The organism is Halopenitus salinus, from assembly GCF_042662125.1.
In the GTDB taxonomy this organism is placed as follows: Archaea; Halobacteriota; Halobacteria; order Halobacteriales; family Haloferacaceae; genus Halopenitus; species Halopenitus salinus.
Map to the genome: position 1 here is coordinate 181,783 of NZ_JBHSXL010000009.1, position 109,524 is coordinate 291,306.

At 68.1% G+C, this 109,524-nt stretch carries 115 protein-coding genes, 3 tRNA genes and 1 pseudogene (2 of these 119 cut by a window edge); 77 read left to right on the forward strand and 42 right to left on the reverse strand.

All coding sequences use genetic code 11. The annotated features are described in order from the left end of the window. Positions 1-931 carry the 3' portion of a mechanosensitive ion channel family protein gene (locus ACFQE9_RS10315; protein WP_379744109.1) on the forward strand. The gene continues 191 nt to the left of window position 1, outside the view, so the window shows 931 of its 1,122 coding nt (coding positions 192-1,122); the start codon falls outside the window, past its left edge; it ends in the stop codon at positions 929-931. A 51-nt stretch (positions 932-982) separates the two neighbouring features. On the opposite strand, the gene ACFQE9_RS10320 is transcribed toward ACFQE9_RS10315, so the two are convergent. Both ACFQE9_RS10320 and tbsP read right to left on the reverse strand, forming a co-directional pair. Continuing rightward, positions 983-2,704 carry a YcaO-like family protein gene (locus tag ACFQE9_RS10320; RefSeq protein WP_379744111.1) on the reverse strand — a complete coding sequence of 574 codons (1,722 nt, stop codon included), beginning with the start codon at positions 2,702-2,704 and terminating at the stop codon, positions 983-985. Positions 2,705-2,807: 103 nt separating this feature from the next. Further along, positions 2,808-3,620: a transcriptional regulator TbsP gene (gene tbsP, locus ACFQE9_RS10325; RefSeq protein ID WP_379744113.1), complete on the reverse strand. Its 813-nt coding sequence runs from the start codon at positions 3,618-3,620 to the stop codon at positions 2,808-2,810. A gap of 236 nt (positions 3,621-3,856) precedes the next feature. Between tbsP and glyA the strand changes: the two genes are divergently transcribed. After that, positions 3,857-5,104 carry a serine hydroxymethyltransferase gene (gene glyA, locus ACFQE9_RS10330; RefSeq protein ID WP_379744115.1) on the forward strand — a complete coding sequence of 416 codons (1,248 nt, stop codon included), beginning with the start codon at positions 3,857-3,859 and terminating at the stop codon, positions 5,102-5,104. A 104-nt stretch (positions 5,105-5,208) separates the two neighbouring features. Here the strand turns inward: glyA and ACFQE9_RS10335 are convergent, their stop codons facing one another. Next, positions 5,209-5,700 (reverse strand): CBS domain-containing protein, encoded by a 492-nt coding sequence (locus tag ACFQE9_RS10335; RefSeq protein ID WP_379744117.1) that lies wholly within the window; start codon positions 5,698-5,700, stop codon positions 5,209-5,211. Positions 5,701-5,819: 119 nt separating this feature from the next. On the opposite strand from ACFQE9_RS10335, the gene ACFQE9_RS10340 reads away from it, so the two are divergent. Next, complete coding sequence (locus tag ACFQE9_RS10340; protein ID WP_379744119.1) at positions 5,820-6,365, forward strand: DUF1684 domain-containing protein; 546 nt, start codon at positions 5,820-5,822, stop codon at positions 6,363-6,365. A gap of 15 nt (positions 6,366-6,380) precedes the next feature. On the opposite strand, the gene ACFQE9_RS10345 is transcribed toward ACFQE9_RS10340, so the two are convergent. Together ACFQE9_RS10345 and ACFQE9_RS10350 are read right to left on the reverse strand one after the other, a co-directional pair. After that, positions 6,381-7,805 (reverse strand): ATP-binding protein, encoded by a 1,425-nt coding sequence (locus tag ACFQE9_RS10345; RefSeq protein ID WP_379744121.1) that lies wholly within the window; start codon positions 7,803-7,805, stop codon positions 6,381-6,383. A gap of 109 nt (positions 7,806-7,914) precedes the next feature. Further along, entirely contained in the window at positions 7,915-8,370 is a 456-nt protein-coding gene (locus ACFQE9_RS10350) for a DUF5814 domain-containing protein (RefSeq protein WP_379744123.1), read from the reverse strand. Between the two features lie 123 nt (positions 8,371-8,493). Between ACFQE9_RS10350 and ACFQE9_RS10355 the strand changes: the two genes are divergently transcribed. The 5 genes and pseudogenes from ACFQE9_RS10355 (at position 8,494) to ACFQE9_RS10375 (ending at position 14,670) form a co-directional block, all read left to right on the forward strand. After that, positions 8,494-8,564 (forward strand) — tRNA-His (locus tag ACFQE9_RS10355). Between the two features lie 544 nt (positions 8,565-9,108). Next, the gene (locus ACFQE9_RS10360) at positions 9,109-9,492 is read left to right on the forward strand and encodes an HNH endonuclease (protein WP_379744125.1); all 384 of its coding nucleotides are present in this window, start codon (positions 9,109-9,111) and stop codon (positions 9,490-9,492) included. Between the two features lie 181 nt (positions 9,493-9,673). Continuing rightward, positions 9,674-11,339, forward strand: a pseudogene (locus tag ACFQE9_RS10365) (YegP family protein). Positions 11,340-11,384: 45 nt separating this feature from the next. Further along, the gene (locus tag ACFQE9_RS10370; protein ID WP_379744127.1) at positions 11,385-14,261 is read left to right on the forward strand and encodes a bacterio-opsin activator domain-containing protein; all 2,877 of its coding nucleotides are present in this window, start codon (positions 11,385-11,387) and stop codon (positions 14,259-14,261) included. 214 nt (positions 14,262-14,475) lie between these two features. Beyond that, positions 14,476-14,670, forward strand: coding sequence for a rubrerythrin-like domain-containing protein (locus ACFQE9_RS10375; protein ID WP_379744129.1), 195 nt, complete (start codon positions 14,476-14,478; stop codon positions 14,668-14,670). A gap of 48 nt (positions 14,671-14,718) precedes the next feature. Here ACFQE9_RS10375 and ACFQE9_RS10380 read toward each other — a convergent pair whose 3' ends face one another. Next, complete coding sequence (locus tag ACFQE9_RS10380) at positions 14,719-15,933, reverse strand: CBS domain-containing protein (RefSeq protein ID WP_379744131.1); 1,215 nt, start codon at positions 15,931-15,933, stop codon at positions 14,719-14,721. A gap of 94 nt (positions 15,934-16,027) precedes the next feature. Here ACFQE9_RS10380 and ACFQE9_RS10385 point away from each other — a divergent pair, with 94 nt between their 5' ends. From ACFQE9_RS10385 to ACFQE9_RS10395, 3 genes are all read left to right on the forward strand, one after another. Then, the gene (locus ACFQE9_RS10385; protein WP_379744133.1) at positions 16,028-16,981 is read left to right on the forward strand and encodes an AEC family transporter; all 954 of its coding nucleotides are present in this window, start codon (positions 16,028-16,030) and stop codon (positions 16,979-16,981) included. An 83-nt stretch (positions 16,982-17,064) separates the two neighbouring features. Continuing rightward, complete coding sequence (locus ACFQE9_RS10390) at positions 17,065-17,208, forward strand: hypothetical protein (RefSeq protein WP_379744135.1); 144 nt, start codon at positions 17,065-17,067, stop codon at positions 17,206-17,208. Further along, the gene (locus ACFQE9_RS10395; RefSeq protein ID WP_379744137.1) at positions 17,205-17,573 is read left to right on the forward strand and encodes a cupin domain-containing protein; all 369 of its coding nucleotides are present in this window, start codon (positions 17,205-17,207) and stop codon (positions 17,571-17,573) included. Before ACFQE9_RS10390 ends, ACFQE9_RS10395 begins: the two co-directional genes overlap by 4 nt. Positions 17,574-17,718: 145 nt before the next feature. Here the strand turns inward: ACFQE9_RS10395 and ACFQE9_RS10400 are convergent, their stop codons facing one another. After that, entirely contained in the window at positions 17,719-19,704 is a 1,986-nt protein-coding gene (locus ACFQE9_RS10400; RefSeq protein WP_379744139.1) for an aconitate hydratase, read from the reverse strand. Positions 19,705-19,929: 225 nt separating this feature from the next. Here ACFQE9_RS10400 and ACFQE9_RS10405 point away from each other — a divergent pair, with 225 nt between their 5' ends. Then, the gene (locus ACFQE9_RS10405; protein WP_379744141.1) at positions 19,930-20,400 is read left to right on the forward strand and encodes a deoxyuridine 5'-triphosphate nucleotidohydrolase; all 471 of its coding nucleotides are present in this window, start codon (positions 19,930-19,932) and stop codon (positions 20,398-20,400) included. A 157-nt stretch (positions 20,401-20,557) separates the two neighbouring features. On the opposite strand, the gene ACFQE9_RS10410 is transcribed toward ACFQE9_RS10405, so the two are convergent. Next, positions 20,558-20,631 (reverse strand) — tRNA-Lys (locus ACFQE9_RS10410). A 183-nt stretch (positions 20,632-20,814) separates the two neighbouring features. On the opposite strand from ACFQE9_RS10410, the gene ACFQE9_RS10415 reads away from it, so the two are divergent. From ACFQE9_RS10415 to ACFQE9_RS10430, 4 genes are all read left to right on the forward strand, one after another. Then, entirely contained in the window at positions 20,815-21,777 is a 963-nt protein-coding gene (locus ACFQE9_RS10415) for a Vms1/Ankzf1 family peptidyl-tRNA hydrolase (protein ID WP_379744143.1), read from the forward strand. 3 nt (positions 21,778-21,780) lie between these two features. Further along, positions 21,781-22,437, forward strand: a complete 657-nt coding sequence (locus tag ACFQE9_RS10420) for a GNAT family N-acetyltransferase (RefSeq protein WP_379744145.1) — start codon at positions 21,781-21,783, stop codon at positions 22,435-22,437. Positions 22,438-22,518: 81 nt separating this feature from the next. After that, complete coding sequence (locus ACFQE9_RS10425; RefSeq protein WP_379744147.1) at positions 22,519-23,814, forward strand: glucose-6-phosphate isomerase; 1,296 nt, start codon at positions 22,519-22,521, stop codon at positions 23,812-23,814. Positions 23,815-23,938: 124 nt separating this feature from the next. After that, positions 23,939-24,685: a CPBP family intramembrane glutamic endopeptidase gene (locus ACFQE9_RS10430; RefSeq protein WP_379744149.1), complete on the forward strand. Its 747-nt coding sequence runs from the start codon at positions 23,939-23,941 to the stop codon at positions 24,683-24,685. 75 nt (positions 24,686-24,760) lie between these two features. On the opposite strand, the gene ACFQE9_RS10435 is transcribed toward ACFQE9_RS10430, so the two are convergent. Then, complete coding sequence (locus tag ACFQE9_RS10435) at positions 24,761-26,098, reverse strand: DNA double-strand break repair nuclease NurA (RefSeq protein WP_379744151.1); 1,338 nt, start codon at positions 26,096-26,098, stop codon at positions 24,761-24,763. 198 nt (positions 26,099-26,296) lie between these two features. Between ACFQE9_RS10435 and ACFQE9_RS10440 the strand changes: the two genes are divergently transcribed. After that, positions 26,297-27,325 (forward strand): formyltetrahydrofolate deformylase, encoded by a 1,029-nt coding sequence (locus tag ACFQE9_RS10440; protein ID WP_379744153.1) that lies wholly within the window; start codon positions 26,297-26,299, stop codon positions 27,323-27,325. A 52-nt stretch (positions 27,326-27,377) separates the two neighbouring features. Here ACFQE9_RS10440 and ACFQE9_RS10445 read toward each other — a convergent pair whose 3' ends face one another. Beyond that, positions 27,378-28,439 (reverse strand): phosphoribosylaminoimidazolesuccinocarboxamide synthase, encoded by a 1,062-nt coding sequence (locus tag ACFQE9_RS10445; protein WP_379744155.1) that lies wholly within the window; start codon positions 28,437-28,439, stop codon positions 27,378-27,380. A gap of 151 nt (positions 28,440-28,590) precedes the next feature. On the opposite strand from ACFQE9_RS10445, the gene ACFQE9_RS10450 reads away from it, so the two are divergent. Continuing rightward, entirely contained in the window at positions 28,591-29,838 is a 1,248-nt protein-coding gene (locus ACFQE9_RS10450; RefSeq protein WP_379744157.1) for an ornithine cyclodeaminase, nickel-pincer nucleotide-dependent, read from the forward strand. Between the two features lie 243 nt (positions 29,839-30,081). On the opposite strand, the gene ACFQE9_RS10455 is transcribed toward ACFQE9_RS10450, so the two are convergent. Further along, positions 30,082-31,014, reverse strand: coding sequence for a DUF8155 domain-containing protein (locus tag ACFQE9_RS10455; RefSeq protein WP_379744159.1), 933 nt, complete (start codon positions 31,012-31,014; stop codon positions 30,082-30,084). Positions 31,015-31,104: 90 nt separating this feature from the next. Between ACFQE9_RS10455 and ACFQE9_RS10460 the strand changes: the two genes are divergently transcribed. From ACFQE9_RS10460 to ACFQE9_RS10490, 7 genes are all read left to right on the forward strand, one after another. After that, positions 31,105-31,806 (forward strand): lipoate--protein ligase family protein, encoded by a 702-nt coding sequence (locus ACFQE9_RS10460; protein WP_379744161.1) that lies wholly within the window; start codon positions 31,105-31,107, stop codon positions 31,804-31,806. A gap of 55 nt (positions 31,807-31,861) precedes the next feature. Then, positions 31,862-32,287, forward strand: a complete 426-nt coding sequence (locus ACFQE9_RS10465; RefSeq protein ID WP_379744163.1) for a 30S ribosomal protein S6e — start codon at positions 31,862-31,864, stop codon at positions 32,285-32,287. Between the two features lie 14 nt (positions 32,288-32,301). Continuing rightward, a complete protein-coding gene (locus tag ACFQE9_RS10470; RefSeq protein ID WP_379744165.1) occupies positions 32,302-32,769 on the forward strand; it encodes a DUF7112 family protein in 468 nt (155 codons plus the stop codon). A 74-nt stretch (positions 32,770-32,843) separates the two neighbouring features. Further along, positions 32,844-33,971 (forward strand): siroheme decarboxylase subunit beta, encoded by a 1,128-nt coding sequence (gene ahbB / locus ACFQE9_RS10475; protein ID WP_379744167.1) that lies wholly within the window; start codon positions 32,844-32,846, stop codon positions 33,969-33,971. Then, a complete protein-coding gene (locus tag ACFQE9_RS10480; protein WP_379744169.1) occupies positions 33,968-34,666 on the forward strand; it encodes a precorrin-2 dehydrogenase/sirohydrochlorin ferrochelatase family protein in 699 nt (232 codons plus the stop codon). The genes ahbB (ACFQE9_RS10475) and ACFQE9_RS10480 overlap by 4 nt, the downstream gene beginning before the upstream one ends. A gap of 16 nt (positions 34,667-34,682) precedes the next feature. After that, positions 34,683-36,026: a glutamyl-tRNA reductase gene (gene hemA, locus ACFQE9_RS10485; protein WP_379744171.1), complete on the forward strand. Its 1,344-nt coding sequence runs from the start codon at positions 34,683-34,685 to the stop codon at positions 36,024-36,026. Positions 36,027-36,129: 103 nt separating this feature from the next. Continuing rightward, a complete protein-coding gene (locus ACFQE9_RS10490; RefSeq protein ID WP_379744173.1) occupies positions 36,130-36,894 on the forward strand; it encodes a Nif3-like dinuclear metal center hexameric protein in 765 nt (254 codons plus the stop codon). Positions 36,895-36,962: 68 nt separating this feature from the next. On the opposite strand, the gene ACFQE9_RS10495 is transcribed toward ACFQE9_RS10490, so the two are convergent. The 3 genes from ACFQE9_RS10495 to ACFQE9_RS10505 all read right to left on the reverse strand — a co-directional run bounded on the left by ACFQE9_RS10495 (position 36,963) and on the right by ACFQE9_RS10505 (position 40,230). Further along, the gene (locus ACFQE9_RS10495; protein ID WP_379744175.1) at positions 36,963-38,387 is read right to left on the reverse strand and encodes an NAD(P)/FAD-dependent oxidoreductase; all 1,425 of its coding nucleotides are present in this window, start codon (positions 38,385-38,387) and stop codon (positions 36,963-36,965) included. A 65-nt stretch (positions 38,388-38,452) separates the two neighbouring features. Further along, positions 38,453-39,928, reverse strand: a complete 1,476-nt coding sequence (locus tag ACFQE9_RS10500; protein ID WP_379745579.1) for a sodium:solute symporter family protein — start codon at positions 39,926-39,928, stop codon at positions 38,453-38,455. A 14-nt stretch (positions 39,929-39,942) separates the two neighbouring features. Continuing rightward, positions 39,943-40,230, reverse strand: a complete 288-nt coding sequence (locus tag ACFQE9_RS10505) for a DUF3311 domain-containing protein (protein WP_379744177.1) — start codon at positions 40,228-40,230, stop codon at positions 39,943-39,945. Positions 40,231-40,563: 333 nt separating this feature from the next. Here ACFQE9_RS10505 and dnaG point away from each other — a divergent pair, with 333 nt between their 5' ends. Continuing rightward, a complete protein-coding gene (dnaG, locus tag ACFQE9_RS10510; protein WP_379744179.1) occupies positions 40,564-41,952 on the forward strand; it encodes a DNA primase DnaG in 1,389 nt (462 codons plus the stop codon). A gap of 96 nt (positions 41,953-42,048) precedes the next feature. Here dnaG and ACFQE9_RS10515 read toward each other — a convergent pair whose 3' ends face one another. Then, a complete protein-coding gene (locus ACFQE9_RS10515) occupies positions 42,049-42,522 on the reverse strand; it encodes a GNAT family N-acetyltransferase (protein ID WP_379744181.1) in 474 nt (157 codons plus the stop codon). A 62-nt stretch (positions 42,523-42,584) separates the two neighbouring features. After that, a complete protein-coding gene (locus ACFQE9_RS10520) occupies positions 42,585-43,901 on the reverse strand; it encodes a DUF92 domain-containing protein (protein ID WP_379744183.1) in 1,317 nt (438 codons plus the stop codon). Between the two features lie 155 nt (positions 43,902-44,056). On the opposite strand from ACFQE9_RS10520, the gene ACFQE9_RS10525 reads away from it, so the two are divergent. From ACFQE9_RS10525 to ACFQE9_RS10540, 4 genes are all read left to right on the forward strand, one after another. Further along, a complete protein-coding gene (locus tag ACFQE9_RS10525; protein ID WP_379744185.1) occupies positions 44,057-44,665 on the forward strand; it encodes an undecaprenyl diphosphate synthase family protein in 609 nt (202 codons plus the stop codon). Between the two features lie 125 nt (positions 44,666-44,790). Next, a complete protein-coding gene (gene rimI / locus ACFQE9_RS10530) occupies positions 44,791-45,276 on the forward strand; it encodes a ribosomal protein S18-alanine N-acetyltransferase (RefSeq protein WP_379744187.1) in 486 nt (161 codons plus the stop codon). Between the two features lie 83 nt (positions 45,277-45,359). Further along, positions 45,360-47,156, forward strand: a complete 1,797-nt coding sequence (gene pepF / locus ACFQE9_RS10535; RefSeq protein WP_379744189.1) for an oligoendopeptidase F — start codon at positions 45,360-45,362, stop codon at positions 47,154-47,156. 115 nt (positions 47,157-47,271) lie between these two features. Beyond that, positions 47,272-47,997 (forward strand): nucleoside phosphorylase, encoded by a 726-nt coding sequence (locus ACFQE9_RS10540; RefSeq protein WP_379744191.1) that lies wholly within the window; start codon positions 47,272-47,274, stop codon positions 47,995-47,997. Positions 47,998-48,105: 108 nt separating this feature from the next. Here the strand turns inward: ACFQE9_RS10540 and ACFQE9_RS10545 are convergent, their stop codons facing one another. The 4 genes from ACFQE9_RS10545 to ACFQE9_RS10560 all read right to left on the reverse strand — a co-directional run bounded on the left by ACFQE9_RS10545 (position 48,106) and on the right by ACFQE9_RS10560 (position 52,202). Beyond that, positions 48,106-49,347 (reverse strand): NAD-binding protein, encoded by a 1,242-nt coding sequence (locus ACFQE9_RS10545; RefSeq protein WP_379744193.1) that lies wholly within the window; start codon positions 49,345-49,347, stop codon positions 48,106-48,108. A gap of 143 nt (positions 49,348-49,490) precedes the next feature. Beyond that, the gene (locus ACFQE9_RS10550) at positions 49,491-50,237 is read right to left on the reverse strand and encodes an Sjogren's syndrome/scleroderma autoantigen 1 family protein (RefSeq protein ID WP_379744195.1); all 747 of its coding nucleotides are present in this window, start codon (positions 50,235-50,237) and stop codon (positions 49,491-49,493) included. A 144-nt stretch (positions 50,238-50,381) separates the two neighbouring features. Continuing rightward, on the reverse strand, positions 50,382-50,801 hold the full coding sequence (gene sufU, locus ACFQE9_RS10555) for a Fe-S cluster assembly sulfur transfer protein SufU (RefSeq protein WP_379744197.1): 420 nt from the start codon (positions 50,799-50,801) through the stop codon (positions 50,382-50,384). Positions 50,802-50,924: 123 nt separating this feature from the next. After that, a complete protein-coding gene (locus ACFQE9_RS10560; protein WP_379744199.1) occupies positions 50,925-52,202 on the reverse strand; it encodes an aminotransferase class V-fold PLP-dependent enzyme in 1,278 nt (425 codons plus the stop codon). Between the two features lie 148 nt (positions 52,203-52,350). Here ACFQE9_RS10560 and ACFQE9_RS10565 point away from each other — a divergent pair, with 148 nt between their 5' ends. From ACFQE9_RS10565 to ACFQE9_RS10575, 3 genes are read left to right on the forward strand one after another with little or no spacing between them, the layout of a single operon-like run. Then, positions 52,351-53,274, forward strand: coding sequence for an ABC transporter substrate-binding protein (locus tag ACFQE9_RS10565; protein WP_379744201.1), 924 nt, complete (start codon positions 52,351-52,353; stop codon positions 53,272-53,274). Between the two features lie 8 nt (positions 53,275-53,282). Further along, entirely contained in the window at positions 53,283-54,008 is a 726-nt protein-coding gene (locus ACFQE9_RS10570) for an ABC transporter permease (RefSeq protein ID WP_379745582.1), read from the forward strand. Beyond that, a complete protein-coding gene (locus ACFQE9_RS10575) occupies positions 54,005-54,772 on the forward strand; it encodes an ABC transporter ATP-binding protein (RefSeq protein WP_379744203.1) in 768 nt (255 codons plus the stop codon). Before ACFQE9_RS10570 ends, ACFQE9_RS10575 begins: the two co-directional genes overlap by 4 nt. Before the next feature lie 120 nt (positions 54,773-54,892). On the opposite strand, the gene ACFQE9_RS10580 is transcribed toward ACFQE9_RS10575, so the two are convergent. Together ACFQE9_RS10580 and ACFQE9_RS10585 are read right to left on the reverse strand one after the other, a co-directional pair. Beyond that, complete coding sequence (locus ACFQE9_RS10580) at positions 54,893-55,273, reverse strand: NifU family protein (RefSeq protein ID WP_379744205.1); 381 nt, start codon at positions 55,271-55,273, stop codon at positions 54,893-54,895. Between the two features lie 74 nt (positions 55,274-55,347). Further along, positions 55,348-55,677: a DUF5783 family protein gene (locus ACFQE9_RS10585; RefSeq protein ID WP_379744207.1), complete on the reverse strand. Its 330-nt coding sequence runs from the start codon at positions 55,675-55,677 to the stop codon at positions 55,348-55,350. 121 nt (positions 55,678-55,798) lie between these two features. Here ACFQE9_RS10585 and ACFQE9_RS10590 point away from each other — a divergent pair, with 121 nt between their 5' ends. The 4 genes from ACFQE9_RS10590 (at position 55,799) to ACFQE9_RS10605 (ending at position 59,085) form a co-directional block, all read left to right on the forward strand. Then, the gene (locus ACFQE9_RS10590; protein ID WP_379744209.1) at positions 55,799-56,950 is read left to right on the forward strand and encodes an inorganic phosphate transporter; all 1,152 of its coding nucleotides are present in this window, start codon (positions 55,799-55,801) and stop codon (positions 56,948-56,950) included. A 123-nt stretch (positions 56,951-57,073) separates the two neighbouring features. After that, a complete protein-coding gene (gene fer / locus ACFQE9_RS10595; RefSeq protein ID WP_379744211.1) occupies positions 57,074-57,463 on the forward strand; it encodes a ferredoxin Fer in 390 nt (129 codons plus the stop codon). 127 nt (positions 57,464-57,590) lie between these two features. Then, positions 57,591-58,472, forward strand: coding sequence for a mechanosensitive ion channel family protein (locus ACFQE9_RS10600; RefSeq protein WP_379744213.1), 882 nt, complete (start codon positions 57,591-57,593; stop codon positions 58,470-58,472). Between the two features lie 160 nt (positions 58,473-58,632). Continuing rightward, positions 58,633-59,085 carry an OsmC family protein gene (locus ACFQE9_RS10605; RefSeq protein WP_379744215.1) on the forward strand — a complete coding sequence of 151 codons (453 nt, stop codon included), beginning with the start codon at positions 58,633-58,635 and terminating at the stop codon, positions 59,083-59,085. Between the two features lie 64 nt (positions 59,086-59,149). On the opposite strand, the gene ACFQE9_RS10610 is transcribed toward ACFQE9_RS10605, so the two are convergent. Genes ACFQE9_RS10610 through ACFQE9_RS10620 form a run of 3 tightly spaced genes read right to left on the reverse strand, consistent with a single transcriptional unit; the run spans position 59,150 to position 61,048 of the window. Further along, positions 59,150-59,815 (reverse strand): cytochrome c biogenesis CcdA family protein, encoded by a 666-nt coding sequence (locus tag ACFQE9_RS10610; protein ID WP_379744217.1) that lies wholly within the window; start codon positions 59,813-59,815, stop codon positions 59,150-59,152. Further along, the gene (locus ACFQE9_RS10615; protein WP_379744219.1) at positions 59,812-60,354 is read right to left on the reverse strand and encodes a TlpA family protein disulfide reductase; all 543 of its coding nucleotides are present in this window, start codon (positions 60,352-60,354) and stop codon (positions 59,812-59,814) included. Before ACFQE9_RS10615 ends, ACFQE9_RS10610 begins: the two co-directional genes overlap by 4 nt. Position 60,355: 1 nt before the next feature. Continuing rightward, a complete protein-coding gene (locus ACFQE9_RS10620; protein ID WP_379745585.1) occupies positions 60,356-61,048 on the reverse strand; it encodes an SCO family protein in 693 nt (230 codons plus the stop codon). 120 nt (positions 61,049-61,168) lie between these two features. Between ACFQE9_RS10620 and ACFQE9_RS10625 the strand changes: the two genes are divergently transcribed. The 4 genes from ACFQE9_RS10625 (at position 61,169) to serS (ending at position 65,664) form a co-directional block, all read left to right on the forward strand. After that, the gene (locus ACFQE9_RS10625; RefSeq protein WP_379744221.1) at positions 61,169-61,624 is read left to right on the forward strand and encodes a ferritin-like domain-containing protein; all 456 of its coding nucleotides are present in this window, start codon (positions 61,169-61,171) and stop codon (positions 61,622-61,624) included. Between the two features lie 90 nt (positions 61,625-61,714). Beyond that, positions 61,715-62,719, forward strand: coding sequence for a deoxyhypusine synthase (locus ACFQE9_RS10630; protein ID WP_379744223.1), 1,005 nt, complete (start codon positions 61,715-61,717; stop codon positions 62,717-62,719). An 84-nt stretch (positions 62,720-62,803) separates the two neighbouring features. Further along, positions 62,804-64,231, forward strand: coding sequence for an ATP-binding protein (locus ACFQE9_RS10635; RefSeq protein ID WP_379744225.1), 1,428 nt, complete (start codon positions 62,804-62,806; stop codon positions 64,229-64,231). Between the two features lie 59 nt (positions 64,232-64,290). Continuing rightward, positions 64,291-65,664 carry a serine--tRNA ligase gene (gene serS / locus ACFQE9_RS10640; RefSeq protein ID WP_379744227.1) on the forward strand — a complete coding sequence of 458 codons (1,374 nt, stop codon included), beginning with the start codon at positions 64,291-64,293 and terminating at the stop codon, positions 65,662-65,664. A gap of 12 nt (positions 65,665-65,676) precedes the next feature. Here serS and ACFQE9_RS10645 read toward each other — a convergent pair whose 3' ends face one another. Then, positions 65,677-66,024, reverse strand: a complete 348-nt coding sequence (locus tag ACFQE9_RS10645; RefSeq protein ID WP_379744229.1) for a hypothetical protein — start codon at positions 66,022-66,024, stop codon at positions 65,677-65,679. A gap of 126 nt (positions 66,025-66,150) precedes the next feature. On the opposite strand from ACFQE9_RS10645, the gene ACFQE9_RS10650 reads away from it, so the two are divergent. The 3 genes from ACFQE9_RS10650 (at position 66,151) to ACFQE9_RS10660 (ending at position 69,608) form a co-directional block, all read left to right on the forward strand. After that, positions 66,151-67,275 (forward strand): tRNA (guanine(26)-N(2))-dimethyltransferase, encoded by a 1,125-nt coding sequence (locus ACFQE9_RS10650; protein ID WP_379744231.1) that lies wholly within the window; start codon positions 66,151-66,153, stop codon positions 67,273-67,275. A gap of 104 nt (positions 67,276-67,379) precedes the next feature. Next, positions 67,380-68,645, forward strand: coding sequence for a YihY/virulence factor BrkB family protein (locus tag ACFQE9_RS10655; RefSeq protein WP_379744233.1), 1,266 nt, complete (start codon positions 67,380-67,382; stop codon positions 68,643-68,645). Between the two features lie 3 nt (positions 68,646-68,648). Continuing rightward, positions 68,649-69,608: a phosphatase PAP2 family protein gene (locus ACFQE9_RS10660; protein ID WP_379744235.1), complete on the forward strand. Its 960-nt coding sequence runs from the start codon at positions 68,649-68,651 to the stop codon at positions 69,606-69,608. A gap of 52 nt (positions 69,609-69,660) precedes the next feature. On the opposite strand, the gene ACFQE9_RS10665 is transcribed toward ACFQE9_RS10660, so the two are convergent. After that, positions 69,661-70,545: an RNA methyltransferase gene (locus ACFQE9_RS10665; protein ID WP_379744237.1), complete on the reverse strand. Its 885-nt coding sequence runs from the start codon at positions 70,543-70,545 to the stop codon at positions 69,661-69,663. Next, a complete protein-coding gene (locus tag ACFQE9_RS10670) occupies positions 70,542-71,147 on the reverse strand; it encodes a hypothetical protein (protein WP_379744239.1) in 606 nt (201 codons plus the stop codon). Before ACFQE9_RS10670 ends, ACFQE9_RS10665 begins: the two co-directional genes overlap by 4 nt. A gap of 109 nt (positions 71,148-71,256) precedes the next feature. Between ACFQE9_RS10670 and ACFQE9_RS10675 the strand changes: the two genes are divergently transcribed. The 12 genes from ACFQE9_RS10675 to ACFQE9_RS10730 all read left to right on the forward strand — a co-directional run bounded on the left by ACFQE9_RS10675 (position 71,257) and on the right by ACFQE9_RS10730 (position 81,561). Then, a complete protein-coding gene (locus ACFQE9_RS10675) occupies positions 71,257-72,501 on the forward strand; it encodes a dihydropteroate synthase (RefSeq protein ID WP_379744241.1) in 1,245 nt (414 codons plus the stop codon). Beyond that, positions 72,498-73,193 (forward strand): 6-hydroxymethylpterin diphosphokinase MptE-like protein, encoded by a 696-nt coding sequence (locus tag ACFQE9_RS10680; protein WP_379744243.1) that lies wholly within the window; start codon positions 72,498-72,500, stop codon positions 73,191-73,193. Before ACFQE9_RS10675 ends, ACFQE9_RS10680 begins: the two co-directional genes overlap by 4 nt. Before the next feature lie 89 nt (positions 73,194-73,282). Then, positions 73,283-73,573, forward strand: coding sequence for a 50S ribosomal protein L21e (locus ACFQE9_RS10685; protein WP_379744245.1), 291 nt, complete (start codon positions 73,283-73,285; stop codon positions 73,571-73,573). 15 nt (positions 73,574-73,588) lie between these two features. Beyond that, a complete protein-coding gene (locus ACFQE9_RS10690; RefSeq protein ID WP_379744247.1) occupies positions 73,589-73,945 on the forward strand; it encodes an RNA polymerase Rpb4 family protein in 357 nt (118 codons plus the stop codon). Between the two features lie 157 nt (positions 73,946-74,102). Beyond that, complete coding sequence (locus ACFQE9_RS10695) at positions 74,103-74,780, forward strand: DUF655 domain-containing protein (RefSeq protein WP_379744249.1); 678 nt, start codon at positions 74,103-74,105, stop codon at positions 74,778-74,780. 108 nt (positions 74,781-74,888) lie between these two features. After that, positions 74,889-75,785 carry a 16S ribosomal RNA methyltransferase A gene (locus ACFQE9_RS10700; protein ID WP_379744251.1) on the forward strand — a complete coding sequence of 299 codons (897 nt, stop codon included), beginning with the start codon at positions 74,889-74,891 and terminating at the stop codon, positions 75,783-75,785. Between the two features lie 190 nt (positions 75,786-75,975). Further along, positions 75,976-77,151 (forward strand): mechanosensitive ion channel family protein, encoded by a 1,176-nt coding sequence (locus ACFQE9_RS10705; protein WP_379744253.1) that lies wholly within the window; start codon positions 75,976-75,978, stop codon positions 77,149-77,151. After that, positions 77,148-77,750 carry a HemK2/MTQ2 family protein methyltransferase gene (locus ACFQE9_RS10710; protein ID WP_379744255.1) on the forward strand — a complete coding sequence of 201 codons (603 nt, stop codon included), beginning with the start codon at positions 77,148-77,150 and terminating at the stop codon, positions 77,748-77,750. The genes ACFQE9_RS10705 and ACFQE9_RS10710 overlap by 4 nt, the downstream gene beginning before the upstream one ends. A gap of 54 nt (positions 77,751-77,804) precedes the next feature. Next, positions 77,805-78,803, forward strand: coding sequence for a 5-methyltetrahydropteroyltriglutamate--homocysteine methyltransferase (locus ACFQE9_RS10715; protein WP_379744257.1), 999 nt, complete (start codon positions 77,805-77,807; stop codon positions 78,801-78,803). Beyond that, on the forward strand, positions 78,803-79,876 hold the full coding sequence (locus ACFQE9_RS10720; RefSeq protein ID WP_379744259.1) for a methionine synthase: 1,074 nt from the start codon (positions 78,803-78,805) through the stop codon (positions 79,874-79,876). Before ACFQE9_RS10715 ends, ACFQE9_RS10720 begins: the two co-directional genes overlap by 1 nt. Positions 79,877-79,958: 82 nt before the next feature. Beyond that, entirely contained in the window at positions 79,959-81,119 is a 1,161-nt protein-coding gene (locus ACFQE9_RS10725; protein ID WP_379744261.1) for a DUF63 family protein, read from the forward strand. Positions 81,120-81,366: 247 nt separating this feature from the next. Next, positions 81,367-81,561, forward strand: coding sequence for a cold-shock protein (locus tag ACFQE9_RS10730; protein WP_021072750.1), 195 nt, complete (start codon positions 81,367-81,369; stop codon positions 81,559-81,561). Between the two features lie 153 nt (positions 81,562-81,714). On the opposite strand, the gene ACFQE9_RS10735 is transcribed toward ACFQE9_RS10730, so the two are convergent. Continuing rightward, complete coding sequence (locus tag ACFQE9_RS10735; RefSeq protein WP_379744263.1) at positions 81,715-82,518, reverse strand: inositol monophosphatase family protein; 804 nt, start codon at positions 82,516-82,518, stop codon at positions 81,715-81,717. Positions 82,519-82,673: 155 nt separating this feature from the next. On the opposite strand from ACFQE9_RS10735, the gene ACFQE9_RS10740 reads away from it, so the two are divergent. After that, on the forward strand, positions 82,674-82,931 hold the full coding sequence (locus ACFQE9_RS10740) for a hypothetical protein (protein ID WP_379744265.1): 258 nt from the start codon (positions 82,674-82,676) through the stop codon (positions 82,929-82,931). Between the two features lie 409 nt (positions 82,932-83,340). Here the strand turns inward: ACFQE9_RS10740 and ACFQE9_RS10745 are convergent. Next, a tRNA-Leu gene (locus tag ACFQE9_RS10745) sits at positions 83,341-83,424 on the reverse strand. 181 nt (positions 83,425-83,605) lie between these two features. Here ACFQE9_RS10745 and ACFQE9_RS10750 point away from each other — a divergent pair. The 4 genes from ACFQE9_RS10750 to ACFQE9_RS10765 all read left to right on the forward strand — a co-directional run bounded on the left by ACFQE9_RS10750 (position 83,606) and on the right by ACFQE9_RS10765 (position 86,253). After that, positions 83,606-84,097, forward strand: coding sequence for a DUF309 domain-containing protein (locus ACFQE9_RS10750; RefSeq protein WP_379744267.1), 492 nt, complete (start codon positions 83,606-83,608; stop codon positions 84,095-84,097). 70 nt (positions 84,098-84,167) lie between these two features. Further along, the gene (locus ACFQE9_RS10755; protein ID WP_379744269.1) at positions 84,168-84,971 is read left to right on the forward strand and encodes a M14 family metallopeptidase; all 804 of its coding nucleotides are present in this window, start codon (positions 84,168-84,170) and stop codon (positions 84,969-84,971) included. A 150-nt stretch (positions 84,972-85,121) separates the two neighbouring features. Next, complete coding sequence (locus tag ACFQE9_RS10760) at positions 85,122-85,910, forward strand: DUF7117 family protein (protein ID WP_379744271.1); 789 nt, start codon at positions 85,122-85,124, stop codon at positions 85,908-85,910. A gap of 106 nt (positions 85,911-86,016) precedes the next feature. Continuing rightward, positions 86,017-86,253 (forward strand): DUF7385 family protein, encoded by a 237-nt coding sequence (locus ACFQE9_RS10765; RefSeq protein ID WP_379744273.1) that lies wholly within the window; start codon positions 86,017-86,019, stop codon positions 86,251-86,253. Between the two features lie 42 nt (positions 86,254-86,295). Here ACFQE9_RS10765 and ACFQE9_RS10770 read toward each other — a convergent pair whose 3' ends face one another. Beyond that, the gene (locus ACFQE9_RS10770) at positions 86,296-87,189 is read right to left on the reverse strand and encodes a bifunctional methylenetetrahydrofolate dehydrogenase/methenyltetrahydrofolate cyclohydrolase (RefSeq protein ID WP_379744275.1); all 894 of its coding nucleotides are present in this window, start codon (positions 87,187-87,189) and stop codon (positions 86,296-86,298) included. 141 nt (positions 87,190-87,330) lie between these two features. Between ACFQE9_RS10770 and ACFQE9_RS10775 the strand changes: the two genes are divergently transcribed. From ACFQE9_RS10775 to ACFQE9_RS10790, 4 genes are all read left to right on the forward strand, one after another. Next, positions 87,331-88,893, forward strand: a complete 1,563-nt coding sequence (locus tag ACFQE9_RS10775; protein ID WP_379744277.1) for a Na+/H+ antiporter NhaC family protein — start codon at positions 87,331-87,333, stop codon at positions 88,891-88,893. Further along, positions 88,890-89,168, forward strand: coding sequence for a DUF7513 family protein (locus tag ACFQE9_RS10780; protein ID WP_379744279.1), 279 nt, complete (start codon positions 88,890-88,892; stop codon positions 89,166-89,168). The genes ACFQE9_RS10775 and ACFQE9_RS10780 overlap by 4 nt, the downstream gene beginning before the upstream one ends. 124 nt (positions 89,169-89,292) lie before the next feature. Next, positions 89,293-90,006 carry a potassium channel family protein gene (locus ACFQE9_RS10785; RefSeq protein WP_465261096.1) on the forward strand — a complete coding sequence of 238 codons (714 nt, stop codon included), beginning with the start codon at positions 89,293-89,295 and terminating at the stop codon, positions 90,004-90,006. Between the two features lie 118 nt (positions 90,007-90,124). After that, a complete protein-coding gene (locus ACFQE9_RS10790; RefSeq protein ID WP_379745588.1) occupies positions 90,125-90,748 on the forward strand; it encodes a DUF7384 family protein in 624 nt (207 codons plus the stop codon). Positions 90,749-90,965: 217 nt separating this feature from the next. On the opposite strand, the gene ACFQE9_RS10795 is transcribed toward ACFQE9_RS10790, so the two are convergent. Both ACFQE9_RS10795 and ahbB (ACFQE9_RS10800) read right to left on the reverse strand, forming a co-directional pair. Then, a complete protein-coding gene (locus ACFQE9_RS10795; RefSeq protein ID WP_379744283.1) occupies positions 90,966-91,592 on the reverse strand; it encodes a non-canonical purine NTP pyrophosphatase in 627 nt (208 codons plus the stop codon). Positions 91,593-91,742: 150 nt separating this feature from the next. Continuing rightward, complete coding sequence (ahbB, locus tag ACFQE9_RS10800; RefSeq protein WP_379744285.1) at positions 91,743-92,795, reverse strand: siroheme decarboxylase subunit beta; 1,053 nt, start codon at positions 92,793-92,795, stop codon at positions 91,743-91,745. A gap of 120 nt (positions 92,796-92,915) precedes the next feature. On the opposite strand from ahbB (ACFQE9_RS10800), the gene ACFQE9_RS10805 reads away from it, so the two are divergent. The 4 genes from ACFQE9_RS10805 (at position 92,916) to ACFQE9_RS10820 (ending at position 95,952) form a co-directional block, all read left to right on the forward strand. Continuing rightward, positions 92,916-93,995: an anthranilate phosphoribosyltransferase gene (locus ACFQE9_RS10805; RefSeq protein WP_379744287.1), complete on the forward strand. Its 1,080-nt coding sequence runs from the start codon at positions 92,916-92,918 to the stop codon at positions 93,993-93,995. A 104-nt stretch (positions 93,996-94,099) separates the two neighbouring features. Next, positions 94,100-94,603, forward strand: coding sequence for a hypothetical protein (locus ACFQE9_RS10810; RefSeq protein WP_379744289.1), 504 nt, complete (start codon positions 94,100-94,102; stop codon positions 94,601-94,603). Positions 94,604-94,693: 90 nt separating this feature from the next. Next, a complete protein-coding gene (locus ACFQE9_RS10815) occupies positions 94,694-95,227 on the forward strand; it encodes a DUF5812 family protein (RefSeq protein WP_379744291.1) in 534 nt (177 codons plus the stop codon). Between the two features lie 89 nt (positions 95,228-95,316). After that, complete coding sequence (locus ACFQE9_RS10820; RefSeq protein ID WP_379744293.1) at positions 95,317-95,952, forward strand: TIGR00296 family protein; 636 nt, start codon at positions 95,317-95,319, stop codon at positions 95,950-95,952. Between the two features lie 97 nt (positions 95,953-96,049). Here ACFQE9_RS10820 and ACFQE9_RS10825 read toward each other — a convergent pair whose 3' ends face one another. Continuing rightward, positions 96,050-97,216 (reverse strand): nicotinate phosphoribosyltransferase, encoded by a 1,167-nt coding sequence (locus ACFQE9_RS10825; protein ID WP_379744295.1) that lies wholly within the window; start codon positions 97,214-97,216, stop codon positions 96,050-96,052. 70 nt (positions 97,217-97,286) lie between these two features. Then, positions 97,287-99,026 (reverse strand): Hvo_1808 family surface protein, encoded by a 1,740-nt coding sequence (locus tag ACFQE9_RS10830; RefSeq protein WP_379744297.1) that lies wholly within the window; start codon positions 99,024-99,026, stop codon positions 97,287-97,289. A gap of 155 nt (positions 99,027-99,181) precedes the next feature. Between ACFQE9_RS10830 and ACFQE9_RS10835 the strand changes: the two genes are divergently transcribed. Continuing rightward, positions 99,182-99,754, forward strand: a complete 573-nt coding sequence (locus ACFQE9_RS10835; RefSeq protein WP_379744299.1) for a cysteine hydrolase family protein — start codon at positions 99,182-99,184, stop codon at positions 99,752-99,754. A gap of 56 nt (positions 99,755-99,810) precedes the next feature. On the opposite strand, the gene ACFQE9_RS10840 is transcribed toward ACFQE9_RS10835, so the two are convergent. Then, on the reverse strand, positions 99,811-100,212 hold the full coding sequence (locus ACFQE9_RS10840; protein ID WP_379744301.1) for a universal stress protein: 402 nt from the start codon (positions 100,210-100,212) through the stop codon (positions 99,811-99,813). Positions 100,213-100,350: 138 nt separating this feature from the next. Continuing rightward, on the reverse strand, positions 100,351-101,796 hold the full coding sequence (locus tag ACFQE9_RS10845) for a bifunctional metallophosphatase/5'-nucleotidase (protein WP_379744303.1): 1,446 nt from the start codon (positions 101,794-101,796) through the stop codon (positions 100,351-100,353). 272 nt (positions 101,797-102,068) lie between these two features. On the opposite strand from ACFQE9_RS10845, the gene rpl7ae reads away from it, so the two are divergent. From rpl7ae to ACFQE9_RS10875, 6 genes are all read left to right on the forward strand, one after another. Next, on the forward strand, positions 102,069-102,431 hold the full coding sequence (gene rpl7ae / locus ACFQE9_RS10850) for a 50S ribosomal protein L7Ae (RefSeq protein ID WP_379744305.1): 363 nt from the start codon (positions 102,069-102,071) through the stop codon (positions 102,429-102,431). A gap of 6 nt (positions 102,432-102,437) precedes the next feature. Continuing rightward, positions 102,438-102,662, forward strand: coding sequence for a 30S ribosomal protein S28e (locus tag ACFQE9_RS10855; RefSeq protein ID WP_379744307.1), 225 nt, complete (start codon positions 102,438-102,440; stop codon positions 102,660-102,662). A 2-nt stretch (positions 102,663-102,664) separates the two neighbouring features. Next, on the forward strand, positions 102,665-102,859 hold the full coding sequence (locus ACFQE9_RS10860) for a 50S ribosomal protein L24e (protein WP_379744309.1): 195 nt from the start codon (positions 102,665-102,667) through the stop codon (positions 102,857-102,859). Next, the gene (gene ndk / locus ACFQE9_RS10865) at positions 102,856-103,338 is read left to right on the forward strand and encodes a nucleoside-diphosphate kinase (protein ID WP_379744311.1); all 483 of its coding nucleotides are present in this window, start codon (positions 102,856-102,858) and stop codon (positions 103,336-103,338) included. The genes ACFQE9_RS10860 and ndk overlap by 4 nt, the downstream gene beginning before the upstream one ends. 199 nt (positions 103,339-103,537) lie before the next feature. After that, on the forward strand, positions 103,538-105,082 hold the full coding sequence (locus tag ACFQE9_RS10870) for an acyl-CoA carboxylase subunit beta (protein ID WP_379744313.1): 1,545 nt from the start codon (positions 103,538-103,540) through the stop codon (positions 105,080-105,082). Positions 105,083-105,086: 4 nt separating this feature from the next. Continuing rightward, positions 105,087-105,452, forward strand: a complete 366-nt coding sequence (locus ACFQE9_RS10875) for a hypothetical protein (RefSeq protein WP_379744315.1) — start codon at positions 105,087-105,089, stop codon at positions 105,450-105,452. A 33-nt stretch (positions 105,453-105,485) separates the two neighbouring features. Here ACFQE9_RS10875 and ACFQE9_RS10880 read toward each other — a convergent pair whose 3' ends face one another. The 5 genes from ACFQE9_RS10880 to ACFQE9_RS10900 form a co-directional block, all read right to left on the reverse strand. Beyond that, the gene (locus ACFQE9_RS10880; protein ID WP_379744317.1) at positions 105,486-106,127 is read right to left on the reverse strand and encodes an HAD family hydrolase; all 642 of its coding nucleotides are present in this window, start codon (positions 106,125-106,127) and stop codon (positions 105,486-105,488) included. A gap of 86 nt (positions 106,128-106,213) precedes the next feature. Beyond that, entirely contained in the window at positions 106,214-107,368 is a 1,155-nt protein-coding gene (locus ACFQE9_RS10885) for an acyl-CoA dehydrogenase family protein (protein ID WP_379744319.1), read from the reverse strand. 56 nt (positions 107,369-107,424) lie between these two features. Beyond that, the gene (locus ACFQE9_RS10890) at positions 107,425-108,471 is read right to left on the reverse strand and encodes an AIR synthase family protein (protein WP_379744321.1); all 1,047 of its coding nucleotides are present in this window, start codon (positions 108,469-108,471) and stop codon (positions 107,425-107,427) included. 87 nt (positions 108,472-108,558) lie between these two features. Beyond that, positions 108,559-108,759 carry a dodecin gene (locus ACFQE9_RS10895; RefSeq protein WP_379744323.1) on the reverse strand — a complete coding sequence of 67 codons (201 nt, stop codon included), beginning with the start codon at positions 108,757-108,759 and terminating at the stop codon, positions 108,559-108,561. Between the two features lie 177 nt (positions 108,760-108,936). Next, positions 108,937-109,275, reverse strand: a complete 339-nt coding sequence (locus ACFQE9_RS10900) for a DUF7116 family protein (protein ID WP_379744325.1) — start codon at positions 109,273-109,275, stop codon at positions 108,937-108,939. A gap of 214 nt (positions 109,276-109,489) precedes the next feature. Between ACFQE9_RS10900 and ACFQE9_RS10905 the strand changes: the two genes are divergently transcribed. After that, on the forward strand, positions 109,490-109,524 hold the beginning of the coding sequence (locus tag ACFQE9_RS10905; RefSeq protein WP_379744327.1) for a glycosyltransferase. The gene runs 622 nt beyond the window's last position; the window shows 35 of its 657 coding nt (coding positions 1-35); its start codon is at positions 109,490-109,492; the stop codon falls past the right edge of the window.

The following is a 109,524-nucleotide window of genomic DNA, read 5'->3' on the forward strand; positions in this document are numbered from 1 at the left end:
CGTCCTCCGTGGCGTCCGGGTCTCGACGATGGTCACGGCGCTGCTGTTGGCCGGCTGGGTCGCCGGGCTGGGCCTCCCCGATCTGGTCCTCTCCGTCACCGTCTTTTCGGCCGTGGTCGGCGTCGTCCTCGCGCCGCTCATCGGGAGCGTCGTGAACGGCCTGTTCGTGCTCGCCGACCAGCCCTTCGAGATCGGCGACATGGTCGAGCTCGACGACGGCACGAGGGGGTTCGTCGACGACATCACGATCCGATATACGAAGGTGTTCACCGTCGACAACACGTTTCTCGTGATCCCGAACGCGAACATGCGCGATCGCGACGTGATCAACTACTCGGCCGAGGACGAGCGGACCCGGCTCTCGCTCGACCTCCTCGTCACCTACGAGTGCGACGTCGACGCGGCGCGGCGGATCATGGAGCGGGCCGCCCGCGACTGCGAGGGCGTGATCAACGGCGGGCCGGACATTCGAATCGGCGCGGCACGCTACGCGGCGGGACCCGACTGCCGGATCGCGGAGTTCGCCGACGACGGAATCCTGCTTCGGCTGCGCTACTGGGCGAAGAAGCCGTACAAGATCCCGAAGCTCGAATCCCAGGTGAACGTCCGGATCCGCGAGCTGATCGCGGACGCCGACGTGGAGATCGCCTACCCGCACCGCCACCTCGTCTTCGACGAGACGAGCGGCGTCGCCCGCGTCGGCGAGCCGCTCGGACCGAAGGCGAACGCGGAGACGGGGACGTCCGCGGAGCCCGCCCCCGAGGACCCGAACGACTCCCGCGGGAACACAAACGACCCAAGCATGGGCGTGAACGACTCCGGCAAGGACGCGAACGACGAGTCGACGTCGAGCGGCGAGCCGACTCGAGAATCGGCCGAGGGGGCCGAGACGAATCCGACCGATGAACGGTCCTCGGGCACGGAGCGCTGAGGAGGAGACCGATCGAACCGTGGAGAGGCCGGTCGAATCGGAAGAGGCCGGTCAGGGGAACGGGTGGTACTCGCGGTCGAGGTCCGGCTCGAACCCCATCGACTCCGGGACGGAGCGGACGCGATCGCCGAAGAACGGGTCGCCGGTGAAAAGCGGCTGTGCCTCGGGAACGAGCACGCGAGCAGCCTCGAAGCCGAGGTGGGCAACGTCGCGCGTCGTCGTTCGGGAGGCGTAAGCCGTCAACCCGCTCTCGGAGAGCCGATCGAGTACGGCATCGAGTTCGGCGGTGCCTTCGAGATCCGGTTCGCCGAGCCCCTCGGCGTCGACCGCGACGTCGGGAGAGAAGAACTCGCGTGTGACCGCGGGGAAGTCGGCGTGGTGGCCGATCGCGGCGCCCTCCTCCGCGGCCGCCTCCGGGCCCATCGACCGAAGCTCCATCCAGTTTTGCAACGCCTCCCCGACGGCCGAGCGGGCGCCTGCCGCGGGATCGAGGTTCGCCGCGGAGCCGGCCGCGAACCGGGGCCACTCGTCCTCCCGATGGACGGCGGCCGCGACGACCGGGACGTCCACGTCGACGGTGGCGAGAAGCGTCGTGACGGAGAGGTCCTCCGCACGCGCTCGCGATTCGAGATCGGAGAGGGTTCCGTGGTCGCCGGAGGGGCTCCCGTCGTCGAGCGACAGCTCGACCGGCTCGATCGTGGAGTACCACGCGATCATCGTCGCGTCGCGCTCGATCGTCTCGTAGAGCCCGGAGAGCGTGGCCTCGATGCCGGAGTTTCCGAGCCCCAGTCCGGTCGTGATCGACGGACGAAACCGGCTCGAGGGGGGCGGAAAGTGGACGAACTCCGCGGGCAGCGAGACCGGATCGCCCGTGTCGAGGCGCTCGCCGGCCACCCACGGGATGGAGCCCACGTCGTCGGGAGCGACCGGCTCGGGGGTCAAAAATCGATCCGGGGGGATCGGGGACTCGAGGTCGTCCGGGCGAGCGTGCTCGAAGTCCTCGTCGCGGTAGACCCCCGCGGCGTAGCGCTCGAGCCCCTCGCCGAGGGCGCGCATGAACGCGGCGTCCCAGTCGACGTCGACGCCGGCGGCGAACTCGGCGGCGCGGACGTCGCTGAACGGGGTCGTATCCGCGATCCGGGAGATGTAGTAGGGGACCGGGAACGACTCGCGCTCGCCGACCTCCGCGACCGGACCGATCCGGTCGTCGACGGCGCGCTGGGCGCGGTCGAGCGCGTCGTCGAGGGGAACGTCCTCGTGATCGCGGGGGATCGACCGCGTTCGGTCGCCGTCAGTGCACGAACAGCCGGGAACCGGAAGCAGGATCCGCTCGTCGCCGGGAACCTCGACGACGGTGTCCGCGACCGGACGGCCGCCGGAGAGGAGGTCGATCGTCCGCCGGCCGGCCACCGCGCCCGCGTACCGCACGGCGGATCGAACGCCGGTCGGCCGGTCCGCCGGCTCGACGTCTCCAGCCTCGACGCGGGCGTGGAGGCAGTCGTAACACGTCTCATCGAAGACGGTGACGGCCGCATCGAGCGGGTCGATCGGGAAGCCGCCGATTCCGCCGACCTCGATCGCGATCCAGCGGTCGAGCGCGTCGTCGACCGTCCGGAAGGCCGGGTCGCCGGTCGTTCCGGCGACGACCGCCACCGACAACGACTCGAGCACGGCCGGATCCGGATCGACGGGGAAGACGTTGACGCCGACGTCCGAGAGCGCGGCCTCAACCGCCTCTATCGCGGGACCGTCGCCGACGAGACCGATATCCATATCCGTGCCACGGCGGGCGAAGGGAAAGGCGTTCGGAAGGGTCCATGCGCTCGAAAGGGGCCATGCGTTCGGGGAACTCCATGCGTTCGAAACGACGTCGATCTCACCCGAGGACGTCCGACGCCGCGGCGGCGAATCGGTCCGCCGGGAGGTCGGCCAGTCGATCGTCGCCGAGCTTGAGCCGCAGACGCGGACGGCCGACGTCGATGGGGACCTTCTCCGTGTCGATCACGCCGTCGTCCTCGAGGTCGGTCTTCGTCCGCGAGAAGGTGGCCTTGGAGGCGATCCCGACGTCCTCGCCCCACTTCGAGAGGTCATAGAGCAGCACCTCGTTTCGCGCGGCCACGAGCAGCGCGATCGTCACGGCGTCGAGAACGTCCGCGTCCCCGTCGCCGCCGGCGACGGCGTCGAGGATCGCATCGAAGTCGTCTCGAACGTCCTCGCCGAGCGCGTCGGCCATCGTCTCACGGACCTGGCCGATCGCGGGAGTCCGGAGCCGATACGCCGTCGCCTCCTCGAACCGCTTTCGGTAGCTCGAGGCGACCGCGTCGACGAACTCCCCGTCGTCGCTCGAGAGCGCAGCCGTGCGGTCGGCGACATCGACGACGGCGAGTACCCGGTCGTCGGAGACGAAGAGGGCGTTCTCAGCGGGCGACTCGAGCGTTCGCAACGAGAGGGCCTCCCGATCCACGAACTCCGCGATCGTCGAGGCGATCGGGAACGTCGAAAGCGCGTCCTTGAGTGCGTCCTCGTCCGCGAGGAGCAACAGTCGGGGAATCGACTCCCGGTCGGGGTCGACGTCGGCGATCGAAGCGATCGTGTCCACGGAGGGATCGACAACGAGCACCTCCGTCGTCGTGGGAAACGCCGTAGAGAGGATCCCCTCGAGATCCGGTTCGAGTAGGCTCGAGGCCATCGGTGTCGTAGTATGTCCGCCTCGTTGTTACTTAATCTTATGCCCGAGAGACGTATATCATCCGAAGATTCGGTGAAAAAACCGATATCGAGGCCCGAGGACGGCGATGCACACGAGACACCTCCGGAGCCGAGAGAGCGAGGAGCGACGTCGGCGGAGGAGACCGGACACGGAGGCGATTCACGGTCCCGGACCGGACGGACAGGCTTATTGTCGCGTCTCACGCGGAATTCAATATGGAGTACGACCAGGTTAGGGAGGTCGATCCGGCGGTCGCTGACGCGCTCGCGGGCGAACTCGAGAGACAGGAACGAACCCTCGCGATGATCGCGAGCGAGAACCACGCGAGCGAGGCGGTCCTCGAGGCGCAAGGGAGCGTGTTGACGAACAAGTACGCGGAAGGCTATCCGGAATCGCGGTATTACGCCGGCTGTGAGTACGCCGACGACGTCGAGCAGCTCGCCATCGATCGGGCGAAGGAGCTGTGGGGGGCCGACCACGTCAACGTACAGCCGCACTCGGGGACGCAGGCGAACCAGGCCGTCTACTTCGCCATGTTGGATCCCGGCGACCGGATCCTCTCGTTGGATCTCACCCACGGCGGCCACCTCTCACACGGCCACCCCGCGAACTTCGTGGGACAGCTCTACGACGTCGAACAGTACGAGATCGATCCCGAGACGGGGTACATCGACTACGACGCGCTCCGCGATCTGGCGGAGTCGTTCGATCCCGACGTCATCGTCTCGGGGTACTCCGCGTACCCGCGGGAGGTCGAGTGGGAGCGGATCCAGGAGGCGGCCGACGAGGTCGACGCCTACCACCTCGCCGACATCGCCCACATCACGGGACTCGTGGCGGCAGGCGTCCACTCCTCGCCGGTCGGCGTCGCCGACTTCGTCACCGGCTCGACCCACAAGACGATCCGGGCCGGTCGCGGCGGGATCGTCATGTGTGACGAGGAGTACGCCGATGCCATCGACAAGGCGGTCTTCCCGGGCGGTCAAGGCGGCCCGCTCATGCACAACGTCGCCGGCAAGGCGGTCGGCTTCGGGGAGGCCCTCGAGCCGGAGTTCACCGAGTACGCGGAGCAGGTCGTCGAGAACGCGGAGGCGCTCGGCGAGCGACTGGCCGAGCACGGTCTCTCGCTCGTCTCTGACGGAACCGACACCCACCTCGTGCTCGTCGACCTGCGGGAGTCACACCCCGACCTGACCGGCGGCGATGCCGAGGACGCGCTCGCGGCGGCGAACATCGTGCTCAACGCGAACACCGTGCCCGGCGAGACCCGCTCGGCGTTCAACCCCTCCGGGATCCGCGCCGGGACGGCCGCCCTCACGACCCGCGGGTTCGGCACCGAGGAGATGCGCGAGGTCGCAGACCTCATCTACCGCGTCGTCGACGACCACGACTCCGAGGACGTCATCTACGAGGTCGGCGAGCGCGTCGACGAGCTGTGTGGACAGTACCCGCTGTACGAGTGAGCGCACGGCGACGCCGTGCTACTGGCCGCAAACGGCGGTCGTTTTGACCGGCCTCGATCTCGACCGGCCTCGACCGACGGTGAGACGGCCGACTCGGACGGCGATCACGCCAGCCGATCGTCTCTGAACGCGCGGATGACGTCCTGGCGTGCGATGATCCCCACGATCCGGCCCTCCTCGTCGACGACCGGGATCCGGTTGACGTCCGGGTCGCCCGAGAGGTGATCGAGGACGACTTCGACGTCGGTCTCCGGGGTCACCGTGACGACCGCCGTCGTCATCACCTCCGAGACGGGGCGTCCGGACTCCCGGACGAAGTCGATTCCCGTCTCGATCTCGCTCCAGGGAACGTCGATCTGATAGGTCAGCGTGTCCACGAACGGGGGCAGACCGATCGGTATCCAGAGCGTCTCGTCCTCCGGTTCGAACAGGTCGACGAGATCGGACTCGGTGACGATGCCCAGGACGACGTCGTCATCGCCGACGACGGGGAATCCAGAGAACTCGACGCGAGCGAACCGCTTGAGCACGTCTGAGACGTCGTCGTCGGGCGAGACGGTCTGGACGTCCTCGACCATCAGATCGCGGGCCTGCATGCCGGAGGGATCGACCGCGGGGGAGGTAAGTCTTCGGCGATCGGTCTTCGAGCGGGTCGTTCCGATGTTCGACCACGTCGATCCGGCCCCTCAAGCGCTTCGAGACGCTAACGCGATCCATGAGCGACGGTTACACGAGTCGCCTCGAGGAGAGTCGAGCCGAAAAGGACGAGTTCTTCGCCGAACACCCACAGTCGCCGATCCCCCCGGAGGACCGCGAATCGTTCGACGGGCTCCGATACTTCGATCCGGATCCGGACCATCGCGTCGAGGCAACGGTCCGTGTCCACGACGATCCCGAACCGGTGGAAATGGAGACGACCGCCGGACCGAACGTCCGCTATCTCCGCGTCATGAGCTTCGAGTTCGAGCTGGACGGCGAGACGCACACGCTGTCCGCGTACCGTCAAGAGACCGAGGAGGATGCCGTGCTTTTCGTCCCGTTCCGGGACAAGACGACGGGCCAGGAGACCTACCGCCACGGGCGGTACATCGAACTCGAGCCCGAGACGGAGCCGACCGACGGCGACCGGGTCGTCATCGACTTCAATCTCGCGTACAACCCGTTTTGTGCCTACAGCGAGACCTTCTCGTGTCCGCTCGCGCCCGAGGAGAACTGGCTCGAGACGGAGATCCGCGCCGGCGAACGAACCCTCACCGAGTGAGGATCGATCGGCCCTTCAGTGGTCGTGAGCGTGATCGCTGCCGTGATCGTGAGCGTCGTCGTGATCGTGAGCGTCGTCGTGGTCGGGATCGCCGCCGTGGTCGCCTCCCGCCGTCTCTCCACCGTCGCCGGCGACCGCCGCGCCCTTCCCGTCGATCATGTCCATGTTCTTCAGGTTGTCCCGCTCCTCGAAGTCGGCGACGGCCTGCATCACGTCGTCCTGTGTCAGCGTCGTCCGCTCCTCGGTGAGCGCCTGCAGGACCGCCTCACGAAGGACCATCCGGAGGTCGGAGCCGGTGAGTCCCGACGTCCGCTCTGCGACCTCCTCGGGATCGAAGTCGGCGATGTCCATCTCGCGGGTGACGATCCGGAGGATGTCGGCGCGCATCTCCCGGTCGGGCTTCGGGAAGTTGATGATCTCGTCGAACCGCCGCCAGGCGGCGGCGTCGAGCTGATCCGGATGGTTGGTCGCGCCGATGAGGAGCACCTCGTCGCGGATGAGCGAGATGTCGTCGATCGACTTGAGCAGGGTGTTCACCGCCCGCTTTAACGCGGCGTGTTCGTCGGACCGGCGCGTCTTGGCGACCGAGTCGAACTCGTCGATGAAGAGGATACACGGCGAGAGCCGCTTTGCCACCTCGAAGGTCTTCTCGACGTTCTTCGCCGTCTCGCCGAGGTACTGGCTCGTGATCATCGACAGCTTCACCTCGACGAACGGCAGTCCCAGCTCGTGTGCGAGGGCTCGGGAGATGGTCGTCTTGCCTGTCCCCGGCGGACCGACGAACAGGAGCTTGCCGATCTCCCGGAGGCCGATGCTGGCGAGGTACTCGCGGTGTTCGATCGCCTTGACGATCTTCGTGACCTCCCCCTCCTGGTCGGCGGTCAACACGAGGTCCTCGAGGGTCGTCTCGATCTCCTCGGGCGCCCGAACGTTGACGAGATCGAGCATCTCCGCGTCCTCGTCCTCGTCGAAGTACTCCGCCAGCAGCGCGTCGATCCAGACGCGGTCGGCGTGTATCGGTCGCGTGTTCTCGCGTGCCTCCTCGTGGGTCACCGTCGTCTCGAGGTCCTCGCGGTCCTCGATGGCCGCGGCCAGGGTCGGGTTCGTCTCGACCCGATCGGCGTCGGCCCGCTCGTGGACCCACTCGATCGCCATTCCGGGCTGGGTGAGCGAGATCTCCCCGGAGAAGTCCGTTCGCTGGGTGAAGAGCAGATCCGAAACCGCCTCCCAGGGGCGATCGACGCCCGTCGCCGTTCGCACGTTCTCGTCGGTCGCCTTGATCGGGCGATCGACGCCGCCCGGGCCGTCCTCGCCCGGGCGATCGCTCCAGAAGACCTCGCGGAACCGTGGCGGCAGATCGTTCTCCTCGAGGTCCCGGTCTTCCGTGTACAGATGTGTCGTCAGGACGAATTCGACCACGTCGAGGGCCGGGTCACTCATCCCGAACTAGTTGGATCGGCCCGCGTTTAAGCGCATCGAACCACGGCGTCATCGTCGCCCGATACGTGTCCTCGTCCCATACGTGTCGTTGTCCGGGCCGCCTCGGACGCTACCCGGAAAGGTCGCGCTTCGCCTGTCGAGCCCGCTCTGCCGTCCCCGCGTCGCCCTCGACGTCCGCGAGCGTCTCGACCGCCTCCATCGTTCGGATCGAGTCGTCGAGGAACGACCGGACGTCGCCGGTGTAGGCGTAGACCATGTAGTCGTCGGTCATCACGTCGACGATCCGGTCCGGTCCGAGGCCCTCCGCGCGAAGCTCCAGCAGGTACCGCGTGAACTTCCGTTCGGGACAGCCGCAGTAGGGGTTTTGATCGCAGTCGCAATCGAGGAAGTCCTCGGCGAAATCGAGCACTCGATCGCGGGTCGCGGAGTCGAGCTCGGCGATCCCGTCGCCGGTGAAGACGAGATCGAGGGTCGCCCCGGAGAAGGCTCCACGCGGGACGTTCGCCTCCAGCTGGGAGGCGATCTGCCGGTGGTTCTTCAGGTAGATCTTGTCGGTGATGGCCACGCGTGGAGGCGATAGGCGCCGATCGAGTAAAAGCCCGGTGGTGTTCCCCGTGTGCGGGGAAAGCGCATGGGGACGCGGAGTCGTAACGTATATCACCTCCAACCCGATAGATGAGGATGCGTGTCCGGGCTGGGGTAGTGGCATCCTACAGGCTTGTGGTGCCTGTGAGGCGGGTTCAATTCTCGCGCCCGGACCTGTAATTAATCTAATACCATATCGATTCACCCCCGATCGTGTTGTGGTTCTTCCGAAACGGTTCACTTTCACCGTCTGGTCGAGATTAATATCGGATGGGTAGATACCGATCGTATGGCTCACGACTGCCCGACGTGTGATCGATCGTTCGAGAGTACACGCGGCCTCGGCGTTCACCACTCGCATGCACACGATGAACGATTACCGAACCGAACGTGTGGGAACTGCGGGGAACGATTCCACTCTCCTCACGAACGGAAATATTGTTCCGAGGAGTGTTTGCGGGCCGCGAGCCCGTACGCTGGCGAGAAGAACGGAAACTATCGGGGAGCCCGGGATGAGTCGATCTGTGAACTGTGTGAGTCCGCCTTCGAGTATTACCCATCCGAAAAGCCCGGCCGGTTCTGTTCACGCTGCGTCGAGACGCGCCAATGGCGTGACCTTCCGGACGTAGAGGGAGAGCTGAATCCGCGGTGGAAGGGCGGGAAGCGCGAGATCGATTGTCATCATTGCGGGACCGCCATCGAGCGGTACCCTTCGGCGGTGACGGACGGGCGGAACTTCTGTTCGATCGAGTGCCGATCGAACTGGCTCTCCGAGCGGTTCGCGGGGGAGGGACACCCGAACTGGACCGGCGGTTCGGACCACAGCTACGGACCCGGGTGGGCCGCGGTTCGGCGTCGCGCGCTCGAGCGGGACGGACACGCCTGCGTGCTCTGTGGGGCGACCCGGGCGGAGATCGGACGTAACCCCGACGTCCATCACCTGATCCCGGTGCGACTGTTCGCGGGCTCGCCTCGCCACGCGATCGCGGACGCACACCACCTCGGCAACGTTGTCTCGCTCTGTGTCGGCTGCCATCGACGCGCGGAGTACGGTCGCGTTCGCGAGGTCCGCCTCCGTGAGGCCGCCGGGCTGACCGGCTGATCGTCGGCGCGACCTATCGCCTCTCGGATCGACCTATCTACCGTCGGATCGGTCGGGTGGCCGCCGGACTGATCGATCGTCGTATTCGTCGACTGATCGATGGATCGATCATTCACCGTTTGACTCTCGTATCCCTACACCTGCCAGTAGGGTTATCCCGTTTCGAGACAATTAATAGCACATGTCTGACTCGAAACCGTCGGGGACGCTCTCCGAACTCTATCGAACGCGGATCGGAACGCCGCGGACCGACGACGAGGTGCGCGGGTACTGGCTCTTCGCCCTCGGCGTGATCCTCACGCTGTTGGGGGTCGTCGTCTACGCGTACAGCAACGCGGTCGACTCGGCGGCCGTGAACTACACGTACCGCCAGTACGGCGTCGTCCTCAGCGGGATCGGCGCGCCGCTGGTCATGCTCGGCTCGATCGTTCGGTTTCCGCTTCGACGGACCGCGACGACGCTCGCGTCCGTCGGCGTCGCGTTGTGTGTCATCGCGGTGGCGTGGTTCATCGCCGTCTATCCCGGCGGGTGGCAGCCGGGCGTCGGTCGCGTCGACGTGATGGGACTGTACGCGCTCGGCGTCGTGCTCATCGGACTGGCCGGGGCGGTCGTCCCGCTCGTCACCGATCCGGTAGACGTGGCACACGCGGCGCTTCAGGAGTCCGCCGCCGAGACGTCCGCCGAGCTGGACGAGACGGAGACGGAACTCGAGGAGACCCAAACGCGCGTTCGCGAGCTCGAGGAGGAGAACGCTGCGACGACGGCACAGCTGGAAACGCTTCGGACGAGCCGGGCCCGGTTCGAGCTGTACGAGGACGCCGGCGGAAAGCACCGCTGGCGGCTCCGCCACCGGAACGGCAACGTCATCGCCGACTCCGGACAGGGATACGCCTCCCGACAGAAGTCCCAACAGGGCATGCACAGCGTCATGCGGAACGCGCTCGGGGCCGGAGTGTTGCGGATCGATCCGGAGGAGATGGCCGGCGACGAACCGGAGCCGGCCGACGCCGACGAGCCGGAGCTCGCCGTCCCCGACGAGCCGGCCGAGAGTCGGGCGAGCTTCGAGCTCTATGCGGATTCGGCCGACGAGTGGCGCTGGCGGCTTCGCCACGACAACGGCAACGTCATCGCGGACTCGGGCGAGGGGTACGCCTCCCGTTCGAACGCGATGCGATCGATGAACCGGGTTCGCTCGCACGTCGCCGGCGCCGACTACCTGCGTATCGACCCCGCGGCCTTCGAGCTGTATCGTGATTCTTCGGGGAAATACCGCTGGCGACTGCTCCACGAGAACGGGTCCATCCTGGCCGACTCGGGGCAGGGATACGCCTCCCGGGCGAAGGCGCGCCAGGGCGTAGAGAGCGTTCGGTCGAACGTCGCCGACGCGGAAACCGAGGTGATCGAGGAGTGACCCCCCTCGGTCCTCGACCGCCTCGAACGGCGAGAACAGTTATCCCCCTCGACGCCGACTTCCCGGGTGCACCATGAGCGCGACCTTCGAGGTCTACGAGGACGCGGCCGACGAGTGGCGCTGGCGCCTCCGGCACCGGAACGGCAACATCATCGCCGACTCGGGGGAGGGATACGCCTCGCGGTCGGGCGTCGAGGACGCCGTCGAGCGCGCCAAGGAGTACGCCCCCGACGCCGACGTACTCGACGTCGGGGACGCGGCCTTCGAGATCTACGAGGACGCGGCCGACGAGTGGCGCTGGCGCCTCCGGCACCGAAACGGGAACGTTCTCGCCGACTCGGGAGAGGGGTACACCTCGCGGTCGGCCGCGGTCGACGCCGTCGACGGCGTCAAACGGAACGCGCCGGACGCCGACGAGACGGAAACGGACGAGTAGTTCCCGTCCGGAGTCTTGAACCGTCTCGGGGATCGATCCCCGATGATGGATCGCTCATTCGATTCGCCGGACGCCCCGCGGCTCCTCCTCGCCGGAACCGCGGAGTGGCTCGGCCCGTTCGCGGAGGCGGCCGAGGAAGGGATCGGCGCACGGACGCGGATCGCCTCCTCGCTCGCCGAGGCCCGTTCGGCGTCCCGCGCGGGGTCGATCGACTGCGTGCTCGCGGCTGATCGCCTCTCGGATGCGACCGGGATCGAACTCCTCCGGTCGATCCGCGAGGACGACCCCGCCCTTCCCGTCGTCTTCGCCCCCACGGATGGCTCCGAGGCGCTCGCGAGCGAGGCCGTCGAGGCGGGCGTCTCGGAGTACGTTCCGCTCTCGATCCCGAACGAGGACGCGTTCGGCGAGCTGCTCGGCCGGATCGAGGCCGGCCTCGAGTCGGCGCGCCTCGAGCAGGACCGCCGCGAACGGGCCGAGGGGTTCGACGCGATCGTCGAGGACGAACGGACCGCGACGTGGGTTCTCGATCCTGACGGTACGCTCCGTCGTGCGAACCGAACCGCGCGCGAGCTCGCAGCCCCCGACGCGGGAGACGTCTCTCCCGGTCGGTCGTTCCCCTCCCTGCTCCCGTGGTCGCGCGACGGGCAGCTCCAGTCCGACGTCGAACGTGTTCTCGAGCGTGCTCGCGGCGGTGACTTCTCCACGGCAGTCCTCACGGACGTGCCGGGACGCGACGACGGGGACGCTCACGTCATGGAACTCTCCGCGCGCCCGATAGAGACGAGTCGAGGAACGATCGCGTCCGTCCTGGTCGAGGGCGTCGACGTCACCGAGCGCGTCGAGCTCGAACGCGATCTGCGCCGGTCCGAACGGCTCCACCGAGTCACGCTCAACAACATGACCGACACCGTCCTCATCACCGACGAGGACGGCGAGTACACCTACGTCTGCCCGAACGTTCACTTCGTCTTCGGCTACTCGGCCGCGGAGATACGCGAGCTCGGAACGATCGACGAGCTCCTCGGCGAGGACCTCTTCGACCGCGAGGAGCTGGCCGAGCGGGGCGTGTTGAAGAACATCGAGTGTACCGCCACCGACAGGGCCGGACGCGAGCACGTCCTGCTCGTCAACGTCCGGGAGGTGTCGATCCAGGGCGGAACACTCCTGTACAGCTGTCGGGACGTGACCGAACGAAAACGCCGCGAGGAGGCGCTTGCGACCCTCCAGAACACGGCTCGCGAGTTTCTGTATGCGGAGACGCATCCGGAGATCGCGGCCCGCGTCGTCGAGGACGTTCCCGGCTCCCTCGACCTCGACGCCAGCGCCGTCTTCCTGTTCGGCCCCGACGGAAACCGGCTTCGGCCGACCGCGGTCTCCGCGGGCATGGAACGAGCCGTCGGGTCGCTTCCGGAGATCCCGCTTGACGCCGACGGACCGGTCACCCGGAGCTTCCTCGAGGACGAATCCCGGTTTCTCGAGGACGACCGCGACATCGACGTCGGCGGGGATCCGACGACGGAGCTCGCGAGCGCCGGGTACATCCCGCTCGGCGAGCACGGCGTGTTCGTCGTCGGATCGTCGAACGTCGGGGCGTTCGACGAGATCCGCCGCGAGATCGCCGACCTGCTCGCCGCGACCGCGGAGGCTGCCCTCGACCGCGTGAGCCGCGAGCGTCGTCTGCGCGAGCAGGACCGTTCACTCAAGCGTCGAAACGAGGACCTCCGGGCGGTGAACCGGATCAACGAGACGATCCGCGCCATCGATCGGGCGCTCGTCGAGGCGGAAACCCGCGAGGAGATCGACCACGCGGTCTGTGAGCTTCTCACCGCCGAGGACCGGTTCCGGTTCGCCTGGATCGGGGAGATCGATCCGTCCACGGAAACGGTGGTCTCTCGCGCGTGGGCGGGCGAGGAGCGCGGGTACCTCGACGATCAGACGATCGACGTCGGGCTCGAAGGGACCGAACCGGCGGGCCGTACCGCCTCGACGCGGGAGACGACGGCGGTGGCGAACGTCGCCGACCGGCTTCGCGAGGAGCGGTGGCGGACGGACGCGCTCGCGTGTGACTTCCGGTCCGTGGTGAGCGTTCCCCTCGACTACAACGACGTCTCCTACGGCGTGTTGACCGTCTACGCCGACGCCCGCGACGCTTTCGATGAGACCACCCGCGAGGTGCTCGCGGAGCTCGCCGGAACGATCGCCTCGGCGACGAGCGCGATCGAGCGACGAAACGCGCTCGTGACCTCCTCCGCGGTCCGTCTCGAGTTCGAGATCCCGGACGCGACGTTCGTGTGCTCCCGGCTCGCGGAGGCGGCGTCCTGTACGATCGCCTACCGCGGCGGCGTTCGACAGACCGCGGCGGGAAGCGACGTCTTCGTCGAGATCGAGGATGCGCCCGTGGACCGGGTCGAGACCGCCGCGGCGGGCGTCCTCGGCGTGGAATCGGTCGATCGAGTGAGCGAGGACGACGACGGCGGCGTGCTACGGCTTCGACTGTCCGGGTCGTTCCCCGCGCTGGAGCTTGCAGACCACGGTGCCGTGCTTCGTGAGGCCTCAGCCACGCCCGATTCGACCGCGATCGTGGTCGAGATCGCGGAGAACGGGGACCTCAGACACGCCACCGACCTCATCACGGAGCTGTTCGGCGAGGGCGAACTCCGGTCGAAACGGACGATCGACCGGTCGCCGGGCCACCTCCGGTCGCGAGCCTTCGATCGGCTGACGGATCGCCAACTCGAGGTGGTGCGGACGGCCTACTACAGCGGGTTCTTCGAGTCGCCGCGTGAGAACACCGGCGAGGACGTCGCCGAGATGCTCGACATCTCCCCGACCGCCTTCTACCGCCACGTTCGCACGGTCGATCGAACGCTGCTCGGGCTGCTCTTCGACGGGTTCGATCCGGTCTCGACCTCGCAGCCGTGAGGAAATCGTCGGCGCGCCGGGGGCCGGTTATCGACGGAGAGATGTGGTGAGGAGGGTGGGAGAAGAGGGTGGGAGGAGAATGGGAGGAGGGTGGGAGAAGAGGGTGGGAGGAGAATGGGAGGAGGATGAGAGGGGGGAGGGGGTTTAGCATCAAACCCCCTAGTCGATCTGGGGTTGAAATACGAACCAACCCATATTTCCTTATACACCTTGTATGATTCCCCAGATCGTCACCACCACGGCAAGGGGTGGCGGACACCTACCCATGATCGACGTCGAACACCACGACGACCAGGATCGAACCTACGAGTGTTTCGAGTGCGGCGAGGTGATTCCCTCCGAGGAGCAGCCCTCCATCTGTCCGAACTGTGGCGGGTCGCTTCGTAATCGACACGTACCGGTCGAGTGAGCGGCCGACCGCGCGAGCGACCACGCAAGCAGTCGAAGGGGCAGGCGATCACGGGATCGAGTTCGTCGAGGGGCCGCCTCCCAACGATCGTTGGACGATCGCGTCCGGCGGGCCGCTCGACTGGATGACGTTGAACGCCGTCATCAGATCCGTCCGGGAGATGAGTCCGACGAGCTCGCCGGATTCGTCCATCACGGGAAGTCGACCGACGTCGTTTCGCTGCATCGTCTGTATTGCCTCCATCGCGTCCGTCTCCGGCGTCACCGTCACGACGTCGGTTTCCATCACGTCCTCGACGCGATACGCGTCTCGTTCGACCTCCTTGACCTCGCGGGCGTCGGAGAGCGTCACCATGCCCACGAGCGAGTCGCCCCGCATCACGGGATAGCCCGTGTGGCGTTCGCGGAACATCCGGTCCATCAGCTCCGCGACCGTCGTCTCCTCGGCGACGACGTCGAGCTCCGAACGGGGAGTCATCACGTCGGCGACCGTGACGTCCTCGAACGCGGCCGCGAGCGTGGTCTGTTGGGCCTCCCCGGAGGCGGCGATGTAGATGAACAGCGCGAGGAAGATGAGGAACCAGTTCGAGAACAGCCCCACGACCGCGAGCATGAACGCGAACACCTTCCCGATCGAGGCGGCACGCTGGGTGGCGACGGCGTGTGGCATGTTCCGGGCCAGCAGCGCTCGAAGCACCCGTCCGCCGTCCATCGGAAACGCCGGAAGCATGTTGAACACGGCGAGCACGACGTTCAACACGGCGAGGTAACCGACGACGAACCGGACGGCGGAGACGCCGCCGGCGATCCCCAACGCGTCCTGTGGCAGTCCGCTCGTCGCCACGATCGCGACGTAACAGACGACGCCGACGCCAATGGAGACGATCGGGCCCGCGATCGCGATCCAGAACTCGTGTCTCCAGTCGTCCGGGATGTCCGCGAAGTTGGCGAGCCCGCCGAGCAGCCACAGCGTGATCGAGTCGATCTCGTAGCCGTACCGCATCGCGACGATCGAGTGGCCGAGCTCGTGAAGCAGGACGCCGACGAACAGGCCGACGACGGAGGCGAACCCGAGTATCCACGGGAGATAGCCCTCCTCGAGCAGCGCCACGTCGATCTCGGCGGGCAGCGTCCCGCCGATCATCCCGGCGATCACCGACACGTCACGTCCGATCAGGAAGGCGAAAAGCGGGAGAACGAGAAGGAACGTCCAATTGAGTCGGATCGGTATTCCGAACGCGCTCCCGATCTGGATGCCTCGCATGTCCGTTCCTTCGACGCCATCACGTAAAAGCGTGGAGGCACGCAGGGCCCGTTTCCGATCACTTTTTATCCGAACCGGCACACGCCGCGTACGGATGTCGATCGTCTCCGCGTTCACCTCCGCCATTCTCCCCATACTCGCGATCATGGGGCTTGGTTACCTGCTCTCCGAGACGCTCGATATCGCTCTCAAGCCACTCAACGACGTCGCGCTCTACGCCTTCCTGCCGGCGCTCGTCTTCCACAATCTCGCCACGACGTCGCTCGGCGGGGCCGTTCTCCTCAAGGTGGTGATGGGCGTCGTCGCGTTCGTCGCCGCGATGTGGACGGTCGCCGAGGTCGTCGGCCGCACCGCGGAGATCGCAGAGCCGTTTCGAAGCGCCGACGTGCTCGCCGCGATGTTTCCGAACGCGGGGTTTTACGGCGTTCCGCTGGCCGCCTTCGCGTTCGGCGAGGCCGGCCGGACGACGGCCATCCTGTGGATGACGCTCCAGTCGTTTCTGATGTACACGGTCGGCGTCTACGTCGCCTCGCGGGGCGGAGGCGAGACCGGGTGGGGCGCGGTCGGCTCCGTCTTCCGGCTCCCGCTCATATACGCGATCCTCCTCGCCCTGATCGCGAGGGTGGCGGACGTCGTTCCGTCGGAGACGGGCGTGGCGATGCAGACCGTCCAGATGATCGGCGAGGCGTCGATCCCCCTCATGCTCGTCGTCGTCGGCATTCGACTGGCCGAGATGGAACACACGTCCTTTTCCGGCGCCATCTCCCCGTCCGTCCTTCGGCTGTTCGTGGCCCCGGCGGTGGCTCTCGCCGTCGCGCTGGCGTTGGCGTTCGACGATCCCACGATCGCTCGAACGTTCGTCGTCCTGTCGGCGACCCCGGTCGCGGTGGTCCCGCTCGCGCTGGTCATCACCTACAGCGACGACCCCGGCCGTGACGGGCGGGCGGCCTCCGAACACCTCACCACGACCATCTTCGTGACCACGCTGGCCAGCGTTCCGGTGCTCACGGTGCTCATCACCGTGATGCAGTCCGGAGCGATCGTTTGAGCCCGCGACCGCCGCGGCGGGGTCGCCGCGACCGTCGTCGGTCGTGTTATCACCCTTCGACGTGTGGGTACGCGTGTACCCACATGAACAGCAACGCTATCACGGCGTCACCCTCGACGAACGCCACCACGGGGAAGACGATCGCTCCGGACCCGATCGCCGCACAGTACTGCGCCCTCGAGGTCGATCACGAGAAACCGCCGCGGACGGGAGCCCGATCGCGATGAGCGACGGCCCCACGATCAACCGCGACGACGAGATCGACTACGAGGTCGTCGAGGCGGCCGACGGCATGGGTCGCGGCGTGTTGATCGACGAGACGGACGGCGCGCCCAACTTCGCGATGCGTCGGTTCATTCTCGAGCCCGACGCGACGGTGCCGAGACACACGAACGCGGTCGAACACGTCCAGTACGTCCTCGCCGGCGAGTACACGGTCACCCTCGGCGATGAGGACCGGACCCTCTCACACGGCGACTCGCTTTTCATCCCCGCCGGCACGGAACACGCCTACCACAACGACGGACCAGAACGCGCCGCGTTCATCTGTGTCGTCCCCCACGGCGACGACGAGATCGAACTCGTGAAGTGACGCTTCGGCTCCGTCGAAAGCGAAAAGAGAGATATCCGCATCGTTCGGTCGCCTCGACGCTGTGACCGCCGGCGGCCGTTTCTGCTTGGCGGCGGCGGCCTCCGATCAGTCGTTAGGGTCTCCGATCGCTCGCGGCAGTCCCCGATCAGTCGTCGGCGGGGGCCGCGCCGCTGCCGGACTGATGCTGCTTTTTCGTCCACGAGAGCTTGCCGCCGGCCGCGAGGATCTCGAGCTCGCGGTCGGAGGCGTCCAGCTCGGCGGTGAACTCCCAGTCGTCGTTCACGCGGGCGGTGAACGTCTCCTGGCCCTCACGGACCGCCGCGTCGACGTCGTCGAGGATCTCGACGTCGTCGCCCTGGTCGATCTTCTCGTAGGTCTCCGCGTCGATCTCCAGCGGGACGATCCCGAAGTTGAACAGGTTCGCCTTGTGGATGCGCGCGAAGCTCTGTGCGAAGACCGCCTCGATGCCGAGGTACATCGGACACAGCGCGGCGTGTTCGCGCGAGGAGCCCTGTCCGTAGTTCTCGCCGGCCACGAGGACGCCCTCGCCGGCCTCCTTCGCGCGGGTCGCGAACGTGTCGTCGACCCGCGAGAGGGTGAACTCCGAGAGCTTCTCGATGTTCGAGCGGTACTTCAGGATGTCCGCCGTCGCCGGGATGATGTGGTCGGTCGTGATGTTGTCCTCCATCTTGAGCAGCGCCTCGCCGCTGATGTCGGAGTCGATACCCTCCCGGATCGGGACGTCGCCGATGTTCGGGCCCTTGATGAGCTCGTCGTCGATGGCCTCCTCGGGGTTGATGATGTCCGGGTCGTCCCTGCCCATTCCCTCGGAGTAGCTGTCGCCCATCTCGAGGCCGGGTGCCTCCATGTCGCCGAGCTCGTCGGCGAGGTCCCGCGGGTCGACGATCTCGCCGGCGATGGCCGCGGCGGTCGCCACCTCGGGCGAACAGAGGTAGACGGAGTCGTCCTCGATGCCCGAGCGTCCCTCGAAGTTGCGGTTGAACGTACGCAGGCTCACGGAATCGGAGGCGGGCACGTGACCGATGCCGATGCAGGCGCCACAGGTCGACTCGGAGAAGTTGACGCCGGCGGCCATCAGCTCGGCCGTCCAGCCCTCGCGGGCGAGCATCTCGGAGGCCTGCTTCGATCCGGGCGCGACGATCATCTCCGTGTGTTTGGCGACCTCGCGGTCCTCCAGCATCTTCGCGCCGGGCAGGATGTCCTCGTAGGCGCCGTTGGTACACGAGCCGATGATGACCTGCTCGACCTCCGTGCCGGCGACCTCGCGGACGGGCACGACCTTGTCGGGCATCGACGGACACGCGATGAGCGGCTCCAGCTCGTTCAGATCGACGGTGATCTCCTCTGCGTACTCCGCGTCCGCGTCGGGCTGGAGGTCGACGTACTCGTCCTCGCGGCCCTGGCGGGCCAGCCAGTCCTCCGTCTTCTCGTCGGTCGGGAAGATGGAGGAGGTGGCGCCGAGCTCCGTGCCGAGGTTGGTGATCGTCGTCCGCTCGGGGATCGTGAGCGACTCGACGCCCGGACCGGTGTACTCGAAGATCTTGCCGACGCCGCCCTTGACGGTCAGCTCGCCGAGCAGGTGGAGCGCGATGTCCTTCGCCGTCGCCCACTCGGGCAGCTCGCCCTCGAGGTGGACGTTGACGACCTCGGGCATCTCGACGTAGTAGGCGCCGCCGCCCATGGCAACCGCGATGTCGAGCCCGCCGGCGCCGATCGCCAGCTGGCCGAGCCCGCCGGGGGTCGGCGTGTGCGAGTCGGAGCCGAGCAGCGTCTTGCCGGGCGCCGCGAAGTTCTCCTTGTGGACCTGGTGGCAGATGCCGTTTCCGGGTCGCGAGAAGTAGGCGCCGTAGGTCCCCGCCGCCGAGCGGAGGAACCGGTGGTCGTCGGTGTTCTTGAAGTCGAACTGGTAGGTCTGGTGGTCGCAGTACTGGGCGGCGAGTTCGGTCTGGACCTCCTCCATCTCCAGCGCCTCGAACTGGAGCCAGACCATCGTCCCCGTCGTGTCCTGTGTGAGAACCTGGTCGATCTCGATGCCGATCTCCTCGCCGGGGGTCAACTCCCCGTCGACGAGGTGATCATCGAGGATCTTCTCAGCGATGGTTTGTCCCATATCACCGAGAACTCGACTCGCCTCGAATATAAATCCCGCGAGTCACTTTCCACAATATTCGTGTAGGATCGGGCGTCTCGGGCAACGTTCGCGGGAAAACCGGCGTGTTAACTCCCGACACCTCGGGATCGGAGCCGGATCGATCCGTGCGTGGTGGGGACGTATCCTCGCCTCCGGCCCCGTTCCAGTCGATACGGTTTTATCGACCGGATCCGATCGGCCGGTATGTTCGAGTCCGGGAGCTACGTCGCACGCGAACTCGAGTCGGCCGGCGCCGACCTCGACGCCGAGCAGGTACAGCCGAACGGCGTCGATCTGACCGTCGGGGAGGTCCTCGAACAGACCGAACCCGGGACGATCGGACGCGACGGGAAGACGGTGGGCGAGCGGGAGCCGGTCCCCGGGGAGGTCCGATTTCGCCTCCAGCCGGGATACTACGTCGTCGAGTACGGCGAACCGGTCCGTATCCCGGAGGGGCACGTCGGGTTCGTCTACCCGCGCTCCTCGCTGCTCCGGAACTCGTGTATGCTCAACACGGCCGTCTGGGACGCCGGCTACGAGGGCGTCGGCGAGGGCCTCCTCCAGGTCGGACACCCGATCACGATCGAACGCGACGCGCGCATCGCCCAGCTCGTCCTCGCCGAGGCCGGCCACGAAGGGACCTACGACGGCGACTACCAGGGCGAGGGACTGTAGACGGTCGGTTTCGGGGCGTCGATCGCGGCGTTGTCACTGCCCACGATTTCGCAGGAAAGCGGGCCGCGAGGGATTCGAACCGCGAGGACCCGCCGTGCTCGTCCTCTGGGCCGCGAATCCCTGTGGCCGTTTCGTTCTCACTTCGTTCGAACGAAAACGGGCCGGGAGGGATTCGAACCCCCGACCGTCCGGTTAAAAGCCGGACGCTCTCCCTAACTGAGCTACCGGCCCGCGGTGGGTTCTAACGCCAGGGTACGCATAAGCGTTTACAAACCCGCCGTCCCGTTCGCGCCGATCGGGTCGCGTCCGTCGTCCCGCACGCCGAACGACCCGCGTTCGCGACTCCCGCCGTCGAACCCGTTCGAGCGGCCTCGGACGCGACCTTTTAAGTCCAACCACGCCCCCGTCTCGGGCATGCTCGACGAGTTGCTCGGCCGGGCCGAACTGAAGGCGCGGATCGAGGACCTGGAGGAGGAGAACCACCACCTCGAGCGACAACTGGAGGCCGAGCGGGAGCGCCGATCGGACGCGGTCGCCGCCAGACAGGACGCCGAGGAGCGCGTCAACCGCCTCGAGGACCGGATCGTCGAACTCGAGGACCGCGTCGAGCGGGCGACCGACGACGAGCCGGACCGCGACTTCCGTCGCGTGAGCGACGCCCGCGGCGCGCGAACCCGCGACCTCCTCGGCCGGCTGTCGGCGATCGAGACCGGCGACGAGGGCGCGCTCACCGCCGCAGTTCCGGAGGAGGGCGACGTCCCCGACGCCGTGATCGACCACTTCGGCGCGGACGCTCCGCTCGTTCGCCGGGCCGCGCCCGCGATGGTTCTCGCCGACGATTCGGGGGTCGTGAGCGCCGCGTTCCGTCCGCCGATCGAACCGACGGAGTCGTTCGCGCGATGGGACGATGCCTTCGAGCTGCCGCCCGAGCGGTTCCTCCCGACGGGCCGCCTCGGGTTCGCGCTCGTCCGGTCGGACGTCTTCGCGGTCGGCGTGTACGACGCGATGAACGGATCGGATTCGGCTGCCGCCGCCGGGGCGACCGCCGCCGATGAAGTGGGACCTCCCGAACGCGTCTCCTTCGAGGGGTTCGAAAGCGACGTGAAGGGGGCCCACTCGAAGGGCGGGTTCTCGCAGGGACGCTTCGAGCGACGCCGTGACGACCAGATATCGGAACACCTCGAGTCGGCTCGGGCGGTCCTCGCTCCGATCGCGGACGACGTCGACCGCCTCGTGATCGTCGGCGAACGGACCGTCCTCGGCGAGGTTCGCGATCTGGCGGACGTCACGGACGTCTCCGATGCGACCGGCGATCCGGAGGCGGCGCTCTCCGACGCGTTCGAGGACTTCTGGACGACGCGCGTCTACGCGATCTGAGACGTGTCCCGACGACTCCGTCCCGCGGTCACCGCGGACGCCGACGCGATGTGCGACATCTACGCCCCGTTCGTCGAGGAGACGGCGATCTCCTTCGAGACGGAGCCGCCCACGAGCGAGGAGTTCGAGACACGGATCGAGAAGACGACGGAGACGTATCCGTGGCTCGTGGCCGAGCGCGTCGACGGCCAGGAACGGGGGGCCGCCGATCGGGAATTCGACGAATCCGATCCCGGATCGGGAACCGTGATCGGATACGCGTCCGCGGACGCGCTCCGCTCGACGCCGCCGTATCGCTGGACCGCCGAGCTCTCCGTCTACGTGGCGGACGGCCACCGCGGAGCCGGCGTCGGGTCGATGCTCTACGCCGCGCTCTGTCGGATCCTCCGCGAGCAGGGGTTCTACAGCGCCTACGCCGCCACGACGCTGCCGAACCCCGCGAGCGTCGCGCTCCACGAGCGGTTCGACTTCGATCCTGTCGGAACTTTCCCCGCGGTCGGGCACAAACACGGTGAGTGGCACGACGTCCGGTGGTGGCACCGGCAGCTCGACGAGCGCCCCGCCGATCCCGATCCGCCCGTCCCCTTCTCCGAGATCCGAGACGCGCCGGAGCTTCGCGCACTGCTCGAGGAGCGTGTGGACGGTGCGTTCGAGGACTGAAGCGTCGACCTCGCGTGCGAGGACCGGGGCGTCGACGCCGCGGACGGCAACTCCTAAGTCCGGCTCGCTCGGCCTTCCGGTATGGACGTCGACATCGGCAACGCGCTCGGTACCACGCCGGGCGTGACGACGGGGGTCCTCGACCGGCTCGACGATCGGGTCGCGGACGCACACGAGACGATAACCGACGGGATGGCGAACGACGCGTTCGGTTACGCGGCGTTGAACCTGCCCGAGACGGCGGACCCGGACGCGATTCGATCCGCAGTCGATCGATACGACGACCCGGAAGCGGTCCTCACGGTCGGGATCGGCGGCAGCGCGCTCGGGGCCGCGACGCTCGCGAACGCGCTCGACTCGGAGGTCGACGCGTACTTCCTCGACAACGTCGATCCCGACCAGGCGAGGCGGCTCCTGGCCGAGTTGCCCCTCTCGGAGACGGTCGTCAACGTGGTCTCGAACTCCGGGACGACCGCGGAGACGCTCGCGAACTTCCTCGTCGTCCGAGAGGCCATGGACCGGGCCGACGTCGACTGGACGGACCGAACGTTCGTCACGACCGGGGGCGAGGGGAACCTCCGTCGATTGGCCGAGAAACACGACCTGCCCGCGCTGGACGTGCCGGCCGGCGTCCCCGGTCGATTCTCGGTGCTCTCGACCGTCGGGCTGGCGGTCGCCGCCCTGCAGGGACACGACGTCGAGGCGATCCTCCGCGGCGGGGCGGACGGACGCGAAAATCTCTCGGGATCGCTTTACGACTCGCCCGCGTACGCCTACGGCGCGGTCTCGTACGCGCTCGCGCGACGCGGCGCCACGACGAACGCGATGATGCCCTACGCGGAGTCGCTCGAGACCTTCGCGGAGTGGTTCGCCCAGCTGTGGGCCGAGAGCCTCGGCAAGGACGGGGTCGGACAGACGCCCGTCCGCGCGCTCGGCGCGACCGACCAGCACTCCCAGCTTCAGCTCTACCGAGCCGGCCCCCGCGAGAAGCTCGTCACCCTCCTGCGTCCGCGCGAGCGCGCCGACGTTTCGATCCCCGAAACGGACCTCGAGGGGCTCTCGTACCTCGGCGGGTCCTCGCTCGGCGAGCTGCTCGACGCCGAGTTCGAGGCGACGGAGGCGAGCCTCGCGGCGGCGGAGCGCCCGAACGTTCGGATCGAGATCGATCGCGTCGACGAGCGTTCCCTCGGCGAGCTCCTGTACGGCATGGAGGCCGCCTGCGTTCTCTACGGCGAACTCGACGGCGTCGAGACGTTCACCCAGCCCGCCGTGGAGTGGGGCAAGAAGGCCGCCCGCGGGCTGCTCGGCGGCGGCGAGTTCGAGGAGGCCGAGGCCGTCTCCGACAAGCGGGAACTCGTCGTCTCCGGCGGGCGTTGAACGCGCGATCCGGCGATTCGTCTCTCGTCCACTCATTCTCTCTCGTCGGTTCCCTCTTCGAGCGCCCTCGATCCGGTCGCCTCTTCCGGTGCGCCTTTAGGATCCCTGCGCGTACGCCCGCTCGATGGAATCGGGGTCGAACGCCGACGGATACGCGAAGCACGCCGACCGTGCACGTGCGATCGGACAGGGCGCGCTCGTCGTCATCGGCGCGCTCCTCGTGGCGACCGCGATCACGCAGCCGGTCTCGCAACTGCTCGTCGACGCCGGCGTCGTCGCGGCGGGATCGCCGATGGAGACCGTCGCTCAAACCGTCCTCCAGTTCCTCGGGTTCCTGATCGCCGTCGGCGGGTACGTCCTCGTGACCGCCGACCGGTCGCTCATCGAGTTCGACCGGCCCGACCGGCGGGAGGCGATCACGGTCCTCGCCGGGACGGCGGTCCTCCTCGCGTTGCAGTTCTCCGCGCTCTTCGTCTTTGGACTTCTCGGCATCTCGACCGGCGAGAACCAGGCGCTGCTTCCGGGACGGGCCGATCCCACGTACTTCCTGTACATGATCGTCGTCTCCGTCGTCCTCGTCGGGCCGGGCGAGGAACTGCTGTTTCGCGGCACCGTTCAGGGACTCCTCCGTCGCGCCTGGGGCGTCTGGCCGTCGATCCTGATCGCGAGCGTGGTCTTCGGAGTGATACACATCCCGGGAATCGTCGGCGCGCCGGGCGAGGCGCTCATGTACGCGCTCGTCGCCACCGGCCTGGGGTGCGTGCTCGGCTACCTCTACGAGCGGACCGGAAACGTGATCGTGCCGTCCCTGATCCACGGCCTGTACAACGCCACGATCTACGCGCTGCAGTACGCGACCCACGCCGGTTGAGACGACGGGGATCGTACCGCCGGCCTCCGGTTCCCTTTCGTCGCTCCACTCGCCACTTTCGTTCCGGCCGCCCCTTCACCCCTCGACGTCGGGCCACCGGACGTCGTCGTACGACCGGAGTCGGTCGGTGTCGAACTGCTCCTCGAACTTCCGGCGGATGGAGGCCTTCTCGCCGGCGTCGATCCGCGCGAGCTCGTCGGCCTTCGCGACCGCCGTCGGCGGTCCGCGCTCGGCGGCGACCTCGGAGAGGATCTGCGTCGTGAGCGCCCGGCGCGTGTCGGGATCCCGGGTGAACGCGTAGGGCGCCTCGAGCTTGTAGGTCACGTCCGTTCGCGGGTCGTAGATCACGAGGAACGTGGGCTCGTACAGCTCCGGATCGAGGCGTCGCTCGACGCCGAGGGCGTCGCCGTCGGCCGCGAGGTGGCGGTCCGTGCCGCCGCGCGCGTGGAACCAGGTCGTCGCGGTGAGTTCGTCGGTCCGGGGGCCAGATCCGCCGGTTCCGCGTCCGCTTTCGCGTCCGCCTCCACTTCCGCGTCCGCCTCCGGTTCCGCTCTCGATTCCGTCGCCACCGTCGGACCCGTCATCGTCGGCGGGGCGTTCGAGCAGTCGGTTGAACAGCGCGGCGTCGTCCGGCCAGGGGCCCTCGATCCCCTTGCTCGCCAGCGTTCGCGTGATCGCCCGTCCCGAGGGGTTCTTGACGAACCCCGCGAGCGGGACGTCCGCCTCGTAGAGCTTCTCGACCAGTCGGACGTAGTTCTCGATCACGGCGTGGGGTTTCGCCTCGCGGGCGAGATCGCCGAGCTCCGGATCCCGGTCGACCCAGGTGAAAAGCTCCTTCGGGTAGATGGGTCCGTCGAGCACGAGCAGGTCGCCCACCGCGTTCGCGTGATCGAGCGCGTGTTTGCTCTCGGCGAGGTACAACGCGAGAGCGTGGACGACTCCTTCCGCGTACCGGCTCACCCGCGGCGCGTGGAGTACGCGCTGTTGAGTATATCCCTCGTCCCGGCGTCCCCAGTCGGTGTCGTGGTCGACCGTCGTGTCCGCGGTGTGGACCGTGGCGACGATCGTCCGCGAGCGGTGGAGGTCCAGGTCCGTCGGCTCCACGGCCATCGCGGCGTGGGCGACGTCGACGACGAGTCCGTTCTTGAACGTCGTCGGGTTGATCGTCCCCGAATCGAGCCCGTGGCTCGTCTCGAAGGGACGGTCCACGAGCGCGATCTCGTCGATCGCGACCCGCCGTCTCGCGTGTTCGCCCACCGGCTCGAGGATCACTCGCCCCTCCCGGCGCAGTTCGGGGAGCCACTCGGTCCACACGCGTTCTGCGAGGTCCTCGTGGTCGGTCGTCTCCACCGTCCCGGCGATGGTGGAGGCGAGCCGGGCGATGTTGTCCACGTGGATCGGATCGAGCGTCACGACTACCCAGGGAACGCGAACCCCGAAAAATGACCCGGTCGCGGCGGGCGTCCGACGAATCGAACGATCCGTATGAGCCAGAATCCGACGATCCGTGTGAGTCGGACACGGACCGCGTCTCGACCGAAACGTGCTAAACCGTTCGGCACGTTTCGGGGCGTGTATGTATCCGCTCGATCCCCCGGAGGTGATCGCCGCATGACGCGCGAGTTAACCGAGATCACCGTCGTCGGAGGAGACAAGACGGGACTCATCGCGCGGGTCACCACCGTGTTGTTCGAGCGGGGAATCAACATCGAGGACCTCGATCAGGCGGTTCGCGACGGCCTGTTCCGGATGACGATGCGGGTCGACGCGAGCGAGATGGACACCTCGAGCGACGAGCTTCGACGCACCCTCGCCGACCTCGGCCGCGAACTCGGCGTCGACGTCCAGGTGCGGTTCCCGAGCGACCGAACCGCCCGCCGGATCGCCCTCCTCGTCACGAAGGAGACCCACGCCCCCGAGACGCTGCTCGAGGCCGAGGCCAACGGGGAGCTGACCGACGGCGAGAACGAGGAGGCGGAGATCCCCGTCGTCATCGGCAACCGCGGCGACCTCCGCGAGCTGGCCGAACGCTACGGCAAGCCGTTCTACGACGTCGGCGACGGGAGCGGCTCGCCGGACGAGGACCGCCTGCTCGACCTGCTCGCCGAATACGAGGTCGACCTCGTGGCGTTGGCCCGCTACATGCGGATCCTCTCGCCCGAGGTCGTCTTCCGGTACGAGGGCCGGATCATCAACGTCCACCCCTCGCTCCTCCCGGCGTTCCCCGGCGCGCAGGCGTACCGACAGGCCAAGGAGGCCGGCGTCCGGATCGCGGGCGTCACCGCCCACTACGTGACGACCGACCTCGATCAGGGCCCGATCATCGCCCAGCGCGCCTTCGACGTCCCCGACGGCGCGAGCGTCGAGGAGATCCGCCGCCGCGGACAGCCCCTCGAGGCCGACGTCCTGCTCGAGGCCGTCCGGCTCCATCTGGCCGACGAGGTCGCCGTCCACAAGGGGCGCGTCCACCTCCGATCGGACGACGGGACGACGGACGAGACTGGCGGCGAGTCGGCGGTCGAGTCCGGCTCGTCCCCGCTTGACCCGCAACTCGGGCTACCGCCTGAGGCACGCGAGGCCAACCCCGACGCGCCGGTCGACGGCCAGCCGGTCTCGCGTCCGGCTCCCGGTGACGACTGATCCGAACACCGGACGCTTCCGAAAGGTCGGACGATCCGCTCCGTTTCGACCGTTAAAGTTTCCGTACCGCGTCGACCGCGGCCTCGATCGACGGCGCGTCGAACAGGTCCGTCCCCGTGTAGGCGTTCGCGCCCGCGGCGTACATCTCCGAGACGGCTTCGACGATCCCGGGCGGCAGCGACGTCGGCTCGCGTTCACAGATCGTTCGCCAGTCGGCGACGTCGCGGTCCGCGACCTCGGCCTTGGCGGCCGAGACTGCCTCCACCCACTCGGGGTCGTTGCGTTTGTACCACTGTCTTACGACCTCCTTCGAGACCTCCTGGCCGTCGAAGGCGAAGCGGTTCTCGTCGAAGGTGCCGACGACGTCGGCGACGCGCAGCTCCCCGCCGACGTAGAGACACTCGATCTTGCCGTCCTCGTGGGTGAATCCGGCTGACTCGGCCTGTTCCGTCACGATCCGGTTCACCTCGCGAGCGAGCGCCTCGAGGTCGTCGATCCCGGCCGCGCCGGCGATCCGATCGGCCTCCTCGCGGGTCAGGTACCGGTCCTGCTCCTCGTACTTCGTGGAGAACTCCACGATCGGCTCCGGCAGTTCGACTACCTCATCGGGCCACTCCCCGACCGCGAGGCCGACCTCCGACGGATCCCGCCTCCGGCGAAGGCTCGATCCGATGGGGACGGTGTTCCGGAAGACGATCTCCAGCGGGACGAGGTAGTTGTCGCCGGCGTCGGCGTGGTAGACGTCGTAGTCGTAGCCTTCGCCGTCGCCGAGGTACGGGAGATCCGGAACCTGGGTCAACTCGATCGCCATCTCGGTCGGCGGCCCCGCGACGTCCGCGAGACCGACGACGGCCCCCTCGGGCGTCGACGATTCCGACCCATCCTGGGCGGCTGGATCCACCACGCCGCGGTAGTGGGTCGCGACACCCTCGGCCTCGAGACGCTCGAAGTTGAACGCGCCCATCGTACAGAGGCTCGCGCCCTTCTCCGGGATCGGATCGGGCATTTGGCCCCAGTCGAAGACGGAGTAGGCGTCGGTGAAGACGAATCGGCCGCGGCCGAGTTCCGCCGCGGTGGCAGCCTCGAGAACCCGGAACTCCTTGACACTCGTCATACCCGAGAGCGGGGGCCCCCGCCAAAGAATCTTTCAGTTGTGCCCGCTCGCGACGGCTTCGACTCGTCCATCGGATGTCGACCTTCGTCGATCGAATGCCGACCTCCATCGGATCGGGTATCCTGATTACGCTTCGACCTCAACGATGCGTATGAGCGTGGAACGGACCGTCGAGCTCGAGGGGCACATCATCGACTCCGGGCGGATGCAGGCGTGTTTCACGGCCGTGATGGATCTCGGGGGTTCCTTCGAGGTCGAGGCGTTCGACGTCGGCAAACACGAGACGGACGAGTCCTACTGCCGGCTTCGCGTCACCGCGGCGGACGACGTGACGCTTCGGGAGATCCTCCACGAACTCCACCAGAACGGAGCGGTCCTCGAGGACCCGCCGAACGTCACGCTGGAACCCGCTCCCGAGGATCGGGTGGTCCCCTCGGGGTTCTACTCGACGACGAACCACCCGACTGAAGTCCGATACGACGACGCGTGGATCCCGGTCGAGCACATCGAGATGGACTGTGCGATCGTTCTCGAACCCGAGGGGGGACCGGACGGCGATCCGCGCGCGTACACGAAAGTACTCAACGCCATCGAGTCCGGCGATCTGGTCGCCACCGACGAGTCGGGGATCCGCGTCAGGCCGCCGGAACGTCCCCGCGGATCCGACGGCCCGTTCGGGTTCATGCAGGGCGGGATCTCCGCCGAGCGCCCCTCCGAGTCGACGATCCGACAGGTCGCGGACGAGCTGGTCGAAACCGCCGAGAACGGCGGAACCGTCCTCGTCGTCGCCGGTCCGGCGGTCATCCACTCCGGCGCCGGCGAGGCTCTCGCACGGCTCGTTCGCGAGGGGTACGTCGACGCCCTCTCGGCCGGCAACGGCTTCGCGACTCACGACCTCGAGCGGTCGATCTACGGGACCTCACTCGGGATGGACGTCGAAACCCTCGAGCACCCCAGAAAGGGACACAAACACCACATCTGGACGATCTCGGAGGTGATCCGCGAGGGCGGGATCGCGGAGGCGGTCGAGGCCGGCACCGTCACCGAGGGGGTGATGTACGAGTGCGTCGAGAACGACGTCCCCTACGTGCTCGCCGGGTCGATCCGCGACGACGGGCCCCTTCCGGACACCATAACGGACGCGGTCGAGGCACAAAACGCCATCCGCGAGCAGGCTCGCGAGGCCGATCTCGTGTTGATGCTCGCCACGCTCCTCCACTCGGTGGCCGTCGGAAACTGCCTCCCGTCGACGACCCGGACCGTCTGTGTCGACATCAATCCCGCGACGGTTACCCAGCTCCTGGATCGCGGATCCGCCCAGGCGATCGGCATGGTGACCGACATCGGGACCTTCGTGCCGACGCTCGCCGACTTCGTGCTCGAGTCGGACGCCGAGTGACCATCCGGAACGCGAGACAGCCATTCATCGGTCACCCGTCGATCCATCCGGTCCGACGGTTTATCACGGATACCGAACCACCCCGTCGCGTGAGCTGATCCGCGTCCCGCGGCGGTCGAGGCGGGTGTTCGACACGCCGCCGCGGGTACGTTCCACGTGTCGGCTGTTCGCAAGTTCGGAGCTTCGATACGCGTGCGTGTCGTGTTCGGCGTCCTCGCTTTGATCCTCGCTCCTGTGGTCGCCTCACCGACCGACCCCGAGCCGGATCGGGTCTCGGCTCTCCCGGATCGAGACCCGAACCGCCGTGCCGACCTCGAATCGGCTGTCGGGGCAGACGAGCTTGACGCCGAGTGACGGTCCCCGCGCCGCGAAAAGCGACAGGCCGGTGATCCGGTCGCCGTTCGCGAGGACGTCGACGTCTGCCCAGGAGATGGTCCGTCCGGCAGCTATCCCGATCTGCTGGCCGAGCAGCGACAGGTGGCTTTCGCCGCCGTCACGTCCCACAGCTCCTTCACGCCCGTGCCCGGAGAGCGCTCCGCCGCCGGCATAGTGAGCGAGCCCGCCGTCGATCGCCGTCCCCTCATTGCTCGCGATCGCGGTGTATCCATCCACGTCGTCCGCCGGCGGACCGTCCAACAGCGCGTAGCTCGCTCCGGTTTCGACGACCGTACCGTGTCCGTTCCAGGCGACCGGCTCGACGTCGACGCCGACGGCCACGCGTAGCGATCCGCTCGCACGGAACGGGTCGGCGTCCCGGTCGCGGAACTCGAGGTGGACGTGGTCGTCGACCCATCGGCCGAAGAATCCCGACCGGACCGTTTCCCCAAGCGAGTCGCCGACGGACACGCGATCCCCCCCTCGAACGGCGGGGTCGACGTGGAGTATCCGGGCCGAAAGCGATCGCTCGATCCCGGCGGACGCACACCAGTCGTCGTCCACGTCGATCACGATCACGTGGTCCTGCTCGACCGCGTACTCGCGGTTCGGACAGCCGACGGTCCGCACCTCGCGGACGACCCCATCGACGGGAGAGATCCCGACTCCCGTTCCGGGATAGAGATCGATCGCGTGGCCGCGATCGTGGGCCGGATACGGGGAGTTGTACAGCGAGAATCGCGGATACCGATCGACGACTCCGTCGGGGATCGTCACCGTCGTCGCGTCCCGTTCCGTCATCGTCCGTCCGTGATTCTCCGACCGTATAGCGCCACCGGAACGGTCCGTTCCGGCGACTCGCTTATTGGCTTCCGGCTTCGACGCAGGGACATGCGCGTGGTTCGTGGCCGTGGCCCGACCCGACGGACGGATCGCGAAGCCACGGCGGATCTTCTCGATCGGGCTGCGGACGCCGGCGAGCCGGCCGTTCGCGTCTGGACGCCCCACCGACAGGTCGCGTTCGGCCGGCGGGACGTTCGTTTGGACGGGTTCGAGTCGGCATCGCAGATCGCCCGCTCGCACGGGTTTCCGCCCGTGGAACGCCGGGTCGGCGGGCGAGCCGTCGCCTACACCGGTCGAACCGTGGCGTTCGCGGTCGCGATCCCGATCGCGGACATGCGGTCGGGGATGACGCGCCGATACGAGGCGGTCTCGGAGACCATCGTCGACGTGCTGACCTCGATCGGCGCGGCCGTCGAGACGGGGGAACCTGACGGATCCTACTGTCCGGGAAGCCACTCGATCCGTGCCACGGACGGCGGAAAGATCGCCGGGATCGCCCAGCGCGTTCGACGGGGCGCGGCTCTCGTTGCCGGCTGTCTCACCGTCGTCCCGTCGGACGTGGACGAACTCGTCGACGTCCTCACTCCGCTGTATGCCGCACTCGACGTCCCGTTCGAGCCGCACTCGGTGGGATGTGCCGTGGATGCCGGCGGTCCCGACGATCCGACGCGTGTGACGGAGGCGCTCGAGTCCGCGCTGGTCCGTGGCCCCTGGAGCGACGGATCGACGACGATCGAGTCCATTCGATGACCGTCGAGCGGGCGGTTTCGACGTGTTTTTACTCGGCGGGCAAGTGGTTGGCCGTATGGCAGAATTCAAGGTCACCGTCGCCGACCCCGACGCCGGTCGGACCTATCAGCGCGAAGTCGACGGACAGGACGCGAACCGATTCCTCGGACGAAACCTCGGCGAGGAGGTCGACGGCTCTGCGGTCGGCCTCGACGGGTTCACCCTCGAGATCACTGGCGGTTCCGACGAGACCGGCCGGCCGATGCGCGCGGACGTTCCCGGATCGAGCCTAAAGGAGCTCCTCCTCGAGGGCGGGGTCGGCTACAAACCGACCAAGGACGGCGAGCGAAAACGCGTCACCGTTCGCGGCGCGGAGATCGCCGACGACGTCGCACAGATCAACGTCTCCGTCGTCGACGGCGACGGCGACGTCGCCGCGGCCTACGGCGAGGGCGAGGAAGATCAGGACGACGCCGACGACGCCGAGACCGACGAGGAATAGGAATTCACGGGTCGATGGCGCGTTTTACCTCCGAGGACGACGACGTTCCGTCGATCCGCGTTCATCTCGCTCGAAGCGGTGGAACGCGCCGTCCGTGCGTTCGTCTCCCCGACGACTCGGGGATCGATCGACATCTCGAATCGGGTGTCACCGACCGGCTCGGGGTTGAGGCGGGCGACGTCGTTCGTCTCGTCGTCGATCGCGAGACCAGTTACGCCCGGATCGACGCCGATTCCGACGGTAGAGTGATCCGCGGTGCCTTCGAGAACCGGCGTCTCGCCCGCTCGCCGGGGCGAGGTGAGAACCGGCTGGTCGAGTGGCTCCGCGCGAGAGAACGAGAGGAAGGGGATCCGCTGTTGCTCGACGTACTCGTCCCCGGCGAGGCCTACGGTCTCCGACTTCCCGGCGAACGTACGGTCTACGACGTCGATTCGGGGCCGCGTGAGTCGCTCGCGGACATCGCGAGCGACCTCGAGGAGTGAGGCATCTCCCGTAGCGAGCGACCGGGGAGCTTCGCTCCGAACGGCTTAATCCCGACGCGCCCCCACGTCCGGACATGAAACGGGTCGACGCGGAGCTGTCGACGCTCGACCGGGCGATCATCAACGGGTTTCAAGGCGGGTTTCCGGTCGTCTCACGCCCCTTCGATGCGGCGGCCGCCGCGCTCTCGGATCGCGGCGTGGAGGTGACCGGAACGGAACTCCGCGAGCGCGTTCTCGAGCTCGATGAGGAGGGCGTCCTCTCCCGGTTCGGCGCGCTCGTCAACGCCGAGGAGATCGGCGGGGCGGCCTCACTCGTGGCGATGCACGCTCCCGAGGACCGGTACGACGAGATCGCCGACCTCGTCAACGACTTTCCGGAGGTCGCACACAACTACGAGCGCGAGCACCCGCACCTCAACATGTGGTTCGTCGCGAGCGTGGCCGACCATCCGGATCCGGACAAGGACGCCCGCGACCGGATCGCCGAGGTGCTCTCGCGGATCGAGGACGCCACGGGCCAGGAGACCTACGACCTCCCGAAGCGACGCGAGTTCCACGTCGGCGCGAAGTTCCTGCTCGAGGGACCGATCCCCGACGGCGATCTCGACCTGTCGGATCTCGGTCCCGCCGTCGAGCCGAGCGATCGCGACTCGATCACGCCCGCCGAACGCGATCTCGTCGTCGAGATACAGGGCGGACTCCCGATCACCGCGACGCCGTATGCCGACGTCGCCGACGCGATCGACGCCGATCCGGAGTGGGTCGTGGAGACGATCGCGCGGTTCAACGCGGAGGGGAAGGTGCGGCGAGTCGGCGTCATCCCGAACCACTACGCGCTCGGGTACACCGAAAACGGGATGACCGTCTGGGACGTCCCGGAGGACGTCATCGACGAGGTCGGACCGGCGGTCGCGGATCTCGATTTCGTCACCCACTGCTACGAGCGTCCCCGCCACGAGGGGGTCTGGGAGTACAACTTCTTCGCGATGACGCACGGCCGCACCGAGGCGGAAAGCGAGCGTCGCATCCGGGAGGTCAAACGGACGATGGAGGAGTTCTGGGACGTCGAACCCGACGACTGGGACACGCTGTTTTCGACCCGTATCCTGAAAAAGACGGGTATCAGGCTCGACGAACGCGCCGCCGGCAACACGGACGTCGGGATGGATTCCGCCACGGAGTCTGGATCCACCGACGAATGATCCCCCTCGTCCACGACCTCTCCGGCGAAACCGTACTCGTCTTCGGCGGGGGGAACGTCGCAACCAGGAAGGCGAAACGATTCGTGTCCGAGGCCCGGCTGATAGTCGTGAGTCCGACGTTTACCGACGAACTTCGATCGCTTGCGGAGGATCGCTCGCTCGAGCTGGTTCGTGACGCGCCCGATCCGGACGGCGTTCGCGAGTTGGTGGACCGGATTTCTCCCGCCTTGATCGTCGCCGCGACCGACGATCCGGCGGTGAACGCGGCCGCCGAGGCCGAAGCCCACGAGCGCGGCGTGCTCGTCAACCGAACGGACGTCTCGGGTGCGCGGGACTCCGGGAGCGTCGTGGTCCCGGCGACGGTCGAGGACGGACCGGTGACCGTCGCGATCACGACCGGCGCGAACAGCCCGGCGTTGGCCCGCCACCTTCGCGAGCGGATCGAGGCGGAGATCGAGGGGGCCGGCGAACTGGCGCGGATCACGGGCGACCTGCGGGCGGAGCTCGCAGAGCGGGAGGTACCCCCCGAGGGACGTCGGGAAGCGCTCCGTGCCGTGGTCCGGTCGCCGGACGTTTGGAAGGCTTTACAAGTCGGGGGGGCCAATCCCCGTCAAACGGCGAGACGGGTCGCCGAAGGGACGTGTACCGATGACGGGATCGAACGGCGTACCGATGACGGGACGCGGAAATCGTGAGGAACGTAGATAGGCCATGACTGAGACGGGAGTGATCACCGGAGTTAGCGTCGCCCATACGCACGCGAGCATCGACGAGATCGACGCGGCGGGCGAGGAGTCCGAGCGGGGGATCGTCTCCGATCTGCTCGCGCGCACCAACGTCGAGGAGGCGTTCGCCATCCACACGTGCAATCGTGCGGAAGCGTACGTCGTCACGAACCACGCGGCCGACGGGCGCGAGGCGTTGTCGTCGTTCGCGCCAACGGTCAGGGAGGGCGCCGTCAGACATCTCGAACACGAGGCGGCCATCCGCCACCTGATGCGCGTCGCGGCGGGGCTCGAGTCGATCGTGCTCGGCGAGGACCAGATCATCGGACAGGTTCGCGATGCGTTCGAGTCGGCCCGCGCGGCCGGCGGGATCGGCCCGGTGCTCGAGGACGCGGTGACGAAGGCCATTCACGTCGGCGAACGCGCCCGGACCGAGACGGCGATCAACGAGGGCGTCGTCTCGCTCGGCTCTGCTGCGGTCGACCTCGCGTCCGAGGAGGTCGATCTCGAGGGGTCGACCGCGCTCGTGATCGGTGCGGGCGAGATGAGCACGCTCGCGGCACGCGCGCTCGAGGAGACCGGCGTCTCGCGGATCCGCGTTGCGAACCGGACGGTATCACGTGCACGGGAGATCGTCTCCGACCTCGAGGTCGAAGCCGAAGCCCGCCCCATCGACGCCCTGGAGGAGACGCTCGGAACCGCCGATCTGGTCGTCACCGCCACCGGGAGTCCGGATCCGGTCCTCGACTCGGAGATGCTGTCCGGGACGGGCGAACTGGTCTGTGTCGACATCGCGAGACCACGAGACGTCGACCCGAGCGCCGGCGAGTTGGCCGGGGTCGAACTCTACGACATCGACGCGCTCGAGTCAGTCACCGAGCGGACGCGGGAGCGCCGACGGGCCGAGGCGCGCGAGGTCGAGACGATGATCGACGAGGAGTTCGACCGACTGATGGAGTCGTTCAAGCGCAAACGCGCCGACGACGCCATCGCCGCCATGTACGAGTCCGCTGACCGGGTGAAGGCACGCGAGCTCGACCGGGCGGTCTCGAAACTCGAGGCGCAGGGCGGATTGACCGACGAGCAGCGCGAGACGCTCGAGGCGCTCGCCGACTCGCTCGTCGGGCAGTTGCTCGCCGCGCCGACGAAGTCGCTTCGGGAGGCCGCCGGCGAGGACGACTGGACCACGATCCACACCGCCCTCGAACTGTTCGATCCGGAGTTCGACGCGCCGCCCTCGACTCCCGAGGACGCGACGCGCTCGCCTCGCGTCCCGGAGGGCTCGGACTCCAGCTCCGAGGACGCCGTTCCCGAAAAGCCCTCCGAGTAGGAGTCGGTGGCGCTTCGGAGCGGATCCAGGTCACCGCGCTTTTTATCGCCGAGTATCACCCACAGTCGCCGTCTTTACTTCCCCTCGCGTGAAACCGCCGGCCATGCGACTGCCCACGCTCGTCGATCGACTCGATGAGACGCTCTCGACCGCCGGCTACGCCGACGTCGACGCGAGCGCGAACGGCCTGCAGGTCGGCCCGGATTCGGGGACGGTCGACCGGGTCGCCGTCGCGGTCGACGCCGCGGAGGCGACGATCGAGGCGGCCGCGGAGGCGGACGCCGACCTCCTCCTCGTCCACCACGGGATCTCCTGGGGCGGGATCGAACGCGTGACCGGACGCCAGTACGGGCGGATCGCGGCGCTCGTCGAGAACGACGTCGCCCTGTACGTCTCCCACCTCCCGCTCGACGGCCATCCGGAGCTCGGAAACGCTTCGGGCGTCGCCGACGAGCTCGACCTCGACGACCGTGAGCCGTTCGGTTCGCTCGGCCCGGTCCACCTCGGCACGATCGGCACCGCCTCCGAGCCGTTCTCCGCGAGCGACCTGCGGCGACGCCTCGACGCCTTCGAGGGCAGCGAGCGGGACACCAGAGTGCTCGAGTTCGGCCCCGACCGCATCGAGCGCGTCGCGGTGCTCACCGGTTCGGGCGCCGACTGGCTCGACGAGGCGGTGGAGGCGGGGGCGGACGCGCTCGTCACCGGCGAGGGGAAACAGAAGGTCTACCACGAGGCGCGCGAGGCCGGCATCTCGGTGTTCCTCGCCGGCCACTACGCCACGGAGACGTTCGGGGTCCGGTCGCTTGCGGGTCGCCTCGAGGAGTGGGGGATCGAGACGACGTTCGTCGACCATCCGACCGGGCTGTGAGGTCCGACGGGTCGTGAGACTCGACGGGAAGCGAGGCCCGACGACTGTGGGATCTCACTGTCGACTCCTCACTCGCGTCCGTTCCGGATCGCGGATTCGTCGTCGGCCCCCGCCTCGCCGTTTCGCTCCGCGATCCGGTCCGCCACCTCGCGACCGGCCACGACGCCGCCGTTCAGCGAGCGTTCGGGGTACTGCGCGCGGCTCGCCATGCCGGCGTAGTAGACCCCGGATAGCCTCTCGTCCGCCAGATCGTAGGGGATCACGGTCTCGAGGTAGCCGCGCTCGTAGACGGGCGCCGCACGCGGGTTCCGCGAGATACGGACCTCGCGCACCCGCTCGCGGGAGAAGTCCGGGAAGAGCTCCTCGATCCCCGAGATCCACCGATCGGAAAGCGCGTCGTCGTCCTCCTGCCAGTTTCGCTCCTCTGGCGACTGGACGTAGCTGGCGACGTAAAGCAGATGGTCGCCGCCGTATCGCTCGGGCGGAACGAAGTTGGTGTGTTCGATCAGCGCGCCGAAGGGCGCCTCGTCGGCCACGTTGAGCCAGTAGGTGTTCGAAAGCGGCTCGTCCATCGTGAGGACCGCACAGACGGCCCCCTGGAAGTCGATCGCACACCGATAGCCGGTGAGATCCTCGAGCACGTTCGGCATCGCCGCGACCACGACGCCGTCGACCTCGCGGGTCGTCGTTCCCGCCGGCGTCTCGACGGTGATCGTCTCGACGGCGCCGTTCCCCACCGCCGCCTCCGCGTCCGAGTCGTCGATCGGCTCTGCGGTCGCCTCCGCTTCGCCACCGGAGAATCCGACGTCCGTCACCCGCGCGTTCGTGGTGACGTGCTCGCGTCCCACGGCGTCGACGAGGGCGTCGAGCAGGACCGCGAAGGAGCCCTCCAGGTAGCCGAGCACCTCGCCGCGAAGCAGGTCGCGCTCCCCGCGGAACTTGATCCGGCCGAGCAGCCAGGCCGCCGAGACGTCCTCCTTGCGGTCGCCGAACTTCGCGTCGAGCAGCGGCTCGAAGAACCCCTCGTAGACGCCGCGGGTCGTGTGCTCGATCAGGAACTCGCGGACGGGAACGTCCTCGAAGTCGCTCAGGTCCTCGTAGGTGTCGAACGCGGGGAGCCCGCCGCGTAGGTCGACCTCCTTCGTCAGGGCCGCCAGTCGGAGGGTGTCGTAGGTGCTCAAGTGGGGATACGCGAGGATCTGCCAGGGCGTATCGAGCGGGTGAACCACGCCGTCGACGTAGTAGGCGTTCCTCCCGATCCGCCACTCGATCCGGTCTTCGATCCCGAGTTCGGCGGCCAGCTCGAGGATCGTCTCCTCGGACCGCGAGAGGTGGTGGTAGAAGCGCTCTATCGGATCGCCGTCGGTCTCGTAGACGCCGGCCAGCCCGCCGACGTCGTCGGAGGCCTCGTAGACGTGGGCGTCGATCCCGTGCTGTCGGAGGCGATGGGCGGCCGCGAGCCCGGCGATTCCGCCCCCCACGACTGCGTACATACGAATTCGTGGGCGCGAGTCGCGTAAGTGCGTTGTGGAGTCGGAGCCGTCGGTCGTCTCTTCCGTCAGTCCGCGGTCACGTCGAATCGGGAGGCGTTCTCGTCGTCGACGTGGTCGGTCGCGAGCGAGACGACGACGACGAGCACGGCGGCGAGCGCCATCAACCAGAGCGCGACGTCCCAACCGCCGTAGGTCCCCGGCAGGGCCAGCCGAACGTCGACGAACGGCAGCGGAACGGGCTCGAAGACGTGCGCGAGGTAGACGATCTGAGGGATCGAAATGGAGACGATCATCCCGGTTCTGGTCGTTCGATCCCAGTAGAGGGCGACGATGACCGCCGGCGCCAACAGGGCGAATCCGGAGAAAGCGGTGTCTCCGACCTCGATGAGGGTTCCGGGACGCGTGAGGCTCGCCAGGAACGCGAGCGTCGCGAAGACGGCGACGCCGATACGGGCGACCCACGCCTCGCGCGTTTCGCTCGCGTCGGGGGTGATGAAGGGCCGATACAGGTCCCGGGTGAAATACGACGACCCCGAAAGCAACATCGAGTCCGAGGAGGACATCATCGCGGCCATCGCGCCGGCGATCACGAGCGCGGCGAACCAGACCGGGGTGTACTCCCGAAGGAGCACCGGGAGGACGTTCGCGCCCTCGGGGACGTCGATCGGGAGGCCGGCCGCCCACGATCCGAGCATGAACGCCGGGACGAACAACAGGAGCACGAGCACCGGCCACAGCGCGAAGGACCGCTTGAGCACCCGGGCGGAGTCGGCGACGAAGAACCGCTGGTTGATCTGCGGGAACATCGTCACGCCGAATGCGATGGTGACCGCGGAGGAGATGATGAACTGCGGGGTGTAGGTCCCGCCGCCGAGCGAGGCGAACTCGGGGTTCGCCTCGACCATCGCGCCGGTGGCGGCCTCGGGCCCGCCGACCGCGGCGAGCACCCACGCGACCGCGATCCAGACCACGGAGAGCATGAACAGCCCCTGGATCGTGTCGGTCCAGGCGACGCCGCGCATCCCCGCGAGCATCACGTAGACGATCATGAACGCGGTGATGAGCGCCGCGCCGCCCCAGTAGGGGATCGCCCCGTTCGTCAGCCCGGCGATCGCCTCGCCGGCGCCCATCTGCTGGAGCATCACGTACGGAAACAGCCACAGGAGGCTGATGCCGGCGACGAGCGCACGAAGCCCCGGCGATCCGAACCGATCGCCGAGCATCTCCCCGAGCGTCACGTAGCCGTGGCGTCGGCCGACGAGCCACTGTTTGAAGCCGATCACGTACCAGAGGATCGCGAAGATCACACCGTCCATCACGCCCATCACGAGGATCCACTCGGGGCCGGCGGCGTACGCGAGGTTCGGCCCTCCGAAGAAGGTGAACGCCGAAAGCAGCGTCGCGAACGTGGTGAAAAGCAGCACGAGCGTCCCGATCGACCGGCTCGCGAGGTAGTAGTCCTCGGCGCCCGACTCGGCGACCCGATAGGCGAAAAGGCCGATCGCCAGCGCGACGAGCAGGTAGCCGACGACGATGCCCATCTCCAGGACGGCGCTCACGGTCCCTCACCCCCCGGATCGCCTCCGGACGTCTCGAAGGAGCCGGCGTCGACGTCGTCTCCCCGACCCCGGTCGACCTCCGGATCGAGGCCCATCCCCCGGTCCCACGCGCCGGCCGCGAACCGGCGGAAACAGGCGGCGGCGAGCACCATCCAGCCGACGTGCCACCACAGCCAGATCGGCAGTCCCGCGACGATCGCGTCCGTCCCCCACATGAACCACGGCACCGAGAACGCGACGAGCACCGCGAAGACGGGGATCCAAAGCAGGTCTCGCGACGTCATTTGGTGTAACCCTCTCCGTGACCGCCGTAAATGTATCCCTCCAGGTACCGTTTGCGTCCGTTTCGCTCGGACGACGTCCCGTGGGTCGGTCGCGATGCGATCGCCATCGTTCATGGTCCGATCGCGGTCGCTCCCCACGGATCCGTTTCCAAACCGACCGAATCCGTTTCTACACCGACATGATCGGCGGTACGACAGCTATTTCCGCCCCACCGACGTATATAAACAGGATGACGGACCAGTCCGTCAGTTCACGATCGACGCCGGGATCGCGACGCGTCGCGTCCCGTCCGTCGCCATCACGATCACCATCACTCACGAGGGTTCGAAGCCATGGAAGACACAGCCAAATACCTCATTCACGCGACCATCGCCGCCGACGGCGTCGTCGAACGGTCCGACGTCGTCGGGGCGGTCTTCGGCCAGACGGAGGGTCTGCTCGGGGAGGAACTCGACCTCCGGGACCTCCAGCAGGCCTCGAAGGTCGGTCGCATCGACGTCGCGATAGAATCGGAGAACGGACAGTCGTTCGGGGAGGTGACCGTCGCCTCGAGTTTGGATAAAGTCGAGACGGCGATCCTCGCCGCCGCGCTGGAGACGATCACCCGGGTCGGCCCGTGTCGGGCCTCCGTCGAGGTCACCCGGATCGAGGACGTCCGCGCGACCAAACGGCGGGAGGTCGTCGACCGCGCGAAGGAGCTTCTCGCCGGCGGATTCGAGGAGACGGCCCTCTCGAGCGACGAGGTGTTAGAGGAGGTCCGCGACGCGGCCCGCGTCGAGGGCATCGACGAGTACGAGGACCTGCCGGCGGGTCCCCGCGTGGCCGACTCCGACGCGGTCATCGTCGTCGAGGGGCGCGCGGACGTGCTCACGCTGTTGGAGGCCGGCATCAAGAACGCCGTCGCGGTCGAGGGGACGAACGTCCCCGACGCCGTCGCCGATCTCACCCGGGATCGGACCGTCACGGCGTTCCTCGACGGGGACCGCGGCGGCGAGTTGATCCTCCGCGAGCTGAGCCAGGTCGGCGAGGTCGATTACGTCGCGTTCGCGCCGGCCGGCCGATCGGTCGAGGACCTCGACCGCAGCGAGGTGCTCGAGGCACTTCGCGGCAAAGTTCCACACGAGACGCTGGCCGACGAAGCTGACGTCTCCGAGGCGATCGAGGGCCCTCGAGCGGGGTCGCCGACGACTGAGAACGGGTCGGCGACCCACGCGGATTCCGCCATCGAACGCGGATCCGCCACCGACGATTCCGGACCGAACGAGACGGAGGACGTGGACGCCGGTGACCCCGCCGGCGACACCGACGACGTTCGACCCGCGGACGAGTTGAAGGACTCGAGCGGGTCGGACGACGTGGACGAGCCGGACGAACCGAACGAACGGAACGACACCACGGAGGACGGCGAGACCGAGATCACCGACACGATCGAGGCACACGCGAGCGAGATCGTCGGCGGGGACAGCGGCCGCGCCAGGCTCCTCGATGCCGACGGCGGCGTCGTCTCGGAGGTCGAGGCCGCCGACGCGTTCGACGCGCTGGAGGACGCCGACGACGCCCCGCACGCGCTCGTCGTCGACGGGGAGATCTCCCAGCGGCTCCTCGATCTCGCGGCCCAACGCGGCGTGTCCCAGCTTCTCGGCCGCAGCGAGGGATCGTTCGTGAAGCGTCCGGTCGGAACGCGGATCCGGACGCTCGACGACCTCCGAATCGAGGCCTGATCGGAGCGAGGTGCCGGGGTCGGTCGAGGCATCCGGATCGAGCGAGGTGCCGGGGTCGGTCGAGGCATCCGGATCGAGCGAGGTGTCGGGCTCGATCTAGGCGTCCGGATCGAACCGATAACACAGCGCGTCCCGCTCGCCGTACTCGTTCGGCCGTCGTTCCGCCGCCTCGAAGCCGCAGGACTCATAAAGCGATCGGGCCGCGTCGTTTTCGACCGCCACGAGCACCGACAGCGTTCCCGGACTCCCCGTGATCGCCGCCTCGATGAGTTCGCGTCCCCGTCCCGTTCGGCGGTTCGCCGGATCGACGACGACCTCGGCCACGTGTCGGTTGTCGCCCCCGTCGACGTGGAGAAGGTAGCCGGCCACCGGGGACGGCCGGTCGGCGGCGTCGGAATCGGCGGTCGAGCCGCCACGCTTCGATGGGCCGGACTCGGGTACGGTCGAGACCAACACGTTCGCACCGCCCGCGGCGTTCAATCCCATCCCGAGGAGATTCGGCGATGGGCGATCGAGGTGTCGTTGGAGCCGGATCACTGCGGCGGCGTCCGACTTTCGGACGGGACGCACGCGCACACCGGTGACTGGGCGATCCGCCGTGGGGTCTCGCCGGGCGCCGTTGCGGCGATCGGTCATCCGATCACGAGCGGCGTGGACGCCGCGGCGACGATGGCCCCGGCGAGCGTGGCGAGCAGGTTCACCGCCTGATTGCCGATCCGGTCGCCCTCGATCAGCGCTCCGAGCAGGCTGTCGACGGTCATGCCGAGGAAGCCGGCGGCCGTGACGACGGCGCCGCCGACGAGTCCGGGTCCGATCGGCATCCCGAACGCCGCGAGCGCGCCGACGAGCAGCGCGCCCGCCAGTCCGGCGAGTTCCCCCTGGAGCGTGACCGCGCCGTCGGTCCCCGGCGACACGGGCTCCAGGGTCGTCACGAGCCGCGGCCGCTCGTAGAGCCCGCCGATCTCGGAGGCGAGCGTGTCGGCCATCGCGGTCGAGACCGCGCCGGCGAACGCCAGCGCGAAGACCGCGCCGTGGACGGACAGGTGGACGGTCGCGGCGTACCCCACGACCGCCGCAAGCGCGACGGCGGAGTTGGCGAGGACGTTACTCGTTCCGCGGGCGCCCTCGTTCTCCTGGGCGACGCCGCGTTCTGCCTTCCGGTCGAACCGGAACTTCGAGGCGAGTCCGCCGATCGCATAAAACGAGATGAGGACCAGAAACCACCCGACGTCACCGAGAATGAGCGTGAGAAGCCCCAACAGGACGCCGGTCAACATGCCCGGCACGGATGCCGTTCCGAGCGCGTAGGAGACGTATCCGAGCGCGACCGTGACCGCGAGCGCGAACGCGATCCCCTCGACGGTCACCCCGACGGCGAGCGCGTCGAACAGCCACAACAGGAACCCGACCGAGATCATCACGATCGGGTCGTCCCGGGCCAGCAACATCGCACGCAACAGCGCCGCGGCGAGCGCGCCCACCGCGGCCAGGAACGTGAATCGGGGGAAGTCGAGCGCTCCGCCCGTCTGGAGGACGATCGCCGTCTGCGCGAGGACCCCCGCGACGGCCCCGACCGCGACGAAGGCGGTCGCGTGGAGGAACTCCTCGTCGGTCACGGAGCGCGCGATCTGTCGACCGAGGTTGCCGACCGCGAGGAGGATCACCGCGGCGGCGTAGACGCGGACGGGCATCGCGACCCGGGGGATCGTCGCGAACAGCCCGAGTCCGGCCGCCGCCAGCGCGAACCCGGCCAGACCGTTGAGTCGACGGTCCCGCCTGTCGCCGGGACGCGCGAACAGCTCGAAGGCGGGACCCTCGCGGATCGCGAACGCGGCCGCCCCGGCCACGACGAGAAACGGGACCGCCGCCGCCACGCCGAGCGCGGGCGCGAGGAGCGAGAGCAACGCTACGGCGGCGAATCCCCCCGCACGTCGGATCCTCGAGTGCACGTTCGCGGATACCTCCGACGCTCACTTAACCCTCCCGACATCGCCCACCGCCGGAACCGCCCGGTACCCCCGATCGTCGGGAGCCGCCTATCGGTCGACGGCGGTCGACGTGCCGGACCCGCGAGTTTTTGCCCATCCACGGTCTGGTGGGCCACGTGGGGCTCTACGACACCTACCTCGCGGTTCGCTATCGGCTTCGCGACGGCGACGCCCCCGGCCACGTCGCGGTCGTGATCACCGAACGCGACCTGCTTGAGCAGGGCGCCTACGACACCCTCGAGCGGTTCCTCCGGTGGGCGTTCCGCTACGGCGCGGAGCGGGTGACCGTGCTCGTCTCGGTCCTCGACGAGGCGGTCGTCTCGACGCTCGAGCGCGAACTCCGCGATCTGGAGACGCCACGCGAGGTTGCGATCCGGGGCCCGACCGACACCGAGCGCGCGGACGCGCCGATCCGGGTGAGCATCGGACTGGGCGGAAAACGGGAGTTCGCGGAGGCGGTCCGCGACATCGCCGCGGACGTGGACGCCGGCGAGATCGAACCGGAAGACGTCGACGAGTCGACGATCTCCGAGCGGCTCGTGTTCCCGGCCGAGCCCGACCTCCTGATCAAGACCGGTGCCGAACGCCTCTCGGACTTCGCGATCTGGCAGTCGGTCTACTCGGAGCTGTACTTCACGGACGTCAACTGGCGCGACTTCCGCGAGCGGGATTACCTGCGCGCACTCATCGACTTTCGGAACCGGAAGCGGCGGTTCGGAACCTGATCGAGAACGGAAGCGCACCCCGGACCCTGATCGGGCTGGAAGCGAAATCGGAAACGGCACCTCAAGAGCCGTTCCGATCTCGAACGGGTCGTCGGTCTTATCGGAGTTCGGGCCCAACCGCCGCCGTGTCCCGTCCCGACGAGGTGATCGTGAGGGAGGCCGTCCGGGCCGATCTGCTCTCCGTCTTCCGCATCGAGCGGACGGTTTTTTCGGATCCATGGCCCTACGACGCCTTCGAGCGGCTGCTTCGCGAGCCGGCGTTCCTCGTCGCCGAACGGGAGCCGGACTCGGCGATCGTCGGCTACGTCGTCGCCGACGTGACGCCGAACTACGGCCGCGACATCGGACACGTGAAGGACATCGCCGTCCGCCCGGACGAGCAGGGGAGGGGGTTCGGCGGCCGGCTGCTCGCCGCCGGGCTCTCCAGGCTCCGGATGCAGGGCGCCTCGGTCGTGAAACTCGAGGTCCGCAAGGGCAACGAGCGCGCCCAGTCGCTGTACCGCTCACACGGGTTCGAGACGCTTCGACGGGTGAACCGCTACTACCAGGACGGCGAGGACGCGATCGTGATGGTACTCGATCTCGAGGCGTGGGCCTCGGAGTCCGGCTGACCCTGGAATCCGAACAGCAGTGGATTCGTCGAGACGCGCGTCGGTTGGGAACCTTTAGGGCCGACGACGCCGTCTCGAACCGTATGAGTTCGGTCCCCGAACGCGAGGAGATCGACCCCGAGTACCGCTGGGACATCGAGGACGTCTACGCGTCCGACGAGGAGTGGGAGGCCGCTTACGAGTCGATCGCGGGACGCGTCGACCAGCTCCGCGAGTACGAGGGACGCGCCACGGACGATCCGGAGACCCTCCTCCAGTTGCTCGAACTTCGCGAGGAGATCATGCGCGAGGTCGCCACGGTCGCGGTCTACGCCCGGCTACGAAGCGCCGAGGACACGACGAACGGAACCTACCAGGCGATGGCCGCCAAGGGGTCCTCGCTGCGTTCGGAGGCCTCGAGCGCCATCTCGTACCTCGAGCCGGAGCTGCAGGAGCTGACCGAGCGGGACCTCGAGGCGTTCCTCGAGGCCGAGCCGGAACTGGAGGCCTACGACCACTACCTCCGGGACGTCCTCCGGATGAAGCCGCACACCCGGTCGGCGGAGGTCGAGGAGGTGCTTGCGGACCTCTCGGAGGTCACGAGCGCGCCCTCGGAGATCTACTCGATGCTCACCAACGCGGACATGTCCTTCGGCACCGTCGAGGGGCCGGACGGCGAGCCGGTCGAGATCACCCAAGCCAACTTCACGAAGCTGCAGACGAAACCCGACCGTGAGTTCCGGCGGACGGTTCACGAGACGTTCTACGACGAGTGGGCGGACGTGCGGAACACGGTCGGCACGTCCCTCGAGAAGGCCGTGCGCGAACACGTCACGAGCGCCGAGATACGGGGGTACGAGACCGCCCGGGCTGCCGCGCTCGACGGCCCGAACGTCCCGACCGAGGTCTACGACACCCTCGTCGACACGGTTCGAGACGAGATCGACGCGCTCCATCGCCACGCCGAGTTGAAGCGGTCGGCCCTCGGCGTCGACGAGCTTCGGAGCCACGACCTCTACATGTCGTTGACCGGCGAGGAGGGCCCGGACGTCGAGTACGAGCAGGCCGCCGAGTGGGTGAAAGAGGCCGTCGAGCCGCTCGGCGAGCCCTATCGAGAACGGATGGCCGAGGGGCTCGAGAGCCGCTGGGTCGACGTCTACGAGAACGAGGGCAAGCGGTCGGGGGCGTTCTCCTCGGGAACCTACGACACCCAGCCGTTCATCCTGATGAACTACCAGGACGACATCGCCTCGATGTTCACCCTCGCCCACGAGCTCGGCCACTCGATGCACTCCGAGCTGGCCGGCGACGCCCAGCCGTGGCACGACGCGAGCTACGACATCTTCGTCGCGGAGATCGCCTCGACGGTGAACGAGACGCTTCTCACCCACCACCTGCTCGAAACCCTCGAGGACGACGAGCTGCGGACCCACGTCCTCGACGAGTACCTCGAGCGCTTCCGAAGCACGCTGTTTCGACAGACGATGTTCGCCGACTTCGAACACCGCATCCACGGGCGCATCGAGGACGACGAGGCGCTCACCCCGGACGTTCTCGACGAGCTGTACGGCGGCATCAAACGCGAGTTCTACGAACCGGCAACGCTCGAGGGCGGGATCGAACGCGAGTGGGAACGGATTCCGCACTTCTACTATGACTTCTACGTCTACCAGTACTCGACGGGGATCGCGGCGGCGGCCGCGATCGTCGACCGCATCCTCGAGGAGGGCGAACCGGCCGCCGACGACTACCGCGACATGCTCGCGGCCGGCGGCTCCGACTACCCGCTCGAGGTGGTCCGGCTGGCCGGGATCGACATGGCCGAGCCGGAGCCGATCGAGTCGGCGATCGGCGTCTACCGGAGCTACCTCGACGAGATCGAGACGCTGTTGGACCTGTAGGAAGCTCCCGTCGTACACGCAGTAGGGTCCCCTCCTCGTTCACCCGCGACCGGACTCGAGGACCGCAATCGAGACACATCGGACGGTTTTTCTCCCGTCCGGGAGACGATCGGACATGGCCAAACAGCCGCATCTATTGATCGAGGAGGGGGACGTCGCCGACGTCGCGATCGTCCCCGGCGATCCCGGCCGCGTCGACCGGATCGCGGATCGGTGTGACGACGCGGAGACGGTGTCCGAAAACCGCGAGTACACGATCGTCAACGCCAGCTACGAGGGCGTCCCGCTCACGATCTGCTCGACGGGGATCGGCGGTCCCTCCGCGGCCATCGCGGTGGAGGAACTCGCCGCGGTCGGCGTCGACACCTTCCTCCGGTGTGGGACCTGCGGGGCCCTGCAGTCGGACATCGAGATCGGCGACATGGTCGTCGCGAACGGCGCCGCCAAGGAGGAGGGAACCTCGAAGCGCTACGAGTCGGCGGTGTATCCGGCCGTCCCCGACTACGAGGTCCTCTCCGCGCTCGTCGACGCCGCCAGAGCGAACGACGAGGACGTCCACGTCGGGCCCATCGTCTCCGACGACGCCTTCTACAACGAGAGCGAGGACTTCGTCGACGACTGGGAGGCCGCGAACCTGCAGGCGATCGAGATGGAGGCGGCGACACTCTTCGCGCTCGCGCGCCGCAAGGGGCTCCGCGCCGGCGCGATCTGTACCGTCGACGGCAACCTCGTCGAGGGGACCCAGAAGGGCGCCGACTCCGACGACGAGCTGCCGGAGAAGGCGAAGGACAACGTCGAGCGCGCGATCGAGTTGACCCTCGAAGCGGTCACGGCGCTGTAGAACCTGAACGGTCACGACGTCGGAGGACCTGAACGGTCACGACGTCGGAGGACCTGAACGGTCACGGCGCCGGTCGGATCGTCGCTTCCACCCTCGAGTTGTTGGGTCTCACCGTTCCGACTTCTCCGCGTCCTCACCGTTTGTGCCCTCGGTCACATCCCCGCCCGGAACACCGCCGTCCACGGATTCCTTGGCGGTCGGTTCCGACTCCTCCATGATCTCGTCGGCGACGGCCTCCGAGTCCGCGCCGAACGCGGAGTCGACGAGGAGGTGGCCCCCGAGCGTCGCCGGCGAGATGACGTGGTCCGCGCCGGCGCGGCGCAGTTTGTCCACGTTCTCGCGCTGGGTCGCGGCGGCGACGATCCGGACGTCGGGGTTGAGCTGGCGGGCGGTGAGGATCGACAGCGCGTCGGCCGCGTCGTCGTTCGTCGCGACCACGATGGCGCGTGCGTCCCCGATCCGTACGGTTTCGAGAGGAGCGACGTCGCTCGGGTCGGCTGCGAGGACCGAGATGTCCCGGTCGCTCAACCGGCTCGCCTCGCGTTCGTCGTCGGTGACGACGACGTAGGTGGTCCCGCGTTCGGTGAGTTCTTCGAGTATCGGTTCCGTCAGGTCCCCGTATCCGAGCACGAGGACGTGGTTTTCGAGCAGGTCGAACTGGCGTTGTGTCATCTTTCCGAGTGCCTTCGAGAGTTGTGCCTCGATCGCGGGCGTCAACAGGACCCCGAGCGCGACCGCGAAGGCGGCCACGTTGATCACGAGCACCGAGACGCCGAACATCCGGCCGATCGCGGTCGTCGGCGTCACGTCGCCGTAGCCAACGGTCGAGGCGGTCACGACGGTGTAGTAGAACGCGTCGACGAGGGTGTCGATCCCGGTGAACTCCTCGCGCAGGGCGAAGGAGCCGAACGTCCCGTAGGCCAGCGCGGTCGCGAGCGCCGTCCCCGCGGCAAGCTGTGTCGGCGAGGGCCGGTAAGTCCGCGTGAACCGGCCCCGGTTGACGACGAGCGCCGGGATCGACACCGTCGACAACACGACGAGGGGCAACGAGACGACGGAGACCTGTAACAGCCCCTGGATCGCCGTCAACGGGAGGAGCACGGCCGTCGAGTACAGCCCGACGCGGTACCCGCGTTTGAGCGCGTAGCCGCTCGCGAGCATTGCGAATCCGGTGAGCGTCCCGGTGAACCCGACCGCCTGTCTGACGAACTCGGGGATGTACGCCGACAGCGGGCCGTCGACCCCGACGCCGGCGATGTGGAGCAGCCCGACGAGGATCGAAAACACCGCGACGGCGAACGTCAAGACGATCGACGCCCGGACGGTCACCCACTCGCGACTCCACTCCATGTCGGATGGAGAACCACCGTCAACTTAAAAGGGTCGTGCAAACCGCGACGTGGAAGCGTTCTCGATCGCCGCCGAGCGGTGGACTCGCGTTCACCACCGAGCGGTGGTTCCGCGATCGACGCCGGATGCTGGCCCGGACGGGCTCACCGGTCGAGCGCGGAGAGGGCCTCCGCCGCCTCGCGTGCGGCCTCGAGGTCCTCCCGGGCGCGGCGCGGTCCGTCCGCCCGCTCCGCCGCCTCCGCGAAGCGGCGGACGGTCCGCGACAGCGATTCGCGGGCGGCGCGCAGATCCTCCGAGGGGTCCGGGTTCGTCTCCCTGTGGCCGGCTCGTGGGTCCCCCTCGCTTCGGATCGCATCGCTCGCGGGTCGGCTCGGGGCGTTCGTCCCGGCCGGTTCCGACGGTGCCGCGCGTTCGGGCGTGGGTCGCCCCTCGACGACGTTCCGCTCAGCGCTTCCGTTGGCCGTCGGCGCGTCCGTGTTCGCGTCCGCCGCGTTCGCCGTGTTCGCGTTCGCCGTGTGTTCCTCCGGCGAACCCGCATCCACCGTGTGTTCGTCCGGCGGGCTCGGGTCAGCCGGATCCGCGTTCGTCGCCGACCCGGCCGCCGTGGACTCCGGGTTCGATCCGGCCCCGTTCGTGGTGGTTTCCGCGCCCGCGTCGATCTCGGCTCCGGTCTCCTCTGCGGCATCCTCGCGGGCACACGTCGGGCAGAACTCCCGGCCGTCGTGGCGAAAGATGGGATCCCCACAGGCGTCACAGTGGCTGTTCGTCATCGTGGCACCCTTCAACAGCAGCTCGGACATGTGCTGGGTGTGTTCGCGCTTCTTGCGGTCACGCTCGTACTTCTCTCGAAGCTTCTCGCGTTCGGCCTCCTTGTCGAACTCCTCGCTCATACATCGGTACACGGGGTCGACCCGCAAAAGCTCGGCGGGCTCGGGTGAACCCCACGTTCGACGGGAGCGGTCGGTCGCGGAAGGCCTCGGGGGTTGGTCGCGGAGGGTCGGTCGCGTCGCGGTCGTTCGTGCCGTCGTCCGCGCTCAGTCCTCGGTCTTCGTTCGATCGACGTCGAGTTCGCCCCGCTCGATCTTCACGCCGTCCTGGGCGACCTGCCGGCCAAGCACCGCACACTTCACGCGCATCGGCGAGATGTCGACGCCGAGCATCTCCGTGACGTCGTCGGTGTCGAGCTCCTCGAGCTCCTCGATCGTCATCCCGGCGAGCCGCTCGGAGAGCATGCTCGCGGAGGCCATCGAGATGGCACACCCGTCGCCGGTGAAGCTGACGTACTCGATCGTCTCGCCGTCGTCCGCGAGCCGGATGTCCATCCGGATCGTGTCCCCACACGAGGGGTTCTCGCCGACGTGCGTGATGTCCGGATCCTCCATCTCCCCGTAGTTTCTGGGGTTCTTGTAGTGATCGAGGATCTGCTGTCGGTACATGTCCGAGCCCAGTCCCATGCTGTCTCACGGTAGCCGACTCGGGGGGAAAAGCGTTCCGCAGCGTGGGTGAACGTGCCGCGATCGGTCGAAATCCCCTCCGTTGTGTCGACACGGCCGCGTCGAATAGCGCGGTCGCGCCGCTCAGGCGAAGAGTTCGCGCGCCTCGTCGATCGCCTCGACCAGCGTGTCGATCTCCTCGAGGGTGTTGTAGACGTAAAAGGACGCGCGGGCGGTCGAGGAGACGCCGAGCTTGTCGTGGAGGGGCTGGGTGCAGTGGTCGCCGGCGCGGATCGCGACGCCGAAGTCGTTGAGGATGCTCGAGAGGTCGTGGGCGTGGACGCCGTCGACGTTGAACGAGACGAGTCCGCCGCGACGATCGCCGGGCGGGCCGTAGATGGTCACGTCGTCGAACTCGCTCAGCCGGTCGTAGGCGTAGGCGGCCAGCAAGTCCTCGTGGGCGCGCACGTTCTCCATGCCGATGTCCTCGACGAAGTCGATCGCGGCCGCGAAGGCGATCCCCTGGGCGATGGACGGGGTTCCGGCCTCGAACTTCCAGGGGAGGTCCTCGAAGGTGGTCTCCTCGTAGCTCACCCGGCGGATCATGTCGCCGCCATAGTTGAACGGCCCCATCGCGTCGAGGATCTCCTCGCGGCCGTAGAGCGCGCCGATGCCGGTCGGACCGCACATCTTGTGGGCGGAGAACGCGAGGAAGTCGGCGCCGAGGTCGTCGACGTCGACCGGACGCGTCGGGACCGACTGGGCGCCGTCGACGAAGACGTACGCGTCGTGGTCGTGTGCGAGGTCCGCCAGCTCGCGAACGGGGTTGATCGTTGCGAGCGCGTTCGAGACGTGGACCGCGGAGACCATCGCGGTCGCGTCGTCGATGCACTCGGCGGCGTGATCCATGTCCAGGGTCCCGTCCTCCTCGACCGCGATGAATCGGACCTCGGCGCCGGTCCGCTTGCCGATCTGCTGCCAGGTGACGAGCGAGGAGTGGTGTTCCATCTCCGTCAGGACGACGTTGTCCTCGGGCCCGAGCTCCCGAAGGCCCCACGCGTACGCGACGAGGTTCTCCGCCTCGGTCGTGTTCTTGGTGAAGACGATCTCCTCGCGCCCCTCGGCCCCGACGAACTCCGCCACGCGGTCGTGGGCCTCCTCGTAGGCGACGGAGGCCTCCTGGCTCAGCTGGTGGATGCCGCGGTGGACGTTCGCGTTGTACCCGCGGTAGTAGTCCGCGATCGTCTCGACGACCGGCTCCGGCGTGTGGGTCGTCGCCGCGTTGTCGAGGTAGACGAGCGGCGTCTCGTCGCCGGGGCCCTCGCCGGGCGTCGTCGCGTCCCCGCCGACGTGCCGCTTCAGGATCGGGAACTCGGCACGTATCGACTCGACGTCGAACGGATACCGTTCCTGTTGGCTCATTGTGGTGGGGTTGGGGCTCGAGCGTGAACACGCCTTCGGTCCGGGCCCGCGCCGGAACGACGCCCGGATGTCTCGACCGTAACTTCGAACGGTTTCACCGATCCGGAAAGGACTAAGTACGTTGCCGGATAGCGTTGTATCGTATACGATGCAACGACGGGAACTCCTCGCCGCGGCCGCAGGTGGATTGTCGATCGGGATCGCAGGCTGTGCGGGCGCTCCGTCCGGATCCGAAGAGCAGGCCGCCGGCGTGTCCGGCGAGACGCTCACGCTGACGACGACCACGAGCACGTACGACACAGGTCTGTTGAGCGAGCTCAACGCCCCCTTCGAGGAGATGTACGGGGTGACCGTCGACTCGGTGGCACAGGGCACCGGTGCCGCGCTGGAGACGGCCCGAAACGGCGATTCGGACGTCGTCATGGTTCACGCGCGGTCGCTGGAGGACGAGTTCATGCGCGAGGGCTACGGCGTGAACCGTCGGGACCTGATGTTCAACGACTTCGTGATCGTCGGCCCCGGATCGGATCCGGCCGGGATCTCGGGGATGGAGTCGGCCACCGACGCCTTCGCCGCGATCGCCGACTCCGAGGCTCCCTTCATCTCCCGAGGGGACAACTCCGGGACGCACACGAAGGAGCTCGCGATCTGGGAGGCGGCCGGAACCGATCCGGGCGGCGACTGGTACCGCGAGACCGGACAGGGGATGGGCGAGGTGCTCAACATCGCGAACGAGGCGGACGGCTACACGCTCGCCGATCGCGGGACGTATCTCTCACAGCGGTCGGAGATCGATCTCGAGATCCTCGTCCAGGGACCGATCGAGGGCGGACCCGAACTCCTCTCGAACCCCTACGGCATCCTCGCCGTGAACCCGGCGATCCACGAGAACGTCAACTACGACCTCGCGATGGCCTACATCGGGTACGTCACGAGTCCGGAGGCACAGGAGCTGATCTCGAACTACGAGGCCAACGGCGAACAGCTGTTTTTCCCCCGTGCGCTCTCCGAGGATCCGGACTTCCAGCAGTACGTTCCGGAAGGGTGGAGCGGGAACGCGTCCGATAACTGACCGTGCCGATCGAATCGACCGCGACGCTCGTGACGCCGCCGACGTTCCTGCTGCCGGCCGGATTTCCCTTCGAGCCGGTCTACGTTCGAAGCATCATCGGCGTCTCGCTGTACGTGAGCGGGGTTGCAGTCCTCGCGAGCGCCGCAGCGAGCCTGCCGATCGCGCTCCTCGTCGGGTTCAACGACTTTCCAGGGAAACGGCTCCTGACGGCCGCCATCAACACCGGGATGGGCTTTCCGAGCGTCGTCGTCGGCCTGGTGGTTCTGTTCCTCGTTTCGAACCAGGGACCGCTCGGCGAGCTCGAACTGGTCTTCACCAAGGAGGCGATGATCCTGTCGCAGTTCGTCCTCGCGACGCCGCCGATCACGGCGATCAGCCTCGCGGCGATCGACGGCGTCGACCGCGGCGTTCGCGACGCGGCACACGTGCTCGGCGGGACTCGACTCGACGTCGCGCTCGTCACGATCAAGGAGGCCCGATACGGCATCGCGACCGCGGTGCTCGCCGGGTTCGGCCGCGCGATAAGCGAGGTCGGATCGGTCCTCATCGTCGGCGGCAACATCGCCGGCTCGGGCGGCGTCTCGAAGACCCGCACGCTCACCACCGCGATCCAGCTCGAGGCCCGCCAGGGCCGCTACGAGACGGCCATGGTCCTCGGCGCCGTGCTCGTGGTTCTCGTCCTGGTCGTCAACGGGATCGTGATCCGACTCGGCGACGGGGGGGTTCAGCGATGACGCTTCGCGCCGTCGGCGTCTCCAGAACCTACGGGGGGGAGACCGTCCTCCGGGACCTATCCCTCGACGTCGGCTCGGGCGAAGTGCTCGCCGTGATCGGCCCCTCCGGCGTCGGGAAGTCGACCCTGCTCCGGCTGCTCGCGCTGGCGGAGGAGCCGAACGAGGGGACGATCGAACTCGACGGGACCGACGCGTGGGCCCTCGACAACGGCGAGCGGCTCCGGCTTCGACGACGGGTCGGGATGGTCTCCCAGGAGGCGAACCTCTTCGACGCTTCCGTGGCTCGAAACGTGGCCTACGGGCTCCGAGTCCGCTCGTCGTGGCGGGATCGACTTCGCGGATCGCTCGCCTCGGTCGTCGCGTCGAACGGGACGGCCGACGCGGTCGAGGAGTCCCTGTCGATCGTCGGGTTGAGCGACGAACTCGACCGGGAGGCCGACTCGCTGTCGGGCGGCGAGGCTCAGCGCGTCTCGTTCGCCCGGGCGATGGCCTACGACCCGGACGTCCTGCTCCTCGATGAGCCCACCTCGGATCTCGATCCCCGAAACACGGCCGCCATCGAGGAGGCGATCGCCGCGGCACGCGACCGCGGGATCGGCATCGTCCTCGCCACCCACGACATGCATCAAGCCGAACGGGTCGCCGATCGGGCGGCGGTGCTGCTCGGCGAGTCGATCGCGGAGATGGGGCCGACCGAGCAGGTCTTCGAGGACCCTCACGACGAGCGGACCCGGAAGTTCATCTCCGGGGAACTGGTCTATTGACGATCGGGGACGTGATCTCCGAACGCAGATCCCACGCCGGATCCGCATCGATCGGACTCACGCCAAACGAAGGGAACGGAAAAACGGACGCTGCCAGCGGGTCGGTCGACGCGAACCGACTCAGAACGGAGCCTGCGGCCCCTCGTCGTCCTCGCCGCCGTCGTCGGACGTCTCGCCGGGGAACGAGGGGGACATGCCGCCGCCTCCCGTGCCGCCCAGGTCGCCGTCGGCGCCGGAGCCCATGCCGGTGTCGGCGTGGACCGTGTCGATCTCGGGGATCTCCTTCACCATTCGGGACTTGATCGCCTGGATCGTCATCGGCGAGATGCCGCAGCCGGAACAGGCGCCGCCGAGCTGGATGTGAACCTCGCCGCTCTCGCGGTCGAGGTGGCTGATCGCGGCGTCGCCGCCGTGCATCTGGATCTGCGGGAAGTTCCGCCGCAGGAAGTTCGTGATCCGGTCTCGCAGGTCGTCGTCCGTCTCCGCCGTTTCCGTGCTCATGTCACCGGGTTGGCCGCGAATCGGCTTATGCCTTTGGTTCGGATCGATCCGACCGTGATCCGTGCTCAGGTTCGTCAGTTCTCGGGCTGTTCGACCCCGAAGACGCGGTGCAGCTCCGATTCGATGCGCGAGACGTAGATCCCGAGCGTCTCATCGAACTTCTCGTCGTCGACGAGCACGCCCTGTAGCCGATCGCGAGGGTTCTCGGGCAGCTCGACGACGAACTCGCCGTCCTCGTAGAACGGCTCGGACTCGTTGAGCACCTGCTGGTCGATCCCGTGGATCAGCTCGGAGTCGTACCGCTCGTTCATGTACTCGAAGGCGTTCTTGTAGGCGCGTTGCAGCTCCGTGAAGTAGTTCGCGTACTTGTCCTCGAACTTCTCGGGGTCGAACTCCGTGGCCATGTCCGCCGGTGGGAGTCGATCGGGGAAAAGTCGGCCGGTCGACCGCGGTCGGGAGCCGACGCGACTCGTTCCCGAGACCGACTCGAACGGGCTTATATGCTCGGGTCCGGTAGCATCACGCGTGTCGGAACTGGTGTTACTCGCCGTCGGGATCGTGGTCGCCGCCTTCGTCGGCGTCAACATCGGCGGATCGGGGACCGGGGTCGCGTTCGGCCCGGCCGTCGGCAGCGAGCTGGTCTCCAAGGTCGTCGCCGGGGGGCTCATGTCGATATTCGTCCTCTTCGGCGGTTGGACCATCGGCCGCCGCGTCGTCGACACCCTCGGCGCCGGACTCCTGAGCGGGAACCCGTTCACCCTGCGGACGTCCATCGTGGTGCTGTTCTTCGTCGGCGGCGCGCTGTTCGTCTCGAACGTCTTCGGGGTCCCCGCCTCGACGTCGATGACCGCGGTCGGCTCGATCGCCGGCCTCGGGATCGCCCGCGGAACCCTGAACCAGGGGATCGCGCTCGAGATCGTCGCCTGGTGGCTCGTCGCCCCGATCGTCGGCTTCTGGGTGAGCGCGGTCGTCGGGCGCTACTGGTACGATCGGCTCGCGGCGAAGCTCGCGATCGACCGCTCGGAGGGCCCTCCGGCGCACATCGACCGATCGGGGCGAATTCCGACGATCCAGGTCGCGGCCGGCGCGACGAGACGGGAGGTCGTCGGCGCCGGGATCGTGATCGCGATCGCGTGTCTCAACGCGTTCTCGGCGGGCGCCTCGAACGTGGCCAACGCGGTCGCCCCCCTCGTCGGGAGCGGCGATCTCTCGATGAACGCCGGCGTGCTGTTGGCCGCCTTCGCGATGGGCATCGGGGCGTTCACCCTCGGCCGACGGACCCTCGAGACGATGGGCAACGACCTGACGGAACTGCCGCTCACCGCCGCGCTCGTGGTCTCGCTCGTGACGTCCGTCCTCGTCGTCGGGCTCTCGGGGCTCGGGATCCCCGCCTCGTTCGTCGTGATCGCGACGATGAGCATCGTCGGGCTCGGTTGGGGGCGCGCCACCCGCCTCGATCGCCTTCCCGAGACGCCGACGGAGCGGCCGGCGGAGATCGGCGCGCCCGTCGAGAGCGGGGACGCACCCGGGGCGATCGACGACGAGGACGGGTCGATCAACGTCGCCGACCTCTACGAGCCGACGACGACCGCGCGCGTGATCTTGTTACAGAACGCGGTTCCGGTCGCCGCCACGGTCGGCTCCTACCTCGTCTTCCTCGCGGTTCCCTCGCTGTAGCGAAATCGGTCGATCGGGCACGGATATCCGTGATAAAGCGACACCCGAACACGTTTCGGCGATCGCGGCGTCATTCGTACCGAACAGCAAAGCCTAATGAGGTGGGTGGTGAAACGAACGGTGATGCCCACAGTAGAATACCTCAACTACGAGACGCTCGACGACCAGGGCTGGTCGGTCGACGACGACGACCTCTTCGAGAAGGCGGCCGACGCCGGACTCGACGACGAGGACTACGGGTCCCTCGAGGTCAACCAGGGCGAGTACATCCTCGAAGCCGCCGAGGCGCAGGGGTACGACTGGCCGTTCTCCTGCCGCGCCGGCGCGTGTGCGAACTGCGCGTCCATTCTCAAGGAGGGCGAGATCGAAATGGACATGCAACAGATCCTCTCGGACGAGGAGGTCGAGGAGAAGAACGTCCGTCTGACCTGCATCGGCAGCCCGGCCGCCGACGAGGTCAAGATCGTCTACAACGCGAAACACCTCGACTACCTGCAGAACCGCGTCATCTGAAGAACGGCGTTCACCGTCCGTTCAGATCGGGCGTTTCCGGGGTTGATTAACGCTCTCCCGGGCGCTTTCTCTTGGCTCGTCACGTGGTAAATGGTTAAGTCATCATCAGGAGAACCCCCATTGAGACATGATACCACTTCAACAGGGGGTTTCCCTCGATCCACAACAGTACGTTCCGGCACTCGTGGGTGCGGTCACGACGGTCGTGTTGTTCGTCGTCGTGTTCGCCGTCATCTACCTGCTCGGGAAGTACTTCGTGACCCGAGCGGTCGAACGCAGCCTCAGGCGGCGGGACTTCGACGAGACGCTCGTCGGGCTGGTGGTCAACACGACCGTCGTGGTAGTCGGCGTCGTGTCGGTGGCGCTCGCCGCGACGGTCGCCGGCTTCGGCGTCGTCCTCGCGGCGTTTGCAACCCTCGCCGGTGCGCTCGCGCTCGCGGTCGGCTTCGCCGCCCGAGACCTCATCGCCAACTTCGTCGCCGGCGTGTTCATCATTCAGGATGAACCGTTCACCGTCGGCGACTGGATCGAGTGGGACGGGAACGGCGGCGTGGTCCGGGACATCCACCTGCGGGTGACGAAACTGGACACGTTCGACAACCAGCTGGTCACCGTTCCGAACAGCGCGCTCGCTAATGCCGCGGTGATCAACAACGTGGAAAACGATCACCGCCGGGTTTCGGTCGATTTCGGCATCGGGTACGACGACGACATCGAACGGGCGCGGGAGACCATCATCGACGAAGGTGGAGCCATCGACGACGTGCTTTCGGAACCCGCCCCCACGGCGCCCGTCACGGGACTCGGCGACTCGGCCGTCGTGCTCCAAGGGCGGATCTGGATCGACCCGTCCGAGAGCGGCTACGGGGCAGTGCGTGCACGATTCGTCGAGGCGGTCAAACGACGCTTCGATAGCGAGGGGATCGACATGCCGTACCCCAATACGGAACTCTCGGGTGGCATAGAGATCACGAACCCCGGAGAGGTCCAGGGGATTTCCGGCGACTGAGGAGTGGTGGACCGCTCCATCACGCGCCGCCGCGTGTGACGGTCGATCAGGGTTCGTCCCGCTTTTTCGCGTCATCCCGTCCGAGTTCCCCGTCACAGTTCCCGGCCAGTTTCCCCGTCGTGTGTGCGTTTTATCGCGCCGGAGCGCCGATCGGACATCGATGAGCGAGACGGAGAATCTCCACCAGTTCGCGGTCGAGGCACGAAGCGAGAGTTCCACGAGGACCGCCGTCGAGGTCCGTGATTTCGAGTTCGTCGTCGACGAGCCGGAGCCGCTCGGCGGGACCGACGAGGGGCCGAACCCGGTCGAGTACCTGCTCGGCTCGTGGGCCGGCTGTCTCAACGTCGTCGCCAACCTGGTCGCGCGAGAGCGCGACATCACGATCGACTCCCTCGACATCTCGATCGAGGGCGATCTCGATCCGCGCGGGTTCAAGGGCGCTTCCGACGACGTACGAGCCGGGTATCAGGAGGTCCGCGTGGAGATCGACGCGGAGACCGACGCCGACGACGAGGAGCTCCGCGAGTGGCTCGAGGCCGTCGAGCAGCGCTGTCCGGTCGGCGACAACCTCCAGCACGAGACGCCCACCGAGATCGAACTCGTCGACGAGTAGACGCCTGCTCCGGCCAGGCGGCCGGCTGGATGAGCGTTCGTCCGGAGATCGTTCGATCGGGTCGTCAGTAGACGACGAGCGACAAGTAGAGCTGTCCGATCCCCGCGAACACCATCACGACGCCCGCGAGCTGTTTCAGTCGAGCGGAGTAGGCCACGAGCCGGCCGGCGTTCGACAACAGCCCGACCCCGGTCGCAACGGTGGTGGCGACCATCAAGACGGCGACGACGCCGGCGTAGACTCCGAGCAGGAGGACCGCGACGTCGCCCGGCAAGGCGATCGCTCGAGCGACGACCGCGAGGAATATCGGAGCGACACACCCCGCTCCGGCGAGCGCGTATCCCGCCCCGAAGAGACCGAATCCGAGCACGCTCGACCGCCGCTTCGGCAGGGGAACGGAGACGGAGGGAGCACGACCCGCCGCGACGAGCAGTCCGAAGACGACGAGCAGCCCCCCGACGAGCGACTCGAAGATCGTGATGTTCGAGAGCGTCGCGTTTCCGATCCGCACGGTCGCTCCGGCGAGGATCGCGAAGGTGGCGAGCACGCCCGCTCCCGCGGCGACGCCTCGGATCCCGGCGCCGCCGACCGAGGCCTCGTCCGCCTCGACCTGGTTCACGTAGAAGCCGACGTACCCCGGTAAAAGCGGATAGGCGCACGGCGAGAAGAACGTCGCCACGCCCGCGGTGATCGCGAACGGGAGGTTCGCCGCGAGCGTCGCGTCGGTCATCGGTTCCGGGCGCTCTCGATCCGTTCTACGAGCGCATCAGCCGTGTGAACGCCCGAGTCAGACCAGCGAACGCGGCCGGTGTCGTCGATGACGACGGCGGTCGGATAGCCACCGACGTCGAGCTTGGAGGCGAGCTCCGCGGTCGGATCGGCGCCGACGAGCCAGTCGCCGTCGTGTTCGCGCCACCAGTCGGCGACCTCCCCCTCGGTCACCGACCGGCCGACCGCCTCGGTGGTGACCGAGACGAAGAGGACGTTCTCGCCGACCCGATCGCTCGCCTCGCCGAGGGCGGGCATCTGCTCGATACAGGGGGGACACCACGTCCCGAAGAAGTCGACGAACGTGGTCCGGTCCGGCGCGGGGATCGTGACCTCGCCGTCGCGGCTCCCCGGCGCCTCGATCGTCTCTATCGTCACCGGGTCCACGGGCTCGACGTCCGATCCTCCGAGCATCGCCGGCGCGGTCCCGGTCGCGAGGAGGCCGGCGCCGCCGAGCGCACCGACGCTCGCGATCCCGGCGAGGAGGTCCCGGCGTCGCATCCTACCCGTTCACCACCCGTTCGAAGTCGTTCACGACGGTCTCGACGTCCACGTTCGGTCCGTTCGGGTAGGCGCGTTCGACGTATCCGCGCCGATTCGCGAGCAGGATGAGCCCGTAGTGGGGAAACTGGTACTCCAGGTTCTCGTAGTCGTCCGCGGGGGCCTTCTCGATCTTCAGACCGAACTCCTCCTCGATGAGGGTTTGTCCCGCCTCGTAGCTCTCCGGCCGCAGGAAGTGCCAGTTGCCCACCTCGAGGTTCACGCCCTGTTGGCCCGCGTACTCGTGGAGGACGTCGGCCGTGTCCCGCTCCGGATCGAAGGTGACCGCGAGGAAGGCGGCGTCGTCGCCGTATCCCTCCTCGGCCGCGACCGCCTGTGCACGCCGGAGTCGAAGGATGAGGGCGGGGCAAACGCCGTCGGGACAGTTCGTGTAGAAGAAGGTCATCAACACGGCCCGCTCGCCCTCGAGATCCTCGGTCGAAACCGCCTCGTCCGCGATCGGATCCGGCAGGCTGACGGCCGGAAGTTCGTCGCCGTAGCTCGGATGGACGGACTCGCTCAGATCCCGTTCGGGCGGTCCGAGGACGGTGTTCTCGTTGCCCGTGCCGGGAACCATGCCGAGACAGCCGGCGGTGGCAGCGGTGGCGGCGGCGCCGGAGGCCGCAAGGGAGCGTAGATACTGACGGCGGTCCATGTTCGTGGATACGTCGCGGTACATAAATGTACCACGTTGATCCCCAATCGGTGCGAATCGCGCTCGAACTCGCCGGGTGCCAGAACACCCATTACCGTGGCGGGAGTACCTCGAGACGTCATGTCCGACGACCGCGTGATCGACCTGCTTCGGAAGGCGTACGGCGACGAGATCGAGACCGTGATGAACTACCAGACGAACGCGATCGTCCTCGACGGCGTGCGCGCCGAGGAGATCAAAGAGAGCCTCCAGACGGACATCCAGGAGGAGCTCGGCCACGCCGAACAGCTCGGCCAGCGGCTCAAACAGCTCGACGCGCGGCCGCCGGGATCCGCGGAGTTCACCGCCAGGCAGGACTCCCTGCAGCCTCCCGCCGACTCGACGGACGTCCTCTCCGTGATCCGCGGCGTCCTCGACGCCGAGGAGGGCGCCATCGACACCTACCGCGACCTGATCGACGCCGCCGAGGCGGCTGACGACCCGGTCACGGAGGACCTGGCCGTGACGCTGCTCGCCGACGAGGAGGCCCACCGGACCGAGTTCCGCGGCTTCGAGAAGGAGTATCAAAGCGACTGACCGCGGCGTTCGGGCCCGCTCCCCTCGAGAGCCGTCGTCACGGCGAGGCCATTCCGAGCGGTTCAAACCGATCGGGACGCATCACACGGTATGAACGACGACGACGCCTCGGCCGGCGGCTCCCCGGACGACGAAACCCGGGACAACGTCCTGCCGGGCAGCGAGGAGGAGCTTTCGACCCCGGACGTTCGCGGTCCGGACTTCCGCGGCGAACTCGACGTCGACGACCTGCTCGAGACGTACGCGACCACCGGATTTCAGGCCACCCACCTGGCCGAGGGGATCGAGATCGCGAGACGGATGCGCGAGGAGGACGCGACGATCTACCTCACCTTCACCTCGAACATCGTCTCCTCGGGGCTCCGCGAGACGGTGGCCTACCTCGTCCGCGAGGGCTACGTCGACGTGATCATCACGACCTCTGGCTCGCTCACCGAGGACGTGATCAAGACGGCCAAACCCTTCAAGATGGGCGAGTGGGACGTCGACGAGGGCGAGCTTCGCGAGCGGGGGATCAACCGGCTCGGCAACATCTTCGTCCCCTCCGACCGCTACGTCTGGCTCGAGGAGTACCTCTACGACTTCTTCGACGACTTCTTCGCCGAGGAGAAGGTCCGGACGCCGACCGCCTTCGCCCGCGAGATCGGCGAGACGCTCGACGACGAGGACTCCGTGTTGAAACAGGCCGCCGACAACGACGTGCCGGTATACTGTCCCGCCCTCACCGACGCGGAGGTCGGCAACTTCCTCTACTACTACCGGCAGGGGTACGACTCGGAGGTCGGCATCGAGATCCTCGACGACTACGACTCGCTGATCGAGGACGGCCTGCTCTCCGACACCACCGGCCTGATCGCCGTCGGCGGCGGCGTGCCGAAACACCACGCCATCATGACGAACCTCTTTCGCGGCGGCGCCGACCACGCGATCTACATCTCGACCGGCATGGAGGGCGACGGCTCCCTCTCGGGTGCGCCGCCCGACGAGGCCGTCTCCTGGGGGAAGATCAAGGACGACGCGGAGACGAACTACACCCAGATAGAGGCCGAGGCCACGCTCGTCTTCCCGCTGCTCGTCGCGGGCGCGTTCGCCTGACCGCGGGAGCCGTTGAAACGCCGTGAAACCACGTCGAAAGGACTACAATCGCCGCCCATCTTGAACGAGGAAGAACGGACACCGATGGACCGAACGGACGCCGTACAGCCGCTTGCCGCCGCGGTTGTAGCCTCGCTCGGGCTTCTCCTCGCGAGCATCTTCACCTTCGACGTCTATCAGGACGTCGTGATCGAGGGGGATCGGCTCTGGTTCACCCTGTTGGAGAACAGCGTTCCCTATCTGTTGAGCGCCGCGATCGTCGCCATCGGCCTCTGGCTGGGGACCGTCTCCGATCGGATCCGATCGACCACGGTTCTGCGGTGGATCGTCGCGAGCCTCGCGGGAGTGTTGATCCTCTCCTCCTGGGTGTACCTCTTCCAGCAGCAACAGGGCCGGATCAAACCGCGGATCATCGCCGCACAGCTTTCGGCCGCGGCGATCCTCGGCGGGATCGTCGTCGGGATCTACAGCGATCGCCAGCGGCGCCGTCGCGAGGAGCTCGCGGTCGAGAAGTCGCGACTCGAGGCGCTCTTCGAGAACACCTCCGAACCCGTCACGCAGGTCGCCTTCGAGGGCGGCGATCCGGTCGTCGTCGACGTCAATCCGGCGTTCGAGTCGACCTTCGGATACGACGCGAGGGAGGCACGCGAGCGGTCCTTCGAGGAGCACGGACTCCACTGTTATCACGGCACCACCCTCGTCGTCGACGGAGAGCTCTACGGCACGGTCTGTTTCGTCTCCACCGATCCGCGCCCCGATCCGTTTACCCCCGCGGAGACGACGTTCGCGGAACTGCTGGCGCGGATGCTCGCACGCGAGATCGAACGCGACCACGCGGCGGCGCGGATCGAACGGCTGGAGGAGTTCGCCGACGTCCTCTCTCACGACCTCCGAAACCCCCTGAACGTCGCACAGGGGCGGATCGACATGGAACGCGAACGAGCGGACGAGGAGAACCTCCGGATCGCCGCGCGCTCGCTCGATCGGATCGAGGCGATCATCTCCTCAGTCCTCGCCGTGGCTCGCGAGGGACGTGACGTCGAGGAGACCGAGCCCGTCCGGCTGTCGGCGCTCGCCGAACGGTGTTTCGAGACGGTCGAAACGTCCGAGTCGACGCTTCACGTGGACGACGACTTCCGGTTCCATGCCGACCCGGATCGGATTCGGGGGGTTTTCGAGAACCTGTTTCGAAACTCGATCGAACACGGTTCGGCGAGCCCTTGCTCGAGAACTCGCGAGGACGCCGACGAGCAGCGCGACGGCGTCATCATCCACGTCGGACCACTCCACGACGGGGACGGTTTCTACGTCGCCGACGACGGACCGGGGATCCCCGAGTCGGAACGCGAGACCGTTTTCGAGGCCGGACACACGACCGGATCGGAGGGGATCGGGATCGGACTCGCGATCGTCGAAAGCATCGTCGAGGCGCACGGCTGGTCGATCGAGATCGTCGACGACGCCGACGGCGGTGCGCGGTTCGAGGTGTCCGGCGCCATCCCCGCCGAGTGAGAGGACCCCCCGCGGTCGCTCCGATACGGTTTTGGGTGCCCCGCAAAAACCCCACGTAAATGCTGTCGCGACAGTTCGTTCGTGAGAACCCGGAGACGGTCCGCGAGGCCCTCGAGCACAAGGGGGTCGACGTCGACCTCGATCGGATCCTCGAGATCGACGCGGAGTGGCGAGAACTCAAATCCCGCGGCGACGACCTCCGTCACGAGCGCAACGAGGTCTCCTCGCGGATCGGCCAGCTGAAGGCCGACGGCGAGGAGGAGGCGGCCCAGGAGGCCATCGAGCGCTCCCAGGCGCTCAAATCTGAGCTCCAGGAGGTCGAGGAACGCGCGACCGCGCTCGAGGACGATCTGGAGGAGGCGCTTTTGACCCTCCCGCAGATCCCCGACGACTCGGTCCCGGTCGGCGCCGACGAGTCCGAGAACGTCGAGCGCCGCCGCGAGCTGTTCGACGACCTCAGGGACCTTCCCGGGGAGGTGATACCCCACTACGAGCTGGGCGAGCAGCTCGAGATCCTCGACTTCGATCGCGGCGCCAAGGTGAGCGGCGGCGGCTACTACTTCGCGAAGGGCGAGGGCGCCCGGCTCGAACACGCCCTCGTGCAGTTCATGCTCGAGCTGCACCGCGATCAGGGCTATCACGACGTCTTCCCGCCGATCCCCGTCAACAGCCGATCGATGCAGGGGACCGGCCAGCTCCCGAAGTTCACGGAGGACGCCTACCGGGTCGAGGGGTCGAACGACGAACCCTACGACGAGGAGGACCTCTGGCTGCTCCCCACCGCCGAGGTCCCCGTCACGAACCTCCATCGCGACGAGATCCTCCTCGCGGAGGACCTCCCGCTCAAGTACCAGGCCTACTCGCCCAACTTCAGACAGGAGGCGGGCGAACACGGCACCGAGACCCGCGGGATCGTCCGCGTTCACCAGTTCAACAAGGTCGAGATGGTCAACTTCGTCCGTCCGGAACGAAGCGACGAGCGCTTCGAGGGGCTCCTCTCGGAGGCCGAGGCGGTCCTCCAGCGGCTCGGGTTGCCCTACCGGATCCTCGAGATGTGTACCGGCGATCTCGGGTTCACCCAACGGAAGAAGTACGACGTCGAGGTGTGGGCGCCCGGCGACGACATGCCCGACGGCCCCGACCGCGGCGGGCGATGGCTCGAGGTCTCGAGCGTCTCCAACTTCGGCGACTTCCAGGCCCGCCGCGCGGGCATCCGCTACCGCGAGGAGCACCACGAGTCCGCGGAGTTCCTCCACACGCTCAACGGCTCCGGCCTCGCCGTGCCCCGCGTCGTGGTCGCGATCCTGGAGTACTACCAGAACCCCGACGGCACCGTCACGGTTCCGGAGGCGCTCCGGCCGTACATGGGCGGGCTCGAGCGCATCGAGGGCCACGACCCGGTCGGCGAGTCCGCGCTCGGCGACGGGGAGTGACCGAGCCCCCGCCTACAGGAACTCGCGGACCTCCGAGTACCACATGTCGTGGTGGTCGACCGCGTCGACCCGCTCTGCGATCTCGACGGCCAGCACGTGCCAACACCGCTGTTCGGGGTCGGCCTCGTCGAGGTTGTAGCGCGCGTCCGCACACGTACACTCTCCCCCCTCGATCACGTACTCGTCCTCGTGGCCGACGACGACGGTGAAATCGCGGTACCGCTTCACGCGCCGCTCCGCGACCGCCTCCATCGCCCGTCGGCCCCGATCGCCGTGCGTCTCGAGGATGGCCGAGGCGACGTCCCCGGTCAGCTCGCCCGCCTCCGCGAGCGTCGAACGCCAGTCGTCTCCGGGATCCACGAGTCGGGGTTCAGGAGGCAGCGGCAAAACGGCGTCGGTGCGACCGAACCCGCGTCGATCGGACCTGCATCGATCGGACCCGCGTCGGAACGTCCCGCTTTTAGGCCCGCCGGGCGAAGCCCGGGCATGGAACTGGCGGAGGGCGGCGTCGTGATCGACGTCCCGGAATCGCGGGACGGCGCGAGCGAGGGGACCGGCGAGGGCGTCTTTTTCAACCCCACACAGGAGCTGAACCGCGACGTGACCGTCGCCGTGTTGCGCGCCTACCGCGACCGGGAGCCGCGCGCGGCGAGCTACCTCGACGCGATGGCCGCCTCCGGGATCCGGGGCGTCCGCGCGGCCGCGGAGGGGTACGACGTCACCTGTGCCGACGTCGACCGGGACGCCGTCGAGTTGGCCCGGGCGAACCTCGAGCGCAACGACCAGGAGGGGACGGTCAGTCATCGCAACGTCAACGCGCTGCTCCACGAGGAGGTCTTCGACGTCGTGGATCTCGACCCCTACGGTACGCCCATCCCCTTCGTCGACGCCGCGTTCGCGAACGCTCGCAACCTCGTGTGCGTCACGGCGACCGACACCGCCCCGCTTTGTGGCGCCCACCAGCAGTCGGGAATCAGGAAGTACGGCGCGGTCCCGCAAAACACCGACTACCACCCCGAGATGGGGCTTCGGACCCTGCTTTCGGCGCTCGTTCGCACCGCCGCGAAGTACGACCTCGCCGCGCGCCCGATCTGTTCGCACGTCTCGCGTCACTACGTCCGGACCTACCTCGAACTCGAGGGCGGCGCCCGCGCGGCCGACGACGTTCTCGACGAGCTCGGGTACGTCCACCACTGCGAGGACTGCCTCCATCGAACCCACGAGCACGGACTGATCGCCGCCGCCGATCGTCCGACACGCTGTCCGCGATGTGACTCCAAGCGGTATCTCGACGCCGGGCCGCTCTGGCTCGGCCCGATCGCGGACCCGGCGTTCGTCCGTGACGTTCACGACGCCATCGACGACGAAATGGGCGAGGCCAAACGCGCGAGGAAGCTGCTCTCCCGGGTGGCCGGCGAGCTCGACACGCCGACCCACTACGACCAGCACCGCCTCTACGAGCAGTGGAGCGAACCGGCCATCGGGATGGACGAGTTCGTCTCACGCCTTCGGGCGGCCGGCCACGACGCGACCCGAGCCCACTACCGGGGGACCGCGTTCAAGACGCGGGCGTCGATCCCCGAGATGCGCGAGGCGGTTCTGGGGGAGTGAGGGCTCTCCGGATATGAGGCTTTCCCGGGGTGGGATTTCCTCGGGGAGTGCGATCCCTCCGAGAGACCCCCTGGCTTTTGTACGATAGCGCCGAACTCCGTGCCGTGCGAGAGACGATCGACGCGACCGTCCGGACGGCCCGAGCGATAGTCGCGACCGTTCAACGGGCGGACGTCACGTTCCTGGCCGCCAGCGTCGCCTACTACGCGTTCATTTCGCTCATCCCCTCGCTTTTGCTCCTCGTCTCGGTCGCGAGCCTCCTCGTCGGCGACGCGTTCGCGGCCGTCGTCCTGGCCGAGAGCCGGCAGTTCCTCACGCCGGCCGGACAGGACGCCGTCGCGGCGGCCATCGCCTCCGCGGAGGGTCGGACCGGGGCGACCGTCCTCGGCGTCGCGGTGCTCGTCTGGTCGACCCTCAAGGTGTTTCGCGGCCTCGACACCGCCTTTCAGGCCGTCTACGGGATCGAGGACGATCCGAGCCTGCTCGAGGAGCTGTCGGACGCCGCCTCGGTCGCGGCCGGGATCGGAACCGGCATCCTGGTCATGTTCGCGTTGGGCGCGCTGATCGCGACGGCCGGCGGCGGCCGGCTCGCGGGACTCGGACCGTTCGCCGGGGTCGCGGGGCTCCTCGTCTTGCCGGTCGTGCTCGCGATCGTCTTCGTTCCGATGTACTACATCCTCCCCAACCGGCCGATGACGCTCCGGGAGGCGCTGCCCGGTGCGGTTCTCGCGGCGGTCGGGTGGACGCTGTTACAGGGCGGCTTTCAGGTCTACGCCGCCGGAGCCGGCCAGTATCAGGTCTACGGCGTCATCGGCGGCGTCCTCCTGCTCGTCACCTGGCTGTATCTCGCGGCGATGATCGTCATCGTCGGCGCGGTCGCAAACGCCGTGCTTGCGGACCGGCAACTCCAAGGGGACCCCGGCCCAGCGACCGATATGGGCGACCGCGAGGACACCGACGCGCGCGCCGGCGACGAGGAGGAGACGCCGCGCGGCGCACCCGACGTCGCCGCGCTCTCGGAGGAAGTCGCCGAGCTTCGCGCCGACTTCGAGACCTTCGAGGACGACGTCGAACGCCGGACGGTCGACAGACCGCGGATCGAGACGGAGCTGAAGGCCTACGTCCGCAGACGGATGCGGAGGGGCCACGCACGCGGATGGGGGCCGTACCTCGTACTGCTGTACGGCACCGTCCTCACCCTCGGCGCGTTCTACTTCCTGAAGGGGATCTACGCGATCGCCGCGATGGTGATCCTCGGCCTCTCGACGCTCGGGCTCTACACCCTGTTCGTCATCGTCGGGATCGGGTTCAACGCGCTGGAGGCGCCGGGGCGGGCGATGGAGTACGTCCGCGACCGCGGCGAGGAGTGACCGATGGGGCGTGGCATCGGCGAGTCCGCGGTCGTCGACGCGCTCCCGGACGTCGCCGTCGTCGTCGGGGCGGCGGTCACCACCCTCGGGGACACCTGGTTCGTCTTCGTCCTGCTCGCGAGCGTCTACTGGTTCCTGTCGCAGCGGTTCGCGAGCGATCCGAGGCGGTCCGGCGCGACGCTCGTCGCGATCGTGACCGGCACGCTCGCGGCTCTCACGCTGTTGAAGGTCGGGTTCGGCGTCCCGCGCCCGCCGGCAGCGGCCACCCCGGCGGCGGCCCCCGGCTGGCTGCCGGCCGTCCTCGAGGGCTGGTTCGCGGGCACGACCGAATCCGACGGGTTCGGGTTCCCGAGCGGGCACGCGACCGGCGCGGCCGTGACCTACCTCGGACTGGCGGTCGTCCTCGACCGGCTGGGCGGCCGCCGACCGCGGCTCGCCCTCGGGGGTCTCCTCGCGGTCGCGGTGGGGCTCTCGCGGGTCGTCATCGAGGTCCACTACCTCGTCGACGTCCTCGCCGGCTGGCTGCTCGGCGCGGGCCTGTTGGCGGCGGGCCTCGCGCTCGCGCGGAGCTTCGACGATCGTGTCGGCTTCGACGGCCGTTCCGGATTCGACGATCGCTCCGGCAGCCTCGATCCGACCCGGCCGTTCCTCGCGGCCGCGGCCGTCGGCGTGCTCGGCGTCCTGGTCGCCTTCGGGCTCGGGGAACCGGGGAGCGTCGCCGACGCGAGCGTCGCGGTGGGAACGGCGCTCGGGGGTGCGGTCGGATGGACTCGCTGTGAGGGCTCGGAACCTCCGGTGTCGCTTCCGATCGCGGCCGGCGCGTTCGCCGTCTCCGGGCCGCTGTGGCTGCTCGCGTTGACCGACCTGGCTCCGTCGATCGCCGGCGCGGTGCCGGCGTTCCTCGCGAGCGCGGTCATCCTCGCGGCGCCGCGACTCTCGGAACGAGTGGCGGGGAGAAATTGACCGTCCGGGAGCGGAGTGGCCGGCGTACGGGTTCTCTCACCGATTTGCGAACTCACTCCGGACGCGGGTCGTCCGCGTCCTCGGCGCGTTCGTGGTCGTCTCCGCCGCGGGTCCCCTCGGGGCCGCCCCCGAACCGTGACTCCCCGTACCGCTCCGCAAGATCGTCGGCGTACGACAGCTTGTCGTTGGCCTTCCGGAAGACGCCGAGCAGGGTGTGTACCTCCCGATCGGTCGGGTGGGCGCGCCCGAGTACGCGCCGAAAGAGCGTCTCACAGCGGTCGCGACGGTGCTCGCGGTGGTCGGCGTGTTCGAGGAACTCGCCGAAGTACTCGTGGAGCCGCTCGACGTCGCCCTCGGGGGCCCGCTCGCGCTCGACGTCGGGGAGCTGGTACTCCTCGACGGTGAGTTCGCGAAGCTCGTACAACAGGACGGTCGCGGCCTGTCCGAGGTTGAGAACGGGGTACTCCTCGTCGGCCGGGATCGAACAGACCTGATCGAGGCGGGCGAGCTCGTCGTTGTTCAGTCCCTTGCTCTCGCGGCCGAAGACGAGGGCGGTTTGCGTCTCGACGGTCGAAAGCGACTGGCGCAGCTCCGCGGGCGTCGAGAACGGATACCGGACGTGGCGTCTCGCGTCCTCGCCGGTGATCGCCGTACACCCGACCGTGTGGTACGTCGAGACCACCTCCTCGAAGGTCACCGTCTCGGCGTTCGGCAGGACGTCCTGGCGGGCGTGGCCGGCGAACCCGTAGGCCTCGCCGTCCTCCGGAAGTTCCGGCGGGTCGACGAGCTTGAGGTCGGAGAGCCCGAAGTTCTTCATCGCGCGGGCGATCGTTCCCACGTTTCCCGGCGTCTCCGGCTCGACCACGACGACGACGGGGTCCGTCGAACGCGGTTGCGACGCGGTGGTCTCGCCGGACCCGGCGTCCGGCTCGCTCATCGGTCCGCCCGCGGGTAGTCCGTCGAGAGGTCCAGATCGCTTTCGGCGATCTCCTCCTCGTCGATCCGGTCGGCCTCGCGTTCGGCGGCCGCCTCCTCGTCCTCGACGTACGAGCGGATGTCGATCCGCCGTCCCTCGAAGCCCGCCTCGATCCGCTCTTGGATCTCGTTTTGTCCGGGCGGGTCCGGAAGCCCCTCGGGGTCGGCGTCGACGTGCTCGAGGCCGCCATAGTCCTCCGGCGCGCGGTTTCCGGCGGCGTACCACTCGTGGAAGCGGTCGGCGAACGCCGACGATCCGCGATGGTCGCTTCCGCCCGCCTCCCGGAACCAGTAGAGGAAGTCGGGCTCGTGGTCGTGACACAACAGGAGCTCGCCGAGCGGCTCGCCGTAGACGACCTCCGCCGGGGTCGCGCGGTGGAGGTTCTCCTCGCCGTGTTCGATGTAGCAGGCGTCACACGGCTCCTCGACGAGCTTCTGGAGACGGACCAGTCGTTCACGCGGCTCCTCGGGGATCTCCTCGAGCGGCTTGAACTCCCCGTCCTCGTCGAATATCTCGGACTCCTCGAACCGCCAGCCGCGGAGCCCGACGCTCACCTTCGACATGTGCGGATCTGGGCGACGAGGCGGTATAAACACGTTCCTTAGAGTCGTCCGGTCTGGTCGCCCATCCGCTTTCGGACCGCCTATGGTGCTCGCGTTCCTCCCGTCGGGCATGCGAACTGTAGACGCGGCGGGACTCGAGATCGGGGACGACCGCCCCCCGCGGATCATGGGCGTGCTCAACGTCTCCGAGGAGTCGCCCTACGACCCGAGCGTCTTCGACGATCCGGGCGAGGCGGCCGAGTACGTCGACGCCGAGCTGATCGCGGAGGGCGCCGACATCGTCGACGTCGGCCTGGAGTCGGCGAACAAGCGGTTCGAGGTGCTCTCGGCCGACCAGGAGCTCGACCGGCTCGACACGGCGATCGAGGCGATGGAGTCGACCGCGGGCGACGCGGTCTGGTCGATCGAGACGCGCTATCACGAGGTCGCGGCGGCGGCCCTCGATCGGGGATTCGACATGGTCAACGACGTCTGCGGGTTCGCGGACCCGGAGATGCCCGCGGTCTGTGCGGACCGGGAGGCGGCCGTGGTGAAGATGGCCTCCCCGCCGGACCTCGAGCGTCCGGGCGCGATCGCGGACGTCGACGACATCTACGACGCGCTCGCCCGAAACGGGTTCACCGACCGCACGATCCTCGATCCGGCCTTCGGCGGCTGGACCGAGGAGAAGACCCTCGCGGACGACCGGGAGACGTTCCGCCGGCTTCGCGAGTTCCGCGGCTACGGCCGTCCGATCCTCGTGTCCATCAACCGGAAGAACTTCCTTCGCGACGTCGTCGACCGCGAGACGGAGGGGGCGCTCCCGGCCTCGCTCGCCGCGACGTCCATGGCGGTCGAGCGCGGCGCCCACGTGATCCGCACCCACGACGTCGCGGAGACCCGCGACGCCGCCGCGATCGGCGCGGAGTTCGCCCGCGATCGGATCCGAGAGACCGTCCCGGGAGCCGAGCTCGAGGAACTCGACGTGACGGCGCCACGTGAGGCGGCACGACATCTCGACCGGGTCGGAGCAAACGCCGACATCGCGGACGAAAGCGTCATCCGGGTGGTCGAAGCCTCCGGTCTCGATCGGGATCGGCTCCGTGCCCTCGCGGCCGCCGTCGAGGGGACCGGCGTCGCGTTCGCGACCGACGGAACGGCAGGGACCGCCGAGTCCACCCGATCGGAGACGCCCGCGACGGATGGGTCCGGCGACGCCACCGGATCCGGTGCCGGGGACGCGACCGCGCGGGGACTGCTCGTCGGCACGCCGGCCGCCCTCGAGCGCGCGAGCGAGCGACTCGTCGACGGGGAGTTCGCGGCGGCAGCCGAGATCGGCTCCGTGCTGGCTCGGATCGCGGACCCCGATCGATGAACTTCGAGACCTGGGAGCCGGTCTACGAGGCCGTCCTCGACGACTTCGGCTTCGACCGGGGCGCCGACGAGCGCGCTCGTGACGTCGCAGATGGGTTCGCGACGCCGTTCGATCTCGGCCGGTTCGACGGACTGGCGGGCGCGACCGTGGCGATCGCGGGCGCCGGACCGTCGATCGAGAACGCGTCCGCAGCCCGCCGCGCCCGCGAGGCCGACGCGGTCCTCGCGGCCTCCACCGCCGCGGACGTCCTGCTCGCAGCGGACGTTGCGATCGATGCGATGGTCACCGACCTCGACAAGAATCCGGAGACGGCGCGCCGGCTGAGCGAGTCCGGCGTTCCCGTGGTCGCCCACGCCCACGGCGACAACGTGCCGGCGGTTCGCGAGTGGCTGCCGCGGTTTCGGACGGAACACGTCCTCGCGACCACGCAGGCCCGTCCGCGCGGTGACGTCCGCGGGTTCGGCGGCTTCACCGACGGCGACCGGGCGGCGTTTCTCGCGGACCACTTCGGGGCCGCCGAGCTCGTCTTCGTCGGCTGGGACCTCGAGGACCCGACGGTCGATCCGACGAAGGCGAGAAAGCTCCGGTGGGCCGGGCGTCTGCTCGCCTGGCTCGAGGCGCGCCGCTGCGACCGGTTCGACGTGCTCGAGGAACGGCGACCGTCGGTGCCTGCCGGCTGGCCGATGGAGTGACGGGACGGGGCGGGTGCCCGTGAACCAGTGACGTCCCCGACCCGTAACGCACCATTTATAACCGCGCCGACGGTACTGGTCCCACGACCATGCCGAGTTCCAACGGGCCCAACAAGGCGACGCGCAACAAGCTCTCGAACGCGCCGCGCGAGCGCGGCACCTCGCCGCCGCAGCGAGCCATCCAGGAGTACGAGGAGGGCCAGAAGGTCCACCTCAAGATCGACCCGAGCGTACAGAAGGGTCGCTTCCACCCCCGATTCGACGGCCACACCGGAACGGTCGTCGGCAAGCAGGGATCCGCGTTCAAAGTGGAGATCACGGACGGCGGCAAGACGAAGACGCTCATCGTCTCGGCCGCCCACATGCGCGCACAGAACTGATCGGAGCCATCCGAGATGAGCATCTTCAAGGAGAAACTCGACGAGGAGAACGTCACCGTCGCCGAGGCCAAGGATATCCTCGCCGACATCGAGGCGGAACGCGCGGCCGACGAGGACCGCGAACTCCGCTACGAGCTCGCCCGCGCGATCGAACACGTCAACCGCTTTGCGACCCTGGAGGGCGAGGAGTCCCGCGAGCTCGTCGAGGAGCTGTGCGAGCTCGAGTACGTCGACGAGCGCGCCGCGATCAAGATCGCCGACCTGCTTCCGAACGACCGGACGGAGCTCCGCTCGGTGTTCGCCCACGAGCGGTACTCCCTCGACGGCGACCAGCTCGACGAGATCCTGAACGTCCTCGCGAAGTACGTATAGGCCCTCTCGGGCCCGTTCTCGATCCGCGGTTTCCGAACCCGACTTCCCCGTCGCCGTTTCGTCGTTCGATCCGACGCCTTGCTCGTCGGGTTGCCGGGTCGATCCGACCGTTCCACGGCGGACGATTTTTAAGTATCACCTCCGCATAGATACGGGTATGAACGACCCTCAGCGCTCGCGCGTCCTGCCGGACGGCGGAACCGACGCCCGTTCGGACGGCGAGGCCGGCGCGGATTCGGACTCGACCGCCGAGCCCGGATCGGACTCCGACGGCGACGACCGTCGGTACGCCGTGGCCATCGACGTGTTGCCGACCGGTCGGCCGGACGACGATCGGCCCCAGTACCAGAAGTCGCCGATCGCCTACGCGCTGGGGGAGTCCGACTTTCGACTCTTCGAGCTCACCTTGAGCGACGACGCGGACGCCTCCGTGGGCGACCGGATCGCGATCGAGCCCACCGCCGACGCCGACATCGTCTCACGCTACCGGGAGGTCGACCACGACGAGTTGACCCACAACGCCGCCGCCGAGATCGAGTACGCCGTAGAGCGGATCGTCGAGGAGAACGAGCGACGCTTCGTCGATTTCTACAACGAGGCCGAGCCGATCACGCTCCGACTCCACCGGCTCAACCTGCTTCCGGGGATCGGCAAGAAGCTGCGCAACACGATCCTCGACGAGCGAAAGCGCGGCCCCTTCGAGAGCTTCGAGGACGTCTCCGAGCGGATATCGGGGCTGCACCGCCCGAAGGAGGTGCTCGTCGAGCGCATCCTGGAGGAGATCCGCGAGGACGATCTCAAGTACCGCGTGTTCGTCGACCGCGGCGGGGAGTGAGCCCGGAACGCGGCGACCTCGAACCGTCGACCGTCACGACCCCGAGGCGTCACCGCGTCTCCGCCGGGAAGCGGGACGTTTACCGGAGTGCCGCCGCTAGTCGAGTTAATGACCGATCCATCCACCCGCGCTGACGGAGGGGACGTCCCCCTCGCGGGCGACCGCGATCCGGACGGGCTGATCCGGCGGGCCGGCCTCCGCGTCGACCCCGATCGGGACCAGCACTTCCTCGTCGACGACCGGGTCCTCGACCGCATTCCGACCTACCTCCCGGACGACGTCGATCGCTCTCGACTGCTCGAGATCGGCGGCGGGGCGGGCGCCCTCACCGACCGCCTCCTCGGAGCGCTGCCGGACGGCGGCCGTCTCTCCGTGATCGAACGGGACCGGGAGTACGCCGCGTTCCTCCGCGAGGAGTTCGACGACGCGGTTCGAGCGGATCGCCTCTCGGTGATACACGGGGACGCCCTCGAGGAGGACCTTCCGGAGTTCTCCGCGTGCGTCGCGAACCTGCCGTACGGCGTCTCCTCGGAGATCGCCTTCCGGCTGCTTCCTCGAAGGCGCCCGCTCGTGTTGATGTTTCAGGCGGAGTTCGCCGAGCGGATGGTCGCCGAGGCGGGAACGAGCGAGTACGGCCGGCTGTCGGTGTCCGCGCGCCACTACGCCGACGTCGAGCTGGTCGAGCACGTCCCGCGTGAGGCCTTCGAGCCGAAGCCGGCGGTCCAAAGCGCGATCGTTCGGTGTACGCCCCGTGACCCCGACTACGAGGTGCCCCAGGAGGTGTTCTTCCTGCGGTTCGTGAAGGCGCTTTTCACCCAGCGGCGCAAGACGCTCCGCAACGCGATCCGGAACACGGGCCACATCTCGGGGCTCGAAGACTCCGAGGCGGTCGTCGAGGCGGTCGAGGAGGACCTCCTTCGGCGTCGCCCCGGCACCCTCGAACCCTCCACGTTCGCCGAGCTCGCAACGATCGCCTACGAACACGGCGAGCCCCACGAGTCGTGAGCGTGAGGTGAACGCCGATGCTCGAGAACCCCTCCCCGTCTTCGTCTCTCTGTCCGTTTCCGTCCCCGATCACGAGGGTGAACGTTCTTAATCGGGCGCGGCAAATCACCCCTACAGGGGACACCACAGTGGTGAACGAACGCTGGAACTCGTGGCTCGCGAGGGGGCGTCCCGGTGCGGTGATCGGCCGATGACGACGATCGAATCGGCCTGGCCCGGCACCGGTCAGGTCGCCTTCGGGACGCTCGAACGGCTCGGGGCGAGCGCCGCCATCATCCTCGCGGTGTTCCTCATACGGTATCTCGTGCATCGATACCGCGCCTCGAGGGGAGCGGAGTTCGGAACCACCAAACGTCTCGTCTTGTCGACGGCGATGGCCGCAACCACGGCCGTCGGCGTTCTCGGACTGGTCGGGCTGTGGGGACTCGGCGACCAGCTATTGGCGGCGTACGGCCGCCTCGAGCTCGGGGCGCAGGTCCCGAACATCATCCTCGCCGTCATCGTTCTCGGGGGCGCCTACGCGATCACGGACTTCCTCGGGCAGGTCATCGGGGAGGTGATCTCCACCGGCAAGACGATCTCCTCACACCAAAAGCAGGTGGTATACCGGCTGACGCAGCTGGGGATCTACTCGCTGGCGGCGCTCGTCGTCATCGGGCTGTTCACCGACAACCTCGGCAGCCTCCTCGTCGGGGCCGGATTCCTCGGCATCGTGGTCGGCATGGCCGCGCGACAGACCCTCGGGTCGGTGCTCGCCGGGATCGTCCTCATGGTCTCGCGGCCCTTCGAGATCGGCGACTGGATCCAGTTCGGCGACTACGAGGGAACGGTCACCGAGATCACGGTCTTTCACACGCGCATCCAGACGTTCGACGGCGAACACGTCACCATCCCGAACGACCGGATCGGGAACGAGGTGATCGTCGACCGCTCGCGGAAGGGCCGGCTCCGGATCGAGGTGGAGGTCGGCATCGACTACGCCGACGATCCCGATCACGCCGCCGACGTCGCCCAGGAGGCGACCGCGGCGATCGACGACGTCAGGACCGCCCCGCGTCCGAAGGTCGTCGCAAAGCGGTTCGGCGACTCCTCGGTCGTCCTCGGCGTGCGCTTTTGGATCGACCAGCCGAGCGCCAGAAAGCGGTGGCGGACCCAGACGAAGGTCATCTCCGCCGTCCACGAGGCGTTCTCCGAGGAGGGGATCACGATCCCCTTCCCGCAGCGGACCCACGGGTCGCGCCCGAACGAGCTGTCCGTCACCGTCGGGTCCCCGGACGATTCTGCGGCCGACGGGGGATCGTCTGCGTCGGATTCTGAAGGATCGTCCGCGGGCGAGTCGGGAGCGGGGACGGGTGAGAGCGAATGACGGATCTCGCGGAGCGGCGCGGCGCGGAGACGACCGTCTACCAGCCGGCCGAGGATTCGGGTCTCCTCGCCGAGGCGGCGCTCGAGGAGGCGACCGGCCGCGTGCTCGAGGTCGGAACCGGATCGGGCTGGGTCGCGAAACGAGTCGACGAGGAAGCCGGCGAGGTCGACGAGGTCGTTGCCAGCGACGTCAACCCGCACGCGTGCCGACAGGCTCGAGAGCGTGGAGTCGAGGTCGTCCGCGGCGACCTCCTCGATCCCTTTCGTGCGGGCGCGTTCGACGCGGTCCTGTTCAACCCGCCGTACCTTCCCACCGATCCCGAAAACGAGTGGGACGACTGGATGGAGACCGCCCTCTCGGGCGGGGAGACGGGTCGGGAGCTGATCGAGCCGTTCCTCGACGACGTCGAGCGAGTGCTGGCGCCGGAGGGGATCGTCCTACTGCTCGTGAGTTCGCTCGCCGGCTACGAGGAGATCCGCGGGCGCGCCGCCGACGCGGGCTTCGACGACGAGGTCGTTCGCGAGGAGTCGTTTCCCTTCGAGACGCTCTCGATCCTCCGGCTGTCCCGGCGGTCGCCCTCGTCGTCGGGAGATTACTGAATGGAATAATCCGTATTAGAAAATATTAAACAGCGGCATATCCAACCTCCGTCGATGACCGAACGAGTCGCGACCACGCCGGGGCTGTATCCGCTCCCGGACTGGGCGAAGGAGACGCTTTCGGAGTTGAAGGGCCACCAGAAGGGCGACCTGTTGAGCGGCGACGAGACGGGCGAGATCGTCGAGACCTACGACGAGGTCCGCTCGGAGCTGATCGACGACCAGGTCGACGCCGGACTCGACCGGATCGTGGAGGGACAGGCGCGGTGGGACGACATGATCGCCCACCCGCTGACGATCGCCGACGGGGTCGAACCCGGCGGAATCGTCCGGTACTACGACAACAACAACTTCTATCGCGACCCGCGCGTGCGTTCCGAGCCGAGCCCGAGCGGCGACGTCGCCGACGACCTGGCGGCCGCCCGCGACGTCGCACCCGAGAACGCCGCGCTGCAGGCGGTCCTTCCGGGTCCCTACTCGCTCGCCGATCTCGCGACGAACGAGACCGGTGGCGACGAGGGTGAGTTCCTCGAGGCGATCGCGGCGTTCCTCGCCGCGGAGGTCGAGGCGCTCGGCGACCACGAGACGCTGTTCCTGCTCGAGCCCTCGTTAGTCGAGAACCCGCCCGGTGACGGCGCGGACGAGCGCGCGAGCGCCGCGATCGACGAGGTGGCCGCGGCGACCGACGCCGAGGTCGTGGTCCACACCTACTGGGGCGCGATCCCGGAGAAGCCGTACGCACACCTGCTCGATGCCGACGTGGACGCGGTGGGGATAGACCTCGTCGCCGGCGACCGCGAGGACTCGCTTTACAACGTCCAGGAGTACGGCGCGGCGGACTCCATCGCCCTCGGCGTCGTCGACGGACAGAACACCCTCGTCGAGACGCCGGAGACGATCGCGGAGCGCGTCGAGTGGTTCGAATCGCAGGTGCCCGTGGACGACTTCGAGACGACCTACGTCACCTCGAACACCGAGCTGTTCTACCTGCCCGAGAACAAGTACGAGGCGAAGCTGAACGCCCTCGCCGCGGGCGTGGAGGTGCTTTCGTAATGGTCCGAACGCCCGACGCCAACCGCGAGCAGTTCCGCCCCGAGACGCATCCGAACGACCACTTCCTGTTGACGACCGTGGTCGGCTCGTACCCGAAGCCGAAGTGGCTCAACCGCGCCGACGAGCTCGTCAAGGACCCCGACTCGAAGTTCGACGCCGCCGACCTCGCGGAGGCCCACGACGACGCCTGTCGGCTCATCACCGACGAGCACGAACGGGCCGGCCTCGACACGGTCGTCGACGGCGAGATGCGACGAAACGAGATGGTGGAGTTCTTCGCCCACCGCATCCCCGGCTACGAGTTCAACGGCCCGGTGAAGGTGTGGGGTCACAACTACTTCGATAAGCCCTCCGTCGTCGAGGAGGTCGCCTACGACGAGCCGTGGCTCGTCGACGAGTTCGAGTTCACGAGCGAGGTGGCGAGCCGGCCCGTGAAGGTCCCGATCACCGGACCGTACACCCTCGGATTCTGGGCGTTCAACGAGGCCTACGGGACCACGGAGGAGTTGGTCTACGACCTCGCTGACCTCGTCAACGAGGAGGTCGAGGCGCTCGTCGAGGCCGGCGCGAAGTACATCCAGATCGACGAGCCGGCGCTGGCGACCACCCCGGAGGACCACGCCATCGTCCACGAGGCGCTCGACCGGATCACGGCGGGGATCCCCGAGGACGTCCGGATCGGACTGCACGTCTGTTACGGCGACTACTCGCGGATCTACCCCGAGCTCAACGACTTCCCGATCGACGAGTTCGACGTCGAGCTCTGCAACGGCGACTACGAGCAGGTCGGGGTGTTCACCGATCCCGAGTTCGAACCGGATCTCGCGCTCGGCGTCGTCGACGCACACACCGCGGAGGTCGAGTCGGTCGCGGAGATCAAACGGAACGTCCTCCAGGGACTGAAGATCGTTCCGCCCGAGAAGCTCACGATCTCGCCGGACTGCGGGCTCAAGCTGTTGCCCCGCGAGATCGCCTACGGCAAGACCGAGAACATGGTGACCGCCGCCCGCGAGATCGAGGCCGAACTCGACGCGGGCGAGATCGACCTCGACAACCCCCTCGCGAACTACTGAGGCCGCGGGGCTTGCCGTAACATCCGATCCTGTGGGATCGTACCGCAGAAGCTAAACCCGCCGGACGTCGCCATATTCACCAATGAGCCTCTCGATCGCGGAGCGCATCGAGTCGTCCCCGGAGGCGGCGTGGGTCGCCACGGTCGTCTCCCTGGCGGCCGCCCTCGCCGCCGGCGCGGTCCTGTTCCCCCGGTACGTCTACGATCGGTTCCTCTGGCGCTACTTCTGGGGGCCGGTGGCGGCCGACGGCGAGGGGGCCGAGTGTGCCGTCCGTCACGCCGACGGCGGCGTGGAGTACCTCTATTCGTCGGCCGCCTGCAGCGACGCGGCCGCCACCGCGGACGCGGTCGTCGCCTCGCCGGGGTACACCACCGTCTCGACGGTCTCCTACGTCGTCGTGTTGCTGATCGCGCTCGTCGGCGTGTTGTTCCTGCTTCAGCGCCTGGAGATCGGCGAGGAGAAGCGGTTCTTCTTCGCGCTGTTCCCGTTCGTTCTCCTCGGCGGTGCGCTCCGGACGATAGAGGACGCGGGCGTCGCGGCCCTGGGTGCCCGTGGCGAACACCTGATCCCGGATCCCTGGACCGCGCTGTTCATCAGCCCCTTCATCTACGTGACCGTCTTCCTCGTGACGCTCGCGTGCGTGCTCCTCGCGTACGCGCTCGCCGACTGGGGGCTCGCGGAGGACTACGCGAAACCCCTCTTCGCGATGGGATCGATCGCCGTTGCCGCGTCGATCGGCTACCTCGCGTACCTCGCGATCACGGTCGACTTCGTGACGTTTCGCGTCTCCATCCTCGCGTTGACGCTCGTCGTTGCGACCGCGTCCACCGCGGTCACCTGGCTGCTCATCGGACGGTTCGCGCCCTCGGTCAACGACGGGACCGGCTACATCGGGCTCGTCGTCATCTGGGGGCACGCGATCGACGGCACCGCGAACGTGATCGGGCTGGACTGGATGCCGGCGCTCGTCGGCGCGCCGAACCTCGTGCCCAAACACGTTCTCAACGCCGCCATCATCCGGTGGACCGGGCGTCTGCTCCCCGAGTCGGTCCTCGCCGTCACCGGCGACGCCTGGCCGTTCCTTCCGGTGAAGCTCGCCGCCGCGACGTTCGTCGTGTGGGTGTTCAACGACGAGATGTTCGAGGAGTCGCCGCGATACACCGTCCTGTTGATGGTGACCGTGCTCGCGGTCGGGCTCGGTCCGGGGACCCGTGACGTGTTGCGTGCGACCTTCGGCGTGTAACCTTCGCGTCCGAATGCGACGTCCGATCTTCGACGTGTGATCCTCTCGGTCCGTTCGCTGCCGAACGGGGATCTGATCGCGGATCCGGTCCTCCTCGGGCGAATATCTCACCCGCGTGAGAATTCCCATCCTCGAGAAAATCGTCGTCTCGTGGCCTGAAGATGAGAATATCCTCGGATTCGCGTTCGATCACGATACCACGTGTCGCACAAGCGTTAACCGTCAAGAGGGCCTCGCTACGGTTGCAATGTCGAAAGGTACGGTTGACTTCTTCAACGACACTGGCGGCTACGGTTTCATCTCGACTGACGACGCGGACGACGACGTGTTCTTCCACATGGAGGACGTCGGCGGCCCCGACCTCGAGGAGGGACAGGACGTCGAGTTCGAGATCGAGGACGCCCCCAAGGGCCCGCGCGCGACGAACGTCGTTCGCAACTGAGCCTCACCCCGTAAAGACGCCAGCGTCACGCTGACGGTTTGCAGTTCTCGACGCGTCCGCTCGGATTCGGTTTCGGGCGCTCGCGTTCGCATCGTTCGACTCGCCACCGGCGGGTCTTTTTACCACACCGATCACGCCACCAGGAGCGACGAGCTACCCTTCGATCTCGTTTGCGGCCTCGAGCAGTTCCCCGTGTAGCTCGCCGTTCGAGGCGACGAGACCGACCGAGTCGTGTCGCCAGCGGTTCCCGTCCAGGTCGGTCACTCTGCCGCCGGCCTGCCGGATCAGGTTCACGCCGGCGACGGTGTCCCAGGGGTTCGTCTCGACGTTCGTGATCGCCCCCTCGAGTCCGCCGTCGGCGATGGAGGCGAGAAGCGCCTGCGCGGAGCCGATCCGCCTCGCGTCGCCGAACCGGGTGACGATCGCCTCACACGCCCGGGCGTACTCGTCGCGCCGGTCCATCTCCCACCACATGGCCGGCGAGACGATCGCCGCCTCCGGATCGTCGACGTCGCTCGTCGCGAGCGGCTCCCCGTTCCGGTAGGCGCCCTCGGCGTCCACGGTGTAGACGTCCTCGAGGGCGGGCATCGCGGTGGTCGACGCGACCGGTTCGCCGTCGACCACCACGGCCACGACGCTCGCCCACACCCGGTTGTCACGGACGAAGTTGCTCGTCCCGTCGATCGGATCGATGATCCAGGCCGCCCCCGACTCGGGGACGGCCTTCAGCTCGTCGTCCTCCTCGCCGACGATCGCGTCGTCGGGGAACTCCGTTCGAATGACGTCGATAGCCTCGCGCTGGGCCGTGCGGTCGGCCGCCGTGACGACGTCGGTCTTCCCGGATTTGGTCTCCGTCGAGATACCCGTTCGAAAGTGCTCGTGGGCCACGCGGGCGCCGGCGTGGGCCGCCCGTTCGGCGATCGTCGCTCGGTCGTCGCGGTCGGCGTCGTCGATCATGCGGGGAGGTGGAGCGGCCGCCCCCGTTAACGCATCGATCGCATCGAAATCGATGAAGACGGCGTCACTCGACCGAACACGGAACGCTCCGCGAAAGTATTAACTCGTTTTCGAATTCGCGTACCTTTATGGGGATGTCGCTCCTTTCGTCCCATATGCGCCCCGAGGAAGCGGTCAGACAGATCGAGTACGCGATCGACGCCAACCTGGAGGAGACCGGACAGCGAAGCGCCGCCGGCTACCGTCACACCTTCGAGCGCGTCGCCGAGCGGGCCGACGGCCGCGCCGTCTACGAGCTCGCGCGCGAACTCGCCGCCGAGATCGCCGCCGGGTCGCGGCCAAACCCGGCGGAGGCGAACGCGACAGCGGAGAGCCTCCTCGCCGACCGCGTCTACACGGACGGCGGCCGGTAGGACCTCGTCTCCGAGCCGTCGATCGCGTCGGCGTCACGAGCCGATCGCTTCGTGGGATCGTCGCTTCCCGCGTACCGCTTTACCGCTTTCTCCATCCGTCTTCCACGTCCACCGGAGTCGCGTCTGTCGCAGTCAGGTCCCTCGCAGTCGTGACCGCCGCAATCCGTCGGAGTCGCGTCCGGATCGTTCGTGGCCGTCGCTCCTCGATCGGCGTCGTTTCAGGAATTTTTGCGAGGGAAGAGCGCTCCGAGAGCGTCTTCCGCATCACGGGTGTGACCCCGGCGATGCGAGGGGAGGGATTTGAACCACTTCAAGACGGCCGGGCTGCGGCCGTCGGCCGTTCCGGGCCGGTCTGGCCTGATTCAATCCCTCCGGTGCATCCGGCGGACCGGCGAGCGGCCCGCACGTATGCGAGGGGAGGGATTTGAACCCACGGACCTCTACAGGAGCGGATCTTGAGTCCGCCGCCGTTTCCGGGCTTGGCTACCCTCGCACGCGTTCGAGTGATGATCCCGATCCGGGTTTAAGCCTCCGATTTTCGGCGAGTCCCCGTCCGGATCCTCGCCGATCGCGAGCCGATCGACCACTCCGAAGCCCCGATCGGCGGGCGTTCACGGTCGAGGCCCAAATCGGGCCACCCACAGCGTTTAGCGCCTCCGTCCCGTGCTGTCGACATGGACGAACACACCCGCGATCCCGGCGTCGCCCCGCCGCTCGGCGACCCCACCGGGTGGCGAAGCGACGACCGCGTCTGGGAGCACGCGACGCTCCGACGCGCGAGCGAACACGGGATCCGGCTGTTCAACGCCGGCGAGTACCACGAGTCCCACGACTGTTTCGAGGACGAGTGGTACAACTACGGCGCCGGGACCGTGGAGTCGGCCTTCCTCCACGGGATGGTGCAGGTCGCCGCCGGCGCCTACAAGCACGTCGACTTCGAGGACGACGCCGGCATGGAGAGCCTCTTCGAGACCGCCCTCCAGTACCTCCGCGGGGTCCCCGCGGACTTCTACGGGATCGACGTCGACGACGTGCGTGTCACTCTCGAGGCGGCGCTCTCGGATCCGTCGGCGATCGACGGCTGGCGGATCGCGATCGACGGAGCCAGACCGGAGGCCTACCCGGTCGACTACGAGTACGTGGAGGAGCTCGAGAACGGGCCGTGAGTGGGGTCCCTCGCTCGACGCGTCCGCCGCGATCCGAACCCGACTTATTCGCGCGTCCGGTAGTCGAACCATGCGAATCGTCGAGTTGGGCGAGGGTCGACCCGAGATCGCGGTGGTCGCCGCCATCCACGGCGACGAGCCGTGCGGCGCACGCGCCGTCGACCGGCTTCTCGCCGACGAGGAGGCCTACGAACGGCCGGTCAAGCTGATCGTCGCCAACGAGGAGGCGCTCGAGGCGGGCGAGCGGTACCTCGAGGAGGACCTCAACCGGGCGTTCCCCGGCGATCCGGAGGCCGACACCCACGAAGGTCGCCTCGCCGATCGGCTCCTCTCGGAGCTTCGGGGATGTACCACCCTCGCGCTCCACTCGACGCAGTCGTACGCGGAGCCCTTCGCGGTCATCGACACGATGGACGAGGTGGCCCGCGGCGTGGCCCCCCACCTTCCGGTCGAGGCGGTCGTCCAGACCGACGCCTTCACCGAGGGGCGGCTCATCGAGCACCCCCACACGATCGAGGTCGAGTGCGGCCTCCAGGGGACCGATGAGGCGGCCGACAACGCCTACTGGCTCGTTCGCGCGTTCCTCGCGGCGACGGGAGCGCTTTGCGCGCCCGGATCCGAGAGCGTCGTCGACGCGGGCGGTCGCGGCGACGTCGACGTCTTCCGGCTCTCGGACCGAATCGCGAAGCCCCCGGCGAGCGAGTACGAGGTGTTCGTTCACAACTTCGAGCGCGTCGAGGCCGGCGAGCGGTTCGCGGCGGCCGACGGCGATCCGCTCGTCGCCGAGGAGCCCTTCTACCCCGTGTTGTTGTCCGCCTACGGCTACGAGCACGAGTTCGGCTACGCGGCCGAGTACGTCGACAGCTTCGCGTGAGCTGGTGTCGGTCGATCGACGAAGCGGAGGATCAAAACCGGATCGTCGAGCGTCCCGGACGAACACCCCGGACGAGCTCCTCTAACGAGCGCCACGGCCGAGCGCGCTCGGTGGCCAGCCATTTAGGCGTGCCGTCCCCACCTCCGATCGATGAAGGTCCGTGGCGAACGCGAGTGTGTCGACTGCGGGACCCGCTGGTCCTACTACGAGACCGGATCGATCGCCTGTCCGGACTGTGAGAGCCTGCGAAGCGTCGGCGTCGACGAACGTCGCCGACACACGGACTCGCCGGTCGATCTCGATCTGTCCGATCACCGGCTTCGGTTCGGCGAGGCGGCGGGCACCCTCCCCGCGGACGGGATCTCCGACCTCGAGTCCGACCTGCGCGAGTACGTCCACCGGCGCGGCTTCGTCCGCGGCGGCGAGCTCCTGCCCCTCGACGACGTCTACCTGGCCGCCCGCGAGCTGCTACAGGCGCTCGACGTCTACGGCCGCCTCGCGGAGCCGAGCGATACGGAACGCGAGTACCTCCTCCGACTGCTCTCCGGCGCCGACGACGGCGACCGTCCGGCCCCGGGAACCGTCCCGGACCGGTTCCACGCGGCCCGCGGGCTCGCGTACGCGAACGCGATCGGGACCCACCGCGAGGACCTGACGACGTATCTCCGTGATCTGGAGGACGGAGCGGTCGATCCGGACGTCGACGTCGAGGACGGTCCGGATGACGTCGAGGACGACCCCAATATCGAGGCCACACGGGACGTCCTCGAGTCGCTTCGCGAACGAACGAAGCGCGTGGAATCGCTTCAGGGCGACGTCGACCCCGACGTGATCGAGGCGCTGGTACGGGCGGAAAACGACCTGGTTCGATACCTGGATGCGGGAGACGCGACCGGTCTCTCCAGTGCGCGCGAGCGGGTGAGCGGGTCGAGGCGGTAGCGCCCTCCGGGGCCGAACCGGTGGTGACCGCCGAGTTCACACCGCTGGCGCCGACGATCCGACCGCGAACCGCACGCATTAACCCTTTCCGTCGGAATCGGCGTGCGTGAGCGATACCGCCGACTTCGACGTCCACGCCCATCGCCATCGACTCAAACAGCTCCGCGACGACGGCGGGACCGAACTCTACGAGAACCGCGACGGGGTGGCCTGTCCGGCCTGCGGCGAGTCCTTCTCGCGGCTGTTCCTCACGCGACGGGCGCGGACCTCGTTCCCGTCGAACGACGGCGCCCCGTTCTGTCTGGTTCGGACGTCCGAGTCGATCTGCGTGTTCCGACACTGAACCGCGCGAACGCCGCGTCGGGTTCCGGAGGGATCGATATCGTCAGGGCAGATCGATCTCGACGCCGGTCTGCAGGCTGGCCGCCTTGAGGGTGTTGTACAGGAGCATCGCGCGGGTCATCGGGCCGACGCCGCCGGGAACCGGCGTGATGGCGCCCGCGACCTCCGCCGCCGATTCGTACGCCACGTCGCCGACGAGTTCCGTGCCCGATCCGTCCTCGCTCTCGACGCGGTTGATCCCGACGTCGATCACGGTGGCGCCCGCCTTCAGCATCGAGCCGTCGATGAACTCGGGGATTCCGGCGGCGGCGATCACGATGTCGGCCTCGCGCGTCCGGGCTTCGAGGTCGTCTGTCCGGGAGTGACAGACCGTGACCGTGGCGTTGCCGCCGGGCGCCTTCTGGATGAGCAGGTTCGCCATCGGCTTGCCGACGATGTCCGAACGCCCCACGACGACCGCGTCCGCGCCCTCCGTCTCCACGTCGTGTGCGGCGAGCAGGCGCTGGATGCCGTGTGGCGTGCAGGGCTTGAACCGTGCGTTTCCGGCGACGAGCCGCCCCACGTTCTCGGGATGGAACCCGTCGACGTCCTTCTCGGGGCGGATCCGGCGCAGCACCTCGCGCTCGTCGACGTGGTCGGGAACGGGAAGCTGAACCAGGATTCCGTGGACGTCCTCGTCGTCGTTCAGATCGTCGATCGTCCCGTACAGCTCCTCGGCGGACGCCTCGGGATCCAACTCGACGTGGATGCCGTCCATCCCGACCTCCTCGCAGTCGCGCTGTTTCATCGAGACGTACGTCTCGCTCGCGGCGTCCTCGCTCATCAACACGGTCGCGAGTCCCGGCTCGACCCCGGCCGCGGAAAGCGTCTCGACGCGGTCGGCGATCTCCTCGCGGAGTTCGGTTGCGACGGCGTTCCCGTCGATGACCTCGGTCATACCCGTACGTGTCGCACGCGCCGGTAAAAGGACACGGGATCGTGGTCAATACGGTCCTCGAGACGGTCGATGTATACACGCTCGTGTGTATCTACGCCGGATCACGGGTGTTTAGTCGGTACGACGAGAAGGAGCACAGACATGCCCGATTCCACGACTGAACGGGACCCGACCGCCGAATTCGGCGGGTCGGACGTCGCCGACGGGCCCGACCTGGAGTTCCACGGCGGACGGGGGATGAGCGCCCTGCCCATCGTCTTCTTCATCCTGTGGGCCGTCGTCCAGACGGCGCTGTTGCGCGTCTCCGATACCACCGGGCTCGTCGCCGGGATGCTTCTCGGGCTCATCGTCGGGATGTTCCTCGTGAAGGGTTCCTGGACCGGGTACGCGAACACCATCTTCGAGGGGATGACCCAGCCGGTCGCCGTGACCGCCATCGTCGCCTGGATGTGGGCCGGAATGTTCACGGAGACGCTTCAGGCCGGCGGGTTCGTCGGCGGCCTCGTGTGGATCGCCGACGTCGCCGGCGTCGGTGCGACCGTCTTTCCGGCCATCACCTTCGTGCTCGCGGCCGTCCTCGCGACCGGCATCGGAACCGGATACGGGACGAGCGTCGCGTTCGTGGGGCTGTTCTTCCCGGCCGGGATCCTCCTCGGCTCGAGTCCCGTGTTGACCTTCGGCGCGATCCTGTCGGGAGCGATCTTCGGCGACAACCTCGCACCCGTCTCCGATACGACGATCGTCTCCGCGGTCACCCAGGACGCCGACATCGGCGGCGTCGTGGCCTCTCGGTTCAAATACGCGATCGTCGCGGCCGCCGTCGCCCTGCCCGCCTACGTCCTCGCGGGCGCGGTCATGCCCGGCATCGACGTCGCCGGGGATCCCCGGAAGGTGCTCCTTCGGGGGGCGGATCCGCTCGCGCTCGTTCATCTGCTCTCGATGGGCGTCGTCATCGTTGCCGCCATCGCCGGCCGCCACATCGTCGAAGCGATCTCGTGGGGGATCGTGATCGCGGTCGCGTTGAACCTGATCGGCGGGCTCGCCTCGCCCGCGGACATCCTCGTCTTCCGTGCGCCCGCAGAAGCTCCGGCAGCCGGGGTCCTCTCGGGGCTCCCGATCGTCGAGATCGTCTCCGACGCGAGCGAGATCGGCGTCGGCGGCTCGATATACGCCGGCGCGGCCGGGTTCTTCGCGCTGTCGATCCTCGTGTTGTTGATCATCGCGGCCGCCCAGATCATGATCCGCGGCGGCGCCTTCGAGGCGATGCTCGAGTGGTCGATCGATCACCTCGCGACGAACGTCCGCAACGCGGAGTTGACCATGGTCGGGACCGCGGCCCTCGTCAACGCCGCGATCACGATCAACACCGCCGCCGAGATCGCCATCGGCCCCTACATCGCGAAGATCGGCGAGCGGTTCAACATCAACGGTTACAGACGGGCGAACATCCTCGACGCCCAGACGGCCGCGCTCGGCTACATCTTCCCGTGGTCCGGCGGCGTACTCGCCGGCTACTCCGCGATGATCGGCCTCCCGGGCACCTTCGAGTGGTTCGAGGAGGGGATGCTCGTTAACCCCGCCGAGGTCTGGCCGTTCGTCTTCCACGGCTGGCTGCTCGTGGGGGTCTTCGTCCTCGCGGCCGTCACCGGGTTCGGTCGCGAGTACGTCATCGACCGCGAGAGCGAAGAGGTGGCCCGCGTATGAGCGCCCTCCGCAAGTTCCTCGCCGGCTGGTCGTTCCGGACGACCACTCCGTCCCTCGAGCCAGGCGAGACCGTCTCGGTCTTCGTCGCCGAGTACGAGCCGGAGACCGGCGAGGGCATCGTCTTCGTCGGTGACATGCGACTCGCCGTGGCGAACTTCGATCCGGACGCGCTCGGCGACAGGGTCGCGGTCCGCATCACCGACTTCGACCCGGACGAATCGGTCGGCCGGGGGGAGTTCGAGGGCGTCGTCGAGGAGAGTTCCTACGACGTGTAGCGGTGGGTGGATTCGTGTTGATCATCGCCGGCCTCCGGTGAAACGGCACGCGATCCGTTCCGATATCTCTCGGCGACGGCGCCGATCGGTGCTCAAGGCCGAATGGGAAAGGAAAGCGCACGTCGTGAACCATGGTAACTACCAACATAGATTTTTCACGCAGGTCGACGTATCCAGGCCCATGAGGATACTGGTCGTCGGATTCGGTCGAGTCGGTTCGCGGACCGCACGGATCCTCGCGGCGGAGGGTCACGAGGTCGTGGTCGTCGACGACGACCCGGAGAAGGTGCATCGAGCGCGCGAACGGGAGTTCACGGTGATCGAGGGTGACGGAGCGCTCGAGAGCGTGCTTGAGGAGGCGGGGATCGAAACCGTAGACGCCGTGGGGGGACTCACCGGCTCCGTCGAGACGAACCACGCCGTATGCCGCATCGCCTCCGAGCACGGCCGTCGAACCGTGATGCGTCTGAGCGAGGACGTCGACCCGGAGGTGTACGACCGATACGAATCGGACGCCGATGCCGTGATCTATCCGGAGCGGTTCGGAGCCGCGGGCGCGAAGACGGCGCTTCTCGGCGGCGACTTCAACGCCCTAGACGAGTTGACCGAGGACCTCCAGCTGTTCGTCCTGACGGTTCCAGAACAAGCGCCCTCGGTGGGGAGACACGTCAACGAGATCGATCTCGACGACGACGGACGAATATACGCCCACGGACGAAAGGACGAGTCGCTCACGATCCCGCTTCCGGGAACGATGGTCGAGGCGGGAGACCGGATCGCGCTTCTCGCCTCGACGGGCTCCATCGATCGGGTCCGGTCGCAGATCACGGGGACGTGAGCCGGGCCGGAATGGAAGTGAAACGGTGAAGGATGTAAAACGGAGAAGGGAGAGGGAGCGAAGAAGGGAGCCGGTCGAGTCCACAAACCGGATATGGATGGGACGCGTCACTCCGGCAGTGAACTGGGGATCGCTGTTCGATCGCGGTGAGTCGGCAGACGTCGACCGGGCGGCCGTGACGGGGGCGCTCGAACGGCGGCGCTCCGGGATCGACGATCGTCGCGACGGGGACGAACCGAACACGGAGTCCGGCGACCCGTCCGCGTCGACGCCTCCGGATCCGTCGCCGTCCCGGGTGGTCGCGGACGCCGACGTGCTCGCCGCGGATCTCCTGTGCGGCGGTGACGCCCGTGAGGCGCTCGATGCGATCCGTCGACACTCGTGGATGACGCTGGTCGCGAGCGAACCGCTGGTGGCGGACGCGAGGGAGGTGATCGCGGAGCTCACAGAGGAGACGCTCGCGGACGAATGGGCGGAACTTGTCACCGAGCGCTCTGAGCGGGTGGAGCATCCGGCCGGCGATCACCCGGCCCTGGCGTCGGCATACCGCGGCGGAGCGATGCACGTGCTCTCCTTCGATCCGGGATTGACGAGCGCCGCCGCCGGCGTCGCGGTCCGCGGTCGGATTCCGGCGAGCATCCGGGAGCCGCACGCGTTCGCGGCGGTGTTCGACGCGGAACGGCTGTACCCGACGGTCGTCGGGGGAGAGTATCCGGGACCCGACCGCGATCCTCGAGCGTGATCGCCCGACGCGTACGGGGAGGGACGGAAACGGGGAGAACGCGGCACGTCCGATCGGGATGAATGGCGGACAGGCGACACGAACGCGTGATCAGAGATCCCGACGCGGCGTGTCGCACACCCGCGGACGCGTCGGGGCCATCATGGCTGGCACGCCGCGGGCTGGGTCGTCATCGGTGATAAACATCCGGACGCGGTGGCGTTCGGCGAACGACGAACTAGCGCTCGGCGAACCACTCGGCAAACTTCGCGAGGGCGCGTCCGCGGTGTGAGACGGCGTTCTTCCGTTCGGTGTCCATCTCGGCGAAGGTCGTCCCGTCGTGTTCGAAGATCGGGTCGTACCCGAACCCGCCGTCGCCGCGGGGGGAGACGATCGTTCCGGGGACGTACCCCTCGAACAGCTTCACCGGAAGCGGACGGTCCGCCGTCTCCGCGTCCGGACCCGCCGCGGCGGCCGCGTTGCGATCCTCGCGGTCGATCGGGTCGGGGCTCGCGTCGAAGTCGTCGCCGTCGCAATACGCCAACACACACCGGAAGGAGGCGCGGCGATCGTCCAGATCGCTCGCGATCGCGTGGACCCCCTCGACGCCGAGGGTGTCCTCGACGTAGGAGGAGTAGGGGCCGGGGAATCCGTCGAGCCCCTCGATGAACAGGCCGGCGTCGTCGACGAGAACGGGGTCGCCGGCGTGACGGTACGCCTCTCGCGCGCCGTGTGCGGCGATCGGAGCGAGGTCCGGACTCTGTATCTCGGGATAGTCGTACTCCAGTCGTTTCACGGAGCCGTCCCGGAGGTAGGATTCGGCCTCGCGGACCTTTCCGGGATTGGTCGTCACGTAGGTGAGCATACCGACGTCTCGGCTGTCGATCGGGAATAGGCGTCGATCGGGATCGGGGCCGCGAGCGGGGCCGAAATCGGGAGCGGGAGCGGGAGCGGGACCAGTAACGGGACCGGAACCGGGACCAGGGTCAAAAATCGACGATCGGCCGGCCGGGAGTCACTCCGTGAGGAGGTCCTCGTAGTGCGCGCCGGTCTGTTTGAGCGTCTCGGTGGAGTAGAGCCGTTCGTGGTCGACCGGCAGGTGGTCGGCGGCGAGCTCGTCGACCTTCTCGTCGACGGCGTCCGCGTCGCGGCCGTGGATCATGGTGAAGAGGTTGTAGGGCCAGTCGTGTTCCGGACGGCGGGGACGGTGATAACAGAGCGTCACGTACGGCAGGCTGCCGACGCGCTCGCCGCGCTCGTCGAGTTCCCCGTCTGGAACGTCCCAGACGACCATGCAGTTGTTCTCGAAGCCGGTGACGACGTGGTTGACGACACAGCCGATCCGCTTTATGCACCCGTCATCGAGGAGCCGCTCGATCGCCTGCAGGACGGCCTCGGGGTCGGCGTCGAGGTCCGCGGCGACGTCGCGATACGGCGTGGCCGAAAGCGGAAGGCCGCCCTGGATCGCCAACAGCACCTCCGCCTCGAGACGCGTGAGGTCGCCGCGCGACTCCTCCGGGATGCGGGTCGCGGAGGCGTCCTCGCCGGCGACCGACTCGCGAGCGAACCGGTCGCGATTGACCACCGGGAACTCGAGGTCGATGTAGTAGTCGGTCAACATCGGCAACGCGAGCACCGACAGGCCGGTGCGTCGCTCGATCTCCTCGCGGATCGCATCGCGTTTTTCGCGCGTGCCGGCCGTGATGACGAACCACATGTTCCACTCGTGGTCGCGGCGGTAGTTGTGGTTCACCTGTCGGTACCCGTTTACCACCTCGGCGATCTCGTAGAACCGTTCCTCGGGAGCCCGCACGGCGGCGAGCATCGAGGAGCCGATCACCGGCGGATTGAGGACCGCCCCGAATCGGCGAAAAACGCCCTCCTCGTGGAGTCTACGGACCCGGTCGATGAGCGCCTCGGCCGTGAGGTCGCGGTCGGTCTCCGCGGCGATCTCGGCGGCGACCGATTCGAAGGGGGACTCGACGACCGGAAAGCCGCTCTGGTAGCCGTCGATCAAGGCGGCGTCGACGGCGTCCAATCCGCGTCGCCAGTCGGCAGCGGTGGTCATCACTCCCGGTAGGGAGCGGAGTTATCTACGGCTTTCGGAGTCGGAACGCGGCGGCGGGACGATTCCCGCTCGATCGGAGCAAGCGGGAGGCTTTTGCGGGGAGCGACCGTACCGTTCGCCATGGCGAAAGCGACCCAGGAGTTCGGCGAGTGGCCCCTCGAACGGTTGATGACCGAGGTGTGCGGGTCGGGTCCGAAGTCCGCGGCGGACCTGACGCGCGACCAGGCGACCGAGGCGCTCGAACGGATCCTCGCGGACGAGCCCGACCACACGACCCTGGGGGCCTTCTGGCTGGCGAACCGCTGGAAACGAAACACTCCCGAGGAGCTTGGCGCGTACGTCGACGTGATGTGTGACCGCGTCGAGTACGCCGAACCCGACGTCGATCCGGTCGACTGCGGGGCGAACTACGACGGGAAGGGCGAGTCGGCGATCCTCGGCGTCGGAGCGGGCGTCGTCGCGGCCGCGGCCGGCACGCCGGTCGTGGTCCACTCCGGGGACCGCGTTCCGACCCAGAAACAGGACGCCTACAAGCACGTTCTCGACGAACTGGGCGTCGCGACGGAGCTCGTCCCCCGTGACTCCGCGAGGATGGTCGATGAGACCGGGTTCGGGTTCTACTACGCGCCGGCGTTCAACCCGGCGATCGACGCTCTCCAGGAACGTCGCGAGCGGATGGGCGTGCGAACGTTCGTGAACACGATCGAGACGCTCGCAAACCCGGCCGGCGCGGGCGTCCACCTCGGGTCGTTCTACCACCTCGCATTCGCGCGCAAGGTCTGTGACACGTTCGCCGAGAGCCGGTTCCACGACCTCGATCGAGTGATCATGTTCCAGGGGATGGAGGGCTACGACGACATCCGTCCGGGCTACACCAAGGTCGCCGAGTGGGACGCCGCCGGCGACGACGCGGACGCGGCGTTCACCGATTACGAGATCGAGACGCCGGAGTACGGAATGGACTTCGAGGCCGAGGACCTCGCGGTCGACGACGTGGCCGGGGACTCGGCGTCGATCACCGAGTCGGTGCTGGCAGGCGAGCGCGACGATCGGTTCGCGGACGCGATCGCGCTCAACGCGGCGTTCCGCATCTACGCGCGCCGCGACGTCGAGACCATCGAGGAGGGACTCGAGGCGGCACGCGAGGCGATCGACGACGGCTCGGCCGCGGCGGTTCTCGAGGAGCTTCGCGCGTTCTGAGACGCCGCGATCGAGGGACGAAGGACGGGCGTCCCGGCGAGGGCCGACCCCGACCGGAACCGTCCTTCGCGGGGTTTATCGCTCGCCGGGGCCAACGACCGGCGATGACAGAGGCGTACCGCGGCGCGATCGGCGCGTTCCCCTACGCGTTCTCCGAGAGCGACTCGTGGTTCTTCCGGGTCTACGGGGTTGTCGGCACGCTCGCGGCCGTGATCGTCGCCCTGGTCGTCGGGATGGCGCTCGTGGTCGAGCTGGCGCGGACCGCGGAGTTGACCCGCGGCGGGCTCGTCTCCTTCTCGCGGTCGCTGTTCGTGTTTCTGGGCTTCACCGCGGCGGGACCGCTCGTCGCGCCCGTCCTCCTCGTCGCGCGCAGACACCGGAGGGGGACCGCGGTCCATCGGCTCTACGACCAGGCCATGGCGGCCTGTGGCTACCTCTTTCTCGCGTCGATCTACCTCGCGCTCGTGATCTCCGCGCCGCCGGCGTTCCAGGAGCCGACGACGTCGCCGGTCCTCGGCGCGCTCTATGCGGTCCACCCCGTCGCCGGCGTCCTCCCGCCGATCGCCGCCTTCGGCGTGATGGTTCTGGTGCACCGGCGATTGGGATAGCGCGGGGGGAACCGGTCGATCACTGACGTCTCGACGGGCGGATCCCCCGGCTCGAAACGGGCAAAAGGATCGACCGACTACCCGACGACGATGACCGACCCGACGGATCCGAACGAGTGCGGATCGGAAACCGACGATCAGACGGACGACACACCGGAGAACAGCGAGGAGGGTACCTTTCTCGTCACCCACGCGGAAGCGGAGTCGGCCGTCCTCAGGGACGTCGACGACGGACGGGTGCACACGTTGAGCTCGAACCCCGGAGTCGAGACCGAGGACGTCCTGGAGGCCGCCATCGCGCCGGAGCCACCCCTTGAGGTGACCCATCGCGTGATCGAGGTCGAGTCGCGTCGACGGATCCCGATCGAGGAGAGCCCGGAGCCCCCGACCGAACAGGAACGCGACCTCGCGGCCGACCAGGCAGTCGGAGAGGTGACTCGCGAGCCGCGGGCCGGTGTCGGGGAGCTTCACGTCATCACCGTGCCGGAGGAGACGACGTCGGACGCGGTCGGGGACGTGCTGGACGACTGGGAGACGACGATCGCGCGCGCGGCCCGACTCGGCGTGAATCGCGTCGAGATCCGATCTGAACCCGGGATCGTCTCGGTTCGCTACCTCCCGTGAGACGCGAGCGAACGCAGTGGGGACCGATCGGGGCACCAGCGGCCGTTCCAAGGGAAGCGTTCAAGTCGTCGGACCGTCTGTAGATCGGTATGTCCGAGGCGCAGACCGTTCGACTGTCCTACGAGGACGGGGCACGGGCGGTCGAACTCGCGCGCGAGTCGGTCGAATCGTACGTGCGACACGGGCAACGCGAACAGCCCGGAAGCATGCGGGACGCCTTCTACAACCGGACTGGCGCGTTCGTGCGGCTCCAGTCGACGCGGGGGCGCGGACGCCTCCGCGGGTGTGCGGGGACCTACAGCGAGTCCGACCAGCTCGGCCACGCCATCGTCGACGCCGCGATCAAGGCGGCCTCGGGCGACTCCTGTGGCACCGAGGTCGGCCCCAAGGAACTCGACAGCCTGCAGGTGTCGGTGTGTATCGTCTCCAACACGACGCTCACGAACGATCCGCTCGAGGACCTCGAGCTCGGCGTCCACGGCGTCGCCGTCGACGGCGAGGGGAGACACGGGTGGATGTATCCCCGGCTGCCGATCGAGAACGACTGGAGCCCGGCGGAGTTCCTCTCGCGAGCCTGCCGGAAGGCGAAGCTCTCGCCGACCGCCTGGGAGGAGGACGACACCATGGTGACGCTCTTCGAGGGACAGGTGTTCCGCGAGCGCGAGGACGGCGGCGCGGTCGAGGCGGTGGCGGCCGGAGAGTCGCTCGAGGCGTCGAGCGAGTAGCGTCGCTGGGAGCTACCTGAGAAGCGGGAACGCCGTGCCGGTCCGTTTCGCACGGACGGGTTCCGATCCGGGATGGAGACGCCGAGCGGCGCGCGAACTACTCCTCGATCGCGGCCCCGAATCCGGTTCGCTCCGCGTCCGCGAGCGCTCGCTCGCTCGCCTCGTCGATCGAGAAGGACCACCCGTCCACGAGTTCCCCGTCGCGAAGCAGCGGCTCCAGGAGGGGATCGGCGTCGGAAGGTCCTTCGCGGTCCGCGAGCCCGACGTGGTGTCCGCCGTCGGGGGTCCGGTAGACCTGTTTCGCACCCGAGAGCTTCCCGCGTTTCGCCGCCGGCTCCCCGTCGACCACGACGAGGTCGAGGGCGAAATCGACCGGGTCGGCGTTCGAGACGTGACCGCCGACGCCGAAGCCGTCGGCGACGTCCCGGAGGCGGACGAGATCGGAGGGGCCGAGCCCGCCGGAGACGAAGACGTCGACGTCCCCGTGTCCCCGGGCGTCGAGTTCCCACTGGACCTCCCGAACGATGTGTCTAAAGTCCCCTCGCCGGGATCCGGTGGTGTCGAGTCTGACGCCGGAGAGGTTCTCGCCGAGTGCGTCGACGGCACGTAACACCTCGTCCACCTCGTCGGTGTAGGTGTCACACAACGCGACCCGCGGGACCTCCGGTTCGACCGCCTCGTCGAACGCACGCCAGGCCGCCTCCTGGTTCCCGCGGCCGAAGCAGATCACGAGCGCGTGTGGCATCGTGCCGGACGCCTCCTCGCCGATCACCTCGCCCGCAGCGACGTGCGAGAAGCCGTCGAGGCCGCCGACGAGTGCGGAGCGCTCGACGGTCGCGGTCATCGCCGGGTGAACGTGGCGGGCGCCGAAGGAGAGGACCGTCGAGTCGGGGGCGGCGACCCGACACTCGAGCGCCGCGGTCGCGATCCCGGAGGCGTGCGAGAGGAACCCGAGAAGCGAGGTCTCGAGGCGGGCGAACTCGAGATAGGGGCCCTCGATCCGCATCACCGGACCGCCGTCGAAGAGGGTTCCCTCCGGCATCGCGTCCACGTCGATCGGTCGTCCCTCGAGGAGCGCCACGGCGTTTTTCACGCCGGCGAACAGCTCGAGCTCCCCGTCGGGGAACTGGTCGGCCGTCACCTCCGCGACGACGCGGGGGTTCCGGCCGGCCGCCTCCAGCACCCGTTCGGTCCGGTCGAAGTAGGCGTCCGTCGCCCGCCCGCTCGCGATGGCGTCGGCGCCGACGATGTCGAACTCCGTCATACTGGCACGTCCGACCCCGAGGAGAAAAAGCCATCCGGGTCGCGGATCGCGTGTTCTCCGACAGCCGCGTCTATCGGCGTCGACGCGCGACCGCCACCAGAGCGATCCCCGAGATCACGACCGCGAGAAGCGCGAGAAGCGCCGTGAACCCCGGCGTCTCCCCGGCGGTCGTCTCCGTGGCCTCGGTCGTTTCGTCCGGTCCCTCCTCGGAATCGTAATCGGGCAGGGTCGGAGTCGTCACCGCGGAGTCGGTCGGTTCCGATCCGTCCTCCGTGTCGGAGTCCGATCCCGTCCCGGGCTCGCTCGTGGGTTCGGGCGTCGGCTCCTCGAGGTCGATCGCCGGTCGGAGTTCGGTCACGTCCGCGGGCATGGGCGCGTGGACGATGGTCACTCGCGTGTCGTCCAGTTCGATCCCGTAGGCGCCCCGGAACCCGCCCTCGGCCACGTAGATGATGCCGTCGTCACGTCGAACGGCGTCGTGGGCGTCGAGCATCCGGAGGTAGGTCGCGTGGAACTGGGCGGCGTCCGCGGGGGTCTCCCACTCGCTGGCCCAGACGTAGCCGTTTCGCCGCTCGTCGCCGCGGTCGTTTCGGTAGGGAACGATCCGGTCGCCGGCCCAGCCGTCCGTCGACGCGTGATCGTAGTTGTAGACGGATTCGGGATGGATCCGCGAGGAGTCGAGGAGGACGCGCTGCCAGTCGAAGGTGTCGGCGCCGTATTCGCGACTCTGGAACCAGAACATCGCGAACATGGACGCCTCGCCGACGGTGTCGGAGCCGTTTACCCCCTGATCGGGATACGTCTCCCAGCCGTTCGTGGCGGTATCGGCGACGGGAACGGGCTCCGGAGCGATCGATTCGCGGTGGATCGTCTCCGCGGTCGCGTTCGGGGGCGACTCCATGCGTTCCGAGACGCCCTCCCACCCCTCCTCCTCGACGATCTCGGCGACGTAGGCGGGACCGTCGGAGTACGGCTGGAAGACGGTCAAGTAGATCCCCCAGTTCTCGGGTGGCCCCCCTCCGCCGCTCGATTCGGGGCCCTCGAGACAGGACCAGTCGCCCGCGCCACAGCGCTCCTCGTAGCGGTTCTCGACGTAGGAGGCCTCGCCCTCGACGATCCCGTCGATCGCGAGATCGGCGTCCTGCGTCTCGCCGACGTACCGCGGCCTGGAGAGGTTGTGATACTGGTCCTGCATGGCGTGGGTGAGTTCGTGGACGAGCGTCGCCTCCTCGATTCGGAGCTCCTCCCCCTCGGGTACCACGATCACGATCCGGTCTCCCCCGGGCGAGTAGAAGCCGGCGACCGAGCCCGACAGCGTCCCCTGGATGGCTTCCTCGGAGGATCCGTCCTCGCCGACGATGAAGAGCGCCTTCCACACCTGGTCGTTCCACCGGTTGAACTCGGGGTTCGACTCGGAGCCGTTCATCGTCTCCGTGTACTCCGCACGCGTCATCGTCTCGACCGGCACCTCCTCCTCGAAGGGTCGCTCCCGGAGGTACTCGACGCGGGCCATGCCGCGGTGGACGAGCAAGGTGATCTCCTCTTCGTCGAGCCCATCGGAGTCGTCGATCGCCAGCTCGGCGTCGTGACAGACGCCCTCCCAGTAGCCGATCTCGTCGTTGGTGGTCGCCTCACAGCTCCCGTTCGTCGCGTCGTCCGAGTCCTCGGATCCGGTCTGGAACGGTCCGACCGCGTGGGAGACCGCTCCGTCGTCCGGCGCCGGCCGAGCGGACGCCGCGACGGATCCGACCGGCGCGACCGCCGAGGAGACCAACAACACCGCGACGAACAGGACGAGCGACCGTCGCATACCGTGACATGGGAACAGGCGGGTAAGAAGCTTACCGACGGCGGGGCGCGGTCGGCCCCCTCGTGAGCGACGGCCGCATCACGAGCGACGACCGTACCGTGAGCGGAGATCCGAGTCGGCGTGGATTTTTGGCCGATCGCCGCCTATCCACGATCATGCGATTCGACGCCAGCGAGACCGCGGTCGTCGCCGTCGACATGCAAAACGGATTCTGTCACCCGGACGGGGGCCTGTATGCCCCCGCGAGCGAGGAAGCGATCGAACCCGTCGGCGACCTGATCGATCGAGCCCGGTCGGCGGACGTCCCGGTGGTCTACACCCGGGACGTCCACCCGCCCGAGCAGTTCGAGGACGCACACTACTACGACGAGTTCGACCGATGGGGCGAACACGTCCTGGAGGGGTCCTTCGAGGCGGAGATCGTCGACGAACTCGAGGTGCGTCCCGAGGACCACGTCGTCGAAAAGCACACCTACGACGCCTTCCACCGGACGGAGCTCGGCGGCTGGCTGGAGGCGAGAGGGATCCGCGATCTGGTCATCTGCGGCACGCTCGCGAACGTCTGTGTCCTCCATACGGCCGGAAGCGCCGGGCTTCGCGACCTTCGTCCCGTCCTCGTCGAGGACGCGCTCGGGTACATCGAGGAGGATCACCGCGAGTACGCGCTCGAACACGCCGACTGGCTGTTCGGCGAGACGGTCGAGCTGGGGAACGTCGCGTTCGAGTAGGCGACGCGATCGAACACGACGTCTCGGGAGCAGACAGGGTTCGAGTCCACGGAGGCTCAGGACCCGACGGTGATCACCGTACAGTCGAGCTTCTCCCGGAGGAACGAGTCGATGTCGGGGTCCGAAAACACCTTCCGGAGGGTTCGCCGCCAGCGGCTCGCCTGTCGGGAGCCGATCACGACGACGTCAGCGTTCTCGGCGGCGACCTCCTCGAGGATCGACTCCTCGACGAGGAACCCCTTGCGGACGACGTACCGCGCGCGGTCGATGGATCCGAACTCCCGTTCGACGGTGCGTTTGAGGTCGACGCGTGTCACGTTGTGGCTGTCCTGATAGAGATCGACGTGCAGCACGGTCAACGACGCGTCCCGGTCCTCGGCGACCCGGATCGCCTCCCGGAGCGTCCGCTTGGAGTCGGCCGTCAGCGGATACCGGACCGGAACCACGACGAGGGACATGCGCGATCGGTGGGGATTCCGGTTACAAGACCCTGCCGTTTCCGGATCACGATCAAGCCTTCGAGCTCCGGCCACGGACGCGAGTACCGATCCCGGCCAGGATTCGGATCGCGGCGGCGGGAGTCGGGATCGCGGCGGTCAGAGTCGGGGTCCCCGATCGGAGACGGTGGACGGCTCCTCCGCCGGGCGCTCCGCGTCCGCCTCCTCGTTCGAGCCGTTCAGGACCCGGATCCGACCGTCGATCGTCGGGTCGATGCCGCGCTCGGCGGCGTACCGCCACAGGACCTCGTACTGTATTCCGCCCTCGCCGGCGCGGTGGCGTTCGCGAAGCGTCGGAAACTCCTGGTCGGAGTGGAGCAGGTACTCCGAGGTCGCGACCGTGTAGGTCGCCTCGGGATCGATCGCCCTCCCGTCGACGGTCGCGTCCCGAAGCGTTTCGGCGTCCGCGTCCCAGACCACGCGGGCGTTCGAGACGTGGCCGTGCCACCAGTCGTCCTCGCCGAAGTCGACCGTCGGCGCCGCCATCTCCGCCAGGATCGACCGAAGCTCCCGGCCGGTCACCTCGGCGCGGACGACCGGCTCCTCGAAGGGGATGAGGCTCACGAGATCGGCCCGGGTGACGCGGCCCGCGATCGGATCGCCCGACCGAAGCCCGCCGGCGTTGGTGAGGCCGACGTCGGCGGAGAGGGCCCATCGGAACGCGTCGGCGACGAAGTTCCCGACCCGACACTCGCCGCCGTGGACCACCTCGTCCGTGCGGGACATCGGCTCGTCGAGCGTCGCGACCGTCTCGTCGAGGCCGGTGTTGGCCATCCGACGCTCGAGGGCGTTCCGGAGGTCCGAATGCGGATCGGCATCCGATCGCTCGCGAAGCGTCGCGGTCGGTCGCCGGTCCGCGAACAGCTCCACCTCGGCGACCGCGGCGCCGTTGACGCCGGGACGAACGAGGAGCGTCCCGTCCACGTGCTCGTTGCGCGGGCTGTGGACGTGTCCGCCGAGGATCGCGTCGACGTCGAGCGCCCGGGCGAGATCGTCGTCGCCGCCGCCGAGATGCGAGAGGACGACGAGGTGGTCGGGTGGGTCCGCCGCCGCGCGCATCGCCTCGAGTTCCGCCTCGACGGCGGCGATCGGGTCCGAAAACGACAGCGAGGCCGCCATCGGGTTCAACGAGTCGGTCGCCGGGTCGGTGACGCCGACGAACCCCACCCGGGAGCCGTCGATCTCCCGGACAGCGTGGGGGACGACGCCCTCAGCCGCGCCGAATCGTTCGCCGTCCTCGTCGCGGACGTTCGCCGAGACGTACGTCGCCGGCGACCGCTCGAGGAGTTCTCGAAGCGCGCCGGGGCCGTGGTCGAACTCGTGGTTGCCGAAGGTCTCGAGGGCCGTGTCCGTCGCGACGTGGAAGTCGACCGCCTGTCGGCCGGAGGCGACGAGCGAGAGGACGCCCGGCGCGGTCGTGTCGCCGGAGCCGACGACGAGCGCGTCGGGGCCGTCGAGCTCGCGGATCCGGCCGGCGAGGCGAGCGGCCCGCTCGGGCGTATCGAAGACGTTCTCGACGTCGGAGTGGTGGACGAGGCGGGGCATCTCCGTGGGAACCTGGGGGCGTCCCGAGGTAAAAGCCCTCGGGGCGGAGGGCGAGCGTTGGCGATCGATGTCCCTCACCCCGGGTCGCGCCGCGATCACCGTCACCTCGCCATGATCCGCCCTCACACGGCCGCTTCGGTTTGAAAGCCCTTTTATGCCATCCCGGAGTATTCCGGTGCACAGCCTCTTCGGGGTTGATGATGTGGCGCGCCGATAGGGACCGACCGCCGGCGCGACCACGCGAGCCCACGAGGGGGATACGGTGAACAACCATGGCAGTTTACGTAGACTACGACACCCCAGCCGACCTCGCCGATCGCGCGCTCGACGCGCTCGAGGTCGCCCGAGACACCGGTACGGTAAAGAAAGGTACGAACGAGACGACAAAGTCCGTCGAACGCGGCAACGCCGACGTCGTCTTCGTCGCCGAGGACGTCTCCCCCGAGGAGATCGTGATGCACCTCCCCGAACTCGCCGAGGAGAAGGGCATCCCGGTCGTCTTCGTCGAGACCCAGGACGACGTCGGTCACGCGGCCGGCCTCGAGGTCGGCTCCGCCGCCGCCGCCGTCGTCGACGCCGGCGAGGCGTCCGACGAGGTCGAGGACATCGCACAGAAGGTCGAGGAACTTCGATAAGCGGCCATGAGCACAGAAGAGGGAACCGGCGACTCGACGGCCGCGGAGGTCATCGAAGTCGTCGGCAAAACCGGGATGCACGGCGAGGCCATGCAGGTCAAATGCCGCATCCAGGAGGGATCGAACCAGGGCCGCATCATCACGCGAAACGTCCTGGGTCCGACCCGCGTGGGCGACGTGCTCCAGCTGCGGGAGACCCAGCGCGACGCCGACTCCATCGGAGGACAGTAACCATGGTCGAGACGCGCACCTGTGATTACACCGGAGAGGAGATCGAGCCCGGAACGGGCACGATGTTCGTCAGGACGGACGGAACGATCCTCCACTTCGTCGACTCGAAGGCGGAGAAGAACTACTTCATGGGTCGCGAGGCGCGCGACCTCGAGTGGACGGAGGCCGGACAGGCCACCAAGGGCGAGGACGAATGAGCCACCACGACGAGCGCACCTTCGTGATGGTCAAACCCGACGGCGTCAACCGCGGGCTCATCGGCGAGGTCGTCTCCCGCTTCGAGGACCGCGGACTGAAGCTCGTCGGCGCGAAGTTCATGCAGATCGACGAGGAGCTCGCCCACGAACACTACGGCGAGCACGCCGACAAGCCGTTCTTCGACGGCCTCGTCGAGTTCATCACCGCGGACCCCGTCTTCGCGATGGTCTGGGAGGGCGCCGACGCGACCCGACAGGTCCGCCGGATGGTCGGCGAGACCGACCCCGCGGAGTCCGCACCGGGCACGATCCGCGGCGACTTCGGCCTCGATCTGGGCCAGAACGTCATCCACGCCTCCGACCACGAGGACGAGGGCGCGAACGAACGCGAGATCGATCTCTTCTTCGACGAGGAGGAGCTGATCGAGTGGACCCCGATCGAGGAGACGTGGGTCTACGAGGACGCCGGCGGCGAGTGAACCGATAGCCGGTACCCTCGCTCGCGTCCGAATTCTTGCGGTGATCGTCGACGTCGCGGAGCCGTCGATCCCGATCGAGAACCGTCGGACGTCCCCATCGATTAGACGATCGTCGAAAGACGGATCGTCGGATAGCAGAACCCTTTTGCCGTCCCTTGCGGAGTTCACACACAATGGATGGAGGTGTCTCGAGGTGACGATGGACGACCGGATCGACGACCTCCGCGAGCGCCGCGAGCGCGCGCGCAAGGGCGGCGGGGAAGAGCGGATCGAGTCCCAACACGAAAAGGGGAAGATGACCGCACGCGAGCGGATCGACTACTTCCTCGACGACGGCACGTTCCACGAGTTCGACCAGTTCCGCACCCACCGCAACCACACCTTCGGCATGGAGGAGAACCAGCTCCCCGGCGACGGCGTCGTGACGGGCTACGGCGAGGTGAACGGCCGCAAGACGTTCGTCTTCGCCCACGACTTCACCGTCTTCGGGGGGTCGCTCGGCGAGGTGTTCGCGGAGAAGGTGTGTAAGGTGATGGACAAGGCCATGGACGTCGGAGCGCCCGTGATCGGGCTCAACGACTCGGCGGGCGCACGCATCCAGGAGGGCGTCGCCGCGCTGGGCGGCTTCGCGGAGATCTTCCGACGTAACACCGAGGCCTCCGGCGTGATCCCGCAGATCTCGGGGATCATGGGCCCGTGTGCCGGCGGGGCCGTCTACTCGCCCGCAATCACCGACTTCACCGTGATGGTGAAGGACACCTCCCACATGTTCATCACCGGACCGGACGTGGTCGAGACGGTGACGGGCGAGGAGGTCAGCTTCGAGGAGCTCGGCGGGGCGGTCACCCACTCGTCGACCTCGGGCGTGGCCCACTTCGCCGAGGAGTCCGAGGAGGACGCCCTCGACCGGATCGCCCGGCTGCTGTCGTATCTCCCGCAGAACAACGTCGAGGACCCGCCGCGGGTCGACCCCTGGGACGACCCGGAGCGCGCGGACGAGGAGCTCGCCGAGATCGTCCCGGACGCCCCCCGAAAGCCCTACGACATGACGGCCGTGATAGAGCGGGTCGTCGACGAGGGGTCGTTCCTCGAGGTCCACGAGAACTTCGCGAAGAACCTCGTCGTCGGGTTCGCCCGGCTCGACGGGCGTTCCGTGGGGATCCTCGCGAACAACCCGCGGGTCAACGCCGGCACGCTCGACATCGAGGCGAGCGAGAAGGGCGCGCGATTCATCCGGTTTTGTGACGCGTTCAACGTGCCCATCGTCACCTTCGAGGACGTGCCCGGCTTCATGCCCGGGACCGACCAGGAACACGGCGGGATCATCCGCCACGGCGCGAAGCTGCTTTACGCCTATTCGGAGGCGACGGTCCCGCTTCTCACCGTCATCACGCGAAAGGCCTACGGCGGCGCCTACTGTGTGATGTCCTCGAAGCACATCGGCGGGGACGTCAACTACGCCTGGCCGACCGCCGAGATCGCGGTCATGGGCCCGAAGGGCGCCGTGAACGTCCTCTATCGCGAGGAGCTGGCCGACGCCGACGACCCGGACGCGCGTCGACAGGAGCTGATCGACGAGTATCGCGAGGAGTTCGCGAACCCCTACACCGCGGCCGACCGCGGGTTCATCGACGACGTGATCGAGCCGACCGAGACCCGAGCGCGTCTCGTCGACGACCTGGAGATGCTCCAGAGCAAGCGGTCCGACCTGCCCGAGAAGAAACACGGCAACATCCCGATCTGATCGAATGTCCCCCGAGACCACCACGGAGCCGGCGGAGATCGAACGCGACGAGGGTGCGGCGAACGGCGGGTCGAAACGAGCGGGAACGACCCCGATCGACCGGATCGCGGAGGGGATCTCGATCCCCACGGACGCCGACCCGGAGGAGGCTGCCGCGATCGTCGCCGCGGTCGCGGCTCACGTTCGCGACCGGGAGGCTGCAGCCGCCGCGGCAGCGGCAGCGGCCGCCGCGGACGCGGAGGACGGCTGGGAGAACGACCGCTGGGCGTTCGCCGGGCGAACCGACACCCTCCAGGGACGCGCCGCCCGCGTGCCGCGCGAGGCGCCGCGGGACGCCTGGACGGCCGCCGGTCGAACCGACCGGTTCTGAACGCGATTCCTCACTCGGAGTGTGCGTGCGAGCTCACTCGGAGTTGACGTACCGAAACTCGACGCCCGCGCGCTCGGCCGTTCGGGCGTCGCGCTCGGAGTCACCGACGAAGAGCGAGCGGGCGGGATCCGCGGAGAGCGCGTCGAGGGCTGCCAGGAGCGGCTCGGGGTCGGGCTTGTAGGTTCCGACGGTATCCCGCCCCACGACGGCGCTTACACGATCGTCGAGGCCGTGTCGATCGAGGGCGATCCGGCAGGCGTCCTCGGAGTTGAGCGAGCAGACGGCCGTCCGGGGAGCCCGGTCGGCATCGAGGATCTCGGCGAACGACAGCCGCCGGGAGTCGCGGGCACCCTCGCGTTCGTGTTCGGCGATCGTCTCCTCGACCACGTCCGCGATGCCGTACTCGGGGGCCGCGGCGTGCAGCTCCCAGAGTCCGTCGGAGGGTGGCTTGACGGCGTGTTCGACGTAAACTCCGAGGACGTCCTGCGCGACCGCGTTCCAGTCGACGCCGAGGCGGACGAGGGTCCCGTCGAGGTCGTAGACGACCGCGTCGTAGGCGTCGGGATCGAAGCCCGGGTCGAGATCGGCGGCAACGGACGTCGAGTCCTCCGTGGAGCCGGGCGATCGCCGATCGCGTGAGTCGTCCGTCGCCTCGGTGACGTCTCGGGAGGTCATACCCGAGATAGGTCCCCCGGGCCACTGTACGTTTCGGTCGATCGGGTTTCGGCTCGAAACGGGCGTTGGATCGGCTCCACGCTGACTCACTCCGGAAGGAGCCCGCGAGCGATGATCGTCTTTTGGATCTGGGTCGTCCCCTCGTAGATCTCCGTGACCTTCGCGTCCCGATAGAGCCGCTCGACCGGGAACTCACGCGTGTATCCGTAGCCGCCGTGGATCTGGATCGCGTCGTTGGCGACGGCGGTGGCCGTCTCGCTGGCGAAGTACTTCGCCATGGAGGCGGCGACGCGGGCGTCCTCGCCGGCCTCGGCTCGCCGGCAGGCGGCCCGGACGAGCTCTCGACTCGCCTCGATCCGGGTCGCCATCTCCGCGATCGTGTGACGGATCGACTGGAACTCGGAGATCGATCGACCGAACTGCTCGCGGTCGGCCGCGTAGGTCGTCGCCTCCTCGAGCGCCGCGCGGGCGAGCCCGACCGCCTGGGCGCCGATCCCGATCCGGCCGCCGGTGAGGATCCGGAAGGCGGACGCGAGGCCCTCGCCGACCTCCGTCAGCCGGTTCTCGGCCGGGATCCGACAGCCGTCGAGGACGACGTCGGTCGTATCGGAGGCGCGAAGCCCGAGCTTCCGCTCCGGCTCGCCCGGCTCGAACCCGTCGGCGTCGGCCGGCACGAGGAACTGCGTGACGGTGTCGGGGTCGTCGGGATCGGTCTTCGCGAAGACGATGGCCACTCCGCCGCGCCGGCCGTTCGTGATCCAGCGTTTGTGCCCGTCGAGGACGTACTCGTCGCCCTCGCGCGTCGCGGTCGTCGTCATCTCCGCGGGGTTCGAGCCGGCCTGCGGCTCCGAGAGACAGAACATGCCGACCGGCCGCCCCGAGCGGGCCATCCGCGGGAGCCACCGCTCGCGCTGGTCGTCGGTGCCGAACGTCGCGATACAGGAGGTGACGAGACAGTGGACCGAGAGGGCGGTCGCGACCGCGAGCCCTCCATAGGCGACCTCCTCGTTGACGATCGCGTAGGTGGATCGATCGGCCGCGACGCCGCCGTGCTCCTCGGGAACGGTGAGTCCGGCCAGGTCGGCCTCCGCGAGCGCGTCCCAGGCGTCCTCGGGAAACGACTCGTTCTCGTCCGCCTCGCGGGCGACCGGCCGGATCTCCTCGGTCGCGATCTCGTGGACGAGTTCCGCGATCGCTCGCTGTTCGGCGGTCAGGCTCGGGTCGGTCCACGGATCGGGCATGCGGGCGGATTCGAGGCGGTCCCGCAAAAACCTGCCCACGCGATCGAAGCCACGAGCTACGCGTCGTCCGACGACGCGTCGGCGGCCTCCCAGAGCGCGTACAGCTCGTCGCGAGGCGGCTCCGGGATCGCCACGCCGTCGAGGACGACGCGGGCCGGATCGGCGTCGCCGGTGTTCGATCGACCGGATCGGTCGTCGCCGGCGTCCGATGCCACGGGTCGGACCTCGCCGACGACCGCCGCCTCGACGCCGACATCGGCGACGGCGTCCAGGGCCGCGTCGACGCGCTCGTCCGGGATCGCGGCCAACAACGCGCCCGATCCGAACGTCCGGAGCGGATCGACGCCGAGGGCGTCACAGCACACGCGGGTCGCATCACGGACGGGCACGTCCTCGCGGTCGACGTCGACGCGGACGTCGGCCGCGCTCGCCATCTCGTGGAGGGCCGTCAACAGCCCGCCCTCGGTCGGGTCGTGCATGGCGGTGGCGAACTCGCGGAGCGCCCTCGCCTCCGGGAGAACGCTCACGTCCTCGAAGTAGCCGAGCGCGTCGTCGATCGTGGCGTCGTCGACGCCGGCCTCGCGGCATTCCTCGGCGAAGTCGCTCGCGAGGATGGCGGTCGCCTCGATCCCGGCTCCCTTCGTCAAGACGATCCGGTCGCCGTGGGTCGCACCGCCCGACGGGAGAAACCGGTCCGTCGTTCCCATCGCGGTCATCGACAGGAGCGGGCGGTCGAGCGCCGGGAGGTACTCGGTGTGGCCGCCGACGATCGAGACGCCGACGTCGCGGGCCGTCGAGTCGAGCTGTTCGGCGAGGGTCCGGCGCGTCTCGGGATCTCGATCCGGCAGGAAGACGGTGCTCGTGAGCCAGCGCGGGTCCGCGCCGCTCACGGCAACGTCGTTGCAGGCGACGTGGACGCCGAGATGGCCGACGCGCTCGGCCGCCAGCGAGATCGGATCGGCGCTCACCACGAGCGTCCGGTCGCCGAGGTCGATCCCGGCGGCGTCCTCGCCGTAGGCCGCCCCCTGAACGACCGCCGGATCGTCGGCGCCGACCGCGTCGAGGAACTCGGAGAGCGCCTCGGGATCGAGTTTTCCCGTCATACCGATCGCTCGAGTGCGCCGCGTCAAAAGGGTGTGCGCTTCGATCCGCGGAAGACCGATCCGCGGACGGACCGGGACGGGAAGTCCTCACTCGGCCAGTTCGAAGGCGATCTCGACCTCCGCCTGGTACTCACGTTCGGGGGCGTTTTTGACCTCCACGCCGAACTCCTCGACCTCGGCCCAGTAGACGTTATCGAGCGTCGCCTCGGCGCGATCGATCGCGTCGTCCGCCGCGTCGTCGAAGCTCTCGGTGCTCGTCCCGATCAGGGAGATCTTCTTGAAAACCATGGGTGATGTTGGCTCGCCCACGGTGATAAATGTACCCGCCGGCTCGCCCGTGGAGTTCGTCGGCCGCTCGATCCCGGGGCGCTTGATCCCGGGGCGCTCGCGACTCGATGGCGAACGGCCGCGATTCGGGTCAGGATCGACCGCGGTTCCCGGGAGCGGCCGCAGTTCCGTCGGCGGTTAGGGACTTCCGGGACGGCCCTGCATCACGTCGAAGTCGCCGTCGTCGCCGACTCCGATGACGGCCCAGTCGAACGGCGGCTTCAGTCCGAGGAGGTGCTCGCGAAGATCGCTCGCCGACCGCTTCCAGGTCACGAAACACCGCAACCGCGGCGTCTCGCCGCCGTCCGCCAGATACGGTTCCGGGTCGGTGGCGTCCTCGGCGCGGATCGGCGTCACGAGCACGCGTCGCCACTTGCGTTCGGCGACGAACTCGGTGCCGTCCTCGCGAACCGAGTATCCCAGTTCTCGAAAAACGTCTCTGGCCTCCGTGGTCGGTGGCATGCTAACAGGGGCCATCTACTCGGGGGTACTCGGCCGAGTGTGATAAGCTTTCTCACAGGGCCGATTCGGCGATCGAACGTCCACCCGCCGTGGCGTCTCACGACTCTCGTGTCGCCTCACGAACTCATCGTGTCGCCTCCCGGACTCTCATGTGCCCCACGAGATCACCGCGCGAGCACGTTGGGGACCGACAAAAGGGCTATCCCGTCCGGAGGAGTGGGTCGTGACGATGGGCGATCCGACGCTGAGCTACGTCGTCCCGGC

What these genes read in the sequence shown, in the direction of transcription:
- ACFQE9_RS10320 (WP_379744111.1), bottom strand. Translation starts at nt 2,704, where the DNA reads ATGGATATCGGTCTCGTCGGCGACGGTCCCGCGATAGAGGCGGTTGAG.
- tbsP (WP_379744113.1), bottom strand. Translation starts at nt 3,620, where the DNA reads ATGGCCTCGAGCCTACTCGAACCGGATCTCGAGGGGATCCTCTCTACG.
- glyA (WP_379744115.1), top strand. Translation starts at nt 3,857, where the DNA reads ATGGAGTACGACCAGGTTAGGGAGGTCGATCCGGCGGTCGCTGACGCG.
- ACFQE9_RS10335 (WP_379744117.1), bottom strand. Translation starts at nt 5,700, where the DNA reads ATGCAGGCCCGCGATCTGATGGTCGAGGACGTCCAGACCGTCTCGCCC.
- ACFQE9_RS10340 (WP_379744119.1), top strand. Translation starts at nt 5,820, where the DNA reads ATGAGCGACGGTTACACGAGTCGCCTCGAGGAGAGTCGAGCCGAAAAG.
- ACFQE9_RS10345 (WP_379744121.1), bottom strand. Translation starts at nt 7,805, where the DNA reads ATGAGTGACCCGGCCCTCGACGTGGTCGAATTCGTCCTGACGACACAT.
- ACFQE9_RS10370 (WP_379744127.1), top strand. Translation starts at nt 11,385, where the DNA reads ATGGATCGCTCATTCGATTCGCCGGACGCCCCGCGGCTCCTCCTCGCC.
- ACFQE9_RS10375 (WP_379744129.1), top strand. Translation starts at nt 14,476, where the DNA reads ATGATTCCCCAGATCGTCACCACCACGGCAAGGGGTGGCGGACACCTA.
- ACFQE9_RS10380 (WP_379744131.1), bottom strand. Translation starts at nt 15,933, where the DNA reads ATGCGAGGCATCCAGATCGGGAGCGCGTTCGGAATACCGATCCGACTC.
- ACFQE9_RS10385 (WP_379744133.1), top strand. Translation starts at nt 16,028, where the DNA reads ATGTCGATCGTCTCCGCGTTCACCTCCGCCATTCTCCCCATACTCGCG.
- ACFQE9_RS10390 (WP_379744135.1), top strand. Translation starts at nt 17,065, where the DNA reads ATGAACAGCAACGCTATCACGGCGTCACCCTCGACGAACGCCACCACG.
- ACFQE9_RS10395 (WP_379744137.1), top strand. Translation starts at nt 17,205, where the DNA reads ATGAGCGACGGCCCCACGATCAACCGCGACGACGAGATCGACTACGAG.
- ACFQE9_RS10400 (WP_379744139.1), bottom strand. Translation starts at nt 19,704, where the DNA reads ATGGGACAAACCATCGCTGAGAAGATCCTCGATGATCACCTCGTCGAC.
- ACFQE9_RS10405 (WP_379744141.1), top strand. Translation starts at nt 19,930, where the DNA reads ATGTTCGAGTCCGGGAGCTACGTCGCACGCGAACTCGAGTCGGCCGGC.
- ACFQE9_RS10415 (WP_379744143.1), top strand. Translation starts at nt 20,815, where the DNA reads ATGCTCGACGAGTTGCTCGGCCGGGCCGAACTGAAGGCGCGGATCGAG.
- ACFQE9_RS10425 (WP_379744147.1), top strand. Translation starts at nt 22,519, where the DNA reads ATGGACGTCGACATCGGCAACGCGCTCGGTACCACGCCGGGCGTGACG.
- ACFQE9_RS10430 (WP_379744149.1), top strand. Translation starts at nt 23,939, where the DNA reads ATGGAATCGGGGTCGAACGCCGACGGATACGCGAAGCACGCCGACCGT.
- ACFQE9_RS10440 (WP_379744153.1), top strand. Translation starts at nt 26,297, where the DNA reads ATGACGCGCGAGTTAACCGAGATCACCGTCGTCGGAGGAGACAAGACG.
- ACFQE9_RS10445 (WP_379744155.1), bottom strand. Translation starts at nt 28,439, where the DNA reads ATGACGAGTGTCAAGGAGTTCCGGGTTCTCGAGGCTGCCACCGCGGCG.
- ACFQE9_RS10450 (WP_379744157.1), top strand. Translation starts at nt 28,591, where the DNA reads ATGAGCGTGGAACGGACCGTCGAGCTCGAGGGGCACATCATCGACTCC.
- ACFQE9_RS10455 (WP_379744159.1), bottom strand. Translation starts at nt 31,014, where the DNA reads ATGACGGAACGGGACGCGACGACGGTGACGATCCCCGACGGAGTCGTC.
- ACFQE9_RS10460 (WP_379744161.1), top strand. Translation starts at nt 31,105, where the DNA reads ATGCGCGTGGTTCGTGGCCGTGGCCCGACCCGACGGACGGATCGCGAA.
- ACFQE9_RS10465 (WP_379744163.1), top strand. Translation starts at nt 31,862, where the DNA reads ATGGCAGAATTCAAGGTCACCGTCGCCGACCCCGACGCCGGTCGGACC.
- ACFQE9_RS10470 (WP_379744165.1), top strand. Translation starts at nt 32,302, where the DNA reads ATGGCGCGTTTTACCTCCGAGGACGACGACGTTCCGTCGATCCGCGTT.
- ahbB (WP_379744167.1), top strand. Translation starts at nt 32,844, where the DNA reads ATGAAACGGGTCGACGCGGAGCTGTCGACGCTCGACCGGGCGATCATC.
- ACFQE9_RS10480 (WP_379744169.1), top strand. Translation starts at nt 33,968, where the DNA reads ATGATCCCCCTCGTCCACGACCTCTCCGGCGAAACCGTACTCGTCTTC.
- hemA (WP_379744171.1), top strand. Translation starts at nt 34,683, where the DNA reads ATGACTGAGACGGGAGTGATCACCGGAGTTAGCGTCGCCCATACGCAC.
- ACFQE9_RS10490 (WP_379744173.1), top strand. Translation starts at nt 36,130, where the DNA reads ATGCGACTGCCCACGCTCGTCGATCGACTCGATGAGACGCTCTCGACC.
- ACFQE9_RS10495 (WP_379744175.1), bottom strand. Translation starts at nt 38,387, where the DNA reads ATGTACGCAGTCGTGGGGGGCGGAATCGCCGGGCTCGCGGCCGCCCAT.
- ACFQE9_RS10500 (WP_379745579.1), bottom strand. Translation starts at nt 39,928, where the DNA reads ATGGGCATCGTCGTCGGCTACCTGCTCGTCGCGCTGGCGATCGGCCTT.
- ACFQE9_RS10505 (WP_379744177.1), bottom strand. Translation starts at nt 40,230, where the DNA reads ATGACGTCGCGAGACCTGCTTTGGATCCCCGTCTTCGCGGTGCTCGTC.
- dnaG (WP_379744179.1), top strand. Translation starts at nt 40,564, where the DNA reads ATGGAAGACACAGCCAAATACCTCATTCACGCGACCATCGCCGCCGAC.
- pepF (WP_379744189.1), top strand. Translation starts at nt 45,360, where the DNA reads ATGAGTTCGGTCCCCGAACGCGAGGAGATCGACCCCGAGTACCGCTGG.
- ACFQE9_RS10540 (WP_379744191.1), top strand. Translation starts at nt 47,272, where the DNA reads ATGGCCAAACAGCCGCATCTATTGATCGAGGAGGGGGACGTCGCCGAC.
- ACFQE9_RS10545 (WP_379744193.1), bottom strand. Translation starts at nt 49,347, where the DNA reads ATGGAGTGGAGTCGCGAGTGGGTGACCGTCCGGGCGTCGATCGTCTTG.
- ACFQE9_RS10550 (WP_379744195.1), bottom strand. Translation starts at nt 50,237, where the DNA reads ATGAGCGAGGAGTTCGACAAGGAGGCCGAACGCGAGAAGCTTCGAGAG.
- sufU (WP_379744197.1), bottom strand. Translation starts at nt 50,801, where the DNA reads ATGGGACTGGGCTCGGACATGTACCGACAGCAGATCCTCGATCACTAC.
- ACFQE9_RS10560 (WP_379744199.1), bottom strand. Translation starts at nt 52,202, where the DNA reads ATGAGCCAACAGGAACGGTATCCGTTCGACGTCGAGTCGATACGTGCC.
- ACFQE9_RS10565 (WP_379744201.1), top strand. Translation starts at nt 52,351, where the DNA reads ATGCAACGACGGGAACTCCTCGCCGCGGCCGCAGGTGGATTGTCGATC.
- ACFQE9_RS10575 (WP_379744203.1), top strand. Translation starts at nt 54,005, where the DNA reads ATGACGCTTCGCGCCGTCGGCGTCTCCAGAACCTACGGGGGGGAGACC.
- ACFQE9_RS10580 (WP_379744205.1), bottom strand. Translation starts at nt 55,273, where the DNA reads ATGAGCACGGAAACGGCGGAGACGGACGACGACCTGCGAGACCGGATC.
- ACFQE9_RS10585 (WP_379744207.1), bottom strand. Translation starts at nt 55,677, where the DNA reads ATGGCCACGGAGTTCGACCCCGAGAAGTTCGAGGACAAGTACGCGAAC.
- fer (WP_379744211.1), top strand. Translation starts at nt 57,074, where the DNA reads ATGCCCACAGTAGAATACCTCAACTACGAGACGCTCGACGACCAGGGC.
- ACFQE9_RS10600 (WP_379744213.1), top strand. Translation starts at nt 57,591, where the DNA reads ATGATACCACTTCAACAGGGGGTTTCCCTCGATCCACAACAGTACGTT.
- ACFQE9_RS10605 (WP_379744215.1), top strand. Translation starts at nt 58,633, where the DNA reads ATGAGCGAGACGGAGAATCTCCACCAGTTCGCGGTCGAGGCACGAAGC.
- ACFQE9_RS10610 (WP_379744217.1), bottom strand. Translation starts at nt 59,815, where the DNA reads ATGACCGACGCGACGCTCGCGGCGAACCTCCCGTTCGCGATCACCGCG.
- ACFQE9_RS10615 (WP_379744219.1), bottom strand. Translation starts at nt 60,354, where the DNA reads ATGCGACGCCGGGACCTCCTCGCCGGGATCGCGAGCGTCGGTGCGCTC.
- ACFQE9_RS10620 (WP_379745585.1), bottom strand. Translation starts at nt 61,048, where the DNA reads ATGGACCGCCGTCAGTATCTACGCTCCCTTGCGGCCTCCGGCGCCGCC.
- ACFQE9_RS10625 (WP_379744221.1), top strand. Translation starts at nt 61,169, where the DNA reads ATGTCCGACGACCGCGTGATCGACCTGCTTCGGAAGGCGTACGGCGAC.
- ACFQE9_RS10630 (WP_379744223.1), top strand. Translation starts at nt 61,715, where the DNA reads ATGAACGACGACGACGCCTCGGCCGGCGGCTCCCCGGACGACGAAACC.
- ACFQE9_RS10635 (WP_379744225.1), top strand. Translation starts at nt 62,804, where the DNA reads ATGGACCGAACGGACGCCGTACAGCCGCTTGCCGCCGCGGTTGTAGCC.
- serS (WP_379744227.1), top strand. Translation starts at nt 64,291, where the DNA reads ATGCTGTCGCGACAGTTCGTTCGTGAGAACCCGGAGACGGTCCGCGAG.
- ACFQE9_RS10650 (WP_379744231.1), top strand. Translation starts at nt 66,151, where the DNA reads ATGGAACTGGCGGAGGGCGGCGTCGTGATCGACGTCCCGGAATCGCGG.
- ACFQE9_RS10660 (WP_379744235.1), top strand. Translation starts at nt 68,649, where the DNA reads ATGGGGCGTGGCATCGGCGAGTCCGCGGTCGTCGACGCGCTCCCGGAC.
- ACFQE9_RS10665 (WP_379744237.1), bottom strand. Translation starts at nt 70,545, where the DNA reads ATGAGCGAGCCGGACGCCGGGTCCGGCGAGACCACCGCGTCGCAACCG.
- ACFQE9_RS10670 (WP_379744239.1), bottom strand. Translation starts at nt 71,147, where the DNA reads ATGTCGAAGGTGAGCGTCGGGCTCCGCGGCTGGCGGTTCGAGGAGTCC.
- ACFQE9_RS10675 (WP_379744241.1), top strand. Translation starts at nt 71,257, where the DNA reads ATGCGAACTGTAGACGCGGCGGGACTCGAGATCGGGGACGACCGCCCC.
- ACFQE9_RS10680 (WP_379744243.1), top strand. Translation starts at nt 72,498, where the DNA reads ATGAACTTCGAGACCTGGGAGCCGGTCTACGAGGCCGTCCTCGACGAC.
- ACFQE9_RS10685 (WP_379744245.1), top strand. Translation starts at nt 73,283, where the DNA reads ATGCCGAGTTCCAACGGGCCCAACAAGGCGACGCGCAACAAGCTCTCG.
- ACFQE9_RS10690 (WP_379744247.1), top strand. Translation starts at nt 73,589, where the DNA reads ATGAGCATCTTCAAGGAGAAACTCGACGAGGAGAACGTCACCGTCGCC.
- ACFQE9_RS10695 (WP_379744249.1), top strand. Translation starts at nt 74,103, where the DNA reads ATGAACGACCCTCAGCGCTCGCGCGTCCTGCCGGACGGCGGAACCGAC.
- ACFQE9_RS10700 (WP_379744251.1), top strand. Translation starts at nt 74,889, where the DNA reads ATGACCGATCCATCCACCCGCGCTGACGGAGGGGACGTCCCCCTCGCG.
- ACFQE9_RS10705 (WP_379744253.1), top strand. Translation starts at nt 75,976, where the DNA reads ATGACGACGATCGAATCGGCCTGGCCCGGCACCGGTCAGGTCGCCTTC.
- ACFQE9_RS10710 (WP_379744255.1), top strand. Translation starts at nt 77,148, where the DNA reads ATGACGGATCTCGCGGAGCGGCGCGGCGCGGAGACGACCGTCTACCAG.
- ACFQE9_RS10715 (WP_379744257.1), top strand. Translation starts at nt 77,805, where the DNA reads ATGACCGAACGAGTCGCGACCACGCCGGGGCTGTATCCGCTCCCGGAC.
- ACFQE9_RS10720 (WP_379744259.1), top strand. Translation starts at nt 78,803, where the DNA reads ATGGTCCGAACGCCCGACGCCAACCGCGAGCAGTTCCGCCCCGAGACG.
- ACFQE9_RS10725 (WP_379744261.1), top strand. Translation starts at nt 79,959, where the DNA reads ATGAGCCTCTCGATCGCGGAGCGCATCGAGTCGTCCCCGGAGGCGGCG.
- ACFQE9_RS10730 (WP_021072750.1), top strand. Translation starts at nt 81,367, where the DNA reads ATGTCGAAAGGTACGGTTGACTTCTTCAACGACACTGGCGGCTACGGT.
- ACFQE9_RS10735 (WP_379744263.1), bottom strand. Translation starts at nt 82,518, where the DNA reads ATGATCGACGACGCCGACCGCGACGACCGAGCGACGATCGCCGAACGG.
- ACFQE9_RS10740 (WP_379744265.1), top strand. Translation starts at nt 82,674, where the DNA reads ATGCGCCCCGAGGAAGCGGTCAGACAGATCGAGTACGCGATCGACGCC.
- ACFQE9_RS10750 (WP_379744267.1), top strand. Translation starts at nt 83,606, where the DNA reads ATGGACGAACACACCCGCGATCCCGGCGTCGCCCCGCCGCTCGGCGAC.
- ACFQE9_RS10755 (WP_379744269.1), top strand. Translation starts at nt 84,168, where the DNA reads ATGCGAATCGTCGAGTTGGGCGAGGGTCGACCCGAGATCGCGGTGGTC.
- ACFQE9_RS10760 (WP_379744271.1), top strand. Translation starts at nt 85,122, where the DNA reads ATGAAGGTCCGTGGCGAACGCGAGTGTGTCGACTGCGGGACCCGCTGG.
- ACFQE9_RS10770 (WP_379744275.1), bottom strand. Translation starts at nt 87,189, where the DNA reads ATGACCGAGGTCATCGACGGGAACGCCGTCGCAACCGAACTCCGCGAG.
- ACFQE9_RS10775 (WP_379744277.1), top strand. Translation starts at nt 87,331, where the DNA reads ATGCCCGATTCCACGACTGAACGGGACCCGACCGCCGAATTCGGCGGG.
- ACFQE9_RS10780 (WP_379744279.1), top strand. Translation starts at nt 88,890, where the DNA reads ATGAGCGCCCTCCGCAAGTTCCTCGCCGGCTGGTCGTTCCGGACGACC.
- ACFQE9_RS10795 (WP_379744283.1), bottom strand. Translation starts at nt 91,592, where the DNA reads ATGCTCACCTACGTGACGACCAATCCCGGAAAGGTCCGCGAGGCCGAA.
- ahbB (WP_379744285.1), bottom strand. Translation starts at nt 92,795, where the DNA reads ATGACCACCGCTGCCGACTGGCGACGCGGATTGGACGCCGTCGACGCC.
- ACFQE9_RS10805 (WP_379744287.1), top strand. Translation starts at nt 92,916, where the DNA reads ATGGCGAAAGCGACCCAGGAGTTCGGCGAGTGGCCCCTCGAACGGTTG.
- ACFQE9_RS10810 (WP_379744289.1), top strand. Translation starts at nt 94,100, where the DNA reads ATGACAGAGGCGTACCGCGGCGCGATCGGCGCGTTCCCCTACGCGTTC.
- ACFQE9_RS10815 (WP_379744291.1), top strand. Translation starts at nt 94,694, where the DNA reads ATGACCGACCCGACGGATCCGAACGAGTGCGGATCGGAAACCGACGAT.
- ACFQE9_RS10820 (WP_379744293.1), top strand. Translation starts at nt 95,317, where the DNA reads ATGTCCGAGGCGCAGACCGTTCGACTGTCCTACGAGGACGGGGCACGG.
- ACFQE9_RS10825 (WP_379744295.1), bottom strand. Translation starts at nt 97,216, where the DNA reads ATGACGGAGTTCGACATCGTCGGCGCCGACGCCATCGCGAGCGGGCGG.
- ACFQE9_RS10830 (WP_379744297.1), bottom strand. Translation starts at nt 99,026, where the DNA reads ATGCGACGGTCGCTCGTCCTGTTCGTCGCGGTGTTGTTGGTCTCCTCG.
- ACFQE9_RS10835 (WP_379744299.1), top strand. Translation starts at nt 99,182, where the DNA reads ATGCGATTCGACGCCAGCGAGACCGCGGTCGTCGCCGTCGACATGCAA.
- ACFQE9_RS10840 (WP_379744301.1), bottom strand. Translation starts at nt 100,212, where the DNA reads ATGTCCCTCGTCGTGGTTCCGGTCCGGTATCCGCTGACGGCCGACTCC.
- ACFQE9_RS10845 (WP_379744303.1), bottom strand. Translation starts at nt 101,796, where the DNA reads ATGCCCCGCCTCGTCCACCACTCCGACGTCGAGAACGTCTTCGATACG.
- rpl7ae (WP_379744305.1), top strand. Translation starts at nt 102,069, where the DNA reads ATGGCAGTTTACGTAGACTACGACACCCCAGCCGACCTCGCCGATCGC.
- ACFQE9_RS10855 (WP_379744307.1), top strand. Translation starts at nt 102,438, where the DNA reads ATGAGCACAGAAGAGGGAACCGGCGACTCGACGGCCGCGGAGGTCATC.
- ACFQE9_RS10860 (WP_379744309.1), top strand. Translation starts at nt 102,665, where the DNA reads ATGGTCGAGACGCGCACCTGTGATTACACCGGAGAGGAGATCGAGCCC.
- ndk (WP_379744311.1), top strand. Translation starts at nt 102,856, where the DNA reads ATGAGCCACCACGACGAGCGCACCTTCGTGATGGTCAAACCCGACGGC.
- ACFQE9_RS10870 (WP_379744313.1), top strand. Translation starts at nt 103,538, where the DNA reads ATGGACGACCGGATCGACGACCTCCGCGAGCGCCGCGAGCGCGCGCGC.
- ACFQE9_RS10875 (WP_379744315.1), top strand. Translation starts at nt 105,087, where the DNA reads ATGTCCCCCGAGACCACCACGGAGCCGGCGGAGATCGAACGCGACGAG.
- ACFQE9_RS10880 (WP_379744317.1), bottom strand. Translation starts at nt 106,127, where the DNA reads ATGACCTCCCGAGACGTCACCGAGGCGACGGACGACTCACGCGATCGG.
- ACFQE9_RS10885 (WP_379744319.1), bottom strand. Translation starts at nt 107,368, where the DNA reads ATGCCCGATCCGTGGACCGACCCGAGCCTGACCGCCGAACAGCGAGCG.
- ACFQE9_RS10890 (WP_379744321.1), bottom strand. Translation starts at nt 108,471, where the DNA reads ATGACGGGAAAACTCGATCCCGAGGCGCTCTCCGAGTTCCTCGACGCG.
- ACFQE9_RS10895 (WP_379744323.1), bottom strand. Translation starts at nt 108,759, where the DNA reads ATGGTTTTCAAGAAGATCTCCCTGATCGGGACGAGCACCGAGAGCTTC.
- ACFQE9_RS10900 (WP_379744325.1), bottom strand. Translation starts at nt 109,275, where the DNA reads ATGGCCCCTGTTAGCATGCCACCGACCACGGAGGCCAGAGACGTTTTT.